The sequence below is a fragment of the Nonomuraea sp. NPDC050478 genome, from assembly GCF_044458265.1.
Classification (GTDB): domain Bacteria; phylum Actinomycetota; class Actinomycetes; order Streptosporangiales; family Streptosporangiaceae; genus Nonomuraea; species Nonomuraea ferruginea.
Genome location: NZ_JBITHT010000002.1, coordinates 903,161 through 1,016,932 on the forward strand (window position 1 = coordinate 903,161; position 113,772 = coordinate 1,016,932).

Here is a 113,772-nt window from a genome sequence, read left to right on the forward strand (position 1 = left end):
GCCGGAACCCCGGCGGTCATCGCCACGGAAACCGTCACGACGGGAACCCTCACGCGCGTCATCGCGACGGAAGGACCCGCCCGAAGACCCACGCGCGTCGTCACGACGGAACCCGCCACGGTCATCCCGCGAACCCCGACGGTCACCACGGAACTCCCCGCCGGAACCCCGGCGGTCATCGCCACGGAAACCGTCACGACGGGAACCCTCACGCGCGTCATCGCGACGGAAGGACCCGCCCGAAGACCCACGCGCATCATCACGACGGAACCCACCACGGTCATCCCGCGAACCCCGACGGTCACCACGGAACTCCCCGCCGGAACTCCGACGGTCATCGCCGCGGAAACCGCCACCGCGGGAACCCCCGCGCGCGTCGTCCCCACGGTAGGACCCGCCCGAGGACCCACGCGCGTCATCACGACGGAACGAACCGCCCGAAGACCCGCGCGCGTCATCACGACGGAATCCGCCACGGTCGTCCCGCGAACCCCGACGGTCGCTGCGGATACCCCCGCCGGAACCCCGGCGGTCATCCCCGCGGAAACCGCCACCGCGGGAACCCCCGCGCGCGTCATCCCCACGGTAGGACCCGCCCGAGGAACCGCGCGCGTCGTCGCGGCGGGAGCCGCCGCTGAAGTCGTCTCTGCCGGAACCCCGGCGCTCGTCTCGCTGGGAACCGTCACGGGAGTCGTCGCGGCGCGTACGGCCGCGCGAATCGTCCGAGCGGAAGGCGGGACGCCCGCCACGGCCGGAGCCGCCGGCGCGTCCTCGACCGCGTCCATCACCGGACGGGGTGCTTCGCCTGTTGATCACTTCGTCGTCTCCTCGATGTTCTCCACGTCGTCGGGGAGGAACGGCGCGAGCTCGGGAAGCTCACTGACGTCGTTCAGTCCCAGACGCTCAAGGAAGTATGAGCTTGTCCGGTAGAGCACGGCTTGGCTCTCCGGGTCGGTGCCGGCCTCCTCGACCAGCCCCCTCGCGACCAGCGTCCGCATGACGCCGTCGCTGCTGACGCCGCGCACCGCGGCCACCCGCGCCCGGCTCACCGGCTGCCGGTAGGCCACGACCGCGAGCGTCTCAAGCGCGGCCTGGGTCAGCCTCGCCTGCTGGCCGTCACGGACGAACCGCTCCACGAGCGGCGCGTACGCGGGGCGCGAATAGTATCGCCACCCTCCCGCGACCTGCCTCAGATCGAAACCCCGCGCGGAGGCTTCGTATTCCGCTGAGAGCTCACGCAGCGCCGCCGCCACCTCGTGGGTGGGCCGCTCCAGCACCTGGGCCAGGGTGACTTCCCGTACGGGCTCGTCGACGACCATGAGGATGGCCTCCAGCGCCGGCTTGAGCTCGGGACCCGGCGCCTCGTGCGGAGGTGTCTTGGTGACGGGCTCCTCGAAACGGGCGTCCTCAGGCTCTTCCTGCGGATCGACACGTTCGGGGGCCTCCGCGGCGTCCTGGAGGTCCTCGGGAGAGGACGGGATCAGGGAGCCGGGGAGGGTCATCCAGGCGGGCAGGTCCTTGCGCGGGCGGGAGTCGTCAGCCATCTGCGGGTTTCTCCGGGCTCTCCTCGTAGTCGTCTCCCACCGAGACGTCGCCGTCGTCGGTGCCCGTCCACGTGACGTGCAGGTCGCCGAGTGGCTCGACCTGCTCGAAGCTGACCGCGGACTCCCGGAACAGCTCCAGGACGGCCAGGAAGCGGGCGATGACCTCGTAGGTGCCCTCGCAGTCGGCGACCAGGGCCCTGAAAGTGGCTCTGCGCATGCGGCGCAGGCGCTCCACCAGAATAGCGGCCTGCTCGCGCACATTGGCGAGCGGTTGGTAGATGTGGCCGACGCCGACGGTCGGCGGGAGCTTGGGGGTGAAGGCGCGGGCGGCGATGCGGGCCAGCTCCTCGGGGCCGATGCCGAGCACCAGCTCCGGCAGCAGGCCGGCGAACTGCGGCTCCATGGGGACGCTGCGCGGGAAGCGGAGCGCCTCGTCGGCCATCCGCCCGGCGAAGATCTTGGCGACCTCCTTGTAGGCCTTGTACTGCAGGAGGCGGGCGAACAGCAGGTCGCGGGCCTCCAGCAGGGCGAGGTCCTCCTCGTCCTCGACCTCGCCCGACGGCAGCAGCCGGGCCGCCTTGAGGTCGAGCAGGGTGGCCGCGACCAGCAGGAAGTGGCTGGTCTGGTCGAGGTCCCACTCGGGGCCGCGGGAGCGGATGTAGGAGATGAACTCGTCGGTCACCTGCGAGAGGGAGACCTCGGTGATGTCGAGCTTGTGCTTGGAGATCAGCCCGAGCAGCAGGTCGAAGGGCCCTTCGAAGACGTCCAGGTGGACCTGGAAGCCCTGGGGCTCGGCCTGCTGCTCTGTCACCTCGCCATTGTGGCAGGCTGCGGCCAGCGCGAGAGCACTTCCCGGGCCAGCTCGCGGTAGGCGTTGGCGCCGAGCGAGGACGGGTCGAAGGTGGTGATCGGCTCGCCGGCCACCGTGGCGTCGGGGAAGCGCACCGTACGGTTGATCACGGTGTGGAAGACCTTGTCGCCGAAGGCCTCCACGACGCGGGCGAGCACCTCGCGGCCGTGGAGCGTGCGCGCGTCGTACATGGTGGCGAGCAGGCCCTCGATCTCGAGGTCCTCGTTGAGCCGCTCCTGCACCTTGGTGATGGTGTCCATGAGCAGGGCGACGCCGCGCAGCGCGAAGAACTCGCACTCCAGCGGCACCATGACGCCGTGCGCGCAGGTGAGGGCGTTGATGGTGAGCAGGCCCAGCGACGGCTGGCAGTCGATGAGGCAGACGTCGTAGTGCGGCAGCAGCGGCTTGATGACGCGGCCGAGCACCTGCTCGCGGGCCACCTCGGTGACGAGCTGGACCTCGGCGGCGGACAGGTCGATGTTGCTGGGCAGCAGGTCGAGGCCCTCGACGCCGGTCTCCAGCAGCACGTCCTCGGCGCTGACGTTGCGCTCCATCAGCAGGTTGTAGACCGTGAGGTCGAGCTGGAGCGGGTTGATGCCGAGGCCGACGGAGAGCGCGCCCTGCGGGTCGAAGTCGACGAGCAGCACTTTGAGACCGCATTCGACGAGGGCGGCGCCGAGGTTGATGGTGGTGGTGGTCTTGCCGACCCCGCCCTTCTGGTTGACCATGGCGACCACGCGGGCCGGGCCGTGGACGTCGCGCGGCACCGGCTCCGGGAACACCGGGCGGGGCCGCTGCGTGGGGCCCAGGTTGACGCCCTTGGAAGGCGCGTTGGTCTTGGTGTCACCCCAGGGGTTGTCGGGGGTCCCCGGGGTCGAACCGTTGGTCTTCACAGTCACCAGCTCGAACCTCCCTGACGATCCCGAACCGGACCGTCCGGACGGACACTATGGCGTCACCACTTAACGCGGCAAGGCGGCACGCCGGAGTGCCGCACGACCCAAAAGACTATAGATCACTGACGGGCGCGGGGATGCGCCGCCGCGTACACCTCTCTGAGTTTGTCGACCGTGACCAGCGTGTAGACCTGGGTGGTCGTCACGGAGGCGTGGCCGAGCAACTCCTGCACCACCCTAACGTCGGCGCCGCCGTCGAGGAGGTGTGTTGCGAACGAATGGCGGAGAACATGGGGAGATATCCCGGCCAGTCCGGCCCGTTCGGCGGCGGCCTGCAGGACCTCCCACGCGCCCTGGCGGGTGAGCCGCCCGCCGCGGGCGTTGAGGAACACGGCGGGAGTGCCGCGGCCGTGGGCCAGCAGACCGGGCCTGGCCCGTACGAGGTAGGCGTCGAGCGCGGCGCGGGCGTAGCGGCCGAGCGGGACCACGCGGGTGCGGCCGCCCTTGCCGCAGAGCCGCACCTGGTCGTCCTCCAGGTCGTCGACGGCCAGGCCGACGGCCTCGGAGATGCGGGCGCCGGTGCCGTAGAGGACCTCCAGCAGGGCGCGGTTGCGCAGGGTGAGCGGCGCGCCGTCGGGGCCCGAGGCGGCGATGAGCCGCTCGACCTGGTCGACGGAGACAGCCTTGGGAAGCCTGCGGAGCTGGCGTGGCGGGCGCACCTGATGGGCGGGGTCGTGCACGGTGACGCCCTCGCGCAGCGCGAAGCGGTGCAGGCCGCGCACGGCGGACACGGCGCGTGCGGCCGAGCTGGCCACGAGCGCCGGGTGCTCGCCGTCGCCCTCGCGCAGCGCGGCGAGGAAGGCGCGTACGTCGGACTCCGCCACCTGGTCGAGCTCGGCCCGGCCGCGCGAGCGCAGGTGCTCGGCGTAACGGCGCAGGTCGCGCCGGTAGGAGGCGAGCGTGTTGGCGGCCAGGCCGCGCTCCACCGCGAGGTGGGCGAGGTAGCTGGACAGCACCGCCTCCACGGGAATGGTCCTTTCCTTCATGCCTCCGGAGCGTCCGCCGGGCGCAGGCCGGCGAACCCGTCGGCCGCGGCCGCATATGCGGCGAGAATACCGGCCACGGCCGCAGAATTGTGGATCATCCCCGCGAGCACGCGGCGCACGGCGTCGTCGAGCGGCACCCATTCGACCGGCATGCCGATCTCCTCGTGGCGGTGCTCGAAGTGGTTCTCCTCGTCGGGGATCTTCTCCAGGCCGCGGGCCAGGAAGACGCGGATGCGCTCGTCGGAGCAGCCGGGCGAGGTGAGGATGTCGACGAGGGTGTGCCAGGTGGCGGCGCGGTAGCCGGCCTCCTCGGCCAGCTCGCGGGCGGCGCCCTCGACCAGCGGCTCGCCCTCCACGTCGCGGATCCCGGCGGGCAGCTCCCACAGCAGCCGCCGGGCCGGGTGGCGGTACTGCCTGATGAGCAGCACCCGCCCGTCGTCGTCGAGCGCGAGCACCCCGACCGAGCCGGGGTGGCGGACGTAGTCGCGGTCGGCGGTCTCGTCGCGCGGCATCCGCACGGTGTCGGTGACCACGTCGATCACGTAGCCCTCGAACCGCTTCCTGGTCTCGACGACCTCCCAGGACTCGGGCGTGTCTTGGATCATGTCCGCACCCGCTTCCGCCCCCTGCCGGTCACCCGAGCCGATCTTCACTTGGCCACCTTAGCCGCCACCCTGCTGTCGGCGTAGGCGAGCGAGGCGCCGATGAGTCCCTTGAACATGGGGTTGGCGCGGGTGGGCCGGGAGCGGAACTCGGGGTGGGCCTGGGTGCCGATGAAGAACGGGTGCACGTCGGCGGGCAGCTCGGTGTACTCGACCAGGCGGCCGTCGGGCGACACGCCGGAGAACACCAGGCCGACCTTCTCCAGCCGCTCGCGGTAGGCGTTGTTGACCTCGTAACGGTGGCGGTGGCGCTCGGCGGCCTTGGCCTTGCCGTAGAGCTGGCGGGCGAGGGTGCCCTCGCCGAGCTTGGCGGTGTAGCTGCCGAGCCGCATGGTGCCGCCCATGTCGCGCTCGCCGGCGACGACGTCCTCCTGGTCGGCCATGGTGGAGATGACGGGGTGCTTGGTGTCGGGGTCGAACTCGGCGGAGTTCGCGTCCTCCAGGCCGGCCATGTCGCGGGCGGCCTCGATGACCATGCCCTGCATGCCGAGGCAGATGCCGAGCAGCGGGATCTTGTTCTCCCGGGCGTGGCGGATGGCGCCGATCTTGCCTTCGATGCCGCGCACGCCGAAGCCGCCGGGGATGAGCACGCCGTCGACGCCGTCGAGCTCGCGCTCGGCGCCTTCGGGGGTCTCGCAGTCGTCGCTCTTGACCCAGCGGATGTTGACCCTGGCGTCGTTGGCGAACCCGCCCGCGCGCAGCGCCTCGGTGACCGACAGGTAGGCGTCGGGCAGGTCGATGTACTTGCCGACCAGCGCGATCGTGACCTCCTTGGCGGGCCGGTGCACGCGGCGCAGGAGCTGGTCCCACTCCTTCCAGTCGACGTCGCGGAAGGGCAGGCCGAGGCGGCGCACCACGTACGCGTCGAGCCCCTCGGAGTGCAGGACGCGCGGGATGTCGTAGATGGAGGCGGCGTCGACGCAGCTGACCACGGCGTCCTCGTCCACGTCGCACATCAGGCTGATCTTGCGCTTGATCGCGACCTGGACGGGCCGGTCGGAGCGGAGCACGATGGCGTCGGGCTGGATGCCTATGCTGCGCAGCGCGGCCACGCTGTGCTGGGTGGGCTTGGTCTTGAGCTCGCCCGACGGGCCGATGTAGGGCAGCAGGGAGACGTGCAGGAAGAACACGTTGTCGCGGCCCACCTCGTGGCGGATCTGCCGCACGGCCTCCAGGAACGGCAGCGACTCGATGTCGCCGACGGTGCCGCCCACCTCGGTGATGACCACGTCGACGTCGGGGCCGGCCATGCCCCGGATGCGGTCCTTGATCTCGTTGGTGATGTGCGGGATGACCTGGACGGTGTCGCCGAGGTACTCGCCGCGCCGCTCCTTGGCGATGACGTTGGAGTAGACCTGGCCGGTGGTCACGTTGGCCGAGCCGTGCAGGTCGGTGTCGAGGAAGCGCTCGTAGTGGCCGACGTCGAGGTCGGTCTCGGCGCCGTCGTCGGTGACGAAGACCTCGCCGTGCTGGAACGGGTTCATCGTCCCTGGGTCGACGTTGAGGTAGGGGTCGAGCTTCTGCATCGTGACCCGGAGTCCGCGGCCCTTGAGCAGGCGGCCGAGGCTGGAGGCGGTGAGCCCCTTGCCGAGACTGGAGGCGACGCCGCCGGTGACGAACAGATGCTTGGTTTGCGTGGCGCTGCGCAAGGAGGCTCCCGTGGCTAGGTGTGGCTAGTGTCCACGGGCTCTCAGGATATCAAACAACGCCCCTCACATGCCCGAACGGTATGACCAAGCGGTAACTTTGGTCTTTATGTCACTTGTACGGCGGGCGATCGGCACGCTGATCCACCGTGCCTACGCGGCGGTCCGGGAGGCCGGCGCGATCACCCCGCGCACTCCCGCCGGCTACCGGTTCCGCCATCTGGGCGAGGGAGCGAAGATCGCCTTCCCCCCGGGGGCGATCTTCGGCGAGGAATGGATCGAGATCGGCGACCACACGCTGATCGGCGAGCGCGTGTCGCTGTCGTGCGGCATGTGGCCGGGCGCCGACCTGGGCCCGGACTCGATCCTGCGGATCGGCGAGAGCTGCTCGATCGGCCGCGGCACGCACGTGGTCGCGCATCAGTCGATCGACATCGGTGACGACGTCTTCACCGGCCCGTACGTCTACATCACCGACCAGAACCACGTCTACGACGACCCCGACGTGCCGATCGGCCGGCAGTGGCCGCGCAACAACCCGGTCTCGATCGGGTCGGGCTCATGGCTGGGCGCGGGCGCGATCGTGCTGCCCGGCACCCGGCTGGGGCGGCAGTGCGTGGTGGCGGGCGGCGCGGTGGTGCGCGGCGAGTTCCCCGACCACAGCGTGGTGGCGGGGGTGCCGGCCAAGCTCGTGCGGGCGTACGACGCGGACTTAGGCTGGCACGCGCCGGGCGTCTCGCCGCTGGCCGCTTCCTGACCATCTGGACCGAACATGCTTCTGGCGGTTAGCGTCGGTGCATGCGGACCGCCATCAGCGAGCGTCTAGGCATCGAGTTCCCGCTGTTCGCCTTCAGCCACTGCCGTGACGTGGTGGCGGCGGTGACGAACGCGGGCGGGTTCGGTGTGCTGGGCGCGATCGCGTACACCCCCGAACAGCTCGACGTGGAGCTCACCTGGATCGACGAGCAGGTGGGCGGCAGACCGTACGGCGTGGACGTGCTCGTCCCCGGCAAGGTGGACGCCGCCGCCCTCGGCGGCGTGCGCGTCGCCGAGCTGATCCCCGAGCGGCACCGCGACTTCGTCACGCACCTGATGGCCAAGTACGGCGTGGGCGGGCCCGGGCAGCAGCCGGTGGGCGCGGCGGCCGACGAGTTCGCCCGGCGGGTGTCGGCGGCGGGCGCGACCGGGCTGATCGACGTGGCGCTCAAGCACCCGATCGGGCTGATCGCCTCCGCGCTGGGCCCGCCGCCGCCGGAGATGGTGGCGCGGGCGCGCGCGGCGGGGGTGCCGGTGGCGGCGCTGGTCGGCACCGTGGAGCACGCGCGCCGGCAGGTGGCCGCGGGCGCGGACGTCATCGTCGCGCAGGGCACCGAGGCGGGCGGCCACACCGGCGAGATCTCCACGCTGGTGCTGACGCCGCAGGTGGTGGACGCGGTCGCGCCGGTGCCGGTGCTGGCCGCCGGCGGCATCGCCTCGGGCCGCCAGATGGCGGCGGCGATGGCGCTCGGCGCGCAGGGCGTCTGGTGCGGCTCGGTCTGGCTGACCACGGAGGAGGCGGAGACGCCCCGGGCGGTCAAGCGCAAGTTCCTGGCGGCCTCGTCGCTGGACACGGTCCGGTCGCGCTCGCGTACCGGCAAGCCGGCCCGCCAGCTCGCCACCGCGTGGACCGAGGAGTGGGACCACGGCCAGGAAAGCCCCGGCCCGCTGGGCATGCCGCTGCAAATGCTGGTGGCCGAGCACGCGATGGCCCGCATCACGGCGGCGGCCGAGCGGGGCGAGCCGGGCGCGCTGGAGCTGGCCGGTTACTTCGTCGGCCAGGTGGTGGGGCAGCTGAACCAGGTGAAGCCGGCCCGCGAGGTGGTGTACGAGATGATCAGCGAGTTCGGCGAGGCGCTGGATCGGCTCAACCGGCTGGCGGAGTGACGCTTCACCCGCTTTGGCGCTCAGCCCCCGAAGCGTGTCAGTATGCGGTGTGGTCGGGACACCGCCTGAGCTGGAGCGGGGCACCGGCGTGCCCGCGCACGTGCAGATCGAACGGTGGCTGCTCGACTCGATAGAGCGGGGCGAGCTGGCGCCGGGTGACCGGCTGCCCGGGGAGCGGGAGCTGGCCGGGCGGCTCGGAGTGAGCCGGATGACGCTCCGGCAGGCCCTCGCGCGGCTGGAGTCCGACGGGGTGCTGATCAGGGTGCCCGGCCGGGCGGGCGGGGCGTTCGTGGCCGAGCCGCGCGTCGAGTGCGACCTGACGGGGCTGGCCGGGTTCACCGAGCAGATGCGCCGCGCCCATCTGCGGGCCGAGGCCCGCGTCCTGGTGGCGCGCACGGTGCCCGCGCCGCCCTCGGTGGCCGCCGCGCTGGAGCTCGCGGCGGGCGAGCCGGTGCACGAGGTGGCGCGGGTGCGCTCGGCGGGCCGCTCGCCGGTCGCGCTGGAGCGCTCGTTCTTCCCCGCGCTGCCCGGCTTCCTGGAGGAGGACCTGACGAGGTCGCTGTACGCGCTGCTGGCCGAGCGCTACGACCTGGCGCCGCGCACCGCGCTGGAGCACCTCGACCCGGTGGTCGCGGGCCCGGCGGAGGCGGCGGAGCTCGGCATCGAGCCGGGCGCGCCGCTCATGCGGATCGAGCGCACCGCCTACGCCGGCGACGGCACGCCTGTCGAGCACGCCCGCGACCTGTTCCGGCCGGACCGGGTGCGGATCTCGGTGCGGTCCGGGGTCAGCGGACCCGCTCCCCCGCCGGGTCCCACAGCGGCTCCTTGACGACGGTGCCGGGCACCCACGTGCCCTCCACCTCGATCTCGACCTTGGTGCCCGGTTCGGCCTCCAGGTAGGCGTAGGCGATGGAGGACCCGACGGTGTAGCCGTAGCCGCCGGAGGTGACGCGGGCGGTCACCTCGCCGTCGACGCGCACCGGCTCGTTGCCGAGCGCGACGGCGCGCGGGTCGCCGAGCGTGACGCAGCGCAGCCTGCGCTTCGGCCGCGGGTCGAGGGCCTCCCGGCCGAGGAACTCCTTGTCCATCTTGACGCAGAAACCGAGCCCGGCCTCGTACGGGGTGGTCTCGGGGCCGATGTCGGCGCCCCACACCCGGTAGCCCTTCTCCAGGCGCAGGCTGTCGATGGCCTTGTAGCCGCCGGCGACCATGCCGTGCGGCTCACCCGCCCGCCACAGCGTCTCCCACAGGGCGAGCCCGTACTCGCTGGAGCAGTAGAGCTCCCAGCCCAGCTCGCCGACGAACGTCACCCGCAGCGCCAGCACCGGCACGTCGCCCACGGTCAGCTCGCGCGAGGTCATGAACGGGAAGTCGAGCGGGTCGGGGGTGAGCGCGCCGAGGATGTCGCGGGCGCGCGGCCCCCACAGCGCGAAGCAGGCGTACTGGCCGGTCACGTCGGCGATCCGCACGTCGGCGCCGCGCAGCCGGGCCTGCTTGCGCAGCCAGCCGAGGTCGTGCGAGCCGAACGCGGTGCCGGTGACGATGAGGAACTCCCGCTCGCCGCGCCGGGTGACGGTGAAGTCGCACTCGATCCCGCCGCGCCGGTTGAGCGCCTGCGTGTACGTGACCGCGCCGATCGCGCGGGCCACCCGGTTGTCGCAGACCCACTCCAGCAGGGCTGCGGCGTCCGGGCCGGTCACCTCGATCTTGGCGAACGAGCTCTCGTCGAACAGCCCGGCGGCCTCGCGCGTGGCGCGGTGCTCGGCGCCGATGGCGGGCGACCAGTTGCGCCCCGCCCAGCCGCGCGGCCGCTCGTCCCCGTCGCCGGCGTCGCTCCCGTAATGGTTGACCCGCTCCCAGCCGGACTTCTCGCCGAACACCGCGCCGTGGCCGCGGTGCCAGGAGTACGCGGGAGAGACCCGCAGCGGCCGGCCCGCCCGCCGCTCGTCGCCCGGGTAGCGGATGTCGTAGTAGGTCTCGTAGTTCTCCACCGCGCGGGCGAGCGTGTAGGACGGCGAGCGGTACTGGGCGCCGAACCGGCGGACGTCCATGTGCCACAGGTCCATGGACGGCTCGCCCCCGACGATCCACTCGGCCATCACCTTGCCGATGCCGCCCGCCCCCGCGATGCCGTGCGCGCAGAACCCGGCCGCCACGTAGAACCCGCCGACCTCGGTCTCGCCCAGGATGAACTCGTTGTCCGGGGTGAACGCCTCCGGCCCGTTGATCAGCTTGCGGATGCCGACGTCGGCCATGGCGGGCACGCGGAGCCGGGAGTTGTCGAAGATCTCCTCCAGCCGCGGCCAGTCCTCGGGCAGCAGCCGGCCGTTGAAGTCATCCGGTATCGCGTCGTGGGAGGCGGCCGTGGCCGTCCAGGGGGCGCACTCGCGCTCGTACCCGCCCATGACCAGACCGCTGACCTCCTGCCGGTAGTAGACGAGCAGGTCGGGGTCGCGCAGCGTGGGGAGGTCGCGGTGCTCGTGGAAGGCGTCGGTGACCACGTACTGGTGCGACATCGGCACGATCGGCACGCGCACGCCCGCCATGCGGCCGATCTCGGCGGCGAACATGCCGCCGCAGTTGACGACGACCTCGCAGGCGATGTCGCCCTGGTCGGTGCGCACCCCGGTCACGCGGCCGTCCGTGACGTCCAGGCCGAGCACCCTGGTGCGGGTACGGACGCGCGCCCCGCCCTCCCTGGCCCTGGCCGCCAGCGCGTAGCACAGCCGGGAGGGGTCGATCTGGCCGTCGGTGGGCAGGTAGGCGGCGCCGACCACGCCCTCGGTGCTCATCAGCGGGAACAGCTCGGCCGCCTCGGCGACGGAGATCTCCTCCAGCGGCAGGCCGAAGGTGCGCGCCCAGCCGATCTGGCGGCGGATCTCGGCCATCCGCTCGGGAGTGGAGGCCAGCTTGATGCCGCCGCACTCGGTCCAGCCCGCGTCCAGTGTCCGGTAGAGCTCCACGGAGTACTGGTTCATCCTGGTCAGCGTGGGGTCGGCGCGGAGCTGGCCGACCAGGCCCGCCGAGTGGAAGGTCGAGCCGCTGGTGAGCTCGTCGCGGTCCAGCAGGATCACGTCCCGCTCGCCGAGCAGGGTCAGATGGTAGGCGACGGAGGCGCCGCCGACGCCACCTCCGATGATCACGATGCGCGCGGAGTCGCTCATGCGGCGAGGCTAACCTTCGGTGACTCTAAAGGTCTAGACCGTTTAACGCGCGTCGGCTTAGCATCGACCATGGCCGTGCTCGAGATCCTCGACCGCATCCCCCTGCTGTCCGGCGTGCCGCGTTCCGTGGAGGAGCTGCCCGGCGGGCTGACCAACCGCAACTTCAAGGTGACGACCGACGGCGGGGTGTTCGTGGTGCGGGTGTTCGGCGGCGACGGCTCGCTGCTGTTCATCGACAGGGACGCCGAGCACCTGGCGACGCTGGCCGCCGCCGAGGCGGGGGTGGGCGCTCCGGTGCACGCCTATCTGCCGGGTGAGGGGCTGGTCGTGGGCTACATCCCCGGGCGCACGTTCACCGAGGCCGACGTGCGCGACCCGGCGAACCTCCCCCGGCTGGCCGAGACGTGCCGGCGGCTGCACGCGGGGCCGCGCTTCCCTCGCGAGTTCGACATGTTCGACGTGCAGCGGCGGTATCTCGGGATCGTGCGGGAGCGCGGGTTCCGGCTGCCGGCGCGGTATCTGGAGTTCATGCCTCTTGTCGCTCAAATCCAGAAATGTCTGGAAGTGCGGCGTGAAGCGACGGTTCCGTGTAACAACGACCTGCTGGCCGGCAACATCATCGACGACGGGCAGCGCCTCTGGCTGATCGACTACGAGTACGCGGGCAACAACGACCCCTGCTTCGAGCTGGGCAACCTGTGGAGCGAGTCGGACCTCTCGCCCGACCAGCTGGAGGAGCTGGTGACCGCCTACTACGGCCGCCGCCTGCGCCACAAGATCGCGCGCGCCCGGCTGCTGGGGCTGATGGCGAAGTACGGCTGGACGCTGTGGGCGTCGATCCAGGACGGCGCGGACCAGCCGATCGACTTCGACTTCTGGTCGTGGGGGATGGAAAAGTACGAGCGGGCGGTGGCCGAGTTCACCGGCGCGGAGCTTCCGTCCCTCATGGACGAGGCGGCGCGGGCAGACTAGAACCATGTTCGCCACTCTGACCGGACTCGGCCTGTCGACCGCCGCCGGGCTGAACGCCTACATCCCCCTGCTGGTCGTGGGCGTGCTCGCCAACGTCACCGACGCGGTGAAGCTGCCCGACGGGTACGCCTGGCTGTCGAACTGGGGCGTGCTCGGGGTGATCGCGGTGCTGCTGGCCGCCGAGTTCGTGCTGGACAAGGTGCCGGCCGTCGACACGGTGAACGACGTGATCCAGACGGCGGTCCGGCCGGCGTCCGGCGGCGTGGTGTTCAGCGCCACCACCGCGGCGGCCGAGCTGGACAGCTCGGCCTGGATGGCGGAGAACCCGTGGCTCGGCTGGGTGCTGGGCATCGTCATGGCGCTGGCCGTGCACCTGCTGAAGACCGCGGCCCGGCCGGTGGTCAACGCCACCACGGCCGGCGCCGGCGCCCCCGTGGCCAGCGTCGCCGAAGACAGCGGCGCCCTGGGCCTGAGCCTGGTGGCGGTGTTCGCGCCGGTCCTGGTGATCCTCGCCCTGATCCTGCTGGCGCTGATCGCCTGGTGGGTCATCAGGAAGATCCGCCGCCGGCGCGCCCGCCGGAACCGGATCTGACCGGTAGCGCGGCACCGGTCACCGCGTCAACACCTGCCAGGCGGATGTGGCGCGCCCGCTTCGTTCCGTACCGTCGGGTTCCGCGTCCGCCCCACGGCGGCCCGCCGGCCGTGCGGGCGCTCAGTGGCCCCCGCCCCGCGCCCGCATGACGAGAGGCCCGGCAGCGTTCACCCCGCTGCCGGGCCTTTCCCATCGCCGCGGGGGCACTATCCTCGAAACCAAGAGCCCCACACAGGAGGTGTCCCCGATCGGCGAGCTCCTCATGATCGTGCTGGTCATCCTGGCGTTCCTGCTGCTGATCGCCGGGGTCGGCGTCTACGTGCTGGTCAAGGTCGGCAAGAAGGCCGCGGTCAAGGCCAGGGAGGCCACCACCCGGCTGACCACGCACGTCAACGCCATGGGCGCCGGCGACGCCGCCGAGGTCGAGCGCCTCCGCCTCGACCTGCGCCGCGAGGTCTCGCTGACCCGTCAGGCGGTCGAGCAGGCCCAGCGCCAGGGCTGGGGCCTGGGCGACCTGCCCCGCCTGCTGTCCGACCTGACGGCCCAGGCCGACGTGCACGACGGCCAGCTCGGCATGTACGCGCAGCAGGCCCGCGTCTCACGCTACGTCGACCACGCCACGCTGGGCACGCTGCGCGAGCACCAGGCGAAGCTGACGGCCATGTGCGCCCGCATCCGCGCCGATCTCCTCAGCGACCAGGTGCAACACTCGGCCACCGGCCTGGAGGACCTGCGCACCCGCACCGACCTGGAGATCGAGGCCCGCCGCCCGGCCCCCGACCCCCTCCAGGAGATCGACGACCTCTACCGCAGGACCATGCAGGACCGCAAAGAGCAGCCCTGACACCACCCACTGTGTCATCATGATTCCAAAGGGTCACATCTCCGAGGAGGCGTCGTCATGACCACAGCCTTTCCGGAATGGTTCTACCCCGGCCCTCCGGGCGGCTGGACCGCCGACATGCTCGATCACCTCCCCCCCGACGCGCCCCCGCACATCGAGCTGATCGACGGTGGGCTCATCATGATGTCGCCCCAGACAATGTTCCACATGCTTGTTCTCAGGCTGCTGGAAAGAGAGCTCCGCCCGCCCGACCACCTCGTCGTCATCCGGGAGATGACCGTGACCCTGGGCCTGCGCCAGCGCCCCGAGCCGGACATCATGCTGGTGAAGGCCGCTGCCGCCCAGCAGATCGGCCTCACCACCTTCAAGCCGGCAGACGTTCATCTGGTGGTCGAGGTGGTCTCCGAGGAGTCCCGCGACAGAGACCGCACCACCAAGCCGAGCAAATACGCGAGCGCGGGCATCAAACACTTCTGGCGCGTCGAGCTGGAGGACGACCGCCCCGTCGCCTACACCTTCGAGCTGGAGCCCGCCGTCAAGGCCTATCTGCCCACCGGCATCCATCGCGGCCGGCTGCGCACCGACATCGGCTTCCCGGTCGACGTCGATCTCGACCTGGACAAGGTCAGGCGCTGAGGCGGCCCCGCTAACTCCACTCCTGATAGATGAAGGCCGCGTACTCCTCGGCCGATCCGCCCTTGTTGAGAACGGCCCGGGCCGCCTGCGCCTGCTCGATGGTCGGCAGATGTCCTTCCAGCAGGATCGGCAGCGACAGCCGCCGCGCCAGCAACTCCTTCTCGGAGATCCCGTACGGCCGCCGCACCACCGACACGTTCACCCGCAGCGCATGCTCGTTCCCCGGCACCACCCCCGGCCGATCCACCTCGACCGCCGCGTACCGGTAACCATGCGCCCGATCACACGTGGCGCACCCGGCGCGCCCTCGGCTGAGCGCTCCCCCGCACTCCCCGCAGACCAGCCGGTCATAGGCGGCGTCGACCACCCGCCAGAGATGCCGGTCGAGCTCGTCGATCACCATCTCGGCGACCCCCCGCTCCTCCTCAGCGGAGAGCCCTCCGAACTCCCCCCGCAGAAACTCCCGCCACCCCTCCTCGACGAGTCCGTCCACCACCCGGGCGCACTTCACACACCCCGGCGCCCCGGCCGGCTCCCACAACCCGCACCCCGCACACCGCCGCATCCCCGCACCCTAGCCGTTCCTCGGCAGCCGCCTCCTCGCAGTTTCCCGGGCCACTCGCCGGGCGATCCTCCAGAGGCTTCGGGTGCCCATGCCGGCTCGCGATGCGCCAGATTGAATCCATGAAGCCGCTCATCGCCGAAGAGCTCCTCCTGCTGGCCCTCCGCCCCGACGGCGTGGTCTCGGTCAACCAGGAGATGCTGGACTACACGCTGAGCGCCGCCGTGCTCGCCGAACTCGTCGTCACGGACAGACTCGCCCTGGAGAACGGCCACCTGCACGTACGCGACCCCGAGCCCACCGGCAACCCCGAACTGGACGAGACACTCCACCACCTGACAGCCCACAGCGGCCCACCCCCGGCCTTCACCGACTGGTGGGTCTCGATGTACACACCCGAGCGCCGCACCCGATTACTGGCCGCGCTCGTACACCAAGGCCTGATCACCGCAGAAACCCGCCGCTACCTGCGCATCTTCAAAGAGGAGGTCTACCCTGAGACCAGCCCGGCGCCAAGAGCGGCACTCCACGACCGCTTGAGAGCCGTGCTGACCGGAGCCGAGCCCGACGCCCGCGTCTCGGCACTCGTCTCCCTGGCCCACGCAGGCAAGCTCCTCCCCAAGAACCTGCCGAAACCGGAACGCCGACGCGCCCAGGAGATGGCAGCCCAGAACCCCCTGGGCACCCTGGTCGCACGATCGTTCGACCAGGCCGCCAAGGAGAGCATCGGCAGGATCACAGGCGGCACCGCCACCTGACCAGACGGAGATCGGGGACGGGCCCACGTCGCAGCGAACGGTGGTGGACGCGATGGCGAACCTCCCGCACGAGCCGGCTCCCGGCAACCAGGAACCACCCAGCGAACCGCAAGGCATCCCGGCCCCCACTACGGGAGCCCTCCGGACCACGCAGCCGTCAGGGCTCGACGCCTGAATGCCAGCCTCACAGCCCGAGGCTGATCGCCCGCGCCCACCCCGATCGAGTTCGGCGAGACCTGGCCCACCTGACCAGCGGAACGGAGCCGCCGGCGGACAAGGTGACGGTGACCCTGCGCCCCGCTCCGGCTCGTCCATCACCCTGCGCTTCCCCCGGCTGGGAGTCGAGACCACGACCCCCGCCTCGGAGCCCCGCGCCATCACCGGAGGACGCGAACAACGCGTGATCGACGTAAGCGACCCGGACGCCTAAGACGCCGGCGCCGTCACCGTGGACGTCCTGGCCACCAGCCTCCGCGAACCGACGGTGGTGGCGATCGTCTCTTTCAGACACACGGCCTGGCTCTGGCTCCTCCCGCTGGCGCTCCTCGGCGTGGCCTGGGCGGCGGCCCGCCGCCGACTCGACCTGAGACTCGACTCCCTGAAATTCAGCGAACCGGCAGGCGCTCCTCCCCGCACCGCCAAGAAGCAACGCGCCGACCGGCGCAAAAACGCCGCGGCTGACCGTACCGGAGCCCGGAAAGCTACGGCGACCAGCGCTCACATGGCCCGGAAAGCGAAGCTTCAGCTACGGCGGGCACCCGAGCACGAGGTGAGCCAGAGCTTCAGCATCGGCGGCGAAGCAGCCGCAAAAGCGGCAACCACCACTACGGCGCGAGTCCGGACGGACGGAGAGGGGCAAGCGGAGGTGGGCGGGCGACCCGGCCGAGTTAAGACCGTGCCAGGTACCCCCGCGCCCGGCCCACGCCGAAGGCGAAGACCACCAGACCCCGGGCAATCGCGCGAGGCCGGGTCGCCCGCCCACCGCAGCGGCACAAAGGCCGAGAGTCAGCGAACCCCAGCCTCGCGCATGTCCCGAAGCTCCCGCTTGAGCTCCTTGATCTCGTCACGAAGCCGAGCCGCCACCTCGAACTGCAGGTCGGCAGCCGCCTGATGCATCTGCTCGGTCAACGAGTCGATCAACGACTCCATCTGCGCCCGAGGCATCTCCCCCGCGATCGCCTTGGCATGCTGCCCCGCCTTGGCGGCGAACCCCGGCACCGGGGCCTTGCCCCGCGACTGGGACCGCCCACCCCCCATGAGCTGCCGGGTGTCGGCGTCCTCCCGCTGCAACGAGTCGAGGATGTCGGCGATCTTCTTGCGCAACGGCTGCGGGTCGATGCCGTTGGCCTTGTTGTAGGCGACCTGCTTGGCCCGCCGCCGGTTGGTCTCGTCGATGGCCCGCTCCATCGACGGCGTGACCTTGTCGGCGTACATGTGAACCTGCCCGGACACGTTACGCGCCGCCCGCCCGATCGTCTGGATGAGGGACGTCTCGGACCGCAGGAAGCCCTCCTTGTCGGCGTCGAGGATGGCGACCAGCGACACCTCGGGCAGGTCGAGCCCCTCGCGCAGGAGGTTGATGCCGACGAGCACGTCGAACTCGCCGCTGCGCAGCTCCCGCAGCAGCTCGATGCGGCGCAGCGTGTCGACCTCGCTGTGGAGGTAGCGGACCCGGATGCCGAGCTCCAGCAGGTAGTCGGTCAGGTCTTCGGCCATCTTCTTGGTCAGCGTGGTCACGAGCACCCGCTCGTCACGCTCGGCCCGCTCGCGGATCTCGTGCACCAGGTCGTCGATCTGCCCCTTGGTCGGCTTGACCACGACCTCGGGGTCGACCAGCCCGGTGGGCCGGATGACCTGCTCGACGACGTCGCCCTTGACCCGGCCCAGCTCGTAGGGCCCGGGGGTGGCGGACAGGTAGACGGTCTGCCCGATGCGCTCCAGGAACTCCTCCCACTTCAGCGGCCGGTTGTCGAGCGCGGACGGCAGCCGGAAGCCGTGGTCGACGAGGGTGCGCTTGCGGGAGGCGTCGCCTTCGTACATGGCGCCGATCTGCGGCACGGTCTGGTGGGACTCGTCGAGCACCAGCAGGAAGTCTTCGGGGAAGTAGTCGAGCAGCGTGTTGGGCGCGCTGCCGGCCTCGCGGGCGTCCATGTGGCGCGAGTAGTTCTCGATGCCGGAGCAGGTGCCGATCTGGCGCATCATCTCGATGTCGTAGGTGGTGCGCATGCGCAGCCGCTGCGCCTCCAGCAGCTTGCCCTGCCGCTCCAGCTCGGCGAGCCGGTCGGCCAGCTCGGCCTCGATGCCGGCGACGGCGGCGGACATCCGCTCCTCGCCCGCCACGTAGTGGGAGGCGGGGAAGATGTAGAGCTCGTCGTCCTCGGTGATGACCTCGCCGGTGAGCGGGTGCATGGTGGACAGCTTCTCGATCTCGTCGCCGAACATCTCGATGCGGACGGCGAGCTCTTCGTACTTGGGGATGATCTCGATGGTGTCACCGCGGACCCGGAACGTGCCGCGGGTGAAGGCGAGGTCGTTGCGGGTGTACTGCATGTCGACGAGGCGGCGCAGCAGCCGGTCGCGGTCGATGTCCATGCCGACGCGCAGCCGGGTCATGCGGTCGACGTACTCCTGCGGCGTGCCGAGGCCGTAGATGCAGGACACGGAGGCGACCACGACGGTGTCGCGGCGGGTCAGCAGCGAGTTGGTGGCCGAGTGGCGCAGCCGCTCGACCTCGTCGTTGATCGAGGAGTCCTTCTCGATGTAGGTGTCGCTCTGCGGGACGTAGGCCTCGGGCTGGTAGTAGTCGTAGTAGGAGACGAAGTATTCGACCGCGTTGTTGGGCAGCATCTCGCGCAGCTCGTTGGCGAACTGGGCGGCGAGCGTCTTGTTGGGCTGCATGACCAGGGTGGGCCGCTGCAGGCGCTCGATGAGCCACGCGATGGTGGCGGTCTTGCCGGTGCCGGTGGCGCCTAGCAGCACGCTGTCCTTGGCCCCGGCCTTGACGCGGCGCTCCAGCTCGGCGATGGCCGTCGGCTGGTCGCCCGAGGGAGTCATCTCGGTGACGACCTCGAACGGCGCCACCTTCCGCTGCAAATCTGTGACCGGACGCATACTGCCCACTGTAGGCGCAGCCACCGACATAAACCGTCAGGCCGATCGCTCACCGATGCGCGGGAACGGCGTGGTGGAGAAGACGACCTCCACGGGCACCTCGAAGTATCCGGCGATGCGCAGCGCCAGGTAGAGGCTGGGACTGTATTCGCCGCGCTCCAGGTAGCCGATCGTCTGGTAGTGCACCCCCAGGGCGTCGGCGAGCTGCCTTCGGGTGACACCACGCTCGGCCCGCAGCAGGGCGATGCGGTTGTAGACGTTCTCGCTCATCGTCGCCCATCTTCTCAGCCGATCCGCTGCATGGCGCGGTGACGGCGCTGCTCCATCAGCGAGCCGGACTCGCGCCTGGCCATCCTGCGCAGGATCGGCGGGGCCAGCACCAGCCCGGCCACGGCCCAGGCGACGAGCACGAGCGTGGTCTCGACCGGGCGCCACGAACCGCCGATCTCCGCGGCGGCGGCCGCGCCGGGCAGCAGCGCCGAGCGCATGCCGAGGCCGAGCCAGTAGAGCGGGAAGACGTGGGCCAGGCCCTGCAGCCAGCCGGCCAGCGCGGTGATCGGGTAGAAGATCCCGGAGATCGCGGTGAGCCCGCCGACGGTCAGCATCACCAGCCCGCCGGCGGCCTGCGGGCTGCCGGCCACGGCACCGATGACCGCGCCGAGAGGGAGCGCCGACAGGAGGCCGAGCACCGTGATCCAGGCGATGGTGAGCCAGCCGCCCACCCCTGTGCCGGCCAGCTCCGGTACGAGGAACAGCCCGGCGACGAGCAGCACCACCAGGGAGGCCAGGGTGGATATCGAGAGCACGACGACCTTGCCGACGAGGTAGCCGACCATGCCCTGGGGCAGCGCCTTGGCCCTGAGCAGGGTGCCGTCCTCACGCTCGACGGAGAGCGTGCCCACCGCGCCCATGAGCGCGTTGATCGGGATCATCAGGCCGAGCAGGCCGGGCAGCGTGGCCGCCGCCAGGGAGAGGTCGGTGCCGGGCAGGGTGGCGTCGCGCTGGAAGTAGAGCACGACGACGAAGGCCGCGGTGGTGACCACGGTGAAGCCCATGTCCTGCGCGCTGGTCACCTGATGCTTGAACTCCATCCACCCGCGGGTGAGCCCCAGCCGGGCGGCGTGCAGCGTGGGGTTCACGCTTCCTCCCTCTTGACGATGGCCATGTAGGTGTCCTCCAGGGTGGCCCGGCGCACCTCCAGGTCGGTGATCCCGCTGCCGTGCTGCTCGAACAGGCCGCGGACGAAGGCGGTGGCGTCGTCGGTGGCGTGCACGAAGTGCTCGCCGTCGCGGCTCCAGCGCACCTGGGCGTCGCGGGAGACCTGGCGGGTCAGGCTGTCGGGACTGCCGTCGGCGACGATCTTGCCGCCGGCCAGGATCAGGATGCGGTCGGCGAGCTTCTCAGCCTCGTCGAGGTCGTGCGTGGTGAGCAGGATCGTGGTGTCGTCCAGGTCCGACAGGCGGTGCACGAGGTCGTGGAAGTCGCGCCTGGCCTGCGGGTCGAAGCCGGCGGTCGGCTCGTCGAGGAAGAGCACCTCGGGGCGGCCGACGATGCCGATGGCGACGTCGAGGCGGCGCCGCTGGCCGCCGGAGAGCCGGCTGACGCGCTGGCCGGCGTGTTTGCCGAGGCCGACCGCCTCGATCAGGTCGGCCGTGTCGAGCGGCAGCCGCCCGGGCTTCGCGTACGGCACGTAGTAGCGGCTCAGATGGTGCAGGAGCTGGTGCACCCGCCAGCGGCCGTGGTCGCGCCAGGACTGCAGGACCACGCCGATCCTGGCCCGCCACGCCTCGCCGCCGCGCGCCGGTTCGGTGCCGAGCACCCGCACCCGGCCGCCGGAGGGGATCCGGAAGCCTTCGAGTATCTCGATCGTGGTGGTCTTGCCCGCGCCGTTCGGCCCGAGCAGGGCGATCACCTCGCCGGGCGCGACGGCGAAGTCGACGCCCCGCAGCACCTCCTTGTCGCCGTACGCCATGCGCAGGCCACTGACCTCGATCGCGGTGCCCTCGTTCGTCACATTGAGGTCACCGTCCAGTTCTCTGATGGTGCTCATGACCCCCTCCGATGTAGTAGGACTACTACATTCATAGCACGACTACTACTTCTGGCAATAGACGTACGACACCGCTTTGCAAGCAGATGGCAAGCCTCACCCGATACGGTCTGAATTCGCTTGTAGCGGAAGAGGAAGGTTTCATGTCACGACCCAGAGAGGCCCTGAGGCAGGCGGGCCAGGGCGTAGCCCAAGCGGTCGCCCAAGGAGGAAACGTACGTCAGGCTGTCGGACAGGCCATGGGCCAGGTCGTCCAGCAGTCCGGGCAATACACCAACCAGGTCCAGGGGTTCGCGCTCAACCCGCACGACTTCGCCGCCGCCCGTGACGGCGGCGTGTCGGTCGGCACGCTGATCGAGGCGCGCACCGCCTCGCTCAACGAGGCCGGCGAGATCGTCAACCGCAGCTTCGCCGAGAACGGCATGCACGTCATCTCGCCCGTGGTGATCCCCAAGAGCGGCACCGCCAAGGTCGTCGTCCCCCTGGTCATCCTGGTGGCGCTCGGCCTGATCGGCGCGCTCGGCAACGTCATCCCGAACACCGACCTGTTCTTCGGCCCCCACTACTGGGTGGTCCTGGTCCTGGCCGCGGCGTTCCTGTGGTGGCGGCGCAGCGTGGTGATGGTGCCGGAGGGCTGCAAGGCGCTGATCACCCAGTTCGGCAAGCTGGTGCACATCGCCGACCCGGGCCGGGTGACGCTGTTCAACCCGTGGAAGCGGGTCAGCTACATCGTCAACACCACCCGCGAGTACCCCTTCAACGCGCCCATCAGCGAGGCGCCGACCCAGCAGGGCGTCAAGGCCAGCGTCGACCTGTTCCTGCAGTTCAGGATCGAGAACCCGGCCGAGTTCATCTTCGTGCTCGGCTCGGTGAGCGGCTTCCAGTCCAAGCTCCAGAACGCCATCAGCGAGGTCACCCGTTCCCTCATCTACGCCCAGCGCGCCGAGGAGATCTACGACCTGGTCGGCGAGAGCACGCACGGCATGCTCGACAGCCTGAACCAGCAGTTCCTGCCCGCGGTGCGGCTCACGGACGTGAACATCACCCACGCCGAGCCCTCCAGCCAGGAGTACCGCATGGACCTGGCCGCCCCCGAGATGGTCCGGGTGGCCAAGGAGGCCTACACCTACGAGTACGAGCTCAACCTGCGCAAGGAGCAGAACGAGGGCGACCTGGTCAAGGAGCTGGCCGGGCTGCAGGAGACGCTGAGCGCCATCCAGGCTGAGATCGCCGGCTACCAGGCGCGGATGGACACCGCGCTGGAGCGGGCCACCCACCAGGCCACCGCTCAGGCCAGGCAGCGCCTGGTCGAGGCCGAGTCCGAGGCCAAGGCCAACTCGGCGCTGCTGGAGGCGCAGGCGCTGGACATCCGGGCGCTGAGCGCGGCCGAGGCGCCGGAGATCCTCGACTACCGCTTCCAGCAGGACCTGCTGGACAAGCTGGAGTCGGTCGCGAACCGGCTGCCGCAGGTGGTGCACGTCGGCGAGCAGAGCGACATCGACTTCCTCCAGCTGGCCCAGAGCCTGGTCGGCGGCAAGGAGGCGGTGCTGTTCACGCCCGAGGACATGGCCGCCATCCGCGTCAGGCTGCAGCAGATCGGCACCCGCGTGTCCGGTCGTGAGGCGGAGATCAACGCGCTGCTGAAGCGGGTCGCCGACGAGGTCACGGAAGCCCCGGACCTGGAGATCACCACGGAGGTCGAGCGATGAGCCGCGAGTTCTCGAAGATCAAGGAGTCGCTGGCGTCCTGGTCGGAGATCCGCCAGCTGCTGCGCGGCGGCGAGCAGGGCCAGCTCGTGCCCGTCGTCATCCCCAAGGACCGGCGCGGCTTCAGCTGGATGATCCTGATCTTCCTGGCCGTCTACTTCGCCGGCATGGCGGTGCTGACGGACTGGACCGTCCTCGCCGCGCTGGCCGCGCTGTTATTCCTGGTCGTCGCGCTGCTCACGATGTGGCGGCGGGCGATCATCGAGATCGAGGAGGGCACCACCGGGGTGCGCAGCCGCTGGGGCGCGATCGTCTCCACGCTGCCTCCCGGCCGGCACTACCTCTGGCTGCCCTGGGACCGGGTGGACGCGGTCGTCGACACCTCGACCGAGATCCCGTACTCGGCGCCGATCGTGGCCTGCCCGACGGCGGAGAACGTGCCGCTGAAGTCGATCGAGTTCTTCCTGAAGTTCCGCATCGTGGACCCGGTGGCGTTCGTCCGCACGATCGGCGCCGGCAACTTCGACCTGGTGCTGTCCAGCGCCGTGCAGGACGCGATCCGGCAGCGCAGCCGCAGGGTGAACACCGAGCGGGCCTACGACCTGCGCGGCTCGGACGTGGGCGACATGCAGGACGCGCTCAACCGCCAGCTCGGCCGCTACGGGGTGCGCGTCACCGGCGCCAACATCCCCGACGTGCAACTGCCCGACCAGTACCAGCAGCACCTGTCCACCCGCGAGAAGGTGGCCAAGGAGCTGCAGGCGTACGAGCGCGAGTGGGAGCTGACCCGCAAGCGCCGCATCGACACCCTGCTCATGGAGATCGAGCGGGCCAAGAAGACCCGCGACGCCCGCGTGGTCGAGGTCAAGGCCGCGCACAACACGGCGCGCAAGGACGTGGCCCGGATGCTGGAGGAGCAGGAGACCGAGGCGCAGCGGGTGCGCTGGGAGATCGAGGCACGCGGCCGCGCCGAGCTGACCGCCGCCGAGAACGAGGCCAAGGCGCTGCGCCGGCTGGCCGACTCCTACCGCGACAACCGGGCCGTGCTCCAGTACGAGCTCGCCCGCAGGCGCCTCGACGTGGGCGCCACCCTCGCGGAGAAGGCCCCGCAGCCGCTGGTGGTCCGCACCCAGCAGGGCGGCGGCGACTCCGCGTTGTCCACGCTTCTGCTGGCCCAGTTGCTCCCCCGGATCTCGGCCAACGGCAGGAGCCTCGGGGCACAACCACCCACCACATAGGAGAACCCCCATGGTGTTCCGCAAGCTGATGGCCGCGTTCGGCGCGGGCGTCGAGGTAGACACGGTCCTGTCGAACGCCAGCGTCCGCCCTGGCGAACCGCTGCGCGGGATGGTCCACTTCCGCGGCGGCGGCTCCGACTACAAGGTGGAGGCCATCACCGTCGACCTGACGGCCGTGGTGGAGGTCGAGTCCGGCGACAGCGAGTACAAGACGACCTACAGTTTCCTGCGCCAGCAGGTGTCGGGCCCGCTGCAGCTGGCGGCCAAGGCCGAGCACCGGCAGCCGTTCGAGCTCCTGGTGCCGTGGGAGACGCCGATCAGCGCGATCGGCGGCCACCCGCTGCACGGCATGCGGCTCGGGGTGCACACCGAGCTCGCGCTCGCCGGCGCGCTCGACAAGGGCGACCTGGACCCGCTGTTCGTCAACCCGCTCCCGGCCCAGGACCACGTGCTCGCCGCGCTGGACCGGCTCGGCTTCCGGTTCAAGAAGGCCGACCTGGAGCGGGGCACGCTGCACGGGTCGACGATGCCGTTCTTCCAGGAGATCGAGTACTACGCGGGCGGCTCGTGGCGGCGCCATTTCAACGAGCTGGAGCTGACGTTCATCGCCGGCCCGCGGCAGATGGACGTCATCCTGGAGGCCGACCAGCGCGACGGCTTCCTGCGTGCCGGCCAGGACACCTACAACCGCTTCACCGTCCGCTACGACGAGCACCCGGCGGGCGTCGAGCAGGCCCTCCAGCGCGGCCTGGAGTCGATGGCGCGCAGGCGCGGCTGGTTCTAGCCCTTCCTGGCCACCGCCAGCAGGTGGCCGCTCACGCCCAGCAGTGACGGCACCGATTCGAGCCGACGGGCGGCGTCGAGCAGCAGCTCGCGCCGCCCTTCGTCGTCCAGCCACACGTCGATGTCGCCGTACAGCCAGAACGCGCCCTCCAGCCCGTACCGGACGGGCTCGGCGAGCCCGGCGTCGGCGAACTCCCCGATGATCTCGTCGGGGTCGTGGAAGAAGCCCCGGAACCCGCCCTCCCGAGGGGACACCATGAGCCCGGTGTCCGCGGCGTGGTACTCGGCCGCCAGATGCTCCGGCCGCAGCGCGAAGCCGCGGGCGAACCCGTCGTGCAACCCGGAGAAACGGCTGATGAACGCCGCCACCACCACCCCGCCGGGCCGCACCGCCCGGCGCGCCTCGGCCAGCGCCCGCACCCGGTCGTAGCGCTCGGTCAGGTGGTAGAGCGGCCCGAGCAGCACCACCGCGTCGGCCCCGCCGTCCGGCGCGGGCAGCGCGCGGGCGTCGCCCAGCCGCGCGGTGACCCCAGGCAGCCGCTCGGCCCGCGCCACGTGCAGCGGCACCGGGTCGATCAGCTCCACGTCGTAGCCGTCGGCGGCCAGCCACTCCGCGTGCACGCCCGTACCGCCCCCCACGTCGAGAACCCTGGCGGGAGCCGGCGGCAGCACCCGGCGCAGCACGTCCTGCGTACGCCAGAACTCCAGCCGCCCGACGCCCTCACGGAGCCGGGTCACTTCGCCGCCCTGCTCGTAGTAGCCAAGGGTCTCCGGGTCGATGGTCATGGCCGTCGATCTTAAACGGTACGGGGGACGCGCTTTCCCTGTGCTAGCCCCTGGCCTGGCAGCGTCGTTACCATGACGGCGGGACTGACTGTTCGTCGGACGGGGCAGCGATGGCACGGTTCGTGGGGGCGTTGAAACGGATCGCGCCGTGGGCGGTCCAGAACGCCGACGTCGCCATCGCGTTGCTGCTGGCCGTCGTGGTGGGCGTGCTCGGCATCATGCCCGACGAGATCTTCGGCGACAACGGCGCCACCGTGCAGACGCAGCTCGTCAGCGCCGCGACGCTGGTGATCCTGGCGCTGGTGGCCACCGCGCTGCTGCGCGACCGGGCCCGCCAGGCGCCGATGGAGGCCATCACCTCCGACGTGCTCGGCCGGCTGCCGACCAGGCTCGACCGGCTGGAGCAGATCGAGTCGCTGGTCGACCGTACCCGCAAGGCGCTGGACGCGCTGCAGCTCGTCCGGGTGCTGGGCAGCTCGCAGGAGATCGCGCAGGCGCACGCCGAGGCGCGCGAGGACACCACGCGGTGGAGCTTCAAGGGCGGCACCGGCACCTACCTGCGCGCCGTCACCCTGCCCGCGTGCGTGGCGGCCGCCCGCCGCGACAAGCGCCACCTGACCGTGCGCATCGAGGTGATCGACCCGGCCGACGTCGAGGTCTGCGAGACGTACGCGCACTACCGGCGGTCGCTGTCCGACCTGCCCGACGGCACCGGCGAGCGGTGGACCACCGACCGGGTCAGGAAGGAGTCGTACGCGACCATCCTGGCGGCGTTCTGGCACCGGCAGCGTTACGGGCTGCTCGACATCGGGGTGGGCCTGTCGTCGACGATGACCACGTTCCGCTGGGACCTGTCCAGCAGCCGCCTCATCATGACGGTCGAGGACCCGAACCGCGCGATGACGGCGCTGGCCGGCACCTTCTACTACGAGAACTGCGACACCGAGCTGCGGCTCAGCTTCGAGCAGGCGCGCCGGGTCCCGCTGGACAAGTACCGGAGCGTGCAGCTCGGCGACGAGCCCACGATCGAGGAGGTGCAGGACCTGTTCGAGCGGATCGGCGTGCCGTTGCCCAAGACCTACAACGGCCGCGACGTCGTCGACATCGCCCGCAAGGCGCTGCGCGCGGTCGACCCCTATGGCGAGCCGCTGCGGGAGACGGCGGTCCCATGAGCTACGGCGGCGTCTTCCAGCGGCTCGCGCGCGGCGAGGCCAGGGCCTGGGCTCTGGCGGCGATCTCCGGTGACGGTCTGCGCGGCGTGCGCCACCCGCTCGGATTCGTCTGCCTGCCGCTGGAGCGCGACGGCGGCGAGGGGGTATGTATCCATCTGTGGTCCGACTCGCTGGCGCCCGCGCGCAGCACCACCTCGCAGATCCACTGCCACAGCTGGGACCTGGTCAGCCACGTACTCTACGGCCAGGTGCGCAACGTGCACGCCGTGGTGACCGACGCGGGTCACGACGCCACGCACCGGGTGTTCGAGGTCGTCAGCGGGCCGGGCGGCGACCGCATCTCTCCCACCCCGCGCACCGTCCGTCACGAGACCGGCCTGGTGGAGGTGTTCGGGCCCGGCGACACCTACACGCTGCCGTCTGGACGCTTCCACAGCAGCGTCGTCCCCGAGGGCGGGGAGACCGCCACGATCGCGCTCGGCCGGAGCCGTCCGGGCAGCCGCGACCTGTCGCTCGGCCCGCTCCGCACGGGCGGCCACCACGTGCCGAGGCAGGCGCTCGACACCGCGGAGACGGCGCTGGCCGTCCGACTGATAGCCGCCCACCTGAGCTGAGGGGTTCCCGATGGATCTGGATCACGCCCGCGCGGTCGCCGTCGAGGCCGCCGAGGCCGCGGGGGCGCTGCTCCTGGACGGCACCCGAGGCGAGGTCGGAGTGCGCCAGAAGGGCGACGCCGGCGACGTGGTCACCGATCTCGACCTGGCGTCGGAGGAGCTCCTGGCCGGCCGGATCCTGACGGCGTTCCCGTCACACTCGGTGATCACCGAGGAGTCGGGCCTGCTGGGCGCCTCGGGCGGCGAGTGGACGTGGCTGGTCGACCCGCTCGACGGCACCAACAACGTGGCCATCGGCCTGCCCGCCTACGTGGTCGGGCTGGCGCTGTGCCGGGTCGGCCGGCCGGTGCTCGGCGTGGTGCACGACCCGGTGACGGCGCGGACGTGGTCGGCGATCCAGGGCCGCGGCGCGCTGGCCCCGTCGGGGTCGCGGCTGTCGGCGTCCTACCGGCCCTCTCCGCACGGGCCGCTCCTGGCTTGGACCCAGGGGTATGCTGTGAGCAGGCAAGACGCCAGAGCGTGCCTGCTGAAGTCGGCCCTGGAGCTGAGCGCCAGACGAGTGCTGCAGCTGTGGGCCCCGTTGCTGCAGTGGGTGATGCTCGCCCGTGGCGACATCGACGGCATCGTCGGCTACCGCGCGGAGGCGATCGATCTGCCGGCCGGGGCGCTGATCGCCCAGGAGGCGGGCATCGAGATCCGGGCGCTCGACGGCGGGCCGTTCGAGGAGAGCATCGACGGCGGCGCCGGAGATCGCAGTTTCGTGGCCGCGCACCCCAAGGCCCTGCCGGGCCTGCTGGCCCTTGTCAGCTGACGATCCGGCGAGGTGGGAAGGTCGATGACTTCCGTCTGCCGTCGATGTCGATGAAGAGGGTGCTTGGAAGCGGCACCGCAGGGAAAGGAGAGATCACCATGGCGACCATGCTGACCGATGTGACCGTAAGCGAGCCGGCGCGGGTGCTCTTCGCCTCCGCTGCGCAACCGTCCGACGCCTTTACCCCCGAGCGGATCCGTGCGGCCGCCTTCCGGAATCGGCTGGTGACGGCATGACCAATGAGCGGGGGAAGGACTGGGCCCATCCGTGGTTCGCGGTCGTGGTGGGGCCGCGCCCGTCGGAGCAGGTTCCGGAGGAGGACGAGCGCCGCAGGCGCCGCCGCCCTCCCCGGCCGGTGAAGCTCCGGCGCACTACTTGAGCAGGTGCTCGCACGTGCCCTTGCCGGAGGCGACCTTCTCGCCGTCCACGGTGATCCGGCAGGCGGCGGGCTGGAACTGGCCGTTCGCGTCCCGTACGGACCCTGACACGAGGGTGATCAGCCGGCCGGCCTTCTGCTCGGCGGCGGTCAGCTCGATCTCGGCGGTCCTCGACCAGGGCAGGTCCGCGTCGTTCTCGGTGCCGTTCGTGTCGAGGTGGTAGACGATCGGCTGGGCGGAGGTGCCCTTGCCGAGCACTTCCAGCTTGACCTGGCGCACCGCCAGGGCGGAGGCGTCGTCCGTGGCCGGGAGGGTGTCGGCGGACGCCGTGGAGGGCACCGCTTCCGAGGGGGCGGAGGCGTCGGTGGCGCCGCCGCAACCCGCCAGCGCCATGATCATGGCGAGCGCTGCGATGGTCATCTTTCGCGATTCGGGCATGGCGCCCATTGTCGCGGACCTTGACGGCTCGTTCGGGACTATCCGAAAGTCACCAGCGCCCACGTGGTGGTGACCAGCCCGACGACGGCCAGACCGGCCCCGGTGAGCAGGAAGCGGCGCATCGGCACCCGCAGGCCGTGGCGGCGGCACGACTCGAACCAGAGCAGCGTGGCCAGCGACGCCCACGGCGTGATCACCGGCCCCACGTTGGTGCCGACGAGCAGGGCGAACAGCTGGCCGCGGTCGCCGGGCGGGATGACCTCCTCCACGGCCTTGTACGCGGGCAGGTTGTTGATGACGTTGGACAGACCGGCGCCGACGGCGGCTGTCCTGTACGGGTCGCGGTCCGTGCCGAGCAGCCAGTTCATCAGGTCGGCCAGCCCGTAGCGGCTCAGCGTGGGCACCACCAGGAACAGCCCGGTCACGAAGACGAGCAGTTGCCAGGGCACCAGCCCCCAGGTGAGCCGGGCGCGGTCGCGCACGGCGAAGGCGACCACCACGACCAGCGCCGCGGCGACCGCGGCGACGCCGACCTCCACCCGGGCCAGCAGGGCCACGATGAACAGCAGGCACGCGGCCGAGGCGGCGCCGAACAGCACGCGGTCGCCGACCGGCTGCAGCACGGGCGGGGTGTAGCGCAGCTCACGCCGCTCGCCGCGGCGCCAGAAGAACGCCCACAGGAACGCCATCGTCACCACGATCGAGACGAGCTGGGGCGCCCACATGCGGGCGGCGAACTCCAGCGGCGACAGCCCGATCTCGTCCATGGCGAGCAGGTTGGTCAGGTTGGACACCGGCAGCAGCAGGCTCGCGGTGTTGGCGAACCAGATGGTCGTCATGGCCAGCGGCAGGGCGGCGATGCGGGCCCGGGACGCCAGGGCGAGCATGACGGGGGTGAGGAGGACGGCAGTCGTATCGAGATTCAAAAATATCGTGATAAATGACGCGAAGGCAGTGCAGAGCAGGAAGAGCGCGACGTAGTTCCCGCGGCCGAGCACCGCCACCCTGGCCGCGATGGCGTCGAAGACCTGGGCTTCCTTGGTCAGCTCGGCGAGCACGATGATGCCGACCAGGAAGACCAGCAGCGGCCCGATCTCCGCCAGGCTCTCGGCGGCGTCGGGCAGCGGGAGCAGGCCGGTCGCCACGAAGAGCAGGCCGAGCGCGAGCAGCCCGATCCTGATCCAGTCGAGCACGCCAAGACGACGCAACACGAGGACGATGATCGCACACGGGCTGCGAAAGGCCGATCCCACGCGTGATACTGGACGGATGGCGCGTGACGGCAGGCCGACCCAGATCTTCGTCAGCTACTCCCCCGCCGACACGGCGTGGGCCACCTGGATCGCCTGGGAGCTGGAGGCGGCCGGCTACCGGACGATGATCCAGGCATGGGACTTCGTGCCCGGCACCAACTTCATCGACTTCATGGACCGCGGGGTCAGCGAGGCCGGGCTGGTCGTGGCCGTGCTCTCGCGCAACTACCTGAGCTCGCGCTACGGGCGGATGGAGTGGCAGGCGGCGCTCCGCGCCGATCCCGACAACCCGTCCAACAAGCTGATCACGATCCGGCTGGAGGACGTGCGGCTCGAAGGGCTGCTGTCCACGATCACCTGGGTCGACCTGCTGGGCGTCACCGACGCGGGGCAGGCCAGGGCGCTGCTGCTCGGACGGGTGCGCGAGGCGCTGGCGGGCCGGGCCAAGCCGGAGGCCGCGCCGGCGTTCCCCACCGGCACGAGGACGGTCGCCGGCCCCGTGCCCTCGCTGCCGCCGCCCGGCGAGCGGTCCAGGGCGCGCCGCACGCCGGTGTCGGCGCCGAAGTTCCCGCCCGCCACGGGCCCGCATCCGGCGCGCGAGTCCGTCAGCGTGCTCCACATCGGCGGTCCGCGCTTCGGCCGGGCGCTGCCCGACCCCGGTGAGCCGTTCACGCCGGAAGACATGCAGGCGCGCATCTGGGCCGACCTGACCTCCATGTACGACCGGGGGATGCCGCGGCCCGACCTGATGGTGGTCAGCGGCGACCTGACGGAGTCGGGCACCCTCGGCCAGTTCGGGCAGGCCACCCGGTTCGTCACCGACCTGCGGATGCTGATCGGGCTGGAGCCGCACCGGCTGGTCATCGTGCCGGGGCCGCGCGACGTGACGAAGGCCGCGGCCAGCGCCTACTTCATGACGTGCGAGGCCGACGACGTGCGCCCGCAGCCGCCCTACTGGCCGAAGTGGCGCCACTTCGCCGGCCTGTTCGAGGAGGTCTACCAGGGGCTGGACGACCGGGTGTTCGACGGCGGGCAGCCGTGGACCCTGTTCGAGGTGCCCGATCTGAAGGTGGTGGTGGCCGGGCTCAACTCGACCATGGCCATGAGTCATCTCGAGCGCGACGCGTACGCGATGCTGGGCGAGGCGCAGGCGGCCTGGTTCGCCGAGCGGCTGCGCCCCTACGAGGAGCGGGCGTGGCTGCGGCTCGGCGTGCTGGGCCATCCGCCCGACGCGCTGCACGACGCGCCCGCGTACGACCGGCTGCTGGCGCACCGGCTCAACCTGCTCTTCCAGGGCGGCGGGCAGGGCGGCGAGCTCGCGGTCGCCGCGCCGCGCTCCGGCCGCCACCACGTCGTGGAGATCACCTCCGGCGGCGTCAGGATGTGGCTGCCCGACGGCGGCGAGCCGGAACGGTCCCCGAGGGCCTGGCGGGCCGCCCGCGCCACGTTCGCGGGCGAGACGCCCCCCGCGCGGCTGCCCGCCCCGCCGGCCGGGCCCGGACAGCCCGACGGGCGCCAGCCGAGCCCGGTCGACCTGCTGCTCGACCGGATCACCGAGGTGTGCGAGGCCAGGCACGAGCGGGCCAGGGTCCGCCGGCTGCGCGACCACCTGGTGGTCACCCATCCTGAGGACGGGTTCGTCCGGCAGACGATGATCGGCGCCCACGTCGGCGACCTGACGGCCGAGGACGCGACGGCCTTCGTGCGGCAGGCGCACGCCACGGAGCTGGCGGCGGAGCTGGTCTACCAGGGGCCGCCCCCGCCACGCGCGCTGCGTGAGGACCTGATGCGGCGCGGGGTGCGGCTGCGCAGCTTCACCGAGTTCCAGGGCCTGCTCGACCTGTCCGGTTACGTGGCCGAGCAGACGGCCAGGCTGACCACCGACCGCCGCTACCCGCCCGACTTGTACGTGCCGCAGCGCTACCGCGAGCTCGACCGGCCGGGCGGCCAGGTCAGGCCGGGCCTGACCGACGAGCTGATGCGGCTGCTGTCGGCCGACCACGGCCGGTTCCTGCTGCTGCTCGGCGACTTCGGACACGGCAAGACGTTCGCGCTGCGCGAGCTGGCCCGGCGCATCCCGGCCGAGCTGCCCCACCTGACGCCGATCCTCATCGAGCTGCGCGCCCTGGACAAGTCCCACTCGGTCGACGGGCTGGTGGCGGCCCACCTGGCCAACCACGGCGAGGAGGTCATCGACCTGAAGGCGTTCCGCTACCTGCTGCGCCAGGGGCGGATCGTGCTGCTGTTCGACGGGTTCGACGAGCTGGTCACCCGGCTCACCTACGACCGGGCGGCCGACCACCTGGCGACGCTGCTGGCCGCGGCGGAGGACAAGGCGAAGATCGTGGTCGCCAGCCGCACGCAACACTTCAAGTCGCACAGCCAGGTGCTGACCTCGCTCGGCGAGATGGTGGGCGTGCTGCCGCAGCGGCGGGTGCTCGGGCTGGAGAACTTCACCCGCGACCAGATCCGCTCCTACCTGCACAACCGGTTCGCCCGCGAGGACGAGGCGGCCGCCCGCATGTCGCTGATGGAGGGCATCGAGGACCTGCTGGCGCTGGCCAGGAACCCGCGCATGCTCACCTTCATCGCCGACCTGGACGCCGAGCGGCTGCGCACGGTCGCCGAGGCCCGCCACACGATCAGCCCGGCGCTGCTGTACGAGCAGATCCTGGAGGCCTGGCTGGCCTTCGAGGAGCACCGGGCCAGGATGCCCGGCTCGGCGGCGGCGCTGACCAAGGACGAGCTGTGGCAGGCGGTGACGGCGCTGGCGCTGCGGCTGTGGGAGACCGGCGAGTCGCTGCTCGGCGTCGAGGAGCTGACCGAGATCGCCGAAACGCTGGCCGACCTGGCGGGCGGCCAGCTCACCCCCGCGCACACCGCGTACGCGATGGGGTCGGGCAGCCTGATGGTCCGCACCGAGGAGGGCATGTTCGGGTTCATCCACGCCTCGGTGATGGAGTGGCTGATCGCCCGCCACGTCGCGGCGACGCTGGAGGCGCCGGCGGTGCTGTCGCGGCGGCCGCTGTCGGCGCTGACCGTGGAGTTCCTGTGCGACCTGGCCGACGTGCGGGCGCTGCGCGCGTGGGTCGCCGACCCGCCCGCCGACGACGTGGCCAGGGCGAACGCCGTCAAGATCGCCGCCCGGCTGCGCACCCCCGCCAGGGCCGACCTGCGCGGCGCGAACCTCAAGGGCGAGGACCTGTCGGCTAGAGACCTGCGGGAGGTCGATCTGACCGGCGCCGACCTGACCGAGGCGACGCTGGCCGGCACCAACCTGTCCAGGGCGGTGCTGCGCGACGCCCGCCTGGTCGGGGCCAGGCTGGACGGCGCGGTGCTCGCCGGCGCCGATCTGACGGGCGCCGACCTGTCGGGGGCGCGGCTGGCCAGGACCGACCTGAGCGACGCGGCCGTGTCCGGCGCCCGCTGGCACCGGGCCGCGCTGATCGACGTGCGCGGCACGCTCCCGCGCCTGCCGGGCGCCGCCGTGGTGCCCGGCCAGCCGGTGGAGACCCAGCTGGCGCCGGCCGAGATCGGGGTCCCGTACGGCTATCACTTCCAGACCAGCCGGCTGCCCGAGCCGATCGCCTACAGCCCCGACGGGGCGACGATCGCGATCGGCCACGACGACGGCGGGGTGCTGCTGTGCGTCGGCGGGCTGCCGGTGCGCACGTTGCAGGGGCACTCCGGGCGGGTGTACGCGGTCTCGTTCGCCGGCGGCCTGCTGGCGAGCGGCGCGAGCGACGGCACCGTGGTGCTGTGGGACGCGCTGACCGGTGAGCGGCTGCGCACGCTGACCGGCCACTCCGACGGCGCCTGGCCGGTGCGGCTCAGCCCGACGGGCGAGCTGCTGGCGGTGGGCGGCGGCGACGGCGTGGTCCGGGTGTGGGACACCGCGACGGGCGAGTCCGTCCACCTGCTGGCCGGCCACCAGGCCCCGGTCTACACGGCCTCGTTCGGCGGGTCGGCGCTGGTGACGGGCGACTCGGCGGGCGTGGTCCGGGTGTGGGACCTCACGTCCGGAGAGCTCGTCACGACGCTCGACGGGCACCGCGGCGGCGTCTACCGCGCCGTACACGCCCCCGGCGGCGCGTTGCTGGCCACCGGCGACGAGGCGGGCACGCTGCGGCTGTGGGACACCCGCACGTGGGAGCGGCGGCACGCGCTCACCGGCCACCGGGGCAGCATCTACTGCGTCACGTTCTCCCCCGACGGTTCGCTGGTGGCCACCGGCGACACCTCGGGCGACGTGCGGCTGTGGGAGACGTCCGGCGAGTTCCGCGGCCTGCACACCACCCACGCGGCGGCCGTCTACCAGGTGGCGTTCTCACCCGACGGGCACACGCTCGCCACCGGCGACTCCGGCGGCGTGGTCCGGCTGCAGACCGTGGGCGGCCCGCACCGCACCGAGCTGACCGGTCACCGCAGCTCGGTGTGGCCGTTCGCGTGGCGGCCCGACGGCGGGCAGCTCGCCACCAGCAGCAACGACGGCACCGTGCGGCTGTGGGACCCGGTGTCCGGCAAGTGCCAGCGGGTGCTGCGCGGCCACGGCAGGCGCATCACCTCCGTACGGTTCAGCGCCGACGGCACGATGCTGGCCACCAGCGGCAACGACGGCGTGGTCCGCATCTGGGAGACGCGCACGGGGCGGAAGCTGACCGAGTTCACCGGCACCTCCGACCGGCTCATCTCCGCGCTGTTCTCCCCCGCGGGCCCGCTGCTCGCCGCCTCCAGCAACGACGGCGGCGTGCACTTCTGGAACGTGACGACCCACGAGTACGAGCGCGAGCTGAACACCGAGACCGACCACGTGTGGGCCGAGGCGTTCAGCCCCGACGGCACCATGCTGGCGACCGCCAACGACGACGACAGCGTGCGCGTCTGGTGGCGCTCCACGGGCCGGCTGGTCACCAACCTGGCCGACCACCGCGGCCGGGTCCGCTCGATCGCCTTCAGCCCCGACGGCCGCTACGTCGCCACCGGGTGCGACGACCGTCGCGTACGGATCTGGCACGTGGAGTCCGGCGGCCGGGTGGCCACCCTCGACGGGCACACCGACCGGGTGTACGCGGTGGCGTTCTCGTCGTCGGGCCGTCTGCTGGCGAGCGCCGGCAACGACGGCCGGGCCCTGGTGTGGGAGCTGCGGCCGGGCCAGCCGTGGCATCCGCTGCTGCGGCACACCCTCGACGGCGGCCGGGGCCGGCTGTGGAGCGTCGCCTTCGACGCGTCCGGAGAGCGGCTGGCGACCGGCGGCGACGACCTGACCGTGCGGGTGTGGGACGCGGAGTCGGGGCGGCTGCTGCACCGGCTGGACGGGCACGCGCGGCGGGTCTGGTCGGTGGCCTTCAGCCCGGTCTCCGACCTGCTGGCCACGGCGGGCGACGACGGGGCGGTCATCCTGTGGCAGGGCGCGGAGCGGCTGGTGACGCTGCTCGGGCTGCCGGAGGGCTGGGCGGCGCTCGCCCCCGACGGGCGCTACAAGGTGCACGGCGAGACGGCGGGGCAGTTCTGGCACGTCGTCGGCATGTCGAGGTTCGAGCTGGGAGAGCTGGACGCCTACCTGCCGGGGGTGCGCCAGGTGCCGCTGGACTCGCCGTTCTAACCCCGGGCGGCGCGCTCCAGCAGCTCGGCCCAGACCTCGCCGGCCCGGGCGTCCAGGTCGTCGAGCGACCCCTCGTTGGGGATCACGACGTCGGCCACGGCCAGCCGGTCCTCGCGGCTCGCCTGGGCCGCGATGCGGGCCTTCGCGTCGTGCTCGGCCATGCCGCGGTGGTCGGCCAGGCGGGCGATGCGCACCTCGTCGGCCGCGTCGACCACGATGACCACGTCGTACATGCCCGCCAGGCCGTTCTCGGCCAGCAGCGGCACGTCGTAGACCACGATCGCGTCGTCGGGCGCCTCGCTCTGCAGCCGGGCGACCCGCTCCCCCACCAGGGGATGCACGATCGCGTTGAGCGCGGCCAGCTTCTCCTGGTCGGCGAAGACGATCGAGCCGAGCTTCTCCCTGTCGAGCGAGCCGTCGGGGCGGAGCACCTCCTCGCCGAACGTCGCCACCACCCGGGCCAGGCCGGGGGTGCCCGGCTCGACCACCTCGCGAGCGATCTTGTCGGCGTCGATGACCACGGCGCCCCTGGCGGACAGCCTCTTGGACACCTCGCTCTTGCCCGAGCCGATGCCGCCGGTGAGCCCAATCTTCAGCACAGCGGCAGCCTACCGGTGGGTCAGCGCCTCAGGTGGACGAGGGTGAGGTGATCGTCCATGCGCTCGCGGCGGGTCTCGCGGTAGCCCAGGCGGCGGTAGAGGCGCAGGTTGCCCTCCGACAGGTGGCCGGTGTAGAGGTCGAACGCCGTCGCCTCCGGCACCTGGTCGTGCAGCGCCCGCAGCAGGGCCGTCCCCAGCCCCTCCCCCTGCCGGTCGGGCGCCACGACGAGCCGGCCCACCAGGCAGGTGGTGCCCGACAGGGCGCCGCGCACCGCGCCGACGATCCGCCCGGCCTCGACGGCCTTGAGCGCGAGGCCGGTCTCGATGGCCTTGCGGACCTGCTGGACGGACTCCACCAGCGGCGGGATGTACGGGTCACCGTAGAGCTGGGCCTCGCTCACGTAGGCCGCGCGCTGGAGGGTCAGGATCTCGCCGGCGTCCTCCGCCCCGGCCCGCTGGATCTCCACGCCGAGCACCCTACACGCGTCACCGCCCTCCCCACGCCCCTGAAAGCTCCCGTGACGCCCGGACGGCACGTCCTCCGAGGGAAGGGGCCGGGGAGTCTCCTCGCCGCCGTCAGGGCGATCTCGGCGTCCGCACGCGAGAAGGCCCCGCACGATGCCGTGCGGGGCCTTCTCGGTGACGTGCTACCAGGAGATCAGCTCTGGCCGCCCGCGAGCTTCTCGCGGAGGGCCGCCAGCGCCTCGTCGGAGGCGAGGGCGCCGCCGGCCGGGGCCGACTGGCCGCCGCCCTGCTGACCCTGCGGCTCGCCGTAGGACGTGGGAGCCGCCTCGCCCGCCTCGGCCTCGGCCTTGCGAGCCTCCTCGATCTGCTTGCGGTGGGCCTCGTAGCGCGTCTGGGCCTCGGCGTACTGCCGCTCCCACTCCTCACGCTGCTTGTCGAAGCCCTCCAGCCACTCCCCGGTCTCCGGGTCGAAGCCCTCGGGGTAGATGTAGTTGCCCTGGTCGTCGTAGGTGGCCGCCATGCCGTAGAGGGTCGGGTCGAACTCGACCTCGGCGCCGACGCCCTCGTTGGCCTGCTTCAGCGACAGGCTGATGCGGCGACGGTCGAGGTCGATGTCGATGATCTTCACGAAGATCTCGTCGCCGACCTGGACGACCTGCTCCGGGATCTCCACGTGGCGCTCGGCCAGCTCGGAGATGTGGACCAGGCCCTCGATGCCCTCCTCGACCCGGACGAACGCGCCGAACGGCACCAGCTTGGTGACGCGGCCCGGCACGACCTGGCCGATCTGGTGGGTGCGGGCGAACTGCTGCCACGGGTCTTCCTGGGTCGCCTTGAGCGACAGGGAGACGCGCTCGCGCTCCATGTCGACGTCCAGGACCTCGACCGTGACCTCCTGGCCGACCTCGACGACCTCGGACGGGTGGTCGATGTGCTTCCAGGACAGCTCGGACACGTGGACCAGACCGTCGACGCCGCCGAGATCGACGAAGGCGCCGAAGTTGACGATCGAGGACACGACGCCCTTGCGGACCTGGCCCTTCTGGAGGGTGTTGAGGAACGTCTGGCGAACCTCGGACTGCGTCTGCTCCAGCCAGGCACGGCGCGACAGGACCACGTTGTTGCGGTTCTTGTCGAGCTCGATGATCTTGGCTTCGAGCTCGCGGCCGACGTACGGCTGCAGATCGCGGACACGGCGCATCTCGACGAGGGACGCCGGGAGGAAGCCGCGGAGGCCGATGTCGAGGATGAGACCACCCTTGACGACCTCGATGACGGTGCCGGTGACGATGCCGTCCTCGTCCTTGATCTTCTCGATCGTGCCCCAGGCGCGCTCGTACTGAGCACGCTTCTTGGACAGGATCAGGCGGCCCTCCTTGTCCTCCTTCTGGAGAACGAGGGCTTCGACGTGTTCGCCGACCTCCACGACGTCAGCCGGATCGACATCGTGCTTGATCGAAAGCTCACGCGAGGGGATGACTCCCTCGGTCTTGTAGCCGATATCGAGAAGGACCTCGTCTCGATCGACCTTGACGACGGTGCCCTCGACGATGTCGCCGTCGTTGAAGTACTTGATGGTCTCGTCGATCGCGGCGAGGAAGGCTTCCTCGGACCCGATGTCGTTGACCGCTACCTGCGGGGTGCTCGAGGTGGCCTCAGTGCTGGACGTCATGTGTGGAATTGCTCCGAACGCGGACAGGATGTCGATGTGGCGGACGCGCGGCAGGCCCTCTTCCGCATCAAGCCGAGGAATTACGACATCGACGAGACCGAGCGCGAGCCCGCTCCGTCTGAGGCGCGCGCGAGCCCACAGCGCAGCGATCAGCATATGAGACTAGAGCGGCGGGGTCAATCCGGCCAGGACATTCGCCACATCTAGTAGCTGTTGATCAGGAGACCGCGCTTGGCCCCGATATTACCCCTAAGTCGGGCCGGGACGGAGATCCGGCCGGGGTCGCCGTCGGAGACGTACCGCTCGCGGGGATGCTTGTCCAGCCACTCCAGCCAGTGCTGCGAGCACCACTTGCGGCATTCTCCCTTCTTGCCGTTGCTCTGGATCCGCTGGATCGCGCCACGATCGAATTTTTTCGCGTACGGCGAAAGCGACGGCTCCGCCCCGGCCAGGAAGACCCCGTCGAAGGCGTATCGGGTGCCCTCCCACGCGCCGGAGCGCGCGGCCTTCTTCTTGCGCGGCATGGACCCGTACGGCAGCGCCATGGTCTTGGCCGGACCGGCGCCCAGGCGGACGAGCAGGCGCTCCAGCTTGGCGAGCTGCTTGCGGACGGTCCGCGTGGGCACGGCCCGGAGGTTGGGGTGGCCCCAGGTGTGGTTGGCCACCTCGAACCCGTTGCCGGCCAGCCAGCGGACGGCCGCGGCCTGCTCCTGCTCGGTCCGCAGGCCGAACGGCGTGTGGTTGATCCAGAACGTGGCCACGGGCCGGAAGTCGGGATATCTGGCCGCCGTCTCCAGGATGATCGCCACGGCCGTGTCGGGTTTGACGTTGCCGTGGACGTCGAGCCCGAAGTGGCTGGGGTGCCCGTCGTCGAAGGTGAGCACGACGGGGAACTTCCCGGCCGGCACCCGGATGTCGCCGGCGGCGAACTCCCTGGCGCTGATCGGCACGTACCCCTGCCGGGCGAGCTTGTCCAGCTCCTTCCTGAACTGGGCGGGGGTGCGGTCGATGGACGCCTGCCGCTTCTTGACGATCCGGTGGTACATGATCACCGGGATCTTGCCGAGCTCGTTGGCCTTGACCTCGCGGGCGAGCTCGGGCGTGGCGACGATTCCCGGTGGCGGCGTCGCCTCGGTGACCGCTGTGGTGGGCGCGGTGGGCGCGGGCGTGGCGCGCTGGGGTAACGCCGCGGGTGGCGGGGCGGGCTCGCCGGGGATCAGCAGGAGCCCGATGATCGCCGTCACCACGACCACGACGTTCGCCAAGCCGATGAGCCGCGCCTGGGACGATGTGGACCGCACAGAACTCCCGTACCGCTCGGGGAAATCGAACCCACAGAGTAGTCCAGAACCACCGCGGACCTCTGAGCCCTACGGGATACCCGGTCAAAAGAGGGCAAACCCGGCAAGAGTCAGTGGCCGGCGTCCTCCCAGGTGCGGCCCACGCCGATCGACACCTCCAGCGGCACCCGGAGGTGGTAGGCGGCGTTCATCTGGTCGGTGACGAGCTGCCTGAGCGTCTCCAGCTCGCCGGGCGCCACCTCGAACACCAGCTCGTCGTGGACCTGGAGCAGCATCCGCGAGGACAGCCCCTCCTCGCGCAGCGCCTGGCGCACGTGGAGCATGGCGACCTTGATGATGTCGGCCGCCGAGCCCTGGATGGGGGCGTTGAGCGCCATCCGCTCGGCCATCTCGCGGCGCTGGCGGTTGTCGCTGGTCAGGTCGGGGAGGTAGCGGCGGCGGCCCATCATGGTCTCGGTGTAGCCGTTGGTGCGGGCCTGGCGGACAATCTCCTGCAGGAAGTCGCGCACGCCGCCGAACTCCTGGAAGTATTCCTCCTTGAGCGCCCGGGCCTCGGCCACCGGGATGTTGAGCTGCCCCGACAGCCCGAAGTCGGACAGCCCGTAGGCCAGGCCGTAGTTCATCGCCTTGATGCGCGCCCGCAGCTCGCCGTCGATCTGCTCGGGCGACAGGTCGAACACCCGCGCGGCGGTCGCCCGGTGGAAGTCGTGGCCCGAGTCGAAGGCGGCGATCAGCGACTCGTCGCCCGACAGGTGGGCCATGATCCGCAGCTCGATCTGGCTGTAGTCGGCGGTCAGCAGCGTCTCGTAGCCCTCGCCGACGACGAAGCCCTGCCGGATGCGGCGGCCCTCGGCGGTGCGGATCGGGATGTTCTGCAGGTTGGGCTTCTCGGACGACAGGCGGCCGGTCGCGGCGATGATCTGGTTGAACGTGGTGTGGATGCGGCCGTCGTCGGCGATCTCCTTGATCAGGCCCTCGACCGTCGTGCGGAGCTTGGTCTGGTCGCGGTGGCGCAGCATGATGACCGGCAGCTCGTGGTCGGTCTGGGTGGCCAGCCAGGCGAGCTGGTCGGCGTCGGTGCTGTAGCCGGTCTTGATCTTCTTCGTCTTGGGCAGGCCGAGCCTGGTGAACAGGATCTCCTGCAGCTGCTTGGGCGAGCCGAGGTTGAACTGCTCGCCGACGACCCGGTGGGCCTCCTCGACGGCGTGCTTGACCGCGGCGCCGAACTCGGCCTCCAGGCCGGTGAAGTAGTCGCGGTCGACGGCCACGCCCGCCCGCTCCAGCTCGGCCAGCACGGTCAGCAGCGGCAGCTCGACGTCGGTGAGCAGCTGGGTGCCGCCGCGGCCGGTCAGGAAGGCCTCCAGCGCGTCGGCCAGCTCGCGCACCGCGTGGGCGCGCAGCGCGAGGTCCTTGGCGGGGGCGTCCTCGTCGTCGCCGAACAGCGCGGCCTGGCCGCTGGGCTCCTCCTCGGCGCGCAGGTCGCGGTGGAGATAGCGCCTGGCCAGGTCTTCGAGGGCGAACGTGCGCTGGCCCGGCATCGCGAGGTAGGCCGCCAGCGCGGTGTCGCAGGTGAGGCCGCGCAGGTCGAGGCCCTGCGCCCACAGGGCCAGCATCGGGCCCTTGGCGTCGTGGACGGCCTTGGGCCTGGACTCGTCGGCCAGCCAGGCGCGCAGCGCCGCCTCGTCGGCCTCGGTGAGCTTGGCGGGGTCGAGGTGGGCGGCGGTGCCGTCGGGCGAGGCGACGGCGATGGCGTCGACGCGGCCGGTGCCGCTGCCGTAGGAGCCCTTGAAGGCCAGGCCGGCGCGGCCCTCGGGCATGGCCGACAGCCAGCCCGGCACCCGGTCGGGGCCGAGGATCACGGTCTCGACCTCGAAGCCCTGGTCGGGCTCCTGCTCGCCGGTGCCGAGCGTCTTGAAGACGCGCTCGCGCAGCTCGCCGCGGATCTGGAGGGTGTCGAACAGCTTGTTGAGCTCCTCGCGGTCCCACGCGCCCTGCTTGAGCTCGGCGGGCTCGGCCTCGACCACGACGTCGCGCAGCAGCTCGGTGAGCCGGCGGTTCATCAGCACCTGGGCGACGTGCTCGCGCAGCTTGTCGCCGACCTTGCCCTTGACCTCGTCGACGCGGTCGACGAGCGCGGTGAGCGAGCCGTACTCGCGCACCCACTTGGCGGCGGTCTTCTCTCCGACGCCGGGGATGCTGGCCAGGTTGTCGCTGGGGTCGCCGCGCAGCGCGGCGAAGTCGGGATACTGCCGCGGGGTGAGGCCGTACTTCTCCTGCACCGCCTCGGGGGTGAAGCGGGTCATGTCGCTGATGCCGCGCCGGGTCATGAGCACGGTGACGTCGTCGTCGACGAGCTGCAGCGCGTCGCGGTCGCCGGTGACGATGAGCACGCTCATGCCCTCCGCGGAGGCGCGGGTGGCCAGGGTGGCGATGAGGTCGTCGGCCTCGAAGCCGGGCTTGGACAGCCGCGGGATGCGCAGGATGTCGAGCAGCTCGTAGATGAGCTGCATCTGGCCGCGGAAGTCTTCGGGGGTCTCCGCCCTGTTGGCCTTGTAGGCGGCGTACTCCTCGTGCCGGAAGGTCGGCTCCGAGCGGTCGAAGGCCACCGCGATGTGCGTCGGCTGCTCGTCGCGCAGGATGTTGGTCAACATCGACGTGAACCCGTAGACCGCCTCGGTGTGCTGACCGTCGGTGGTCATGAGGTTGGCGTCCTTGAGCGCGTAAAAGGCGCGGTAAGCCAGGGAATGCCCGTCGAGCAGCAGCAGGCACGGGCGGCTGGGGGTCACTTCACTCTTCGGCACACAGGCAGCCTAGTCTGCGACTACGACAGAAAACCCGAGCTGGAAAGACTGGAGGCGTCCCCTTGACGCAGATCGATCCCGCGGTCGGCCTCGCCTTCGTCCGTGACAAGACCGGCGTGCTCGCCGAGCGCATGGGCATCGAGTTCCTGGAGGCCACGCCGGAGCGGGTGGTCGCCCGCATGCCGGTGGAGGGCAACACGCAGCCGTACGGGCTGCTGCACGGCGGCGCCTCGGTGGTGCTGGCCGAGACGGTGGGCTCGACCGGCGCGGCGCTGCACGCCGGGCCCGGCAGGATCGCGGTCGGCGTCGAGATCAACGCCACCCATCACCGCTCGGCGACGTCGGGGTTCGTCACGGCCGTCGCCACTCCCCTGCACGCCGGGCGTACGCTCGCCAGCTACGAGATCGAGATCTCGGACGAAGCCGGGCGGCGGGTGTGCACCTCGCGCCTCACATGCATGCTGCGTGACGCCTGAGTCCTTTGCGTGACTTTTGTCCGCCCTTTGCGCATGCCCCCCACAGGTCGCTACGGTTGTGTGCACTAGAGCCCGCGGGGAGGCCGAGTAGATAACAGGTGAGGCCGGGGAAAGCCTTGCATGGCCCCAAAGGCCGCCCCTCGGGCTCTTTCATTCCCCCCTCGATCGTTAGCAATCTGTGACTGTCACCTGCCAGGTGCAACCCTCGATTTAGCCCCTGACCTGCCACCTTCGTTTGCTCACATGAGTGACACACACATGTCACTAAATGGTGACGAAGGATACTGAACCGGGCGTACGCGAAATAAGCTCCCGCCACAGCATCCCAGTTGTGCCTGCGATGCCCGCGTGTCGAGATGGAGGGGCACAACCCCGCCTTGACCTAATTGAGGGAGCACCATTGCGCAGAGCCGTGATCGCGTTCACGGCCTTCCTGGGTGGACTCATCCTGCTGCTCACCGTCCCGGCCCATGCGGCCGCACCGGAACAGAGCCTCAGGGGAACACTCACATTCCAAGGCCAGCCAGTGAACGGCGTGAAGATCGTGGTTACCACCGAAAGCGGGCAACCCGTTCAGGAGGTCACCAGCAACGCCCAGGGCACGTGGGAAGTGCCGATCGAGGAACCCGGCCAGTACAAGGTCACACTGGACGCCGCCACGCTCCCGCAGAACATGGCGATCCGGGGGGGCAACAACCAACGCGCCCCGACCGTGTACGAAGGCAACCCGACCACCGTCTTGTTCGCCCTGCAGGCCAAGACCGCGGACGGCGCGGCGGCGCCCGACGAGGGCGGCGGCAGCGCGTTCTGGCAGCGCGCGGCGCAGCTGACTTTCGAAGGCTTCAACCTGGGGCTGATCATCGCCCTGGCGGCGCTCGGCCTGTCGCTCATCTACGGCACCACCGGCCTGACCAACTTCGCCCACGGCGAGCTGGTCACCCTGGGGGCCTTGCTCGCCTATCTTGTGAACGTTCCCTTCGGCCTGCACATCATCCCGGCCGCGGTCATCGCGGTCATGCTGGCCGGCGGGATCGGGTACGCGCAGGACCGGTTCTTCTGGGGCCAGCTGCGCAGGCGCGGCACCGGCATCATCGCCGCGATGATCGTCTCGATCGGCGTGGCGCTGTTCATGAGATACCTGTTCCTCATCCTGTTCGGCGGCGAGACCCAGGCGTACGCCCAGTACAACGCCCAGGCCGGCCTCCAGCTCGGCCCCATCTCGGCCACGCCGAAGAACCTCATCTCGATGGGCATCGAGCTGATCGTGCTCATCGCCGTCGGGTTCGCCCTGCTGCGCACCCGTACCGGCAAGGCCGCCCGCGCGGTCGCCGACAACCCGGCGCTGGCCGCCTCCTCGGGCATCAACGTCGACCGGATCATCCGCATCATCTGGACCGGCGGCGGCGCCATCGCCGCGCTCGCGGGCGTCATGCTCGGCCTGTCGCAGAACCTGAAGTTCACGATGGGCCAGGAGCTGCTGCTCCTCATCTTCGCCGGCGTCACGCTCGGCGGCCTCGGCACCGCCTTCGGAGCGCTCATCGGCTCGATCATCGTCGGCCTGTTCATCCAGGTCTCGACGCTGTGGATACCACCGGAGCTCAAGAACGTCGGCGCGCTGGCCGTGCTCATCCTCGTGCTCCTCTTCCGGCCGCAGGGCATCCTCGGCCGCCGAGAGCGGATCGGCTGACGGGGGAATCATGAACTGGGACATCATCCTCTCCACCACCCTCAAGGCCGCCATCGGCGTCGAGACGGTGTGGTACGCGCTCGCCGCCATCGGCATCAACATCCACTTCGGCTACACCGGCCTGCTCAACTTCGGCCAGTCGGCGTTCCTGGCCGTCGCCGGCTACGGCCTGGCCGTCACCGTCACCGTGATCGGGCTGCCCTTCTGGATCGGCATCGGCGTCGGCCTGGTCGCCGCGGTCCTGCTGGCCTTCCTCCTGGGCATCCCCACGCTGCGGCTGCGCGCCGACTATCTGGCCATCGTGACCATCGCCGCGGCGGAGATCGTCAGACTCATCTTCCGTTCCGTGGAGTTCAAGAGCGTCTTCGGCGGCTCCGACGGCCGGCGCGGCTTCTCACAGGGCTTCTACGAGATCAACCCCTACGCGGAGGGGACCTACGGGTTCTGGCCGCTGAGCTTCAACGAGCGCGAGATGTGGGTGCTCACCGTCGGCTGGGTCCTGATCGCCATCGCCTGCCTCATCGTCTTCCTGCTGATGAAGAGCCCGTGGGGACGCGTGCTCAAGGCCATCCGCGAGGACGAGGACGCCGTGCGCAGCCTCGGCAAGAACGTGTTCTCCTACAAGATGCAGTCGCTGATCCTCGGCGGCGTGCTCGGCTGCCTGGGCGGCTTCGTCTACGGACTCGCCACCGGGTCCGTGCAGCCCGACATCTTCGGCACCGAGACCACGTTCTTCGCCTACACGATCGTCATCCTCGGCGGCGCCGCCCGCGTGTTCGGCCCGGTGGTCGGCGCGTCGATCTTCTGGGTGCTGCTGGTGCTCGTCAACGGTCTCCTCAGCGGCGCGGTGCAGTCCGGAGTCATCACCTTCATGGACATCACGCAGGTCGGCCCGTTCCGCTTCCTGCTGGTCGGACTGGGGCTGATCCTCCTGCTCGTCTACCGCCCGCAAGGCATCTTCGGCGACAAGAGGGAGCTGGCCATCAATGCACGCTGAGACCGCCACCGACCGCAAGGCCGCCGCGCTGGCCGCGTTCAAGGACCTCCCCCACGAGCCGGGCGTGGCCAAGCCCGACCCGATCCTCGTGGTCGACAACGTCGTGCGCCGCTTCGGCGGCCTGACGGCCGTCGACGTCGGGCACGTGGAGGTCCAGCGCGGCTCCATCACCGCCCTCATCGGCCCCAACGGCGCGGGCAAGACCACGTTCTTCAACCAGCTCACCGGCTTCGACACCGCCGACTCGGGCGAGTGGACGTTCAACGGGCGCAAGATGAACGGCGTACCGGCCCACAAGGTCGCGCGCGCCGGCATGGTCCGCACCTTCCAGCTCACCAAGGCGCTGTCGCGGCTCACCGTGCTGGAGAACATGAGGCTCGGCGCGCAGGGTCAGAAGGGCGAGAACTTCTGGCGCGCGCTGATCCCCGGGTCCTGGCGCGGCCAGGAGGACCAGATCACCGCACGCGCCGACGAACTGCTGGCCAGGTTCAAGCTCGACGCCAAGCGCGAGGACTTCGCCGGCTCACTCTCCGGCGGCCAGCGCAAGCTGCTGGAGATGGCCCGCGCCCTCATGGTCGAGCCCGAGCTGGTCATGCTCGACGAGCCCATGGCGGGCGTCAACCCGGCGCTCACCCAGTCGCTGCTCGGCCACGTCAAGGACCTGCGTGAGCAGGGCATGAGCGTGCTGTTCGTCGAGCACGACATGGACATGGTGCGCGACATCAGCGACTGGGTCATCGTCATGGCACAGGGCGCCGTCATCGCCGAGGGCCCACCGGACACGATCATGTCCGACCAGCGGGTCATCGACGCCTACCTGGGCGCCCACCATGACGCGCCGCTCTCGGAGAGCGAGCTGGAGGAGCAGCTCCATGAGGCCGAGGAGGCGCTCGAGGCCGAGATCCAGGAGGAGAGCAAGTGAACGCCGTCCCCGAGTCCAAGGCCGCCGTCACCGACCGCAGCGACCATCTCAGCGGCGCCGAGAACGCCGTGCTCCGCTGCGACGAGCTGATCGCCGGCTACCTGCCGGGTGTCAACATCCTCAACGGCTCCGACCTGTACGTGGGCGACGGCGAGCTGATCGGCATCATCGGCCCCAACGGGGCCGGCAAGTCGACGCTGCTCAAGGCCATGTTCGGGCTGGTCGACATCCGCAGCGGCACGGTCACGCTGAAGGGTGAGGACATCACCAACATGAAGGCGCACCAGCTGGTCTCGCGCGGCGTCGGCTACGTCCCGCAGACCAACAACGTCTTCCCCAGCCTGACCATCGAGGAGAACCTCGAGATGGGGGCCTTCCAGGCGCCCGCCAAGTTCAAGGAGCGCTTCGAGTTCGTCTGCGAGCTGTTCCCGGCGCTCAAGGAGCGGCGCAAGCAGCGCGCCGGCTCCCTGTCGGGCGGTGAGCGGCAGATGGTGGCCATGGCCAGGGCGCTCATGACCGAGCCGTCGGTGCTGCTGCTGGACGAGCCGTCGGCGGGCCTGTCGCCCAAGCTGCAGGACCTGGTGTTCCTCCAGGCCCAGCAGATCAACAAGGCCGGCGTCACCATCATCATGGTGGAGCAGAACGCCCGGCGCTGCCTGCAGATCTGCCACCGCGGCTACGTGCTCGACCAGGGGCGCAACGCCTACACCGGCACCGGACGCCAGCTCGCCGACGACCCCAAGGTCATCGAGCTGTACCTCGGGACCCTCGCCAGGGCGTAGATCACGGCACGAAACGGAGAAGGGGCTCCACCCGGGGCCCCTTCTCCGTTTTCAATGTCCATGTGAACCGTTTCGTGGCGTTCGTGCTCATGCTCCCCGTCCTGGCGGCCTGCGGGCAGGCGCCCGCCGCCGGCGCCTACAGCACCGGCGGCGACCCCGGCGACGATCCGTGCGCGCGCGTGGTCTCCGCCATCGGCTACGCCGGCCTCCTGCTGGAGCCCGCGGGCGAGGAGGACGCGCAGCGCTTCGAGGACGCCGTGCTCGGCCGCCTGGCCGAGGTGCGCGGCATCACCCTCCAGTTCGGCCCCCGCCTGCCCGCCTCGCTCGGCGGCGCCGTCCGTACGGTCGAGGCCACCACGCGGGACCTGTCCGTGGCGGACCTGCCGCGCGCGCGGCAGGTGGCGCTGCTCAAGGAGTACCGGGCCGCCGCCGCGCGGATCGAGGAGGGCTGCTCCTGAGCACGTGAAAGGGCCCCGGTCCTCAGGGGGGAGGGACCGGGGCCCGGTGGCTCACCGGAGGAGCGATCAGCCCTCGATGTTGCCCGTGCGGTACTCGACGGCCTTGGTGCCGTACTTGTTGTCGTCGCCGTACTCGTAGATGCCGATGGTGGCGACGGCCGGGTCACCGGCGTCGTTGAACTCGACCGGACCGCTCACGCCGTCGTAGTCGATGTCCTTGCCGGCCTTGAGCAGCTCGACGCAGGTCGGGAAGCTGTCGCACTTCTCGCCGCCCTTGCTGACCTCGGCCAGCTTGGCCGCGATGGCCGTGCCCGAGTCGCTCTTGGCGGCCTCCGCGGCCAGTGCGATCAGGTTGGCGGCGTCGTACGACTCCGGCGCGTAGCTGAAGTCCTCAAGGTCACCGTCCACCTCAAGGAGCTTCTTCTGGAAGTCCTCAGGAGACGCGGCGCCGGGGATCGTGCCCTTGACACCCTTCAGGGTGCCCTTGGGCATGTCGACGTAGTTGGTGTTGGAGGTGTTGCCGTCGACCATGTACCACTTGTGCTTGTCGGCCGACAGACCCTGCTTGACCAGCTCGTTGATGACCTTGGCGGTCTCCTCGAAGCCGATGAGCACGATGCCCGCGGGGTTCTTCGCCTTGAGCTTGGCGATGTCGGCGGCGAAGTCGGCGGCCTTCGGGTCGTAGTCGACCCGCTCGACCACCTCGGCGCCACCGTCCTCGACGGTCTTGACGACCTGGTCGGCCAGGCCGGTGCCGTAGGAGTCCTGCATCGCCATGATGGCGACCGTGGCGTTGCCGTCGGCGACGATCAGGTCACCGAGGACGCGGCCCTGCAGCTTGTCCGGTGGCGAGGTGCGGAAGTAGAGGCCCTTGTCGGCGATGGTGGTGAACGTGTCGGAGGTGTTGGCCGGGGAGAACTGGATGACGCCCGCGCCGGTGATCTTGTCGATCACCGTCTCCGAGACCGACGAGGAGGCGGCGCCGATGATGGCGTCGGCCTTCTGCGCCAGCAGGTTGTCGACCGACTGGGAGGCGATGTTGGTGGTCGTGTCGCCGGAGTCGGTGTGGATCTTGACGACGTCCTTGCCGAGCACGCCGCCGGCCTCGTTGATCTCCTTGACGGCCAGGTCGACGCCCGCGAACTCGGGCGGGCCGAGGAACGCGAGCGACCCCGTCTGCGGCAGCAGCGTGCCCAGGGTAAGCGTGCCGTCGCCCTCTGCCGCGGGGGCCGCGGAGGATGGCGCAGCCGACGAAGGTGTGGATTGCGAGGCGGTGTCGCTGCCACCACCGCAAGCTGTCAGGGCGAGGCTGGTGGCAGCCACGACAGCCAGCACCCGTCCCACGGGAGCAATGCGGACCATGAAGTAATCTCCTTCATTCCAGGCCGGGATCCGTCAGCACGCCGAGCGTTCCCGATCGAATGACGGAAACGTACAAAATGCCTGCATGGTGATGCCAGGGCAGCGGGGTAACTGTCGGCACTTGGATGCGGAGTCGTAATCAGTCCTCAACTTACGCGCGTGATCGGCAGGTGCTTAATCTGCGTCGGTGAAGCGGATAACGGCACTCCTCCCCCTGATGGCCCTCCTCGCAGGTTGCGGCGGTGACAGCGTGCCACCACCCGACGCCGCACCGCCGCCGGGCGTATCGGTCTCGCTCGCCCAGTGGCGCTCGGACGAGCCCGCGCACAGGATGCAGGTGGCCGTGCGCAACACCTCCGAGACTCCGGTGCACTTCACCGACGTTCAACTGGTGACGCCATCATTCACCACATTGGCCCCACAAAACGTGGAAATCACGGTCAAGAAGACGGAGAGAACCGACTTACCCATCCCCTTCGGGAAAGCCAACTGCACGCCCGGCCGCCTTCCCGGCGTCCAGCCGGCCACCGTCGTCGCCCACGTCCGCGTCGGCGCGGAGCAGGAGCCGCGCAAGGTGGTCTTCGAGATCCCCCACCCCGATCCGCTGCTGACCCGGCTGCTGCGCGACGAGTGTTCGGAGCATCTGATCAAGCTGGCGGCCGACATCGCCTTCGGCCCCGAGTGGAAGCGCGTCGGCGACGCCATGCACGGCACCCTCGTGCTGACCCGCCGCGGCGAAGGCGCCGTCACCGTGCACCGCATCGACGGCACCACGCACTACATCGCCGCCCCGGTCACCGAGGGTGACCCGATCGCCCAGTTGGACGCCGCGGCCCCGAGCATCGCGGCCGAGATCCGGCTCACCCCCGGGCGGTGCGACCCGCACGCCTTCGCCGAGGCCAAGAAGGCGTTCCTGTTCCCCGTACGCGCCAGCGTCGACGGCGGCGAGCAGCGCGTCGTGATCGTCAGCCCGCCGAAGGACGTCCAGGACCGCCTCATCCACTACGCGCTCGACGTGTGCGGCCTGCCCACGTCGTGAACCCGCGCCGGGGCGCTCAGCCCCGGTCGGCCGCGTCCTCGATGACGATCTGGGCGACCTCGCGCATGCTCAGCCGGCGGTCCATGGACGCCTTCTGGATCCAGCGGAACGCCTGCGGCTCGCTCCAGCCGTGCTGCGTCATCAGGCTGCCCTTGGCCCGCTCGACCAGCTTGCGCGTCTCCAGCCGCTCCGTCAGGCTCGACACCTCGGCGGCCAGCGCCACCATCTCCTCGTGACGGCTCACCGCCATCTCGATCGCCGGCACCAGGTCGGCCTTGGTGAACGGCTTGACCAGATAGGCCATCGCCCCCGCCTCCCTGGCCCGCTCCACCAGGTCACGCTGGGAGAACGCGGTGAGGATCAGGCATGGCGCGATCCGCTCGGCCACGATCCGCTCCGCCGCGGAGATGCCGTCGAGCACCGGCATCTTGACGTCCAGGATGACGAGATCGGGCCGCAGATCGGTGGCCAGCCGGATCGCCTGCTCCCCGTCGCCGGCCTCCCCCACGACGACGTAGCCGTCCTCCTGGAGCATCTCCTTGAGATCGAGGCGGATGAGCGCCTCGTCTTCCGCGATCACCACTCGCCGCTGCGTACTCACGAGCAGAAGAGTACCGATGTCCGGTACATTAGATCCACGGCGGCATCCTCGACAGTCTCCCTGAAGAGGTGAACCCCCACAAGTTTCCGGACACGTCCGGAAATATGCCGGAATGGTGGAATGGCAGACACTGACGCCTCAAAAGCGTCTGCCCGCAAGGGCGTGCGGGTTCGAATCCCGCTTCCGGCACCCCGGAAACCGTCGCACGCACCCTCGTGTGATCCTTGAGCGTGCTCTCCGATCGGCCGGTTACGGCGGCCAGGTCGTGCGCCGAACGCCCCGTCGAGACGCCCTCCCCCTGCTCCACGTGACCTTTCGCCTCGAAGGTACGCCTCCAAAGCAGGCATAGGGTGACCGAAGATCGGTAATGAACGGATCACGGTGGCTTTTCGGAGGTGGATGCCGTGGGGTTGAACGTGGCGGAGCGGGCCAAGTTTCTGGCGGAGCCGCATGTGGCCGGTGTGGCGGTCGACGCGGGAGCGGACAGGGGGCCGCTGAGCGTGCCGGTCTGGTACGACTACGAACCGGGCGGCGACGTGGAGTTCCTGACCGGGCGCGACTCCCGGAAGGCGGCGCTGATCGGGAAGACGGGCCGCTTCACGCTGCTGGTGCAGCGGACCAGCCCGACCTATCGGTACGTGTCCGTCGAGGGGCCGGTCGTGTGGTCGGGGCCGACGACGTTGGAGCAGCTCACCAGGATCGCCTCGCGCTACCTGCCGGTCGAGGCGGTTCCCGGCTACGTGGAGGGGTCCGACCTGGGCGCGCTGGTGACGTTCCGGATGCGGCCCGAACACTGGTTGTCGGCCGACCTGGGCGCCATCTGAGGAGCACCGTCACGGTATTTTGAGGCATGTGACTGCTATCGATCCTGCCGTGACCGGCGCTTTCGGCATCGGCCTCGCGACCATAGCCGCTGACGGCAGCGTACTCGACACCTGGTTCCCCGAGCCTCAGCTGGGCGAGCCGCCCGTGACGGGCACCGAGCGGCTCTCCGCCGAGGAGGCCGGCGAGCTGGGCGGGCTGGTGGGGCCCGACCAGGCTCGCGGCGTGGAGGTGGTGGCGGTCCGCACCGGCATCGCCAAGCTCTCCGAGCCGCCGGCCGACGCCCACGACGCCTACCTGCGGCTCCACCTGCTCTCGGCGCGGCTGGTCCGGCCGCACGGGCTGAGCCTCGACGGGGTGTTCGGCAAGCTGGCGAACGTCGTGTGGACCAGCCACGGGCCGTGCGCCGTGGACGGCTTCGAGATCACGCGGGCGCGGCTGCGGGCCAGGGGGCCGGTGGCGGTCTACGGGGTCGACAAGTTCCCGCGCATGGTCGACTACGTGATGCCGTCCGGGGTGCGGATCGCCGACGCCGACCGGGTGCGCCTGGGCGCCCACCTGGCGAGCGGCACGACCGTGATGCACGAGGGGTTCGTCAACTTCAACGCCGGCACGCTGGGCGCGTCCATGGTCGAGGGCCGGATCTCGGCGGGCGTGGTGCTCGGCGAGGGCTCCGACCTGGGCGGCGGCGCGTCCATCATGGGCACGCTCTCGGGCGGCGGCAAGGAGGTCGTCTCGGTCGGCGAGCGCTGCCTGATCGGCGCGAACGCGGGCATCGGCATCTCACTGGGCGACGACTGCGTCGTCGAGGCCGGGCTGTACGTGACGGCGGGCACGAAGGTGCGCCTGCCGGACGGCGGCGTGGTGAAGGCCAGGGAGCTGTCGGGGCGCGACGGGCTGTTGTTCCGCCGCAACTCCGAGACCGGCGCCGTGGAGGTGGTGACCCGCCAGGGCACCGGCATCGAGCTGAACGAGGCGCTGCACGCCAACTAGCGTCCGGCCGGCTTCCCTCCCGGGGGCAGCCGGCCGACGGACGGTCCCTCAGCTGGCGTGGGAGACGGCGGAGCCGATCGTGTGCACGCGCAGCGCGTTGGTGGAGCCGGGGGTGCCGGGCGGGGAGCCGGCGACGATGACCACCTTGTCGCCCTTCTCCAGCCGGCCCAGCGACAGCAGCGACGCCTCCACCTGCCGCACCATGTCGTCGGTGTGGTGCACGAACGGCACCTGGAACGTCTCCACCCCCCAGGTGAGCGAGAGCTGGCCGCGGACGTGGGGCGCGGAGGTGAAGGCCAGCAGCGGGATCGGCGAGCGGTAGCGGGCCAGCCGGCGGGCCGTCTCGCCGGACATGGTGAAGGCCACCAGGGCCTTGGCCCCCACGATGGCGCCGACCTCGGCGGCGGCGCGGGCGATGGCGCCGCCGGTGGTCTCCGGCATGCGCTCCAGGGTGTGGGTGGCGTGCAGCGAGGAGGCCTCGGCGGCGCAGGCGATGCGGTCCATCGTGGAGACGGACTCGATCGGGTAGTTGCCGACGGAGGTCTCGCCCGACAGCATGACCGCGTCGGCGCCGTCCATGACGGCGTAGGCGACGTCGGAGGCCTCGGCGCGGGTGGGGCGGGGGGCGCTCATCATCGAGTCGAGCATCTGCGTGGCGACGATGACCGGGCGGGCCTTCTCGCGGCACAGCTCGATGATGCGCCGCTGCACGATCGGCACCTGCTCCAGCGGCAGCTCGACGCCGAGGTCGCCGCGGGCGACCATGATGCCGTCGAAGGCCTCGACGATCTCGGGGAGGCGCTCGACCGCCTGCGGCTTCTCGATCTTGGCGAGGAGGGGGAGTCGGACGGCCTCCTGCTCCATGATGTTGCGTACGACGTCGGCGTCGGAGGGACGGCGGACGAACGACAGGGCGATCATGTCGAACCCGGTGCGCAGCGCCCAGCGCAGGTCGGTCTCGTCCTTGTCGGTGAGCGCGGGGGCGCTGACGTTGACGCCGGGCAGGTTGAGACCCTTGTTGTCGGAGATCATGCCGCCGATGACGACGCGGGTGACGACCCGGTCGCCGTCGACGCGGGTGACCTCGAGCACGAGCCGGCCGTCGTCGACGAGGATGGTGTCGCCGGGGCGCACGTCCTTGGCGAGACCCTTGTAGGTGGTGGAGACCTGCTCGCGGTCGCCGGGGACGTCTTCGGCGGTGATGGAGAAGACGTCGCCGAAGCCGAGCCGGACCGGTCCTTCCTCGAAGCGGCCGACGCGGATCTTGGGGCCCTGCAGGTCGGCGAGAACGCCTACACCGCGGCCGAGGTCGGCCGCCACCTCCCTGACGCGATCGAAGACCTCTCTGTGCATGTCATGGTCGCCATGGCTGAGGTTGAACCGTGCGACGTCCATGCCCGCGGCGATGAGATCGCGCAGGCGTTCGGGTGAGGACGTGGCTGGGCCTAGAGTGCAGACGATTTTCGCGCGACGTGTCACGAGTCCTACCTTAATTGGTACAGACCACTTGGCAGTCAAGGACGACGCAGAACGTACTGCGCGCGGGAGAACAGCACGGCAACGGCGACCGGCGAGCGCGCCACATGCACGTGTCGCCGTCATGGTTCGAAGGTGGCCGCCTCCAGGGCGTTGACGATGCCGTGGCCGTAGAAGCCGTTCTTGTCCGGGCCACCTTCGCACACGTGGGTGGTCTTCTCCCCGTACACGTCGTAGACGTACGCGCGCGGGACCGGGCACGCCGTCGGCGTCGCGGTCTTGTACAGGTACTCCTCGACGGTGTCCGGCGCGAGGGTGACGCCGCCCGGCCCCGGCTTGCCGAAGCGGCTGATGATGATGGCGGCCACGCCGCTGGCGTGCGGGGCGGCCATGGAGGTGCCGTCGAGATACTGGTAGTAGGCGCAGGTGCCGCGGGCGCAGTCGCGGACGACGTCCTGGCCCTTGGGCTTGCCGTCGGCGCCGATGCGGCCCTTGGCGCGCAGCGCCTTCTCGGGGGCGGCGGCGAGGATGGAGCGGGTCGGGGAGGCGCCCTTGCCGTCGAGCGCGTCGCCGCCGGGCGCGGCGACGTCCGCCTGTTCCGTCCCGTAGTCGCTGTAGATGGCCTTGCGGCCGGACGGGCCGACGGAGGCGACCGAGATGACGCCTTCCGACTCGGCGGGGACGTTGAGGCAGCCGTTGTCGATCCGGCGGATCTTCTCATCGCCGCGCGGGTAGCCGGGGCTGTCGTTGTCGACCTTCGGCCGGCCGAGGTCGGTGGCGCCGTTGCCGAGCGCGGAGACGAGGGTGACGCCCTTTTTCCTGGCGTAGTCGAGGGCGCGCTGCATGCCGGTGATGATGGCGCGCTGTTCGAGCTGCTCCTTCTTGCTGTCGGACGGGTTCGCCCGGCAGTTGAACAGCCACGGGTCGACGTAGTAGCTCATGTTGACCACGTCGACGCCGATGTCGCCGGCGTAGGTGAGGGCGTCGAGGCTGGCCTTGAGGAAGAAGAAGCCGGAGTCCTGGCCGGCCCGGATGTTGACGAGCTGCACCCCGGGGGCCACTCCGGCGATGCCGATGCCGTTGATGGGCGCGGCGATGGTGCTGGCGACGTGCGTCCCGTGGCCTTCGTCGTCCTGGTCGACGGGGTCCTTGCAGTCCGCGGCCTCGCAGGGGCCGTCGAGGTTCTCGCCGTTCTCGTCCTTGGGCCGGTCGGTGACGAAGTTGCGGCTGAGCCCGCGGTTGAAGTTGGGCGCGATGTCGGGGTGGTTGCCGTCGATGCCGGTGTCGATGACGCCGACGAGGACCTTCTTCGTGCCGGGCGCCTTCTCGTTGGCGCGGTCGGCGCCGATCATCCGCATGTCCCACTGGAGGCCGCTGAGCGGGTCGCTCTTCTCGGCGGAGCCCTTCTCGCCGAAGGCCGACCCGTCGGGGAACGCCCTGGCGGCGGTCGCGGAGGTGCGGCCGATGGCCCTGTCGCCGGAGACGCCGACGACGGCGGGGTCGGCGCCGACGGTCTCGGCGAAGCGCTCGCCGGAGCCCTGGGCGATCAGGTAGCCGAGCTTGGTCTCGGTGTGGGTGACGGTGCCGTCGGCCTTCCGCACGGCGGTGAGCGCGTCGGCCCGGCGGCCGTCGGCGTAGAAGACGAGGTAGTCGGCGGCGGCCGCGGCCGCGGGGGTGACCGGGGAGCAGGCGGTCAGCGCGGCTGTCGCCGACAGCGCCGCGAGGACCGGGGCAACACGCCTCATTTCTCCCCTATCATCCGTACTTCTCCAGAATGTGCATCTTCCCGACCTGCGGCAACTGATGCAACCCGCCGGATACGGGGACGAGCCGGGACACGAAACGCCCGCCCGGGAAGGGGCCGGGCGGGCGTTTCGTTCCAGCGCAGGTCAGACCAGCGGGCGGGCCGTCGGCAGGATCGGGTAGGGCAGCGCCGTGTCACCGGTCAGGAACCGGTCGACGCCGCTGGCGGTGGCGCGGCCCTCGGCGATGGCCCAGACGATGAGCGACTGGCCGCGGCCCATGTCGCCGGCCACGAACACGCCGTCGACCTTGGACATGTAGGTCTTGTCGCGCGCGACGTTGCCGCGGGCGTCGTAGAAGCCGTCGCCGCCCAGCTCGGCCAGGTCCCGCAGCAGCGGGCCCCGCTCCGGGCCGACGAAGCCCATGGAGAGCGTGACCAGCTCGGCCGGGATCTCCCGCTCGGTGCCGGGAATCGGCTTGAAGCCCGACTGCGGGCCCTCGACCTCCACCAGGCGCAGCGCCTTCACGTTGCCGTCGGCGTCGCCGACGAACTCCGTGGTGGAGACCGCGTACACCCGCTGCCCGCCCTGCTCGGCGAGCTCCTCGTGGGCGCTCTCCATCTTGAACAGGATCGGGAAGGTCGGCCACGGCTGCCCGGCGGCCCGGGTCTCGGGCGGCCGCGGCATGATCTCCAGCTGGGTGACGGACGCGGCGCCCTGCCGGATGGCGGTGCCGATGCAGTCGGCGCCGGTGTCGCCGCCGCCGATGACCACGACGTGCTTGCCCTCGGCGGAGATCGGGGAGACCGCGAAGTCGCCCTCCTGCACCTTGTTGGACAGCGGCAGATACTCCATCGCCTGATGGACGCCCTTGAGCTCGCGGCCCGCCACCGGCAGGTCGCGCCACGCGGTCGCGCCGCCGGACAGCACCACCGCGTCGTACTGCTCGCGCAGCTCGGCGGCGGTGACGTCGAGGCCGACGTTGACGCCGGTGCGGAACTCGGTGCCCTCGGCCCGCATCTGCGCCAGGCGGCGGTCGATGTGGCGCTTCTCCATCTTGAACTCGGGGATGCCGTAGCGCAGCAGCCCGCCGACGCGGTCGGCCCGCTCGTACACCACCACGTCGTGACCGGCGCGGGTGAGCTGCTGGGCGGCGGCCAGCCCGGCCGGGCCGGAGCCGACCACGGCCACCCGCTTGCCGGTCTTGCGCTGCGGCGGCTGCGGGGTCACCCAGCCCTCGGCGAACGCCCGGTCGATGATCTCGACCTCGACCCGCTTGATCGCCACCGGGTCGGCGTTGATGCCGAGCACGCACGCCGCCTCGCACGGAGCCGGGCAGAGCCTGCCGGTGAACTCCGGGAAGTTGTTGGTGGCGTGCAGCCGCTCGATCGCCTCGCGCCAGTCGGTGCGGTGGACGAGGTCGTTCCACTCCGGGATGAGGTTGCCCAGCGGGCAGCCGTTGTGGCAGAACGGGATGCCGCAGTCCATGCAGCGGGCCGCCTGCTTGGTCAGCTTGCCGGGCGGGAAGTCCTGATAGACCTCCTGCCAGTCGCCGATGCGGACGTCGACGGGGCGGCGCGCCGGCAGCTCCCGCTCGTGCGTGAGGAACCCCTTGGGGTCAGCCATCGGTACGCCTCCCTATCCCTGAACGTCGTTGGTCGAGCACAGTCCGCCTTCATGGCCATGCTCATTGCGGCGGGTCACGACTGCACCGCGGCCGCCATGACGGCCTCGTCGATGTCCCTGCCTTCGATGCGGGCGGCCTCCGCGGCCTCCAGGACCCGCCGGTAGTCGGTCGGCATGATCTTGCCGAACCGGGTGAGCGCGGAGTCCCAGTCGGCCAGCAATTGCTTGGCCGCCGGGGAACCGGTCTCGGCGAAGTGCTTCTCGACGGTCTCCTTGAGGAACTCGGCGTCCTCGCCGGTGAGCGCCTCGATGGCGACCATCTCGCGGTTGACCCGCTCGGCCCTGAGGTCGAGCAGGTAGGCGACGCCGCCGGACATGCCGGCCGCGAAGTTGCGCCCGGTGGGGCCGAGCACGACCACCCTGCCGCCGGTCATGTACTCGCAGCCGTGGTCGCCGACGCCTTCGACGACGGCGGTCGCGCCGGAGTTGCGCACGCAGAACCGTTCGCCGACGACGCCACGGATGAACACTTCTCCGGACGTGGCACCGTATAGGGCGACATTTCCGGAAATGATGTGACCGTCGAGCGGCGCCTCCTCGTGCGGGCGCAGCGTGACGCGACCGCCGGACAGGCCCTTGCCGAGGTAGTCGTTGGCGTCGCCGGTGAGCCGCAGCGTGATGCCGCGGGGCACGAACGCGCCGAACGAGTTGCCCGCCGAGCCGGTGAAGGAGATGTCGATCGTGTTGTCGGGCAGGCCCTCGCCGCCGTGACGCTTGGTGACCTCATAGCCCAGCATGGTGCCGACCGTGCGGTTCACGTTGCGGATCGGCAGGTCGAGCGTGACCGGGGTGCCGTCGCGGAGCGCGCCCTCGGCGAGCTGGATGAGCGTGTTGTCCAGCGCGTGGTCGAGGCCGTGGTCCTGGCCGGTGACCCGGCGCAGCGCGGTGCTCGCGGGCAGGTCGGGCCGGTGCAGGATCGGCGACAGGTCGAGCCCGCCCGCCTTCCAGTGGTCCTCTGCCGCCGTGGTGTCGAGCATCTCGACGTGTCCGATGGCCTCGTCGAGCGAGCGGAAGCCCAGCTCGGCGAGGTACTCGCGGATCTCCTCGGCGATGAACTCGAAGAAGTTGACCACGAACTCGGGCTTGCCGCTGAACCGCCTGCGCAGCTCGGGGTTCTGCGTGGCGACGCCCACCGGGCAGGTGTCGAGGTGGCAGACCCGCATCATCACGCAGCCGCTGACCACGAGGGGCGCGGTGGCGAAACCGTACTCCTCGGCGCCCAGCAGGGCGGCGATGACCACGTCGCGGCCGGTCTTGAGCTGGCCGTCGACCTGCACCACGATGCGGTCGCGCAGGTTGTTGAGCAGCAGCGTCTGCTGCGTCTCTGCCAGGCCCAGCTCCCACGGCGCGCCCGCGTGCTTGAGGCTGGTCAGCGGGGACGCGCCGGTGCCGCCGTCGTGGCCGGAGATCAGCACCACGTCGGCGTGCGCCTTCGACACCCCGGCCGCGACCGTGCCGACGCCGACCTCGGCCACCAGCTTCACGTGGACCCTGGACGCCGGGTTGGCGTTCTTCAGGTCGTGGATGAGCTGCGCGAGGTCCTCGATCGAGTAGATGTCGTGGTGCGGCGGCGGCGAGATGAGGCCGACGCCGGGCGTGGAGTGGCGCGTCTTGGCGATCCACGGGTAGACCTTGTGGCCGGGCAGCTGGCCGCCCTCGCCGGGCTTGGCGCCCTGGGCCATCTTGATCTGCAGGTCGTCGGCGTTCACCAGGTATTCGGAGGTGACGCCGAACCGGCCGGAGGCCACCTGCTTGATCGCCGACCGGCGGGCCGGGTCGTAGAGCCGCTCGGGGTCCTCGCCGCCCTCGCCGGTGTTGGACTTGCCGCCCAGCCGGTTCATCGCGATGGCGAGCGTCTCGTGCGCCTCCATCGAGATCGAGCCGTACGACATCGCGCCGGTGGAGAACCGCTTGACGATCTCCGAGACGGGCTCGACCTCCTCGATCGGAATCGGGGTGCCCGCGCGCAGCTTGAACAGGCCGCGCAGGGTCATCAGCCGCTCCGCCTGGGAGTCCACCATGCCGGTGTACTCCTTGAAGATCTCGTAGCGGCGGGTCCGGGTGGCGTGCTGCAGCTTGAAGACGGTCTCGGGGTTGAACAGGTGGGGCTCGCCCTCGCGCCGCCACTGGTACTCGCCGCCGACCTGGAGCCGGCGGTGCGCGTTCGCCGCCCTCGGGTACGCGTGCGCGTGACGCTCGGCGGCCTCTCTGGCCAGCACGTCGAAGCCGACGCCGCCGAGCCGCGAGGTGGTGCCGGTGAAGCAGGAGTCGATGACCTCCTGGCTCAGGCCGAGCGCCTCGAAGATCTGCGCGCCGGTGTAGGAGGCCACGGTCGACACGCCCATCTTGGACATGACCTTGATGACGCCCTTGCCGTACGCCTTGATCAGGTTGCGTACGGCCTTGCGCTTGTCGACCTTGAGCGTTCCGCTGTCGACCAGGTCCTCGACGGTCTCGATGGCGAGATAGGGGTTGACCGCGCCGGCGCCGTAGCCGATGAGCAGCGCCATGTGGTGGCACTCGCGGGCCTCGCCTGTCTCGATCACCAGGCCGATCTTGGTGCGGGTCTTCTCCTGGATCAGGTGGTGGTGCACCGCGCCGGTGAGCAGCAGCGACGGGATGGGCGCGAGCGCCTCGCCGGAGCCGCGGTCGGACAGCACGATGATCCGGGCGCCGTCGGCGATGGCCTGAGAGACCTCGGCCCGGATCTCGTCGAGGCGGTGCAGCAGGGCCTCGCCGCCGCCCGCGACCTCGTAGAGGCCGGAGACGACGTGCGGGTGGAAGCCCGGCAGGTCGTGCTCGTCGTTGATGTGGATGATCTTGGCGAGCTCGTCGTTGTCGATCACCGGGTACGGCAGCACGAGCTGGCGGCACGACGTCGGCCCGGGGTCGAGCAGGTTGCCCTCGGGGCCGAGCGTGCTGGCCAGGCTGGTCACCAGCTCCTCGCGGATGGCGTCCAGCGGCGGGTTCGTCACCTGCGCGAACAGCTGGCTGAAGTAGTCGAACAGCAGCCTGGGCTTCTCGCTGAGCACCGCGACCGGGGTGTCGGTGCCCATGGAGCCGATCGGCTCGATGCCGGTGCGGGCCATCGGGGTGAGGATGACGCGCAGCTCCTCCTCGGTGTAGCCGAAGGTCTGCTGCCGCTTGACGAGCGCCTCGTGGCTGGGGCTGTCGACCTCGCGCGTCTCGGACACGACCCAGCGCTCGCGCGCGGGCAGCTCCTCGAACCTGACCAGCCCCGCGTGCAGCCAGTCCTCGTACGGGAGCGCGGCGGCGAGCTCGGCCTTGATCTCGTCGTCCTCGATGATCTTGCCGCGGGCGGTGTCGATGAGGAACATCCGGCCGGGCTGCAGGCGGCCCTTGCGGACCACGTCCCCGGGCTCGAAGTCGAGCACCCCCGCCTCGGAGGCGAGCACGACGAGCCCGTCGGCCGTCACCCAGAAGCGGCCGGGGCGCAGGCCGTTGCGGTCGAGCACGGCGCCGGCGAGCGTGCCGTCGGTGAACGTGATCGACGCCGGGCCGTCCCACGCCTCCATCAGGGAGGAGTGGAACTCGTAGAAGGCGCGGCGCGCGGGATCCATCTCGGTGTGGTTCTCCCACGCCTCAGGGATCATCATGAGCACCGCGTGCGGCAGGCTCCGGCCGCCGATGTGGAGCAGCTCCAGCACCTCGTCGAAGGAGGCGGTGTCGCTCGCGTCGGGGTCGCAGATCGGGAAGAGCCGCGCAAGGTCGCCCGGGATCAGGTCCGATCGGAGCATGGCCTCGCGGGCGCGCATCCAGTTGCGGTTGCCCTTGACGGTGTTGATCTCGCCGTTGTGCGCGATGTAGCGGTACGGATGCGCGAGCGGCCAGCTCGGGAACGTGTTGGTGGAGAAGCGCGAGTGGACCAGCGCGATCGCGCTCTCGTAACGCTCGTCGGACAGGTCGGGGAAGAACGGCTCGACCTGCTCGGGGGTGAGCATGCCCTTGTAGACGACCGTACGCGCCGACAGGGACGGGAAGTAGACGTCCACCTCGTGCTCGGCCCGCTTGCGCAGGCAGAACGCGAGCCTGTCGAGGCCGAGCCCGGCCTCGCCGCCCGGCGAGGACACGAAGAGCTGCTTGAAGTACGGCATGACCGCGCGGGCGCTCGGCCCGGGCAGCGCGCGGTCGACCGGCACGTCGCGCCACCCGAGGACGGTGAGGCCCTCCTCGGCGGCGATCTCCTCGATCATGCCGGTGGCGATGGCCCGCGCCTGCTCGTCGATGGGCAGGAACGCGATGCCGGTGGCGTACTGCCCGGCGGGGGGCAGCGGGAAGCCGGTGGTCGCGCGGTAGAAAGCGTCGGGGATCTGGGTGAGGATCCCGGCTCCGTCGCCGGTGTCCGGCTCGCTACCCTTGGCCCCCCGATGATCCAGATTGCACAGCGCCGTCAGCGCCTTGACCACGATCCCGTGCCCCCGGCGTCCTGCGACGTCGGCGACCATGGCGACACCACAGGCGTCATGCTCGTTGGCGGGGTGGTAGAGGCCCTGGGGCTCGGGGAACCCGAGGTGGGCAGCAGGCATTGCATCCCTCCCGTCGTCATCGTCTGTCTTGAACTGCTTACAGGCGGGGACGACGTTGGCCCTGCTGCATATCGTGTGTAGAGGTTACCGCACGCTGCCGGAATGGTGCCCATCGCGTCCGTTTTACGAAACATGTCGCACTTATCCGAGGTCAGCGGCTCGGATCTTGGCGCGGCGGATCGATAGGGTGGCCGTATGGAGCGTGACGGGGTGGAGCGCCTGCTCGGCGCGGCAGGGGTGGACAGCAGGCGGCTCAGGCACGCGCTGACCCTGCTCTGCGACGGCCGCTGGTGGTCACTGGCCGACCTGGTCAGGGAGACGGCGACGTCCCGGCGCACCGTCGAGGAGCTGCTGCGCGAGCTGCGGACGGAGCGGGAGGGAGACCGGTTCCGGCTGCCGCCGGCGCACTGGCAGGACTTCCAGGACCTGCTGGCGCTCGCGCCGCCTCCGGAGGACCCGGTCCAGCACCTGGTCGCGCACTACGAGCCCGCGCTGGAGCGGCTGCGCGAGCTGGTGGCCAAGGCGCCGCGGCCCCGCCACGCGCTCGACCACGTGCCGGCCACGCCCGAGACGGTCCTGCGCCGGGCGCTGCTGCTCGGGGCCCGTTTCTGGCTCCCGGGCGGGCGACTGCTGTGTGTCGGCGACCATGACCTGACCTCGGTCGCGGTCAAGCTGGTGCACCCGGAGACCGACGTGACCGTGGTGGACGTCGACGACCGCATCCTGGCCTACATCGACGAGCAGCGGCTGGGGATCCATACCCGCTGGGCCGACCTGCGGCTGGGCCTGCCCGCGTCGGCCCGCGACCACGACCTGGCCGTCACCGACCCCCCGTACACCCCGGAGGGCGTCGGCCTGTTCGTGGCCCGCGCGCTGGAGGGCCTGACGGAGAACGGGCGCGTCCTGCTGGCGTACGGGGCGAGCGAGCGGACCCCGGCGCTGGCGCTGAAGGTGCAGAACGCCCTGTCGGCGTTGAACGTGGCGTTTGAAGCGATTTACCCAGATTTCAACAGATATTTCGGGGCAGAGGCGATCGGCTCCGCCGCCGACCTCTACATCCTGCGCCCCACCACCAAGACCGCCCCCGCCGTGCGCTCCCGCCTCTCCCAGCTCACCACCGCCATCTACACCCACGGCCCCCAATCGGTCGAGTCCGCCCCGGGCCAAGCGGAGCCCCGCCCGACCCCCGCGAGCATGGCCGAGTCCGCCACCCGCCTCTCGTCCGCCGGCGAGGCCGACCTGCTGGTCGGCGACTGGCCCGCCGCCCTCCCCCAGCCCCGGGTCAAGCTGGCGACCTGGCTGGGCAAACCGTACGCGGCCTCGGTGGAGAGGGTCGCGATCGCCGTCCCCCCGGGCCTGGAGGCCGCCCTCCCCCGCTTCCTGCTGGCCACCCGCGCCCCGCACGTCGAGGTCCACCTGGCGGGCCCCTTCGACATCCCCTCAGCGCTGGACCCCGTCTACAGCTTCACCGAGTCCGGCGCCATGCTCACCGCGACCCGCCGCCCCCGCCCCGAGACCCCGCAGGCCCAGATCCTCCGCCGCATCCTCGACAGCGGCCACGCCAAACTGGCCAACACCTGGCGCGAGGCCCTCATCGCGGTAGCCGCCGCCCACGACGTCACCCTCACCAAGAACGAGGCCCGCGCCCTGATCCGCGAGGCGGCCCCCTGGGCCGGCGACCTCACCCCCCTGGACGCCCCACTCCACCGCCTCACCACCCTCCCCTCAGCCATCGACGCCACCCTCCGCTCCCTCCCCGACGACGGGAACAGCGGCGTTTCGAATCCCCACGGCGGGAACAGCGGGCCGTAAGGCACGCATGACGGCGCCTCACCCGAGGGGGTTCCCAAAGAGGTTTGAAGCTTTTCACGCACTACGGCCGGTCACGCACAGGTCGAGAGAAACCCCGCTCACGTGGCGTCGAGGACGCGCGACTGGACGACGGCGCTCAGCCCGTCGAGGGCGATCAGAGGCTGCACCAGATCGCCCTCCGCGGCGCCCTCCAGGACACCCGCCCAGCTGACCGTCACGTAGTGCCCCAGCGCGCGGACCTCGGCGCGGCTGCGGGCCGGGTCGAACGGGAGCGCCTGCCGGACGAACCCGTCCGTGCGCAGGGCGGACACCAGCGCGTCGGCGGCCCGCCCGTCCGGGAGGTTGAAGATGACGAACTGCCCCGCCATCCCCTCCCCCCGGTACGTGGCACGCAGCGCCTGCGTGCACCCGTCGGCCTCGACCCCCCACAGCGCGTCCGCGCAGTCGTCGAGCTCCTCGACGGCCTCGCGCCGCAGCGCTCCGAGGGTCTGCGTGGCGCCGGTGAAGACCTCGGCCGCCGTCAGCGGACGGGTGTCGGCCTGGCGGGTGTCGACGAGCGCGTACAGGGCGGACGTGGGCTGGGTGCGCAGCGCGGCGGGCCGGGGCGCGTCCCGTCCCAGCCACAGCCACGCGCCCGCCGCGACGACGGCGAGCGCGGCCGACACCAGCGCGATGACGAGTCGGACCGGCATCTAGTCCCCCTGTGACGCCAACAACCTGCCGCTGCGGACGAGCGGCCTCCTCGGTAACCGGACGAGCGCGTGGGAGCGTACACCATCAGGACCCCGGCCCGGTGATCGCCACGACGCGCTGGTAGACGGGCTTCTCGGCGCCGCGCAGGGTCAGGGCCAGCGACACGTAGTCGTCCTTGGCCGTGGGCTCGGCGCCGTCGGCCCGGCCGATCCACACCAGCCCGACGTAGTGGCCGAGGGCGTAGCCGCCCGCCTCGGTGTAGCCGCTGCCGGGGAAGGCGGCCTTGGCGCTCTCCAGGGGGAGCGTCCAGCCTCCCCGGTAGAGGGTCTTGAGCGACTCGACCAGCTCGGCCGCCGCCTGCCCGTCGCGCAGGTTGAGCAGGGTGTACTGGCCGACGTAGCGGCCGTCGGCGCTGGTGTAGAGGCCGCGGGCGGCCTGGCTGCACTCGGCGGCGGACACCTGCTCGATCAGCGCCTCCCCCCACAGGGCGGCCGAGCAGTCGGCCTCGATCTTGCTGGCGACCAGCCGGAGCCTGAGCTTCTTCTCCCCGGTGAGCGTCTTCTGGGCGAAGACCTCCTTCGCGGTGAGCGGCTTGGCGTCCTCGGCGCGGTCGGAGATCGGCTCGAACAGCTTGGGCGAGGCCCACCCGTGGAAGGTCTGCGGCAGCGCGGAGCTCGTCTGCGCGATGGCGGCGCCGGTCCGGCTCTCGGGCGTGTAGGAGCCGAGTGAGGCCACCACGACGACGAGCGCGACCGCCGCGGCGAGGACGGCGATCGACGAGGTGACGATGACGAGGAGCTTCTGCCGCTCGGGCCGGACCCCCCAGTCGGTGAGGAGCGGGAACTGCCAGTCGGACCGGGGCGGCCGGGTCCGGCGGCGCCTGCGGCTGCGCTGCGGGCCGGTCACAGCGTCGCGCCTTCGATCGCGTGGCCGAGGGCGAACGTCAGCGCGGCGGCGACGCTGCCGACGACGAGCTGCCGCAACCCGGAGTACCACCAGCTGCGGGCCGTCACAGCGGACACGATCGCGCCCGCGCCGAACAGGGCCAGGCACGACACCACCGCCGACACCCACAGCTCCACGGCGCCGAACAGGTAGGGCAGCAGCGGCAGGGCTGCTCCCAGCCCGAACGACAGGAACGACGAGACGGCCGCCACCTTGGGCTTGGGCAGGTCACGGGGAGTCATGCCCAGCTCGTTGCGGGTGTGGAGCTCCAGCGCCTGCTCGGGGTCGCGGGAGAGCTGCCTGGCCACCTCGGCGGCGAGCGCGGGATCGACGCCCCGGTCGGTGAAGGACCGGGCCAGCTCCTCCAGCTCCTCGTCGGGGTGGTGGGCGAGCTCGCGCGCCTCCACCTTGATCTCCCGCAGGGCCAGCTCCCGCTGGCTGGCGACCGAGACGTACTCGCCGCCCGCCATGGAGAACGCGCCCGCCGCCAGCCCGGCGACGCCCGCGAGCGCGATGATCCCGGGGTCGCCGGTGCCGCCCGCGACCCCGGCGATGAGCGCGAAGTTGGACACCAGGCCGTCCATGGCGCCGAACACGGACGGCCGCAGCCAGCCTCCGGCGACGTCGCGGTGCTGGTGGTGAGCCTCCGCGCGCTCGCTCATCGGCTGTTCTTCTCCTCGGGTACGGCTTCGGAGTCCTGTCCGGGAGCCCGGTCCGCGCCGGAGGCCTCCTCGGTGGCGGGGTCGTCGTCGGGGTCGGCCTGATCGGGCCGGTGCGCCGGATCGGCGTCGTCGTCCGCAGTGGCGTCCGCAGTGGAGTCGGCAGTGGCGTCCGCAGTGGCGTCCGGCCGCGCGACGACGACCTCCTCGGAGGTCTTGTTCCTGGTCACCCAGAAGTAGACGAGGGCGCCGACGAACAGCGCGATGGCGGTGAACTGGTTGATGCGCAGGCCGAGGAACTCGACGGCGTGGTCGACGCCGCCGACCGGGTCGATGCGCAGCCCTTCGATCCAGAACCTGCCCAGCGTGTAACCGGCGACGTAGAGGGCGAACAGCCGCCCGTGGCGCAGCGAGAACCGCTTGCCCGCGTAGATCAGGGCGAAGCCGAGCGCGACGTTCCACAGCGACTCGTACAGGAACGTCGGGTGGTAGAGCACGCCTGGCTCGCCGCCGTGCTGCATGTCGATCTCCAGGCCCCACGGCAGCGTCGTCGGCGAGCCGTACAGCTCCTGGTTGAACCAGTTGCCCCAGCGGCCGATCGCCTGGGCGAAGGCGATGCCTGGCGCGACCGTGTCGGCGACGGCGCTCAGCGACAGGCCGCGCCGGCGGCACGCCAGCCAGACGCCGACGGCGCCCAGCGCGACCGCGCCCCAGATGCCGAGCCCGCCCTCCCAGATGAACAGGGCCTGGATGGGCTCCTTGATCGCGCGGCTGCCGAAGTAGGTCTGCCAGTCGGTGATGACGTGGTAGAGGCGGCCGCCGATCAGGCCGAAGATCACCGCCGGCACGGCGATGTCGATGATCGTGCCCTTCTCGCCGCCGCGAGCGCGCCAGCGGCGCTCGCCCAGCCAGACGGCGACGACCACGCCGAGCACGATGCAGAGCGCGTAGGCCCTGATCGGGATGATTCCGAGATACCAGACCCCCTGGGAGGGGCTGGGAATCGAGGCTAGGAGCATGTCAGGTGAGGGTAGCGGACGCCGCGCTACTTGGCGGCCTCGGTGACGGTTTCGCGCAGCTCCTGAGGCGAGAACGCGACACTGCTGTCGAGCTCGGTGCCGTTGAGCTTCACCGTCGGGGTGCCCTGGATCTTCTGCTCGTCGCCGATCTTCTTGCTGTAGTCGAGCTGGGCCTTGGCGTAGGTCTGGGACGTGACGCAGGTCTCGAAGGCGGGGTCGGTGATGCCGGCGTCCTTGCCCCACTCGACCATCTCGTCGAGCTTGAAGCCCTCACCGACCTCGCTGGGCTGGTGCTCGAAGAGCGTGTCGTGGAAGGCCATCCACTGCGGGCCGTCGGGCACGCAGCGGGAGGCGGCCCCGGCCCGCACCGAGTTGGACTTGGTCGGCTCCTGGGAGAAGATCGTGATCGGGTGGTAGACGACCTTGGCCAGGCCCTCGGCGGCGAGGTTCTTGAACGTGGCGCCGCTGACCCGCTCCAGCTCGCGGCAGGCGGGACACTGGAAGTCCTCGTAGATGTCGATCACCGGCTGGGTCACGCCCTCCTTGGCCATCACCACGGCGCCCTCGGCGTTCACGGTGATCGGCGCCAGCGCCTCGCCGGCCTGCTCGGACTGCGACCTGCTGGCCGCGTACCACCACCCGGCGCCGACGGCGGCCAGCGCGACCACGCCGGCCGTCACGTAGGTGACGAGCTTCTTGCGCCGCTCCCGCACGCGGTCGGCTGCGCGCTGCTGCTCGATCTTCTCACGCGCCGACTTCGCCCGGTCGCCCTTGCCCATCGCCGTTCTCCTCTTCTCCGATCGGATGCTCCAGCCCCGCCAGGCCCAGCGGCCGGTCGAGCGCGACGCGCCCGGGCGGGAATCGCACGATCCAGACGCCCAGCAGCACGAAGCCGAAGTCGCGCAGGATGTCGATGAGGTACGTCGGCTCCTGCCCGGCCCCGAGCTGACCGCCGCCGCCGAAGCAGCCGCAGTCGATGCGCAGCCCGTGGGCCCACGCCCAGGCTATGCCGAAGACGAAGGCCAGCATGAGCAGCGCGGCGACCACGGCGGCCACCCTGGTCATGAGCCCGATGATCAGCAGCACGCCGACCACGATCTCCACGATCGGCAGGCCGTAGCCGACCGTCGTGGCCACCGCGTCGGGCAGCAGCTCGTACGCTCTGACCGCCACGACCGACTCGGACGGGTTGCCTATCTTGAGCCCACCGGCCACGATCAGCACCCCGCCGAGGACCAGCCGGGCGGCGGTCGTCACCCAGGGTATCGCTGATCTGGCGTTGCGTGACGCCTCCGACGCGTTCACGGGCCATCTCCTCTTCCGCTGTGTACCGGGAAAGCGCACAGTACCTTGGATCTATCTGATCACGCTGCCGATAAGACTCGGCTAAGCGCCGATTGCCGCAGGTCGCACGGGACAAGGCGCGTGACAAGGCGCGTGACAAGGTGAAGCCCCCCGGGAGCTCCCGGGGGGCTCGCGGGCCGGGTCAGCCGCGGGCGCGGACTCCCTCGGCCATGTCACGGGCCAGCTTCTGGATCGAGGCGCGGCCCGCGGCCTCGTCGGGCGCGTCCAGGAGGCGGCGGATGAAGGCGGAGCCGACGATGACGCCGTCGGCGTAGCGGGCGACCTCGGCCGCCTGCGCGCCGGTGCCGACGCCGAGGCCGACGCACACGGGCAGGTCGGTGTGGGCGCGGGTGCGCTCCACGAGGCCCTCGGCGGCGACGTTGACCGACTCCCTGGCGCCCGTGACGCCCATGAGCGAGGCGGCGTAGACGAACCCGGTGCAGCAGGCGGCGACCGCCGCGATGCGCTCGTCGGTCGAGCTGGGCGCGACCAGGAACACGGTGTCGATGCCTGCGTCGGCGGACGCCTCGCGCCACGGCCCCGACTCCTCGGGGGTCAGGTCGGGCGTGATGGTGCCGACGCCGCCGGCGTTGGCCAGGTCGCGGGCGAACCGGTCGGCGCCGTAGCGGTCGATCGGGTTCCAGTACGTCATCACGAGCGTGGCCGCGCCGGTGGCCGCCACGCCCTCGACGGTGCGCAGGACGTCGGCGATGCGGGTGCCGTTGACCAGGGCGCGGTGCACCGCGTCCTGGATGGTCGGACCGTCCATCAGCGGGTCGGAGTAGGGCAGGCCGATCTCGATGACGTCGCAGCCGGCCTCGACCAGGGCCGCGGCGGCGGCGACGGCGCCGTCCTTGGTCGGGAAGCCCGCGGGCAGGTAGGCGACGAGGGCGGCCCTGTTGTCCGCCTTGGCCTTGGCGAACACCGTCTGAAGAGTCGTCATTGGTGGTCCTGGTCGTCAGAGGTTGAAGTACTTCATGGCCGTGCCCATGTCCTTGTCGCCGCGCCCCGAGAGGTTGACCAGGATGGTCGCCTCGGGGCCCAGCTCCCGGCCGAGCTCCAGCGCGCCCGCGAGCGCGTGGGAGGACTCGATGGCCGGGATGATGCCCTCGGTCCTGGCCAGCAGCGAGAACGCCGCCATGGCCGCGTCGTCGGTGACGCCGTGGTAGGTGGCCCGGCCGCTGTCCTTGAGCCAGGCGTGCTCGGGGCCCACGCCCGGATAGTCGAGGCCGGCCGAGATCGAGTGGGACTCGATCGTCTGCCCCTCCTCGTCCTGCAGCACGTAGGTGCGCGAGCCGTGGAGCACGCCGACCGTGCCGGCGGTGAGGGTCAGGGCGTGCTCGCCGCTGTCGAGACCCCGGCCCGCGGCCTCGTAGCCGTGGAGCTGGACGCCCTCGTCGCCGACGAAGGCGTGGAAGATGCCGATGGCGTTGCTGCCGCCGCCGACGGCGGCGCACACCGCGGTCGGCAGCGCGCCGGTCAGCTCCAGCATCTGGCGGCGGGCCTCGACACCGATGATGCGGGCGAAGTCGCGCACGATCTCCGGGAACGGGTGCGGGCCCGCGACGGTGCCGAACAGGTAGTGGGTGGTGTCGACGTTGGTGACCCAGTCGCGGAACGCCTCGTTGATGGCGTCCTTGAGCGTCTTGGAGCCGTTGTGGACCGGGACGACGGTGGCGCCGAGCAGCTTCATCCTGGCGACGTTGAGCGCCTGGCGCTCGCAGTCGACCGCGCCCATGTAGATCACGCACTCGAGGCCGAGGAGCGCGGCGGCGGTGGCGGTGGCCACGCCGTGCTGGCCCGCTCCGGTCTCGGCGATGACGCGCTTCTTGCCGAGGCGCTTGGTGAGCAGGGCCTGGCCCAGAACGTTGTTGATCTTGTGGGCGCCGGTGTGGGTGAGGTCCTCGCGCTTGAGTATGACCCGCGCGCCGCCGGCCTGCTCGCTGAAGCGCCGCACGTCGGTGAGCGTGGTGGGCCGGCCCGCGTACGTGCGCAGCAGGTGGTCGAACTCGCGCAGGAACCGCGCGTCGGCGCGCGCCTCGGCGTAGGTGCGGGCGACCTCGTCGAGCGCCGGGATGAGCGCCTCGGGCACGAACCGGCCGCCGAAGATGCCGAACTTGCCGTGCACATCGGGATCGTCGCCGTGGACGCCGTTGCCGGCGAGATCGGCGGCGGTAAGGATCGTGCCTTCGTTTGCCACTGCTATCCCTCTGCTCCGTGATCCGGGCGTGTCGCCGGGTGGGCGCCTGCGGTCACCAGCGCCTCCACGGCCTTGCGCGGGTCCTTGCCGGTGACCAGGCTCTCTCCCACCAGCACCGCGTCGGCGCCCCATCTGGCGTAGGCGAGCAGGTCGTGCGGGCCCCGCACACCCGACTCTGCGATCTTGATGACATTATCGGGGATCTTCGGCCCCAACTTGCTGAAGACGTCGCGGTCGACTTCGAGAGTTTTGAGATTGCGGGCGTTGACCCCGATGACGCGGGCGCCCGCCGAGACGGCCCGGTCGAGCTCCTCCTCGGTGTGGACCTCGACGAGCGGGGTGAGCCCGATGGACTCGGCGCGCTCGATCAGCGACACCAGCGCCTCCTGCTCCAGGCAGACGACCATGAGCAGCGCCAGGTCGGCGCCGTGGGCCCGGGCCTCCCAGAGCTGGTAGGAGGTGAGGATGAAGTCCTTGCGCAGGATGGGGATGTCGACCCGGGCGCGCACGGCGGCCAGGTCGTCGAGGCTGCCGCCGAACTTGTGCCGCTCGGTCAGCACGCTGATCACGTGGGCGCCGCCCGCCTCGTAGTCGGCCGCCAGCGCCGCCGGGTCGGCGATCGCGGCCAGCGCACCCTTGGACGGGCTGGAACGCTTCACCTCGGCGATCACCGAGACCCGGTCGCCGCCCAGCGCGGCGAGCGCGTCGCGGGGGGCCGGCGCCCGCTCGGCGCGCTGCTTGAGCTCGCCGAGTGACACGGTCTGCTGGCGTGCGGCGAGATCGGCACGCACCCCGTCGAGGATGTCGTCGAGGACACTAGGTCCTTCCGTCCGCTCACTCACGCGCTTAGGGTCCCTCCGGTCGGCAGTGGGGGTGGAGACCGGTAGTTCGCAAGGCGTCCGCTCCCGGCCCCGTACTCTGCGATGGTATCGGCCCCGGCGAGGTCGGCTCGCCACAGGGGGGTTGACTAGGGAGCCAGGAACACCCCGAATGGGAGATTGCGGACGACCCAATAAAGAATCACCATTGCCAGGAACGCCCACAGGTAAGCGGGGTGGGCGAGCGTGGTGCGCCGCGGTCTGCCGCGCCACGCGTTCACCATCCACCGTCCCCACCAGAACAGCAGGAAGGGGACCATCGCCAGGGCCAGCGGGTTCAGGCCGAGCGCCGTCACCGGGTCGAGATGGGCGAGTGCGTGGATGGTGCGCAGCGTGCCGCACCCGGGGCAGTAGAGGCCCGTCGCCCACAGGAAGGGGCAGGTCGGGTAGTTGCCCGGCTGGTTGGGGTCGATCGTGCCGACGACCGCGAAGACGGCGCCGGCGGCCGCGGCCACACCGAGCGGCGCGAGCACTGCCTTGAGCCGGTCAGCGCCGCGCCGATCGAGGTTCGCGTCGGTCATGGTTATTTAGTACGTGCCATAGGTGGTCGTGACGCTCGCGGCGATGATCATGAAGAAGACGATGTAGCCCACGATGATGAGGGCGTACATCGCGATGCCCGCGATCAGCGACCGCTTCCACCAGGTCTTGGCCTCCTCGGACGCGGCCATGGCACCCTGCATGTCGCCGATCTGCCACTTCTGGTTGACCTGCGTCGACTTGACGATCGAGACGATGCCCAGGGGCAGGCAGCAGAACAGGGTCGTCAGGATGGCGGCGACCAGGTGGTTGTCCGGCGGGGTGCCGTATCCGCCGGGCTGCTGGCCGTAGCCGGGAGGCGGACCGCCGTAGCCGCCGCCGCTCGGCGGCTGCTCGCCGTAACCGCCGTAACCGCCACCGCTCGGGGGCTGCTGACCGTAGCCACCGCCGCTCGGGGGCTGCTGGCCGTAGCCGCCACCGCTGGGCGGCTGCTGACCGTAACCACCGCCGCTGGGCGGCTGCTGACCGTAGCCGCCACCGCTCGGGGGCTGCTGACCGTAACCGCCACCGGGCGGCTGGGCGCCATATCCGCCGTCGCCCTGGTTTCCGTAACTCATGTCCCTTTAACTCCTCATATCGTTAGTTCGTGGTGAGGTGCGCGCGGCAGCCTAGCGACAAACCATGGGCGACATGCAATAACGTTCAGCTTGCGGACAACTTGTAATCCGCCTGCAAAACTTCAGTAACCGGCCGACGCGGTCGCGGCGGGACCGGGCAGCGTCACCATCATGCCGCCGGCGGCCTGGGCGGACAGGCCCGGAGAGACATCCGTACGTGAACGAACTCAGCGCGATTCGGTGGGGTCGTCCCCGCGGTCGAGCGCGTCCCACAGGGCCCTGTCACCGTCGGCCTGGGGCCGGGGGCGGTCGGCCGCTCGCTCGTACCGGTCGGACATGCCGGCCCACCTGCCGCCGCGGATGACGGCGAGGACCCCGCCGGCCAGCATCAGCAGCGCGCCCAGCCCGGCGGCGGCGGGCCACGCTGTCACGACGTCCCACTCCAGCGGGCCCGCCGCGCTGAGCACGTTGTGCCCGCGCAGCCAGGTCTCGATCCCGGCCCGGCCGGTGGCGCCCCACGCCGCGGCCGCCGCGCCGATGCCGCACAGCGCCAGCAGGGCGCCGACGACGCGCCGTCCGGCGCCCTTGGTGGCCAGCACGGCGACGACCCCGGCCAGCCCCGCCAGGGCGAGCGGGGTCAGCACCGGGCTCAGGTCACCGCCGGTGGGGACCGTCAGCTCGCCGCTCGCCCGTACGCCGTCCACCCAGGGGCGGCCCGCGGCGAGCAGCACCAGGAGGCAGCCCGCGGCCGTGAGCGCCACCCACAGCCACAGCTCCCGCCGGCCCGCGCCCTGCCCGGAGCCCATCTACCGCTCCGCGGGCGCGGCGGCGGCGCCCTGGACGGCCTGCAGCCGGTCGGCGTCGAAGCAGGTGCGGTCGCCGGTGTGGCAGGCCGCGCCGACCTGGTCGACCCGGACCAGCAAGGTGTCGCCGTCGCAGTCGAGCGCGACCTCTCGCACGTACTGGACATGACCGGACGTGTCGCCCTTGACCCAGTATTCCTGGCGGCTGCGGGACCAGTACGTGGCCCTGCCGGTGGTGAGCGTGCGATGCAGCGCCTCGTCGTCCATCCAGGCGAGCATGAGCACCTCACCGGTGTCGTGCTGCTGGACGATCGCGGGCACCAGCCCGTCGCCGTCGCGCTTCAGTCTCGCGGCGATCTCGGGATCAAGCGGCATGCCGCCATTCAACCAGCCCCGCGGCGCGCTCCCGCACTCCCCCGTGCCGTGCGCCCTCCCCGTGAGCTCCAGGACGCGCGCGAAGTCAGTCGAGGGCCTGGGAGAGGGTGTCGTAGATGGGGAAGAGCGGGGCCAGGTTGGTGCGGCGGAGCCGGCGCAGGACCTGGCCGTCCGGTGCGACCAGCGCCATGGTGCCGTCGCGTTCGCGCAGGGCGGCGAGCTGGCGCACCAGCACGCCCAGGCCGGTGGTGTCGATGAAGGTCAGCCTGCTGAGGTCGACGACCAGGCGCGGGCCGTGCGCCCGCACCGCCTCGGCGAGGCACGTGCGCACCTCCGACACGTTGTCCGCGTCGACCTCGCCGGCCAGGCTGACCACGGTCCGCTCGCCGTGTTTCCGGCGAGTCATCTGCAGCAGTTCCAACGCCATGCTCCTCACGCCCTGTGACAAGGCGGCCCGCGTCGAAGCTACACCTTTCCTTGGTCCGTCACTGACTGTTTTACGGAGAACGCACTGCGTGATATCGCTCCGACCGGTATCTTCGAGACCACGCCGATAGGGAGCGCATCGTGGTCCGTGTCACCGGCTCCGCCCTCGACCCCGACCTGGGCGACCACGTATGCCTGCCGTTCCTCGGCGACCGGGAGCGGCGGGCCGCGACCCGGCTGTTCACGCTCAACGGGCTGCGCCGCCGCACCAAGGTGCTGATCATCACGCACGCCGACTCCCCCGACCGCACGCGGGCGTGGCTGACGCCGCTGGTGCCGGGGTTCCGCGAGGCGGAGTCGGCCGGGCGGATCGAGATCGCCGGCACGCGTCTGACCGGCGGCCGGCCGGATCCCTGCCGGGCGCTCGACCGGCTGGAGGCCGCCGGGGAGCGGGCTCTCGCCCAGGGCTACCGAGGGCTGTACGCGCTGGTCGACGCCTCGTGGGGAGTGCACGACCCGCCGGGGCAGGTGGCGTCCGAGTCGGCGGTGAACGCGCTGTTCGGGCGGTGCGGGCTGGCGGCCGTCTGCCAGTACGACCGGGCGCTGTTCCCGTGTGAGGCGCTCGACAGGGTGACGGGCGTGCACCCGATCTCGCCGGAGCAGGCGCTGCTGCGGTACGCCGCCACGTCGTCGCCGCCGGGGCTGCGGCTGCGGGGCGACGTCGACCTGACGAACCGCCAGGCGTTCGCCTCGATCCTGGCGCCGCTGCGGGCCGAGCGGGACGAGGTCGTGATCGACGCCACGGAGCTGGACTTCATCGACGCGGGCTCGGCGCAGCTGCTGGTGGCGATGGCCCTGGCCAGGAGGCCGGGGCGGACGGTGGTGGCGTGCGGCAGCCCGCTGGCGCGGCTGCTGCGCCTGCTGAAGGCGGGCGACGCCCTCGGCGTGCGCCCGGCCGGTGATGTGTAGGCAGATACTCTCGCAGACTTTCGCGCGCGGCCGGATCACGCTGCTGCGCAAGATGGTCACGGCCCGCGCCGCCCAGGAGGGGCTGGCGGGCCGGCGGCTGGAGGACTTCGTGGTGGCGGTCAACGAGGTGACCACGAACGCGGTCCTGCACGGCGGGGGCGGCGGGCGGCTGCGCCTGTGGTGGCAGCACGGGCGGCTGTGGTGCGAGGTCGCCGACGACGGCCCCGGCCTGCCGCCGGGCTGGTCCACCGCCTCGCCCCCGCCCGCCGCGTTCGAGGCGGGCGGGCGCGGCCTGTGGCTCACGCGGCTCCTGTGCGAGCAGCTCACGATCGTCTCGGGTCCCGGCGGTACGACGGTGACCTTCGCGGCGTCGTGAGCCGGTCAGGAGCGGGCGGCGGAGATCCAGGAGGCGTGCAGGTCGGCGTACACGCCCGGCTCGCCGACCAGCTCCGCGTGCGGGCCGCGCTGGACGAGCCGGCCGCCGTCGAAGACGAGGACCTCGTCGGCGTTCTCGGCGGTGGACAGGCGGTGCGCGATGGTGACGGCGGTGCGTCCGCGGGTGACGCCTTCCAGGGCCCGGGCCAGCCGCACCTCGGTGGCCGGGTCGACGGCCGAGGTCGCCTCGTCGAGCAGCAGCAGGTCGGGGTCGGCCAGGTAGGCGCGGGCCAGCGCGACGAGCTGGCGCTCGCCCGCCGACAGCGACTCGCCGCGCTGGCCGACCGGGGTGTCGAGGCCGGCGGGCAGGCCTTCCAGCCAGTCGGCCAGGCCCAGCTCGGTGAGGGCGAGCGTGATCTCCTCACGGGTGGCCGACGGCTTGCCGTACAGGATGTTCTCCTGGAGCGTGCCGTCGAACAGGAAGCCGTCCTGCGGCACCATGACGATGCGCTCACGCAGCGAGGAGAAGCGGACGCCGCGCAGGTCGTGCCCGTCGACGAGGACGCGGCCCGAGACCGGGTCCATGAGACGGGTGAGCAGCTTGGCGAAGGTGGTCTTGCCCGAACCGGTCTCACCGACGACGGCGAGGCGTGAGCGGGGCGGGATGTCCACGGTGACCTCGCGCAGCACGGGCGGGCCGCCGGGATAGGCGAAGGTGACGTCCTCGAAGGCGACGGAGATGGGGCCGCGCGGCGGCGCGGTGCCGTCGTCGCCGGGGTCGGCCACGTCGGCGGGCGTGTCGATGACACCGAGCACCCGCCGCCAGCCCGCGATGGCGTTCTGCGCCTCGTTGAGCACTTCCGTGGCGGTCTGCATCGGCGCCACGAACAGCGTGATGAGGAACAGGAAGGCGACCAGCTGTCCGGCGGTGATGTCACCCGACAGGCCGAGCCGCACGCCGAGCAGCACGATCCCGGCGATGGCCAGGGCCGCCACGATCTCCGTCAGCGGGAACACGAACCCGACGATGGTCTGCGCCTTGACCTGGGCGGCCTTGTTGGCGTCCACGGCCTGGTCGATGCGCTCGGCGGTGCGCCGCTCGGTGGCGTAGGCGCGGATCACGGCGGCGCCCACGACGGACTCGCTGACCGCGGCCAGCATGTCGCCGGTGCGCTCGCGCACCCGGGTGTAGGCGGCCGACAGCCAGCGCTGGAAGCGCGGCAACGCGATCATCAACGGCACGAAGCAGGCCCACACCAGCAGCGTGAGCTGCCAGGAGTAGACGAACATCAGCACGGAGGCGATGATCAGCTGCCCGAAGGCCATGATGATCATCAGCCCGCCCCACTGCATGAACGTGCTGATCTGGTCGATGTCGTTGGTGACGCGCGAGACCAGGGCGCCGCGCCGCTCGGTGTTCTGGGTGAGCACGGACAGGTCGTGCACGTGCCGGAAGCCGCGCACCCGCAGCGTGGCCAGCGACGACTCGGTCGCCTTGTAGAGGCGGACGTTCATCAGGTACGCGGCCGCCGCGGTCAGCAGCACCGCCATGGCGCACACCGCGACCATCCGGGTGATGTACGGCAGATCCGGATGGCCGGTGGCGATCCCGGTGTCGATGGTCTGCTGCACGGCCAGCGGAACGATGATCTTGCCGCTGGTCGCGATCACGGCCAGCACCAGCGTGACCCCCAGGCCCTTGCGGAACTCGGGGGTCAGCGACAGTCCTTGCCGGACCACGCCCCAGGCGGATCTCTCGGCACCGGCGCCGATGCGCCCGCTTTCGACGGTCATGCGCTGATCTCTTCCTCTTCGAGACCGGGCCGCCGGTCGGTGTCCGTGTTTGTGTCCGTGTCTGTGTCGAGCGTGGCCCGTTCCAGCTCCTCGCGCTCGTAGGCGGTCACCAGGTCGCGGTAGCCGGGGCAGCGGTCCAGCAGTTCCGCGTGGGTGCCGCGGTCGGCGACCCGGCCCCGGTCGAGGAAGACGACCTCGTCGGCGAGCGCGATCGTGGCCATCCGGTAGGCGACGACCACGACGGTCGACGCCTGCGACCGGTCTCGCAGCCCGTACAGGATCCTGGCTTCGACCTGCGGGTCGACGCTGGACGTGGCGTCGTCGAGTATGAGCAGGCGGGGCTCGCGGACGACCGCCCTGGCCAGCGCGAGGCGCTGACGCTGGCCGCCGGACAGGGTGGTGCCGCGCTCGCCGACGTGGGTGCCGAGGCCGTCGCCGAGCCCGGCGACGAAGCCGTCGGCCTGCGCCAGGCGCAGCGCCCGCCACACCCGCTCGTCGTCGACGGGCAGGCCGAGCGCGATGTTGCCGCGTACGGTGTCGTCGAAGAGGAACGTCTGCTGCGGCACCAGCGCCACCGACTCGGCGATGCCGCCGTAGGGCAGGTCGCGCAGGTCCACGCCGTCGAGCCGGACCTGGCCCGAGGCGGGGTCCACGAGGCGGACCAGGAGCTGCACCAGCGTGGACTTGCCGGAGCCGGTGGGCCCGACCAGGGCGACGGTGCGCCCGGCGGGCACGTCGAAGCTGACCTCGTGCAGCACCTCGGTGTCGCCGTAGGCGTAGGAGACGTCCTTGACCTCCAGGGACGCGGGGCCGTCGGGCCGGGACGCGGTCTCGCCGTAGGTCATGGAGCCCTCGGCGTCCAGCACGGCCTGCACCCGGCCCCAGCCGACGACGCTGCGCGGCAGCTCGGCCAGCACCCAGCCGAGCGCCCTGATCGGGAACGACAGCAGCGTGAACAGGTAGGCGACCTGGACGAGCTGCCCGGAGTCGATCGAGCCGGTGGACAGCCGCAGCGCGCCGACGGCCAGGACGGCGAGCACGCCGAGCGTCGGCAGCGCCTCCAGCAAGGGGTCGAACAGGCCGCGCACCTTGCCGACGGCGATGTTGGCGTCGCGCAGCTCGTGGGCGCGACGGCGGAACCGGTCGGTCTCCAGCTCCTCCCTGCCGAGCGTCTTGACGACGAGCGCGCCATCGAAGCTCTCGTGGGCGATCTCGCTCACCTCGGCCCGGAGCTGCTGGGCGCGGGTCACGAGAGGGCTGAGCCGGCGCTGGTAGACGAGGTTCAGCAGCGCGATGGCCGGGAAGATGAAGAAACCGACCAGGGCGAGCATGAGGTCGGTGAACAGGATGCCGATCGCCGCGGTGAACAGCATGACGACGACGCCGACGGCCATCGGCAGCGGCGCCAGCGGCGCCCACGCGGCCTCGGCGTCGGAGCTGGCGTTCGACAGCAGCTGGCCGGTGGGGTGGCGGTGGTGCCAGGACAACGGCAGGCGCAGATACTGCTTGGTGACGTCGCGGCGGGAGCGGGCCTGCATGCGATACTGCATCAGCCCGGCCAGGATGCGCCGCCCGGCCACGCCCAGGGCCTTGAGCAGGGCGGTCCCCATGATGAGCAGCACGCCGGTCCAGAGCGCGCCGGTGGTGACCTCCCCCCGGTCGAACGCGGCGAGCACGACGTTCTGGGTCGCCCAGCCGAGCGCCCAGGCCGAGGCGACGGTCATCCCGCCGTAGACGGCGCTCGCCAGCACGGCGAAGGTGAACACCACCTTCTCGGTGCGAATGGCCACCCCAAGGACGCGAAGCCCTTGACGCATGACGGCCGAGGTGACCTTGTTCGCCACTCGGAAAATTCCTTTCACACCCGACGTTTCTACGTAAGTCACTATCACGTCTGATCGCCCCGTTATTCCCACAGGTAGGGTTGACGATGTGACTCACGCCCGTAGCGAACGCGCCGCACTCTGCGACCTGCTCGACCAGCTCGGCCCCGGAGAGCCGACCCTCTGTGAGGGCTGGGACACCTACGACCTGGCCGCGCACCTGGCGCTGCGCGAGCGCCGGCCCGACGCGATGCCGGGCATCGCGGTGCGCGCGCTGGCCGGCCACACGGCTTCGGTGCAGCGCGGGCTGAAGGCCAAGCACCCGTTCCCCGCGCTGGTCGCCCTGGTGCGCAAGCCCGGCGGCGTGTACGGGCTGCTGCCGTTCCTCGACACGGCGGTCAACACCATGGAGTTCTTCGTCCACCACGAGGACGTGCGGCGCGCCCAGCCGGGCTGGGAGCCGCGCGAGCTGCCCGCCGACTTCGAGGACCTGATCTGGAAGCGGCTGTCGGCCATGGCGAAGATGATGCTGCGCCGCGCCCCCGTCGGCGTGGTGCTCCACCGCCGGGGCGGCGGCGGGGCCAGGTCCGTGGTCCTGGGCGGCGCCCAGCAGGGTCCCAAGGTCGAGGTGAGCGGAACGGCGAGCGAACTGTTGCTTTTCTGCTTCGGCCGCCAGGCGCATTCCCGGGCCGAGCTGAGCGGCGACGCCGACGCGATCGAGCGGCTGAGGAGCGCCCGGCTGGGCGTCTGACCAGGGGCGGGGCATGGTGACGAGGGTCACGGCACACCCTCACCTGCGACGCCGGAAAACCCTTGCGCGGAAGCCGCTCCCGCGGCGCCGGCAGGCCGTACCATGGGCCAGAGACAAGCCCCCCGGTTAGGATCATGAACATCTTCACAGAAGATGCAAGGTGATCGCCCAGATCCGGGTATATACGGCTGGGAACGGACTGCAGGAGGCCCCCCATGCAGGTCAAGAAGGTACTCACGTACGTGTTGGTGGCGTTCGTGGTCTTCTACCTGTTCACCCGGCCGGCCGAAGCCGCCGCCGCGGTCAACGGAGTATTTGACGGAATCATCAACGGAGCCAACCAGTTGGCTGTCTTCTTTACCAATGTCTTGACCTGATAGTCGGTCCTGTCTGCGGGAGATGCTTCCCCGCGCCGCCCAGACGTGTTACGCAGGCAGGATGACAGATCGTCCAGGCGCCAACACGCTCCACCAGCCCGACCCCGGGGTCAGGCGCATCCTCGAGCGAGCGGAGCTCGAAGGCGTGGAGCTGATCCGCTTTCTGTACGTCGACCACGGCGGCGTCGTCCGCGGCAAGGCCGCCTCCCGGTCGCGTCTCGCGGAGCGGCTCACGTCCGGCATCGGGCACACGGTGGCCATGATGGCGATGAACATGCTCGACCAGTTGCAGGACGTCGAGCACATGGGTCCGGTGGGCGAGGTGCGCATCGTTCCCGACCCCTCCACCTACGTCACCCTCCCCCACGCGCCCGGCGCGGCCGCGATGCTGTCAGACCTGCGCCTGCCCGACGGCTCCCCCTGGGAGGCCTGCTCGCGCTCCTTCCTCAAGGACGCGGTGGCCTCACTCGCGGCCGAGGGCTACCTGCTGCTGGCGGCCTTCGAGCCGGAGTTCACGCTCGGCCGCCGGCTCCCCGATCCGTCCGGCGGGCCCGACCGCCTGGTGCCGCTCGACGACTCCCTCTGCTACGCGGGCACCGGCTTCGACACCGCGCACGACTACACGATCAAGCTGATCCGCGCCCTGGAGACCCAGGGGCTGCGGGTCGAGCACTGCCATCCCGAGCTCGGCCCCGGCCAGCAGGAGCTGTCCGTACGCCACGCGCCCGCCCTGCGCGCCGCCGACAACCACGTGCTCTACCGCGAGACCGTGCGCGGGGTCGCCATGCGCATGGCGATGTGGGCGTCACTCGCCCCCAAACCGCTGGCCGACCAGGCGGGCAACGGCGCCCATCTGCACCTGTCGCTGTGGCGCGACGGCACGAACGTGTTCGGCGAGGACGGCGACGTGCGCGCCTGGTTCATCGGCGGGCTCCTCGCCCACCTGCCCGCGCTGACCGCGCTCACCTGCGGCAGCGTCAACAGCTTCCGCCGCCTGGCGCCCCGCAGGTGGTCGAGCGCGTACGCCGTCTACGGCCCCGACAACAGGGAGGCGGCGGTCCGCGTCTGCTCGCCGCTGGGCGAGCTCGGCGAGCCTAACCTGGAGCTGAAGCCGTCCGACTCCTCCGCCAACCCCTACCTGTCGCTCGGCGCGGTCATCCACGCGGGGATGGACGGCATCCGCCGCAAGCTTGACCCGGGCGAGCCGGTCACGGTCGACCCCGACACCCGCCCCGGCCTCTACCCGCGCCTGCCCGCCTCCCTGGACGAGGCACTCGACGCGCTGGAGGCGGACGAGACGCTGACGGAGGCGCTGGGCCCGCTGCGGCGCGACGCCTTCCTCGCGGTCAAGCGCTCGGAGGCGGCCGCGTTCGCCGGACGGGACGCCTCCTACGAGTGCTTCCAGCACATGCGGGTGTTCTAGCGGACCGGGTGGCCGGCCGCCCGGAGGGTGTCCTTCACCTCGGCGATCTTCAGCGTGCCGAAGTGGAACACGCTGGCGGCCAGCACCGCGTCGGCGCCGGCCGCCACGGCGGGCGGGAAGTCCTCCAGGCGCCCGGCCCCGCCGCTGGCGATCACCGGCACCCGCACGACGGCCCGGACCGCGCGGATCATCTCCAGGTCGTAGCCGTCGAGGGTGCCGTCGCCGTCCATCGAGTTGAGCAGGATCTCGCCCACGCCCAGCTCCTCGCCCCTGGCCGCCCACTCCACCGCGTCGATGCCGGTGCCGCGGCGGCCGCCGTGGGTGGTGACCTCGAAGCCGCTCGGCGTGCCCGGCGCCCGCCGGGCGTCGACCGACAGCACCACGCACTGCGCGCCGAACCGGCGCGACGCCTCGGTGAGCAGCTCCGGCCTGGCGATCGCCGCGGTGTTGAGCGACACCTTGTCGGCGCCCGCGCGCAGCAGCCGGTCGACGTCGTCGGCGGACCGAACCCCGCCGCCCACGGTGAGCGGGATGAACACCTGCTCGGCCGTGCGGCGCACGACGTCCAGCATGGTGTCGCGCTCACCTGACGAGGCGGTGATGTCGAGGAAGGTCAGCTCGTCGGCGCCCTCCTCGTCATAGCGCCTGGCCAGCTCCACCGGGTCGCCCGCGTCGCGCAGGTTCTCGAAGTTGACGCCCTTGACCACCCGCCCGGCGTCGACGTCCAGGCAGGGGATCACTCTGACGGCTACGGTCATGCTCGTTGTGCCTCTATCTCGATCTCTACCAGCATCCTCGGGTCGACCAGGCCGGCCACCCGCACTCCGGTGCAGGCCGGACGGACCTTGCCGAACACCTCCGCGATGGCCTTGCCCACCTGGTCGAAGTGGCGCTGATCCACCACGTAGTAGCGCACCATGACGACGTCCTCGCGGGACAGCCCGCCCTTCACCACGGCCTCCAGCGCGATCTCCATCGCGGTGAGCGCCTGATGGTAGGGGTCGCCGACGTGGCGGACCTCCCCCTCGACGGTGGAGGTGCAGCCCGACACGATGACCCGGTCTCCGGCGATGACCGCTCGCGCGTATCCGTACTTCTCCTCCCAGACGCCGCCCGAAAACACCCGCGTGCCGATGCTGTCCATGCTCATGGTGCCCATCACGCCCCCTCCCGACAGGGATCTAACTGCGGACAGTGGCCAGTGCGCTCTCCAGCGTGAACGCCTGGGCGTACAGGGCCCTTCCCACGATGGCACCTTCCACGCCGTCGGGGACGAGAGAAGCCAGTGCGGACAGGTCGTCGAGCGAGGAGATGCCGCCGCTGGCCACGACGGGCCTGTCGGTGCGTGCGCAGACCTGCTTCAGCAGGTCGAGGTTGGGGCCCTTGAGCGTGCCGTCCTTGGTCACGTCGGTGACCACGTAGCGGGGGCAGCCGTCGGCCTCCAGCCGGTCGAACACCTCCCACAGGTCGCCGGCGTCCTCGGTCCAGCCGCGGGCGGCGAGCGTGGTGCCGCGCACGTCCAGGCCGACCGCGATCTTGTCGCCGTGCTCGGCGATGATCTTGCGGCACCACTCGGGGTTCTCCAGCGCGGCCGTGCCGATGTTGACCCGGCGGCAGCCGGTGGCCAGCGCCGCCGCCAGCGACTCGTCGTCGCGGATGCCGCCCGACAGCTCCACGTTCACGTCCAGCCGGCCGATCAGGTCGGTGATCAGCTCGCGGTTGGAGCCGCGGCCGAAGGCCGCGTCCAGGTCGACCAGATGGATCCACTCCGCGCCCGCCTCCTGCCAGGCCAGCGCGGCGGCCAGCGGCTCGCCGTAGCCGGTCTCGGTCCCGGCCTCACCCTGGACGAGGCGTACGGCCTCGCCGTACGCGACGTCCACGGCGGGGAGCAAAACGAGCGACATCAGGTCCTCCGGTCGAAAGCGAGTGTGACGAGTACGGGGAGCAGGAGCAGGGAGCAGACGAACACGCCGAAGGTCACCAGCGGCGAGCCCCACATCAGCCAGGCCAGCACCTGCACGAGGAGGAAGCCCAGCGCGACCGCGGCGTTCTGGGCGCGGTGGCGGCGGGCCAGCAGCCCGCCCTGCCGCGCGACCCGGACCGGGCGCGGCACCAGGCGGGCCAGCGCCGCCCTGCGACGGGCGCGGCGGGCCTGGCGCTCCTCGTTGAGGCGGATGGCCCGCGCCCGCGCGGCCTCGCGCTCGGCGCGGCGGCGCGCCCGCTCCTTACTCAAGGGTGCCGAGCCAGTTGCTCAGCAGCGCGGCGCCGGCGTCGCCGGACTTCTCCGGGTGGAACTGGGTGGCCATCAGCGGGCCGTTCTCGACCGCGGCCACGAACGGCACGCCGTGCTCGGCCCAGGTGACCACCGGCTCGGCGAAGCCGTCGCCGGTGCGCAGCTCCCACTCGCGCACCCCGTAGGAGTGCACGAAGTAGAAGCGGGTGGCGGGGTCGATCCCGGCGAACAGCACGCTGCCCGCCGGCGCCTTGACGGTGTTCCAGCCCATGTGCGGCAGCACCGGCGCGTCGAGCCGCTCGACCGTGCCCGGCCACTCGTCGCAGCCGGCGGTCTGCACGCCGTGCTCGACGCCGCGGGCGAACAGGATCTGCATGCCGACGCAGATGCCCAGCACCGGCCGGCCGCCGGCCAGCCGCCTGCCGACGATCTGGTCGCCGCGCACGCCTTTGAGACCGGCCATGCAGGCGGCGAACGCGCCGACGCCCGGCACCACCAGTCCGTCGCACTCCAGCGCGGCGTCGAAGTCGGAGGTGACGGTCACATCGGCGCCGACCCTGGCCAGCGCCCGCTCGGCCGAGCGGAGGTTGCCGGACCCGTAGTCGAGCACCACGACGTTCTTGCTCACCACCACATCACCCCCGCGAACAGTGCCATCGCCGCGCCCAGCCCGCACACGGCGGCCCCGACCTTCATGCCCTGCTTGATCAGCGAGACCACGCCGCCGATGAGGAACAGGCCGAGGAACACCATGATGACGGCGATCGCGTTTTCGGTCATAGCACGCCCTTGGTGCTCGGCACCCCGGTCGACCGCGGGTCACGCTCCGACGCCGCGCGCAGCGCCCTGGCCAGCGCCTTGAACTGCGCCTCCACGATGTGGTGGGCGTTGCGGCCGTACGGGACGCGGACGTGCAGGCAGATGGCGGCCTGGGCGACGATCGACTCCAGGATGTGGCGCGTCATCGTGGTGTCGTAGTCGGGGCCGATCATCGGGGCCATGCCCTCGGGCTCGGAGTGGACCAGGTAGGGGCGGCCGGACAGGTCGACGGTGACCTCGGCGAGCGCCTCGTCGAGCGGGCACGACGCACTACCGAACCGCCTGATGCCCGACTTGTCGCCCAGCGCCTCGCGGAGCGCGGCGCCCAGCGCGAGCGCGGTGTCCTCGATCGTGTGGTGGGAGTCGATGTGCAGGTCGCCCTCGGTCTTGACGGTCAGGTCGATCAGCCCGTGCTTGCCGATCTGCGCCAGCATGTGGTCGAAGAAGCCGACCCCGGTGGACACGTCCACGGCGCCCGTGCCGTCGAGGTTGACCTCGACCAGGACGGACGTCTCCTTCGTCGTGCGCTCGACGCGGCCTACGCGACTCACAGAACTCCCTCCATGGCGGCGCGGAACGCCGCCATCTCCTCACCGGTGCCGATCGACACCCTCAGCCATTCGGGCGGGCCCACCTCGCGGATGAGCACGCCCCTCGCCAGCAGCCCTTCCCACACCGCGCGCCGGTCGGGGAAACGCCCGAACAGCACGAAGTTGGCGTCGGAGTCGGCGACCGCCAGCCCCTTGGACCGCAGCCAGTCAACCGTAGCGTCACGCTCCCGCCGCAGCGCGTCGACGGTGCCCAGCAGCTCCGCGCGGTGGCGCAGCGCCACCAGCGCCGCCGTCTGGGTGAGCGTCGACAGATGGTACGGCAGCCGCACCAGCAGCAGCGCCTCCACCACGGCGGGGTGGGCGGCCAGGTAGCCCAGCCGGGTGCCGGCCATGGCGAACGCCTTGGACATGGTGCGGGTGACGATCAGCCTGGGGTGGCTCGGCAGCAGGGTGAGCGCCGACGGCGTGCCCTCGCGGGCGAACTCGGCGTAGGCCTCGTCGACCACGACCATGCCGGGCGCCGCGTCCAGGATCGCCTCGATCGTCTCCAGCGGCTGGGCGGTGCCCGTCGGGTTGTTGGGCGAGGCCACGAACACGACGTCGGGCCGGTGCTCGCCGATCGCCGCCACGACCTTGCCCGGGTCGAGCGAGAAGTCCTCCTCGCGGGCGGCGTGGATCCACTCGGTGCTGGTGCCGGTCGTGATGATCGGGTGCATCGAGTAGGACGGCTCGAATCCCAGCGCGCTGCGGCCATGGCCGCCGAACGCCTGCAGGATCTGCTGGATGATCTCGTTGGAGCCGTTGGCCGCCCACACCTGCTCGGTGGTCAGGCCGTGGCCCAGGTAGGCGGCCAGCGCGGCGCGCAGCTCGACGGCGTCTCTGTCGGGGTAGCGGTTGAGCTCGCCCGAGACCCTGCCGACCGCCTCGGCCAGGTCGGCGACCAGCTCGGCGGACGGAGGATGCGGGTTCTCGTTGGTGTTGAGCCGCACGGGGACGTCGATCTGCGGCGCCCCGTAGGGGCTCTTGCCGCGCAGGTCGTCGCGGATGGGCAGGTCGTCCAGGTTCATGACGGCACCTGCCAGTCGAAGCGGGCGCGGATCGCGGCGCCGTGGGCGGGCAGGTCCTCGGCGTCGGCCAGCACCGACACGTGGGCGGCCGCCTCGGCCAGGGCCTCACGGGTGTAGTCGACGACGTGGATGCCGCGCAGGAAGGTCTGCACCGACAGCCCGCCGGAGTGGCACGCGCAGCCGCCGGTGGGCAGCACGTGGTTGGACCCCGCGAGGTAGTCGCCCAGCGAGACCGGGGCGTACGGGCCGACGAAGACCGCGCCGGCGTTGCGTACCCGGGCGGCCACGGCGGCGGCGTCGGCGGTCTGGATCTCCAGGTGCTCGGCGGCGTAGGCGTCGACCACCTTCAGGCCGGCGTCGAGGTCGTCGACCAGCACGATCGCGGACTGGCGGCCGCGCAGCGCCTCGGCGATGCGCTCGCTGTGGCGGGTGGCCGCCACCTGGGCGGGCAGCTCCTTCTCCACGCCCTCGGCCAGCTCCTCGCTGTCGGTGACGAGGACGGCGGCGGCGATGACGTCGTGCTCGGCCTGGCTGATCAGGTCGGCGGCGACGTGCACCGGGTCGGCGGTGGCGTCGGCCAGGATCGCGATCTCGGTGGGGCCGGCCTCGCTGTCGATGCCGATGCGGCCCTTGAGCAGCCGCTTGGCCGCGGCCACCCAGATGTTGCCGGGGCCGGTGACCATGGTGGCGGGCGGGCACTCCTCGGTGCCGTAGGCGAACATGGCCACGGCCTGGGCGCCGCCCGCGGAGTAGACCTCGTCGACGCCGAGCAGCGCGCAGGCGGCCAGGATCGACGGGTGCGGCAGGCCGCCGAACTCCCGCTGGGCGGGGCTGGTCACCGCCAGCGAGGGCACCCCGGCCTCCTGGGCCGGGACGACGTTCATCACCACCGACGACGGGTAGACGGCGCGCCCGCCGGGCACGTAGAGGCCCACGCGGTCGACCGGCACCCACCGCTCGGTGACGGTGCCGCCGGGCACCACCTGGGTGGTGACCTCGGTGCGGCGCTGGTCGCGGTGGACCAGCCTGGCGCGGCGGATGGACTCCTCCAGCGCGGCCCTGACCTTCGGGTCGAGCCCGGCGAGCGCCCCGGCGATCGCCCCGGCGGGCACCCGGGTGGTGGAGATCTCGACACCGTCGAACCTGGCGGTCAGCTCCCGTACGGCTGCCGCCCCGCGATGGCGTACGTCCTCGCAGATGGGCCGCACCTTCTCCAGGGCGGCCTCGACGTCGAGCTCGGCGCGGGGCAGCACTTCGCGCAGGTCCGCAGGAAGGGACCCGCGCATGTCGATACGGGAAATCACCCCCACAGTCTACGGAGTCCAACCCCTGAATCCGCTTCCGTCCAGCATGCGGACACTCCGGGCGAGCCCGAGGGGGACGGCCGGGTAAAACTCGGCGCTGACGCCTCCCCATGATCCGAGGGAACTGACACACCCGCCCTTTGACGAGCCTTTCCCTCCGGCCATCGGACTTTATGTCTACTTTGTCATTACTTGTGCTTTACCTACACCTTTGTACGATCCTGGCATGGCGATCTGGCGTGCCCCGGGCGGCATCGTGGTGGAGGCCATCGTGCTCGACGACCGGCCGCTCCTCCGCATCTCACAAGACATCGGCGGCCGCCTCTACCTGCAGGGATACTGCGCCAGCGTGACCGAGCTCGCCCTGCACGGGGTCGACCTGGGCCAGCTCGTCGAGGACGGCCACGCCCCGGCTTGACCGAACTGTCAGGTTATTTCGGGTTACGTCCACGACCCAGCCGGGGTATGGCACCGGTCATGGCGCCGCTGCCCACCTATGCGCCGATGCTGGCCCAGGCCGGCGCGCTGCCCTCCGCCGACCAGGACGAATGGGCCGTCGAGATGAAATGGGACGGCGTCCGCGCGATCGCCTACATCGCCGGCGGCACCGTCCGGCTGATGTCGCGCAACGCCAAGGACATCACCTCCGCCTACCCCGAGCTCCAGCTCATGGCCGGCGCCACCGGACGCCGCCAGGCCGTCGTCGACGGCGAGATCGTCGCCTTCGACGAGGCCGGCCGCCCCAGCTTCGGCGCGCTCCAGCCGCGCATGCACCAGCGCAACCCGGTCAGCGTCGCCGAGCTCGCCCGTACCGTGCCCGTGACCTTCATGGCCTTCGACCTGCTGCACCTCGACGACGACCCCGTCATCCAGCTGCCCTACACCGAACGCCGCGAGCTGCTGGAGACCGTCTTCACCCCCGGCTACCGCTGGCAGGTGCCCGTCCGCTTCCAGGACCACGCCGAGGACGCCTTCGCCTCCTCCCGCCGCCTCGGCCTCGAAGGCGTCGTCTGCAAGCGGCTCGCCTCCCCCTACCGGCCCGGCAGGCGGACCGGAGAGTGGACCAAGGTCAAGAACGTCAGCGCCGTCGAGGTCGTCATCGGCGGCTGGAAGCCCGGCTCCGGGCGGCGCTCAGGCACCATCGGCTCCCTGCTGCTCGGCTCGTACGACGACGCCGGGCGCCTGCTGTTCATCGGGCACGTCGGCACCGGCTTCACCGAGGCCATGCTGGGCGACCTGCGCCGGCGCCTGGCCCCGCTGGAGCAGGACGACCCGCCCTTCGCCGAACCGGTGCCGCGCGAGCACGCCCGCGGCGCCCACTGGGTGCGGCCCGTCATGGTCGGCGAGGTCCAGTACGCCGAGGTGACCGGCGACCACCGGCTGCGCCACCCTTCCTGGCGCGGCCTGCGCCCCGACCGGCGGCCTGGCGAGGTCCGCCTGATCGGCCCCGGCTCGCCGGGCGGCGCCTCCGCCGTCGGCTGACCGCGGCGGCCGTCAGGTCTCGCTCGTGACGGCGGGCCTGGACGGCTCCGCCAGCGTGCGCGACAGCAGCCAGGCCGGTATCGCGACCAGCGCCAGGCAGCCCAGCGCCACCCGCAGCGACGCCGTCTCCGCCACCCAGCCGACCAGCGGGCTGGCCAGCCCGCCCGCGCTCACCGCCAGCCCCAGCGTCACCCCGCCCGCCGTGCCCACCCGCCGCGGCAGGTAGTCCTGGCCCAGCGTCACGTGCAGCGAGAACGGCGCGTACAGGGTGATCGCCGCCGCCGCGACGAACACGTACATCAGCGGCCCCGGCGCCAGCACCACCCCGGCCACCGCCGGGACGCTCGCCGCGTAGGCCGCCCGCATCGCCCGCACCCGGCCCCACCGCGCGGCCAGCCTGCCGCCCAGCACCGTGCCCACGGCCCCGCCCCCGAACAGCACGAACAGCGCCACCGCCCCTGCCGCCCCGCCCCCGGCGTACAGGGCCATGAAGGCGCTCAGCCCCACGTACACCACCGACCGGAAGACGATCACCAGCGTCAGCCGGGCGAACGACGCCCAGTCGTCGCGCCCCGAGGCCTCCGCCGCCGCGCCGCGCGCCGCACCGCGCCCCGACAGCGCCCGGATCACCGGCAGCGTCACCAGCGCGCCGACCACCCCCGGCACCACGAGCCACGGCGAGGCGCCCAGCCCGCCCACCGCCAGCAGCGGCGTCACCAGCACCGGCGCCGACGCGAACCCCAGCGTCCCGCCCAGCGAGAACCAGCTCATCCGCACGTGGCTGCCCGCGCTGGCGATCCTCGCCAGCCGCGCCGACTCCGGGTGGTACGCGGCCACGCCCAGCCCCGACAGCGCCACCGCCAGCCAGGTCAGCGCGTACGAGTCCGTCACCCCGCTCAGCGCCACCCCGAGCCCCGCCGTCACCATGCTGGCCGGGATCAGCCACGGCATCCGCCACCGGTCCGCCAGCGCCCCGAACACCGGCTGCACCACCGACGACAGCAGCGTCGCGGCCAGCACCACACCCGACACCGCCACGTACCCGTAACCGCGCTCGGCCACCAGGAACGGCACCAGCGCGGGCACCGCCCCCTGGTAGACGTCCACCCCGGCGTGGCCGGCCGCCAGCATCCCCACCTTGTTCGCCCGCACGCCCCCGATCATCGCCGGGCCGTTGGATGGCGCGCTTCCGATAAAGTGCCAACTTGTCATGGAAATCCGCCATCTGCCGCAGGCGCCCACCGGCCTCCGCCCCCTGGCGCCGGGAAGCGGCATCGACGCCCACCGCCACGACACCCACCAGATCGTCTACGCCCGCCACGGCGTCCTCTCCGTCACCACCGGCGCCGGCACCTGGGTCGCCCCGGCCAACCGCGCCATCTGGATCCCGGCGGGCACCGTGCACGAGCACCGCGCCCACGGCGCCACCGAGGTGCGGCTGGTCGGCCTCACCGCCAACCCGCTGGGCCTGGGCCGCCCCGCCGTCCTCGCCGTCGGCCCGCTGCTCCGCGAGCTGATCATCGCCTACACCGGCGAGGCGGCACAGGCCGGCCCGGACGGCGGGGAGCGCGGCCGGCTGCTCGCCGTGCTCCTCGACCGGTTGCGCCGCTCCCCCGAGCAGCCGCTGCACCTGCCCACGCCGCGCGACCCGCGCCTGGCGGCCGTCTGCGCCGCGCTGCACGCCGACCCGGCGGACCCGCGGACGCTCGCCCGGCACGCCGCCGACGCGGGCACCAGCGACCGGACCCTGGCCAGGCTCTGCCGGGCCGAGCTCGGCATGACGTTCCCGCAGTGGCGCACCCAGCTCAGGCTGCACCACGCGCTGCTGCTCCTGGCCGAGGGCGGCGCCGTCACCCAGGTGGCGCACCGGTGCGGCTGGTCGTCGGCGAGCGCCTTCATCGACGCGTTCCGGCGGGCGCTCGGGTACACCCCCGGCCGCGCCTTTACATTGTAGATTCGCTACACTCGTCCTGTGGGCAAGTCGAAGACCAAGGGCGGCACCCCCGCCACCGTCGCGCTGGAGCGGGCCAAGGCGGAGTTCACGCTCCACCCGTACGATCACGACCCCGCCGCGCAGGCCTATGGCGAGGAGGCCGCCGACGCGCTCGGCGTCCCCTACGAGCGGATCTTCAAGACCCTGGTGGCCGAGACCGAGGGCGGCCTGGCCGTCGCGGTGGTGCCGGTGGCGGGCAAGCTCGACCTCAAGGCGCTGGCCTCGGCGCTCGGCGGCAAGCGCGCGGCGATGGCCGACGCGGCCAAGGTGGAGCGGGTGACGGGCTACGTGGTGGGCGGCATCAGCCCGCTCGGGCAGCGCAAGCGGCTGCCGACCGTGGTCGACTCCTCGGCGCTGGAGTTCGAGACGGTCTACTTCTCGGCCGGCAAGCGCGGGCTGCAGATCGAGACCGCGCCGGCCAGCCTGATCGAGCTGACCGGGGCCGTGACGGCGCCCATCGGCAAGCCCGCCTGACGCCTCACCACCGGTTGCGCGGCGGGTGCCGCCGCTCGCCGAGCAGCCATTCGATGATCTTGCGGTGCCGCTTGGAGATCGGGTGGTCGCGACCGCGGCGGTCGCCCCTCTCGCGCGTCTCCCCCCGCTCCTCCGCCAGCGCCTCCTCCAGGCCCGGCGTGTGACCGCCGCCGAAGCGCGACATGTCGGGGCCGTGGAAGCCCCGGTTCTCCTCGCCCCGCAGCGCCCGCCGCATCGAGTCCACCCAGATCGGTCCCGGCAGTGAGGCGCCCTGCACCGAGCCGTAGTACTGGCCGCCGATCTCCACGTCCCTCAGCGGGTGGCGGTAGGAGCCGCGGATGTCGCCGACGCTGACCGCGGCGGCGAGCCGGGGCGTGTAGCCGGCGAACCAGGCCGAGGTGTAGCCGTTGTTGGTGCCGGTCTTGCCGGCGGCGGGCATGCCCGGGTCCTGGCCGCGCATCGTGCCCTTGTCGAACACGCCGGTCAGCACGTGGCTGACCGCGTCGGCGACGGGCCGCTCGATCGCCTGGTGGCAGTCGGGCCGCACGCGGGTGCGCCGGTCGTTCCTGTCGGCGATCTCCACGATGGCCAGCGGGCGGCAGTACCGGCCGCGGGCCCCGAGCGCGGCGAACGAGGCCGCGACCGTGAGCGGGTCCATCTCGTTGACGCCCAGCGTGAACGTCGGCACCTCGCGCAGCGGCCGCCCGTCGGCCCTGACGACGCCGAGCTCCCTGGCGGTCTTGACCACGTCGCACAGGCCGACCTTGCGCTCCAGCATCATGTAGAAGATGTTGACCGACTTCCAGGTGCCGGTCTCCAGGCTGTGCGGGCCGCCGTCGCTGCCCTCGCCGCCGGCGTTGAACACCTGCGCCGACGGGTCGTTGACCGGCTTGCCCGCGCAGTCCCGGTAACCCTTCGAGGGCACCAGCGACCCCGGGGTGTCGAACCCGTCGCCGAACCGCCAGCCCTCCTTGAGCGCGGTGACCAGCGTGAACACCTTGAACGTGGAGCCCGCCTGCAGCCCCTGCCCGCCGCCGTGCCGGACGTCGGCGACCAGGTTGTAGGTGGTGCGCGGGCCCCCCTTCTTGCCCGGCCCGACCTTCTTGCTGGCGGCCATCGCCCGGATCCAGCCGGTGCCGGGCTCCACCATCGCCTCGGCGGCCACCTCGGTGTCGTCGGGGTTCACCCGTTCCCTGATGGCCCGCTCCGCGGCCTTCTGCGCCTTCGGGTTCAGGCTGGTCCTGATCACCAGCCCGCCGCGTTCCATGCGGGCCCGCCGTACCGCCGCCGTGCTGCCGAAGACCTCGTTCGTCAGCAGCTCGCGGTGCACGTACATGCAGAAGTACGGGTGCTCGCTCTGCGAGCAGCCGCCGGGCTCGGGCTTCAGCTTCAGCCCGAGCGCGCTCGCCTTGGCCTCGGACGCCTGTTCGCGGGTGATCAGCTTGAGTCCCGCCATGCGGTCGAGCACCAGGTCGCGGCGTTCCTTGAGGCGCGCGCGCTGCGCGCGGCCGATGGACGGGTCGGTCGAGTACGGGGTGCGCACGGCCCCGGCCAGGGTGGCCGCCTCGGTGAGGGTCAGCTCGGCGGCCGAGGTGGAGAAGAAGCGCCTGGCCGCCGCCTCGACGCCGTGCGCGCCGGCGCCGAAGTAGGCGATGTTCAGGTACTTCTCCAGGATTTCGCCCTTGCGGTACTTGCGTTCCATCGCCAGCGCCAGCCGCAGCTCGTGGATCTTGCGGGAGACGCTGGGGGCGCGGGCCCGGTCCCGTTCCTCCTCGGTCTTGGCGCTCTCCACCAGGATGTTCTTCACCAGCTGCTGGGTGAGCGAGGAACCGCCCTGCTTGATGGAGCCCGCCCGGGTGTTGGCGATGAGCGCCCGGAGCGTGCCGATGACGTCCATGCCGCCGTGCTCGTAGAAGCGGGCGTCCTCGATCGCCACGATGGCCTGCCGCATCACCGGCGCCACCTGGTCCAGCCGTACCGTGGTCCGGTTGGCCTGGTAGAACTGGGCGAAGGTGTGCCCGCTCGCGTCCACCAGCCGCGTCACCTCGCTGAGCGGCTCCTCGCGCGGCGCCGGCGGCAGGTGCGTGAAGGTGTCGGCGGTGCCCTTCGCGGCCAGGCCCGCCCCGGCGACGACGGGCGCGGCGAACGCCGCGACCAGCACCCCGCCGAGGGCGCCCACCATGCCGAGCGTGGCGATGGATGTGCGGACAGTCACGACATTGATGTGCGACCGCCCGATCCCCGGCAAACGCCCGATTCCTGTCTCTTTACTAACCTCTGCTGATGTTCAGACCAAGTGACTGGAACTGCTCGAACGGGTGGTGGTAGCCGCGCTCGATGTGGTGCACGCCGCGCAGCGTCGAGCGCCCGTCGGCCACGGCTGCGGCCAGCACCGCGGAGAACCCGGCCCGGATGTCGGGCAGCGTCACGTCGGCGCCCCGCAGCTGGGACACCCCGCGCACGACGGCCGAGTGGCGCGCGTTGGTGTCGTGGTAGCGGCAGGCGGGGCCGCCGAGGCACTGGTCGAACACCTCGATCTCGCAGCCCATGCTCTTCAGCGCCGGCACGTACACCAGGCGGTTCTCGAACACCGTCTCGTGCAGCACCGACATCCCCTGGCTCTGCGTGAACAGCACCATGAGCGGCGTCTGCCAGTCGGTCATGAACCCCGGATGGGTGTCGGTCTGCACGGCCGCCGCCCGCAGCCCTTCCGGCGGCGCGGTGGCGCACAGGTACTCGTCGTTGATGTCGAACCGGGCGCCCATCCTGGCCAGCGTGGTGATCGCGGTGACCAGCCGGTCCTGCGGGCAGCCGTGCACGCGCACCTCGCCGCCGGTGATCAGCCCCGCCGCGAGGTACGAGAACGCCTCGATGCGGTCGCCGGCCAGCCAGGTCGAGGCGCCGCGCAGCCGCTCCACGCCCTCGATGACGATCCGGCGGTCCGGCGACAGCTCGATCATGGCGCCCATCCGCTGCAGGAACAGCGCCAGCTCCACCACCTCGGGCTCGGTGGCCGCGTTCTTCAGCACGGTCTTGCCCTCGGCCAGGACCGCGGACATGAGGATCGTCTCGGTCGCGCCCACGCTCGGGTACGGCAGCTCCAGGCGGGTGCCGTGGAGCCGTCCCGCCTTGGCGAACACGCCGGTGTCACCGACCTCCACCTCGGCGCCCATCGCGCGCAGCGCCTCCACGTGGAAGTTGATCGGCCGCCGCCCGATCGGGTCACCGCCGACCAGCGGCACGAACGCCTCCCCCGCCAGGTGCAGCAGCGGGCCCAGCATGAGGATCGGGATGCGGTTCAGCCCGGTGAACGCGTCGGGCACCCGCGGCCTGATCTCCTGGCCCCGGCCGATGCGGATCTCCGTCTTGCTGATCTCGACGTGGATGCCGAGCGCCTCCAGCATGGCGGCGGTGATGCCGACCTCGCCCACCTCGGGGGCGTTGTGGATGGTGCTCTCGCCGCCGCCGAGCATGGCGGCGACCATGTGCTTGGAGACCCCGTTCTTCGACCCGCGCACCACGACATCGCCGCGAAGCGGGCCAGAGGGTTCTATCACCCAGACCTTCTCTTCAATCACGAAGTGAGCCTAACCGGGAGATACCATCGATCTGGTCCTGCCGGCGATTGAAGGGGCGTGGCGTGACGAGGGAAGTACGCGCGTTCGCGATCACTGTCCTCGCACTCGCCGCCCTCGGGCTTCCCGCCGGCCTCCTGTGGTCCGCCCTGTCGCCGCGGCCTCCGTACCGGGTCTTCGACCAGGCGCCGGCGCTGGCGGACCCGTCCACGCAGGCGCTCATCGCGGCGGACGGCTGGTTCGCCACGATCACCGGCGGGCTGGGGCTGGCGTGCGGGGCGCTGGCCTGGTTCCTCAGCCGCCGCGTCCAGCTCCCGGTCCTCCTGGGGCTCTGCCTGGGCGGGGCCGTGGGCGCCCTGGCCGCCTGGTGGATCGGCACGACCGTCACCGTGGGCGTCGTCACCGTCGAGGCCTCGGCCTTCCCCGGCGTCACGTTCGTCCCCGGCCCGCTTGATCTGACGGCCAAGGGCGTCCTGGTGTCGTGGCCGATGCTCGCGGTGGGGCTCTTCGGGTTCCTGGAGGGCATGCACGGCTACCGCGAGTCCCCCCTCCGCAAGCCCCACCCACCCACCGGGGACGGCGCTCCCCCGCCCGGCTGAGGCCGTCAGAGGGGCGGATGGTGCGAGGCGTGGCCGGTGGCCTGTTCGAAGGCGCGGGCCACCCGCAGGACGCGGGCGTCGGCGAAGGGACGGCCGATGATCTGGACCCCCACCGGCAGCCCCGACGGCGTGAACCCGGCGGGGACGGACGCGGCCGGGGCGTGCAGCACGCTGACCCAGTAGGCGGACCGCATCCACGCCAGGTAGTCGGGCAGCTCCACGCCGTCGATCGCGCGCACGTACGGCTCCTCCGCCGGGAACGGCGGCACCTGGCTGACCGGGGCGATGAGCACGTCATAGGAGTCGAAGAAGTCCGCCATCCGCTGGTAGAGACGGCTGCGGGCGCGCTCGGCGCGGGCCAGGTCGGCGCCGGTGACCTCGCGCCCCCGCTCGACGTTCCACGCGGTGTTGGCCCCGAGCCCGTCGAGTTCGCCGTAGGCCAGCGCGTAGAACCACGCGCGGTAGGTGCGGAAGGCCACCTCGGCGTCCGCCAGGTCCAGCTCGACCTCCTCCACGCGGGCGCCGAGCCGCTCGAACACCGCGGGCGCGGTCGCGGTGACCGCCGCCGTCGCGGCGTCGACCGGCAGCCCGCCGAGGTCGGGGCTCCACGCCACGCGCAGCCCTGCCACCCCCTCCTCCGGGTCGGGCGCGTACGCCTCCTTGATCGCGTACGGCGAGCGCGGGTCGAACCCGGAGATGACCGACAGCATCAGGCTCAGGTCGTCGACGTTCCTGGCCATCGGCCCCTGCACCGACAGCGTGTACCAGGCCGCGATCTCGGAGACCGCCGGCACCCGCCCCGGCGTGGGCCGCAGCCCGGCCACGTTGCAGAACGACGCGGGGTTGCGCAGCGACCCGCCCATGTCGGAGCCGTCGGCCAGCGGCACCATCCCGGTGGCCAGCGCCGCCGCCGCGCCGCCGCTGCTGCCGCCGGCGGACCTGGTCAGGTCGTACGGGTTGCGGGTGAGGCCGAACACGTCGTTGACGGTGTGGGAGCCGGTGCCGAACTCGGGCGTGTTGGTCTTGCCCACGGTGATCGCGCCCGCCGCCTTCAGCCGCCGCACCACCAGGTCGTCACGCTCCGGCACGTGACCGGCGAACAGCGGCGAGCCGTAGGTGGTCCGGATCCCCGCGGTGTCGGTGAGGTCCTTGTGCGCGACCGGGACGCCGTGCAGCGGGCCGACCGGCTCGACGGCGTCGGCGGCCTTGGCGGCGTCCATGGCCTGTTCGGCGACGAGGGTCACGACGGCGTTGACCCGGGGGTTGACCTGCTCGATGCGGTCGAGGTGGGCCTGGAGCACCTCGACCGCGCTCACCTGGCGGGTACGGATCAGATGGCTGAGCTCGGTGGCGCTCAGGTAGTGCAGTTCGCTCACCCCGTGATCCTCCCCCACCCGGGGGCGGCTCACGATGGCGAGGTCTGCCCAGGCAGCGGCCCCGGCCTGGTCGAACTCCGCCACCGGCGGACGGGTCAGGCCCCCAGGCAGGCCGGGCCGAGCAGTTGCTTCAGATCGCCCATCAGCGCCGGTGACGGCGCCACCCGCAGCCGGTCGTCGACCCGCAGGACGGTCGTCTTGGGGCCGTTGTGGACCTGGAGGTGGACCTCGGAGGTGCCGGGGTGGGTGGTCAGGATCTCCTTGAGCCTGCTCACCACGGGGGCGGTGCAGCGGTTGAGCGGCAGGCTCACCAGCAGCGGCCCGCCGGCCTCCTGGGTGAGGTCGGGGGCCGTCACCTCCATCGCGATGATCTTGCCGATGTCCTCGCGCTTGTCGATGCGGCCCTTGACGAACACGATCGCGTCCTCGGCCAGGATCGTCGAGCAGAGCTGGTAGGCCGACGGGAAGATCATCACCTCGATGGCGCCCTCCAGGTCCTCAAGCTGGGTGAGCACCCACGTGTCGCCCTTCTTGGTGACCTTGCGCTGCACGCCCGACAGGATGCCGCCGACGGTGACCACCTGGCCGTCGGGACGGCTGTCGTCCTGCAGCGCCGCGATCGAGCAGTCGGCCCCGGCGGCCAGGATGTGCTCGACGCCGAACAGCGGGTGGTCGGACACGTACAGGCCGAGCATCTCCCGCTCGAACTGCAGCAGCGTGGTCTTGTCCCACTCGCCCACCGGGATCTGCACGTCGAAGGTCTGGTCCTCGCCGCCCTCGATCGCGCCGAACAGCGAGTCCTGGCCGATGGCCTCGTTCTTCTTGATGTCGATGATCGCGTCGACGGCCTGTTCGTGCACCATGACCAGGCCCTTGCGGACATGGCCGAGCGAGTCGAACGCGCCGGCCTTGATCAGCGACTCGATGACGCGCTTGTTGCAGACGAGCGTCGGCACCTTGCGCAGGAAGTCCTTGAAGTCGGCGAAGCGGCCCTTCTCCTTGCGCGCGTTGATGATGCCGTCGACGACGTTGGCGCCCACGTTGCGGATGGCCGACAGGCCGAAGCGGATGTCGGTGCCGCGCGGGGTGAAGTCGAAGTCGGAGTCGTTGACGTCCGGCGGGAACACCTTGATGCCCATCCGGCGGCACTCGTTGAGGTAGAGGGCCGACTTGTCCTTGTCGTCCTTGACCGACGACAGCAGCGCGGCCATGTAGGCGGCGGGGTGGTTGGCCTTGAGGTAGGCCGTCCAGTAGGACACCAGGCCGTAGCCGGCGGTGTGGGCCTTGTTGAAGGCGTAGTCGGAGAACGGCAGCAGGATGTCCCACAGCGCCTTGATGGCGGCGGCGGAGAAGCCGTTGTCCTTCATGCCCTGCTCGAAGGTCACGAACTGCTTGTCGAGCTCGGACTTCTTCTTCTTGCCCATCGCGCGCCGCAGCAGGTCGGCGCCGCCCAGCGAGTAGTTGGCGACCTTCTGCGCGATGGCCATGACCTGCTCCTGATAGACGATCAGGCCGTGGGTCGTGGAAAGGATCTCCTTGAGCGGCTCTTCGAGCTCAGGGTGGATCGGGGTGATCTCCTGCTGGCCGTTCTTGCGCAGGGCGTAGTTGGTGTGGGAGTTGGCGCCCATCGGGCCGGGGCGGTAGAGCGCGAGGGCGGCGGAGATGTCTTCGAAGTTGTCGGGGCGCATGAGCCGCAGCAGCGAGCGCATGCCGCCGCCGTCGAGCTGGAAGATGCCCAGCGTGTCGCCGCGGGCCAGCAGCTCGTAGGCCTTGCGGTCGTCGAGCGGCAGCGCCAGCAGGTCGATCTGCTCGCCGGTGGTGGCCTCGATCATCTTCAGGCAGTCGTCGATGATCGTGAGGTTGCGCAGGCCCAGGAAGTCCATCTTCAGCAGGCCGAGCGTCTCGCAGGTCGGGTAGTCGAACTGCGTGATGATCACACCGTCGGAGTCGCGGCGCATGATCGGGATGTGGTCGGTCAGCACCTCGGCGGACATGATCACGCCGGCGGCGTGCACGCCGGTCTGCCTGATCAGGCCCTCCAGGCCCTTGCCGAGGTCGATCGTCGCCTTGACGTCGACGTCCTCCTCGTAGAGCCTGCGCAGCTCGCCCGCCTCGGCGTAGCGGGGGTGGTCGCTGTCGAAGATGCCCGACAGCGGGATGTCCTTGCCCATCACGGCGGGCGGGAACGCCTTGGAGACCTTGTCGCCGAGGGCGTACGGGTAGCCCAGGACGCGGCCGGCGTCCTTGATGGCGGCCTTGGCCTTGATGGTGCCGAACGTGGCGATCATCGCGACCTTGTCGGCGCCCCACTTCTCCGTGACGTAGCGGATCACGTCGCCGCGCCTGCGCTCGTCGAAGTCGATGTCGACGTCGGGCATGGAGACGCGCTCGGGGTTGAGGAACCGCTCGAAGATCAGGCCGTGCGGGATCGGGTCGAGGTCGGTGATGCCGAGCGCGTACGCCACCAGGGAGCCGGCCGCGGAGCCACGGCCGGGGCCGACGCGGATGCCGTTGTTCTTCGCCCACATGATGAAGTCGGCGACCACGAGGAAGTAGCTCGGGAAGCCCATCTGGACGATGACCCGCAGCTCGTTCTCGACCCAGGCGCGGTGCTCCTCGTCGACGCCCTCGGGGAAGCGGCGCTCAAGCCCTCTCCAGACCTCCTGGCGGAAGAACTCCTCCTCGGTCAGGCCGTCGGGCACGGGGAAGGTCGGCATGAGGTTCTTGTGCTCGAAGAACCCGGCGGGGTCGACCTTCTCGGCCACCAGCAGCGTGTTGCGGCAGCCCTCGGCCCACAGGTCGGAGGAGTCGACGGCGCGCATCTCGTCGGCGGTCTTGATGTAGTAGCCGCTGCCGTCGAAGCGGAACCGGTCGGGGTCGGACAGCTGCTTGCCGGTCTGGATGCAGAGCAGGGCGTCGTGGGAGGAGGCGTCGGACTCGTAGGTGTAGTGGGAGTCGTTGGTGACCAGCGGCGGGATGCCCAGCTCCTTGCTGATGCGGGTCAGCCCGTCGCGGACGCGGCGCTCGATGTCGAGGCCGTGGTCCATGACCTCCAGGAAGAAGTTGTCCTTGCCGAAGATGTCCTGGAACTTGGCGGCGGCCTTGACCGCCTCGTCGTACTGGCCGAGCCTGAGCCTGGTCTGCACCTCGCCGGAGGGGCAGCCGGTGGTGGCCATCAGCCCGTCGGCGTGCTCGGCGAGGATCTCGGCGTCCATCCGCGCCCACTTGCGGACGAAGCCCTCGGTGTAGGCGCGCGAGGACAGCCGCATCAGGTTGTGCAGGCCGGTCTTGTTGCGCGCCCAGATCGTCATGTGGGTGTAGTAGCCGCCCGCGGAGACGTCGTCCTTCTTCTGGTGCGGCTCGCCCCACAGCACCGGCTTCTTGTTGAAGCGCGAGGCGGGGGCGACGTAGGCCTCGATGCCGATGATCGGCTTGACGCCCGCGCCGGTCGCCTGCCGGTAGAAGTCGTAGGCGCCGTGCATGTTGCCGTGGTCGGTGATCGCGATCGCCGGCATGCCCAGCTCGCCGACCTGCTTGAACATCTGCTTGAGCCGCGCGGCCCCGTCGAGCATGGAGTATTCGGTGTGCACGTGCAGATGGACGAACGAGTCGCTGGACGACATGGAGCGGCGCCTCCCGGTCTGAACGTGTGGTGTGCGCTCCGACTCTAGTGGTCCGCACCGACACTCCGGGGCGTGGCAGGGGACGGCGTGCCGGATCCCTCTCCCTCGATCAGCGCCTATACCCTCTCCGTGACGGAAAGTCACGAAGGAGACACTCAGTGCACACGGAGTCCGACGAGGGATACCGGCCCGCCCTGGGCAACCGCCAGGTGCAGATGATCGCCATCGGCGGCGCGATCGGCGTGGGGCTGTTCCTGGGCGCCGGCGGGCGGCTGGCCGCCGCGGGGCCGGCCCTGGTGCTGTCGTTCGCGGCCGCGGGGGTGGCGGCGTTCTTCGTCATGCGGGCGCTCGGGGAGCTGGCGCTCTACCGGCCCGCCTCGGGCTCCTTCGTGGTGTACGCGCACGAGTTCATCGGGCCGTGGGCCGCCTTCGCCAGCGGGTGGATGTACTGGTTCAACTGGGCGTTCACCGGCGTCGCCGAGCTGGTCGCGATCGCCACCTACGTCCACTACTGGGCGCCGGCGTTCCCGCAGTGGCTGACGGCGCTGCTCGCGCTGGCCTTCGTGCTCGTGGTGAACCTCCTGTCGGTGAAGCTCTTCGGTGAGCTGGAGTTCTGGTTCGCGCTGCTGAAGGTGCTGGCCATCGTCACGTTCCTGGTGGTCGGGCTGGTGCTGGTGGTGTTCACCGTCGGCCAGGCGACGCCGGCGAACGCGGTGGCCCACGGCGGGTTCTTCCCGACCGGGTTCCCGCTGGTGCTGATGAGCCTGCAGTCGGTGGTGTTCGCGTACGCGTCGATCGAGCTGGTCGGCATCGCCGCGGGCGAGACGGCCCGGCCCGAGAAGGTGATGCCGAAGGCGGTCAACGGCGTGGTGTGGCGGATCGCGCTGTTCTACGTGGGCTCGGTGCTGCTGCTGTCGATGGTGCTGCCGTGGACCGCCTACGAGGCCGGCACGTCCCCGTTCGTCACGGTGTTCGCCGGTCTGGGCGTGCCGTGGGCGGCCGACGCCATGAACCTCATCGTGATCACCGCCGCGCTCTCGTCGTGCAACTCCGGCCTGTACGCGACGGGCCGCATCGTCCGGTCGATGGGACTCAAGGGCGAGGCGCCCGGCTTCACCGCCGCGCTCAGCCGGCGCCGCATCCCGATCGGCGGGGTGCTGTTCACCGCGTCGATGTTCCTGGCGGGCATCGCCCTGTTCTCCTTCGTGCCGGAGCGCGCCTTCAACATCGCCACCGCGTGCGCCTCGCTGGGCGTGGTCACCACCTGGGGCACGCTGGTCTACTGCCAGCTCCGCCTGCGGCGCACCGGGCACCGCTCCGCCTTCCCGATGCCCGGCACCCCCTACACCAACTGGCTCACCCTGGCCTTCCTCGCCCTGGTGGTCTTCCTGATGCCGTTCGCCGACCAGGACCAGCGGGTCGCCTTCTACCTGCTCCCGGTCGTCGCCGCCGGCATCGCAGCCGGGTGGTTCCTGCTCCGCCTCCGCAGGAAGCGCCTCGCGGCCGCGGCCGATCCGGCCTCCCCCGCGGTCAGTCCAGCCGAGTGACACCGGCCAGGCGTGCCAGGTCCTCGCCGGACAGCCGCAGCGCCCCCGCCGCCACGTTCTCGGCGAGGTGGTCCGGGTTCCCGGTGCCGGGGATGGCCAGCACGTGCGGCCCCTGCGCCAGCGTCCAGGCCAGCCGGACCTGCGCGGGCGTCGCACCGTGGGCGCTCGCGACGGCCCGCACGGACTCCTGCTCCCCGGCGACCGCTCCCCGCTCGCGCCCCGCGCCGGCGATCGCGAAGAACGGCACGTACGCGATGCCCTGCTCGCCGCAGGCCCGCAGGAACTGCTGCTCGGCGGCCGGCGCCCCCACGGTGTAGGCGTTCTGCACGCAGACCACCGGCGCGATGGCCACGGCCTCCGCCAGCTGGGCCGGTGTGGCGTTGGACAGGCCCAGATGGCGTACGAGCCCGGCGTCGCGGAGCTCGGCCAGCGCGCCGAAGTGCTCGGCGATCGAGCCGGTCGCGCGGCTCCGCGGGATGCGCAGGTTCACCACGTCCATGTGGTCCCGGCCGAGCTGGCGCAGGTTCTCCTCCACCTGGCCGCGCAGCTGTCCGGGCGTGGCCCAGATCCACTCGCCCGACGGGTCCCTGCCCGCCCAGACCTTGGTGGCGATGACCAGGCCCTCCGGGTAAGGAGACAGCGCCCGGTTGATCAGCTCGTTGGCGGACCGCGTCGAGGAGAAGTAGAACGCGGCGGTGTCGATGTGGTCGACCCCGAGGTCGATCGCGCGGCGCAGCACGGCGATCGGACGGTCGCGATCGCTCGGCGCGCCGAGGCCGAAGTCGGCGCCGCCCGTGAGCCGCATCGCGCCGAAGCCGATGCGGTTGACGGTCAGGTCGCCGAGCTTCCAGGTGCCGGCGGCGGGGGTCTGCGTGGTCATGCGGGGCCTCACGTCGTCGAAAGGGGATCCGGACATGAAAAAAGCCTCCCCGGCGGACGTGGTCCGCGCCGGGAAGGCTCAGGCGATCACCGGAATCTTAGCAGTCCGGGCGGCCGAAGATCACCGCGGGGCCGGAACGTACGCAAAACGACCGTGACCGTAAGCCGTCCCCTGATCTACCCTCGAAGGCGGAGTCTCGGGGGAGGTCGCGCTGACTGGGGTGAGGAAGGCGGCGGGCGTCGTCGCGGCGGTGCTGCTCGGCGTGGCGCTGGCCGTCGCGGGGCTGCCGGCGGGTGTCTACACGGGGCTCGCGTGCGCGCTGCTGGACGCCGGCTGTCCGGCGACCGGGGAGCCGGCGGGCCGGCTCCCGCAGGTGACCAGGCTGACCGCCGCCGAGGTCGCGCTCGGCGGGGCCTACGTGGCGCTGGGCGACTCGTACTCGTCCGGCGAGGGCGTCTACCGGCGCGGAGAGGCGCCGTTGGACGGCGGCGCCGACCGTTGCCACCGCGCCGGCGGCTCGTACGTGCCGCTCGTGGCGGGCGCCCACGCGTTCGGCGGCGAGACGGGGTTCTGGGCGTGCAGCGGCGCGACCACCGGCAACCTGCTGCGGGGCCAGCACGGCCAGCAGCCGCAGATCGAGCGCGTCGGCGCCGGCACGAGCCTGGTGACGCTGAGCATCGGCGGCAACGACGCGGGGTTCGCGCCGGTGCTCACCGAGTGCATCGTCAAGTTCCCGTGGTCGTCGGCCTGCGTCGACCAGGACGCCGAGGTGCGGCGCCGGATCGGGGAGCTTCGCGGCAGCATGCGGGCCGTGCTGGCCGAGATCAGGACGCGCGCGCCCGAGGCGAGGGTGGTGCTGCTGGGCTACCCGCGGCCGTTCCCCGCCTCGCCGCCGGGGCGGATCGACAACCTCGGCGTCGCCGACCAGCGCTGGCTCAACTCGATGACCGAGCGGCTGAACGGCGTCGTGCGCGAGGTGGCCGGCGAGTTCGACCGGGCGATCGTCGCCTTCGGCGGGCCCGGCAGCGTCGAGTACGTGGACGCGTACGAGGCGTTCGACGGCCACGAGGTGGGCCGGCCGCGCCCGTACCTCAACGGGGTGATCGTGGACATGGAGGAGCTCACCGTCGACCCGCGCAGCTTCCACCCGACGGCCGACGGCTACCGCCGCTTCGCCGAACTGATCAACGCCCAGATCACGACGGGCCCCGGCCGCCCGCTGAACAACTTCCACCTCAGCACCCCCTGAGGAAGCACCTCCCGCGCCGCGGAACCCCCTTCTCACAGCGCCTCCGGACCCGGAGGCCCCCAGCGTCGCCGCCACGGGAGGTCCTCCGGCATCATCCATCGGAGGTCCTCCCCTCCTGGCATTCGGCTGCCGAGGGTCTCCCCCGGGAGCGTCGCGCGCCGTCTGAGCGAGCAGGGCGGCTGCTCATCCGGCCGCGCGTTCCTCCGCGAGCTGCAGGCCGGCCTCGATGATCGCGTTCATGACGGGAGCCAGCCTGGCCTCGCCCAGGCTGGGGGCGCGTTCGGCCATCCGGGCCACCAGGGCGCGCTCGCGGCCGGGGTCGCGGCCCGCGAAGCCGCCGACCGGCTTGAGCCGCTGGACGCGGCCCGCGAGGGCGGCGCGGCGCTCCAGGAGGGTGGCCAGGGCGGCGTCCACGCGGTCGATCGCCTGACGGCACTCGGCCAGCGTGGCCGGGTCCTCCGGCCGGAGCAGGGCGCCGACGAGGGCGGCCGCCTCCTCCGCCTCGTGCCGGCCGTCGGCGGACACGATCAGGCCGTCGGCGCCCGCCGCGACGGCGGCCGTCGACAGGCCGGGGTCGGCGGTGACGTCCGCCAGCACCGGGCGGCCCGACACGGCGCGCGCCTCGCGCAGCAGCCCCAGGTCGGCGTGCTCGCACAGGATCACCTGGACGCCGCCCTCCGCCTCGCAGTAGTCGGCCACGCCCAGCCACTCCTCCAGGGTGGCCGTGCGGCGGCGTTCCACCACCACCGGCAGCCCCAGCCCCGCCACCGCGCGCACCAGCGGGATGTCCCTGGTCCACGCGCCGCCGATGACCACGCCCTGCGCGCTGGCCGCGATGGCGGGCAGGTCGGCGGCGCTCGCGGGCTCGGCGAGCGTGACGGCGGCGGGCAGCACCGCGTCAGGCTCGCGCAGGCTCACCCGGTCACTGATCACCACGGCGGGTCCTTCGCCCACGGGATGGCCGCCCAGCGGGACCACGTGGCGTTCCAAGGTCGATGACATCTCGGCTCCCCACTCGGCCGGCTCACCGGGAGCCGGCAAAGAACGTGAAAAGGCAGAGACGAGGCGTCTCTGCCTTTGTTGCCGGCTCCAGGTGGTCGCTAGCTGACGACCGGCCCTCCCGGAGCCGGCTCGGTAAACACGTAGCGACGAGTCATGTTCGCACTTTACACGGCTCACTCCACCTAGTGGGACGGGCTTCTCGAATAGCGGACTGTCCTCGCGGCGAGTCGCCGTTGATCCCCGGCTATGGGAGTATTTCTTGGCCTAGAGGGAGGGTTTGAGGCCGTTGATGTCGGATCACAAGCCGGGCGGACGCCGCATCGCCGGTCGTTACCACCTGCAAGAACCCATTGGCAAGGGTGGCATGGGCATCGTGTGGCGAGCCCATGACGAACTGCTCGACCGCACCGTCGCGGTCAAGGAGGTCAGATACGCGGCCGCTCTGGGCGACGAGGTGCAACTGCTGAACCGGCGCACGATGCGTGAGGCGCGGGCCGCGGCCAGGTTCGAGCATCCCAACGTGATCGTCGTGCACGACGTGATCGAGGAGGACGGCCGGCCCTGGATCGTCATGCAGCTCGTGCAGTCACGGTCGCTCGGCGCCGTGATCAAGAACGACGGGCCGCTCCCTCCCAAGCGGGTGGCCGAGATCGGCCTGGCGGTGCTCGACGCGCTGCACCGCGCCCACGAGGCGGGGGTGCTCCACCGCGACGTCAAACCGGAGAACGTCCTGCTGGCCGACGACGGCCGCGTGGTGCTGACCGACTTCGGCATCGCCACGCTGGAGACCGAGACGCAGCTGACGGTGACCGGCCTGGCCGGCACGCCGGCGTTCATCGCCCCCGAGCGGCTGAAAGGGCTGCCCGCGCGGCGCGAGTCCGACCTGTGGGCGCTGGGCGCGACGCTCTACACCGCCGTCGAGGGCCGCTCGCCGCACGAACGCGGCAACGCCCTGGCCACCATGCATGCCGTGCTCACCGACGAGCCCGATCCGGCCACGCACGCCGGGCCGCTGGCGCCGGTGATCGACGGGCTGCTGGCCAAGGAGCCGGTGCAGCGGCTCATGTACGAGGAGACGGAGCGGCTGCTGCGGCAGACGATCGCCGCGTCGAGCGAGCCACCGGCCGTGCGGACGGCGAAGATGCCGAAGGTGCCGCCGGTCGAGGACGACATGCCGACCGACCCCAACCTGATGCCGGTGCCCCCGCCCCGTCCCGCTCCTCAGCCGGTGTCCAAGCCCGCGCCCCGGCCCTCCGTGGCGCCGCCGCCCGAGACCGGCGCGCGGATCACGCCGGCGACCGAGCACCCACCGACGCCGCCTCACGACGCCGAGTCCACGATGAACGCCGACTCGGCCGGCAGGCGCCAGGCGCTGCCCGTGATCGCGGCCGTGACGGCCGTGCTCCTGGTCGCGGGCGTCGGCGGCTACCTCGGCCTGCGGGCCACCCCGGAGGACCCGTCCGGCGGCCCCGGCCCCACGACGGCTGCCAGCACCGCCGCCACCTCCGAGCCGACCGGCGCGGCGACCACGGACGCGGCCGAGCCGTCGTCGAGCCCTTCCCCCACGGTCAGCGAGTCCCCGTCGGCCACGCCCTCCCCCACGCCCACCGAGGAGGAGACGGCACAGGCCGCCACCCTGCCCTCGGGCTGGAAGTGGTACAAGGACAAGCAGCTCGACTTCACCATAGGGCTGCCCAAGGGCTGGGACGTCTACAAGCGTGAGGGTTCCCAGGTGTTCTTCCGCGGGCCCGGCGCGGGCTCCAACGCGTTCGTGTCGGTCGACCGGGCCTCGAAGCCCGGCAGCGACCCGGTCAAGGACTGGCGGAAGCAGGAGAAGACGGCCAAGTACGGGTTCGGCGGCTACCAGCTGATCGACATCAAGGCGGTCGACTACCAGAAGGCCGCCGCCGACTGGGACTTCACCTGGAACACCAACACCGGCAAGACGAGGGTGCGCAACCGGGGATTCATCACCGACAACGGCCGTGGTTACGCCATCTACTGGCACAACCTCGCAAGTCGCTGGAAGAAGGACTACCACTTCTTCGAGACGTTCTGCGCGACCTTCAAACCCGACCAGTAGGCTGCCCCGCGTGGACAGGCAGGTCGGCAATCGCTACCGCCTCGTCGAGCCGCTCGGTGAGGGCGGCATGGGCGTGGTGTGGCGTGCCTACGACGAGCTGCTCGACCGTACGGTCGCGATCAAGGAGGTCCGCTACAGCGGGGTCGGCGAGCGGCAGCGGGCCGAGCTCAACCGCAGGACCATCCGCGAGGCCAGGGCCGCGGGCCGTCTGGACCACCCGTCGGTGGTGGTCATCCACGACGTCGTCGAGGAGGACGGGCGGCCGTGGATCGTCATGCAGCTCGTCCGTTCCCGCTCCCTGGCGGAGGCGATCCGCGCGGACGGGCCGCTGCCGGTGGCGCGGGCTGCGGCGATCGGCGCGCGGGTGCTCGACGCGCTCCGCGCCGCGCACGCGACCGGGGTGCTGCACCGCGACGTCAAGCCGGAGAACGTGCTGCTGGCCGACGACGGGCGGGTGGTGCTGACGGACTTCGGCATCGCCACCATGGAGTCCGAGGCGGGGCTGACGGCGACCGGCAGCCTCGTGGGCACGCCCGCGTACATGCCTCCCGAGCGGCTGAACGGCGAGCCCGCCAGGCCCGAGTCCGACCTGTGGTCGCTGGGGGCGACCCTGTACGCGGCGGTGGAGGGCGGGCCGCCGTTCCGGCGCGACTCGTGGGCGGCGACGGTGGCGGCGGTGCTCCGCGACGCGGTCGAGCCGCCCCGCCGGGCCGGGGCGCTGACACCGGTGATCATGGGCTGGCTCCAGCGGGACCCGGGCACCCGCCTGCCCGCCGGCCAGGCCGCCCAGCTCCTCGACGCCGCGTCCATGGACCGGCCCTTCCCCGGCCACGGACACCAGCCGCCCGGCCCGTACGGCGCGTTCCACCAGCAACCGGCACCCTTGGGCCCCGACAGTCGATACGCAAGCCCGTCCCCGCCCCACACAGGCGCCCCGCAGGGAGCCTCGGGCCATCAAGGCGCGGGCCCAGCGCCCCACCACGCCGGCACCTCGTACGGAACCTCGGGCCCTCACGACGTGGGCTCGGGACCCCACCACGCCAGCGCCTCGGGGCCCCACGGCGCGGGCCCAGCGCCCCATCACGTCGGCGTCCCGCACGGGCATTCGGGTCCGGGCGGAGGGGATTCCGCTCCGCTCGACTCTCACGGAGGCTCCGGCTCGTACGGGACGCCGCCGCAGGGGACGGGCCCGCAGAGGTCCCCGCATGGGACGGTGACCGGCGGTGGGCGGTCGGGCGGGAAGCGGTGGGTCGTGGTGGCGGCGGCCGTGGCCGCGCTCGTGGTGGTCGGCGGCGGAGGCGTGGTGCTCGTTAATCTGCTGGGGAGCGAACCGGGCGTCGGGGCCGTCGGGCCGACGGAGAGCGCCCACGGGCCGTCCGGAGAGCCTCCGCGCCAGCCGACCCGGGAACCCGGCGGGGACCCGACAGCGGGCGGTACAGGGGAGCCGACGGGCGAGCCCACCGGGAATGCGAGCGGCGTGCCGACCGGCAACGCGACCGGCGAACCCGACGGGAACACGACCGGAGAGCCCACCGGCAACGCGACCGGCGAACCCGACGGGAACACGACCGGAGAGCCCACCGGCAACGCGACCGGCGAGCCCACCGGGAACGTGACCCCCACCGGAAACCCGGTCCCCGCCGGTTGGCGGGCGTATCGGAACGCGGCCGGGGGGTTCTCGGTCGCCGTGCCGCGCGGCTGGCGCGCCGTCAAGAATCCGCAGCGCGACAGCGTCACCTTCAGCGGCCCCGGCACCCCCGGCGTGATGATCGTCGAATGGACCGTCCCCGAGGGCGACCACGCGACCCCGGCCGACCACTGGCGGGCGCTGGAGCGGGAGATCCTCCGCAAGGGCGAGTTCCCCGGCTACGAACGCGTCGCCATCCGCGCGATCGAGTACCAGGGCCGCCCCGCCGCCGACTGGGAGTTCACCCGCTCCCGCGACGGCACCGCGATCCACGTGATCAACCGGGGTTTCACCACTGCCGGCGGCCGCCCGTTCGCGCTCTACTGGGAGACCACCGGCGCCCGCTGGGAGCGCGACAGGCGCTTCTTCGAGACGTTCACCGCCACGTTCCGGCCGGCGCGATGAGCGGGCGGCCGCAGGAGCGGGCCCGCTTCTGGCGTCATCCGGCGGTGCCCGAGGTGGACCTGCTCAAGGCCCGCTACGTGACCCACCGCTTCTCCCGTCACGTGCACGAGGGGTACGCGATCGGGATCATCCTCGACGGCGTGGAGGAGTTCGAGTACCGGGGCGACCTGCACCGGGCCGCGGCGGGCGAGGTGGTCCTGGTGAACCCGGACTCGGTGCACACGGGCCAGGCCGGTGTGGACGGCGGGTGGGCGTACCGGATGCTCTACCCGTCGGTCGCGGCGGTCGGCGAGGTGGCGGCCGAGCTGGGCCTGCCGAAGGGCACTCCGTACTTCCCCGAGCAGGTGGTGCGCGACCCCGAGGTGGCGGCGCTGATGGCGCGCGCGCACCAGGCGACCGAGCGCGGCGACGACCTGGCGGCGTCCACGCTGACCCGCACGCTGTTCGGGCGGCTGCTCGCCCGGTACGCGGTGCCGCGCCCGGCGGTGACGCTGTCGCCCGAGGGGCGGCGGGCGGTGCGGCAGGCGATGGAGGTGCTGCACGAGCGGCTGACCGACCCGCCGGCGCTGGACGACCTGGCGCGGATGGTCGGCGCGCGGCCGTTCCCGCTGCTGCGGGCGTTCAAGGCGGCGACCGGGCTGCCGCCGCACGCCTATCTGAACTCGCTGCGGGTGCGGCAGGCCCGGCACCTGCTGCGCTCCGGCGTGCGGCCCGCGGACGTGGCCGCCGAGGTGGGCTTCACCGACCAGGCCCACCTGAACCGTCACTTCAAACGCGTGGTAGGGGTACCACCGGCTGCCTATCAACGCACCGCAGGAACGTACAAGAAACGGTAGTGACCTGCGCATATCCTCATATCCCATGGAACAGACGACACTCCGTTCCGCCGCCATCCGGGACGGTCTGGGTGTGGGTCTGGCCGTCGGGCTGTCCGGGGTCGCCTTCGGCGCCGCGGCGGTCACGGCCGGGCTCACCGTGCCGCAGGCGTGCGTGCTGAGCCTGCTGGCGTTCACGGGCGCCTCGCAGTTCGCGTTCGCGGGCGCGGTGGGGGCGGGCGGCGACCTGGTCTCGGCCGCGTCGGGCGCGCTGCTGCTCGGCGCCAGGAACACGCTGTACGGGCTGCGCATGGCCGACGTGCTGCGGGTGCGCGGAGCGCGCAAGCTGGGCACCGCCCAGGGCGTCATCGACGAGACGACCGCCGTCGCCCTGGCCCAGCCGACCCCCGAGGCGGCCAGGGCGGGCTTCTTCACCACCTTCGCCGCGGTCTACGTGGGCTGGAACGTGACGACGCTGCTCGGGGCGATCGGCACGAGCTCACTCGGCGACCCGGGGATGCTCGGGCTGGACGTGGTGGGGCCCGCCACGTTCCTGGCGATCCTGTGGCCGCGGCTGAAGGAGCGCGCCGAGCTGCGCGCGCTGGCGGCCGGCGGCATGGCCATCGCGCTGGCGGCGACTCCGTTCTTCCCGCCGGGCGTGCCGGTGCTGCTGGCGGCCGTGGCGGTGCTGGTGGTGATGCTGCGATGACCGCGCTGTGGTGGGCGATCGCCGGGGTGTGCCTGGGGTGTTACGCGCTCAAGCTGGCCGGGCTGGCCGCGCCGCGCCAGGTGCTCGACCACCCGGTGGTGAGCCGCTTCGCCGAGCTGGTGCCGGTGGCGCTGCTCGCGGCGCTCATCGGGGTGCAGATGTTCACGCAGGACGGCGCGCTCGCGTTCGACCTGGCCCGCACGGCCGGTCTGGGGGCGGCGATCGTCGCGTTGCTGCTGCGTGCTCCGTTCCTGGTGGTTCTGGCGGCGGCCGCCGCCGTGACAGCGGTTGCCCGGGTCTTTCTGGGGTAGTCGCCCCGCATGTCCGATTCTGTGGGGATTGTTGGGGGCCGTTACCGGCTGGTCAGGACGATCGGGCGTGGCGGCATGGGTACCGTCTGGCAGGCCCACGACGAGGTGCTCGGCAGGGACGTGGCCGTCAAGGAGGTCCTCCCGCCCCCTGATCTGACAGGACCGGAACGCGACCTGTTCACCGTGCGCACCTTCAGGGAGGCGCGCGCGGCCGGCCGGGTCGCGCACCCGTGCGTGGCCGCCGTGTACGACGTGCTGGAGGAGCACGGGCACCCGTGGATCGTCATGCAGCTCGTCCGGTCGCGGACGCTGGGCGAGCTGGTGCGCGAGAACGGGCCGATGCGGCCGGCCGAGGCCGCGAACGTCGGGCTGCAGCTGCTGGAGGCGCTGCGCGCGGCGCACGCGGCCGGGGTGCTGCACCGGGACGTCAAGCCGGACAACGTGCTGCTGACGGACGACGGCAGGGCCGTGCTCACCGATTTCGGCATCGCCACCACCGAGGACGAGGCGCCGGTCACCAGGACCGGGATCCTGATCGGCACCCCCGCCTTCATGGCTCCCGAGCGGGCGGCGGGCGGCCCCGCCGAGACGGCCTCGGACCTGTGGTCGCTGGGCGTGACCCTGTACGTGGCGGTCGAGGGCCATTCGCCCTTCCACCGGTCGAACGCGCTGGCCACGCTGGGCGCGGTCATGCACGCCGAGCCCGCCCCGCTGTCGCGGGCGGGCGTGCTGGGGCCGGTGCTGCTGGGGCTGCTGCGGAAGAACCCGGCCGACCGGATGACGGTGGACGAGGCGGAGCAACGCCTGACCGCGATCATCAGGGGCATCGGGCCGGAGCCGACCGGGCCGGTGCCGCTCGCGGAGGTGACCGGCGGCGACGCGGCGGCGATCGCGCCGGCGGCGCGGACGCCGCCCGGCAGGCGCAGGCAGCCGCTGCTCGCCCTGGGCCTCGGCGCGCTGGTCACGGCCCTGGTCACGGGCGGCGCGGCGTGGTGGTCGCACCGGCCGCCCGAGACGTCGGGCCCGCCGGCCGTGGTGCACACGCCGCAGCAGACCGCGACCGTCTCCGGCCCGCCGCCCAGCACCGGGTCCAAGGACGGCGACGGGCGCGAGGCCGGGGACCCGCCCGGCCGCTCCGAGGCCCGCCGTGACGACTCACCGCCCGCCACGTACGAGACGTCGCGCCCCGACCGGGACTCTGGCCCCGACCGCCGCGCCCAGAGGCGGGCCGACCCCACGCCCGAGGAGAGGCCCACCAGGTCGGCCGCGCCCACCCGATCCGCGGAACCGGAGCCGGAGCCGGAGCCCGAGCCGGACGAGGACGGGCCCGGCGAGGTGGAGCCGTCGCGCGGCGGCGGCGCGCAGGCCGAGCACTGGCACGCCTGGGAGTAGCCGGTCAGGACTCGGCGCGGACCAGGTCCAGCGCCTTCTGCAGGTCCTCGGGATAGTCGGTGCCGAACGACATCCACTCCCCCGTCGACGGGTGCTCGAAGGCGAGCGAGACCGCGTGCAGCCACTGGCGGGTGATGCCCAGCCGGGCGGCGAGCGTCGGGTCGGCGCCGTACAGCATGTCGCCCACGCACGGGTGACGCAGCGCGGACATGTGGACCCGGATCTGGTGGGTCCGGCCGGTCTCCAGGTTGATGTCGAGCAGCGACGCCGCCCGGAACGCCTCGATGGTGTCGTAGTGGGTGACGGACGGCTTGCCGCCCGCGACCACCGCGAACCTGCCGTCGCCCGACGGGTGGCGGTCGATGGGGG

General features: G+C 71.5%; 105 protein-coding genes and 1 tRNA gene (1 of these 106 running past the window's edge). 46 read left to right on the forward strand and 60 right to left on the reverse strand.

Features of this window, described 5'->3' with window-relative positions; all coding sequences use genetic code 11:
- The 7 genes from ACIBF7_RS12200 to ACIBF7_RS12230 all read right to left on the reverse strand — a co-directional run.
- Positions 1-305, reverse strand: a 305-nt coding sequence (locus ACIBF7_RS12200; protein ID WP_397197093.1) for a hypothetical protein, incomplete at its 3' end; no start/stop codon positions are given.
- A 507-nt stretch (positions 306-812) separates the two neighbouring features.
- The gene (scpB, locus tag ACIBF7_RS12205; protein ID WP_397197094.1) at positions 813-1,544 is read right to left on the reverse strand and encodes an SMC-Scp complex subunit ScpB; all 732 of its coding nucleotides are present in this window, start codon (positions 1,542-1,544) and stop codon (positions 813-815) included.
- Positions 1,537-2,355, reverse strand: a complete 819-nt coding sequence (locus tag ACIBF7_RS12210; protein WP_219550938.1) for a ScpA family protein — start codon at positions 2,353-2,355, stop codon at positions 1,537-1,539. The genes scpB and ACIBF7_RS12210 overlap by 8 nt, the downstream gene beginning before the upstream one ends.
- Positions 2,352-3,293: a ParA family protein gene (locus ACIBF7_RS12215; protein ID WP_148032582.1), complete on the reverse strand. Its 942-nt coding sequence runs from the start codon at positions 3,291-3,293 to the stop codon at positions 2,352-2,354. The genes ACIBF7_RS12210 and ACIBF7_RS12215 overlap by 4 nt, the downstream gene beginning before the upstream one ends.
- Before the next feature lie 116 nt (positions 3,294-3,409).
- Positions 3,410-4,336 carry a site-specific tyrosine recombinase XerD gene (locus ACIBF7_RS12220; protein WP_148032583.1) on the reverse strand — a complete coding sequence of 309 codons (927 nt, stop codon included), beginning with the start codon at positions 4,334-4,336 and terminating at the stop codon, positions 3,410-3,412.
- Positions 4,333-4,941, reverse strand: a complete 609-nt coding sequence (locus ACIBF7_RS12225; protein ID WP_397197095.1) for an NUDIX domain-containing protein — start codon at positions 4,939-4,941, stop codon at positions 4,333-4,335. The genes ACIBF7_RS12220 and ACIBF7_RS12225 overlap by 4 nt, the downstream gene beginning before the upstream one ends.
- Positions 4,942-4,985: 44 nt before the next feature.
- On the reverse strand, positions 4,986-6,647 hold the full coding sequence (locus tag ACIBF7_RS12230; protein ID WP_148032585.1) for a CTP synthase: 1,662 nt from the start codon (positions 6,645-6,647) through the stop codon (positions 4,986-4,988).
- A 106-nt stretch (positions 6,648-6,753) separates the two neighbouring features.
- Here ACIBF7_RS12230 and ACIBF7_RS12235 point away from each other — a divergent pair, with 106 nt between their 5' ends.
- The 3 genes from ACIBF7_RS12235 to ACIBF7_RS12245 are packed head-to-tail and all read left to right on the forward strand — an operon-like array spanning position 6,754 to position 9,396.
- A complete protein-coding gene (locus ACIBF7_RS12235) occupies positions 6,754-7,401 on the forward strand; it encodes an acyltransferase (RefSeq protein WP_219550934.1) in 648 nt (215 codons plus the stop codon).
- Positions 7,402-7,442: 41 nt separating this feature from the next.
- On the forward strand, positions 7,443-8,567 hold the full coding sequence (locus ACIBF7_RS12240) for a nitronate monooxygenase (protein WP_397197096.1): 1,125 nt from the start codon (positions 7,443-7,445) through the stop codon (positions 8,565-8,567).
- Positions 8,568-8,616: 49 nt separating this feature from the next.
- Complete coding sequence (locus ACIBF7_RS12245; protein WP_397197097.1) at positions 8,617-9,396, forward strand: GntR family transcriptional regulator; 780 nt, start codon at positions 8,617-8,619, stop codon at positions 9,394-9,396.
- On the opposite strand, the gene ACIBF7_RS12250 is transcribed toward ACIBF7_RS12245, so the two are convergent.
- A complete protein-coding gene (locus tag ACIBF7_RS12250; RefSeq protein WP_397197098.1) occupies positions 9,353-11,731 on the reverse strand; it encodes an FAD-dependent oxidoreductase in 2,379 nt (792 codons plus the stop codon). The genes ACIBF7_RS12245 and ACIBF7_RS12250 overlap by 44 nt on opposite strands.
- A 69-nt stretch (positions 11,732-11,800) precedes the next feature.
- On the opposite strand from ACIBF7_RS12250, the gene ACIBF7_RS12255 reads away from it, so the two are divergent.
- The 4 genes from ACIBF7_RS12255 (at position 11,801) to ACIBF7_RS12270 (ending at position 14,775) form a co-directional block, all read left to right on the forward strand.
- Positions 11,801-12,703: a phosphotransferase gene (locus ACIBF7_RS12255; RefSeq protein ID WP_397197099.1), complete on the forward strand. Its 903-nt coding sequence runs from the start codon at positions 11,801-11,803 to the stop codon at positions 12,701-12,703.
- A gap of 4 nt (positions 12,704-12,707) precedes the next feature.
- Entirely contained in the window at positions 12,708-13,295 is a 588-nt protein-coding gene (locus ACIBF7_RS12260; protein WP_397197100.1) for a DUF4126 domain-containing protein, read from the forward strand.
- A gap of 238 nt (positions 13,296-13,533) precedes the next feature.
- Complete coding sequence (locus ACIBF7_RS12265; RefSeq protein WP_148032592.1) at positions 13,534-14,139, forward strand: hypothetical protein; 606 nt, start codon at positions 13,534-13,536, stop codon at positions 14,137-14,139.
- A 57-nt stretch (positions 14,140-14,196) separates the two neighbouring features.
- Positions 14,197-14,775 (forward strand): Uma2 family endonuclease, encoded by a 579-nt coding sequence (locus ACIBF7_RS12270; protein ID WP_397197101.1) that lies wholly within the window; start codon positions 14,197-14,199, stop codon positions 14,773-14,775.
- 10 nt (positions 14,776-14,785) lie between these two features.
- Here ACIBF7_RS12270 and ACIBF7_RS12275 read toward each other — a convergent pair whose 3' ends face one another.
- Positions 14,786-15,271, reverse strand: a complete 486-nt coding sequence (locus tag ACIBF7_RS12275; RefSeq protein ID WP_397197102.1) for a hypothetical protein — start codon at positions 15,269-15,271, stop codon at positions 14,786-14,788.
- A gap of 188 nt (positions 15,272-15,459) precedes the next feature.
- Between ACIBF7_RS12275 and ACIBF7_RS12280 the strand changes: the two genes are divergently transcribed.
- Entirely contained in the window at positions 15,460-16,095 is a 636-nt protein-coding gene (locus tag ACIBF7_RS12280; RefSeq protein ID WP_397197103.1) for a GPP34 family phosphoprotein, read from the forward strand.
- 1,005 nt (positions 16,096-17,100) lie between these two features.
- Here the strand turns inward: ACIBF7_RS12280 and uvrB are convergent.
- The 4 genes from uvrB to ACIBF7_RS12300 are packed head-to-tail and all read right to left on the reverse strand — an operon-like array spanning position 17,101 to position 21,256.
- On the reverse strand, positions 17,101-19,206 hold the full coding sequence (uvrB, locus tag ACIBF7_RS12285) for an excinuclease ABC subunit UvrB (RefSeq protein ID WP_148032596.1): 2,106 nt from the start codon (positions 19,204-19,206) through the stop codon (positions 17,101-17,103).
- Between the two features lie 36 nt (positions 19,207-19,242).
- Positions 19,243-19,476, reverse strand: coding sequence for a helix-turn-helix transcriptional regulator (locus ACIBF7_RS12290; protein WP_148032597.1), 234 nt, complete (start codon positions 19,474-19,476; stop codon positions 19,243-19,245).
- 14 nt (positions 19,477-19,490) lie between these two features.
- Positions 19,491-20,345: an ABC transporter permease gene (locus ACIBF7_RS12295; RefSeq protein WP_397197104.1), complete on the reverse strand. Its 855-nt coding sequence runs from the start codon at positions 20,343-20,345 to the stop codon at positions 19,491-19,493.
- The gene (locus tag ACIBF7_RS12300; RefSeq protein ID WP_397197105.1) at positions 20,342-21,256 is read right to left on the reverse strand and encodes an ABC transporter ATP-binding protein; all 915 of its coding nucleotides are present in this window, start codon (positions 21,254-21,256) and stop codon (positions 20,342-20,344) included. The genes ACIBF7_RS12295 and ACIBF7_RS12300 overlap by 4 nt, the downstream gene beginning before the upstream one ends.
- A gap of 143 nt (positions 21,257-21,399) precedes the next feature.
- Here ACIBF7_RS12300 and ACIBF7_RS12305 point away from each other — a divergent pair, with 143 nt between their 5' ends.
- Genes ACIBF7_RS12305 through ACIBF7_RS12315 form a run of 3 tightly spaced genes read left to right on the forward strand, consistent with a single transcriptional unit; the run spans position 21,400 to position 24,984 of the window.
- The gene (locus ACIBF7_RS12305; protein WP_148032598.1) at positions 21,400-22,965 is read left to right on the forward strand and encodes an SPFH domain-containing protein; all 1,566 of its coding nucleotides are present in this window, start codon (positions 21,400-21,402) and stop codon (positions 22,963-22,965) included.
- Positions 22,962-24,200, forward strand: a complete 1,239-nt coding sequence (locus ACIBF7_RS12310) for an SPFH domain-containing protein (RefSeq protein ID WP_397197106.1) — start codon at positions 22,962-22,964, stop codon at positions 24,198-24,200. The genes ACIBF7_RS12305 and ACIBF7_RS12310 overlap by 4 nt, the downstream gene beginning before the upstream one ends.
- A 10-nt stretch (positions 24,201-24,210) precedes the next feature.
- Positions 24,211-24,984 (forward strand): sporulation protein, encoded by a 774-nt coding sequence (locus ACIBF7_RS12315; RefSeq protein WP_397197107.1) that lies wholly within the window; start codon positions 24,211-24,213, stop codon positions 24,982-24,984.
- Here the strand turns inward: ACIBF7_RS12315 and ACIBF7_RS12320 are convergent.
- Entirely contained in the window at positions 24,981-25,769 is a 789-nt protein-coding gene (locus tag ACIBF7_RS12320; protein WP_219543464.1) for a bifunctional 2-polyprenyl-6-hydroxyphenol methylase/3-demethylubiquinol 3-O-methyltransferase UbiG, read from the reverse strand. The genes ACIBF7_RS12315 and ACIBF7_RS12320 overlap by 4 nt on opposite strands.
- Positions 25,770-25,879: 110 nt before the next feature.
- Here ACIBF7_RS12320 and ACIBF7_RS12325 point away from each other — a divergent pair, with 110 nt between their 5' ends.
- The 5 genes from ACIBF7_RS12325 to ACIBF7_RS12345 all read left to right on the forward strand — a co-directional run bounded on the left by ACIBF7_RS12325 (position 25,880) and on the right by ACIBF7_RS12345 (position 28,745).
- Positions 25,880-26,941 carry a hypothetical protein gene (locus tag ACIBF7_RS12325; RefSeq protein WP_246639253.1) on the forward strand — a complete coding sequence of 354 codons (1,062 nt, stop codon included), beginning with the start codon at positions 25,880-25,882 and terminating at the stop codon, positions 26,939-26,941.
- Positions 26,938-27,555: a hypothetical protein gene (locus ACIBF7_RS12330; RefSeq protein WP_148032601.1), complete on the forward strand. Its 618-nt coding sequence runs from the start codon at positions 26,938-26,940 to the stop codon at positions 27,553-27,555. Before ACIBF7_RS12325 ends, ACIBF7_RS12330 begins: the two co-directional genes overlap by 4 nt.
- 10 nt (positions 27,556-27,565) lie before the next feature.
- Positions 27,566-28,366, forward strand: a complete 801-nt coding sequence (locus tag ACIBF7_RS12335) for an inositol monophosphatase family protein (protein WP_271278544.1) — start codon at positions 27,566-27,568, stop codon at positions 28,364-28,366.
- Positions 28,367-28,464: 98 nt separating this feature from the next.
- Positions 28,465-28,602, forward strand: coding sequence for a hypothetical protein (locus tag ACIBF7_RS12340; protein ID WP_187281244.1), 138 nt, complete (start codon positions 28,465-28,467; stop codon positions 28,600-28,602).
- Positions 28,599-28,745, forward strand: coding sequence for a hypothetical protein (locus ACIBF7_RS12345; RefSeq protein WP_187281245.1), 147 nt, complete (start codon positions 28,599-28,601; stop codon positions 28,743-28,745). The genes ACIBF7_RS12340 and ACIBF7_RS12345 overlap by 4 nt, the downstream gene beginning before the upstream one ends.
- Here ACIBF7_RS12345 and ACIBF7_RS12350 read toward each other — a convergent pair.
- Both ACIBF7_RS12350 and ACIBF7_RS12355 read right to left on the reverse strand, forming a co-directional pair.
- Positions 28,738-29,181, reverse strand: coding sequence for a hypothetical protein (locus ACIBF7_RS12350; RefSeq protein ID WP_271278543.1), 444 nt, complete (start codon positions 29,179-29,181; stop codon positions 28,738-28,740). The two genes, ACIBF7_RS12345 and ACIBF7_RS12350, sit on opposite strands and share 8 nt — an antisense overlap.
- 38 nt (positions 29,182-29,219) lie before the next feature.
- Entirely contained in the window at positions 29,220-30,392 is a 1,173-nt protein-coding gene (locus tag ACIBF7_RS12355; RefSeq protein ID WP_261808658.1) for an SLC13 family permease, read from the reverse strand.
- A gap of 58 nt (positions 30,393-30,450) precedes the next feature.
- Here ACIBF7_RS12355 and ACIBF7_RS12360 point away from each other — a divergent pair, with 58 nt between their 5' ends.
- Positions 30,451-36,036, forward strand: a complete 5,586-nt coding sequence (locus tag ACIBF7_RS12360; protein ID WP_397197108.1) for a TIR domain-containing protein — start codon at positions 30,451-30,453, stop codon at positions 36,034-36,036.
- Here ACIBF7_RS12360 and coaE read toward each other — a convergent pair.
- The 5 genes from coaE to polA form a co-directional block, all read right to left on the reverse strand.
- Positions 36,033-36,635 (reverse strand): dephospho-CoA kinase, encoded by a 603-nt coding sequence (gene coaE / locus ACIBF7_RS12365; protein WP_397197109.1) that lies wholly within the window; start codon positions 36,633-36,635, stop codon positions 36,033-36,035. The genes ACIBF7_RS12360 and coaE overlap by 4 nt on opposite strands.
- 20 nt (positions 36,636-36,655) lie before the next feature.
- Complete coding sequence (locus ACIBF7_RS12370; RefSeq protein WP_397197110.1) at positions 36,656-37,102, reverse strand: GNAT family N-acetyltransferase; 447 nt, start codon at positions 37,100-37,102, stop codon at positions 36,656-36,658.
- Between the two features lie 191 nt (positions 37,103-37,293).
- On the reverse strand, positions 37,294-38,772 hold the full coding sequence (gene rpsA, locus ACIBF7_RS12375; RefSeq protein WP_148032607.1) for a 30S ribosomal protein S1: 1,479 nt from the start codon (positions 38,770-38,772) through the stop codon (positions 37,294-37,296).
- 203 nt (positions 38,773-38,975) lie between these two features.
- The gene (locus ACIBF7_RS12380; protein WP_397197111.1) at positions 38,976-40,073 is read right to left on the reverse strand and encodes a polysaccharide deacetylase family protein; all 1,098 of its coding nucleotides are present in this window, start codon (positions 40,071-40,073) and stop codon (positions 38,976-38,978) included.
- Between the two features lie 110 nt (positions 40,074-40,183).
- Entirely contained in the window at positions 40,184-42,874 is a 2,691-nt protein-coding gene (polA, locus tag ACIBF7_RS12385) for a DNA polymerase I (protein ID WP_397197112.1), read from the reverse strand.
- Positions 42,875-42,936: 62 nt separating this feature from the next.
- Here polA and ACIBF7_RS12390 point away from each other — a divergent pair, with 62 nt between their 5' ends.
- The 6 genes from ACIBF7_RS12390 (at position 42,937) to ACIBF7_RS12415 (ending at position 48,196) form a co-directional block, all read left to right on the forward strand.
- Positions 42,937-43,350 carry a PaaI family thioesterase gene (locus ACIBF7_RS12390; RefSeq protein ID WP_372452401.1) on the forward strand — a complete coding sequence of 138 codons (414 nt, stop codon included), beginning with the start codon at positions 42,937-42,939 and terminating at the stop codon, positions 43,348-43,350.
- A 535-nt stretch (positions 43,351-43,885) separates the two neighbouring features.
- Positions 43,886-45,037, forward strand: a complete 1,152-nt coding sequence (locus ACIBF7_RS12395; RefSeq protein ID WP_397197113.1) for a branched-chain amino acid ABC transporter permease — start codon at positions 43,886-43,888, stop codon at positions 45,035-45,037.
- Positions 45,038-45,047: 10 nt separating this feature from the next.
- Positions 45,048-46,034: a branched-chain amino acid ABC transporter permease gene (locus ACIBF7_RS12400; RefSeq protein ID WP_148032610.1), complete on the forward strand. Its 987-nt coding sequence runs from the start codon at positions 45,048-45,050 to the stop codon at positions 46,032-46,034.
- Positions 46,024-46,956 carry an ABC transporter ATP-binding protein gene (locus ACIBF7_RS12405; RefSeq protein WP_148032611.1) on the forward strand — a complete coding sequence of 311 codons (933 nt, stop codon included), beginning with the start codon at positions 46,024-46,026 and terminating at the stop codon, positions 46,954-46,956. The genes ACIBF7_RS12400 and ACIBF7_RS12405 overlap by 11 nt, the downstream gene beginning before the upstream one ends.
- On the forward strand, positions 46,953-47,738 hold the full coding sequence (locus tag ACIBF7_RS12410; protein ID WP_148032612.1) for an ABC transporter ATP-binding protein: 786 nt from the start codon (positions 46,953-46,955) through the stop codon (positions 47,736-47,738). Before ACIBF7_RS12405 ends, ACIBF7_RS12410 begins: the two co-directional genes overlap by 4 nt.
- Before the next feature lie 62 nt (positions 47,739-47,800).
- Positions 47,801-48,196, forward strand: coding sequence for a hypothetical protein (locus tag ACIBF7_RS12415; protein WP_397197114.1), 396 nt, complete (start codon positions 47,801-47,803; stop codon positions 48,194-48,196).
- Between the two features lie 66 nt (positions 48,197-48,262).
- On the opposite strand, the gene ACIBF7_RS12420 is transcribed toward ACIBF7_RS12415, so the two are convergent.
- On the reverse strand, positions 48,263-49,558 hold the full coding sequence (locus ACIBF7_RS12420) for an ABC transporter substrate-binding protein (protein WP_397197115.1): 1,296 nt from the start codon (positions 49,556-49,558) through the stop codon (positions 48,263-48,265).
- Positions 49,559-49,808: 250 nt separating this feature from the next.
- Between ACIBF7_RS12420 and ACIBF7_RS12425 the strand changes: the two genes are divergently transcribed.
- Positions 49,809-50,597 carry a hypothetical protein gene (locus tag ACIBF7_RS12425; RefSeq protein WP_397197116.1) on the forward strand — a complete coding sequence of 263 codons (789 nt, stop codon included), beginning with the start codon at positions 49,809-49,811 and terminating at the stop codon, positions 50,595-50,597.
- A 16-nt stretch (positions 50,598-50,613) separates the two neighbouring features.
- On the opposite strand, the gene ACIBF7_RS12430 is transcribed toward ACIBF7_RS12425, so the two are convergent.
- Positions 50,614-51,198, reverse strand: coding sequence for an ANTAR domain-containing response regulator (locus ACIBF7_RS12430; RefSeq protein WP_261808661.1), 585 nt, complete (start codon positions 51,196-51,198; stop codon positions 50,614-50,616).
- A gap of 106 nt (positions 51,199-51,304) precedes the next feature.
- On the opposite strand from ACIBF7_RS12430, the gene ACIBF7_RS12435 reads away from it, so the two are divergent.
- The 3 genes from ACIBF7_RS12435 to dapD all read left to right on the forward strand — a co-directional run bounded on the left by ACIBF7_RS12435 (position 51,305) and on the right by dapD (position 53,013).
- Positions 51,305-51,387: transfer RNA gene (locus tag ACIBF7_RS12435), tRNA-Leu, on the forward strand.
- A 215-nt stretch (positions 51,388-51,602) separates the two neighbouring features.
- On the forward strand, positions 51,603-52,022 hold the full coding sequence (locus tag ACIBF7_RS12440; protein ID WP_148032616.1) for a pyridoxamine 5'-phosphate oxidase family protein: 420 nt from the start codon (positions 51,603-51,605) through the stop codon (positions 52,020-52,022).
- Between the two features lie 49 nt (positions 52,023-52,071).
- Positions 52,072-53,013, forward strand: coding sequence for a 2,3,4,5-tetrahydropyridine-2,6-dicarboxylate N-succinyltransferase (gene dapD / locus ACIBF7_RS12445; RefSeq protein WP_397197117.1), 942 nt, complete (start codon positions 52,072-52,074; stop codon positions 53,011-53,013).
- 48 nt (positions 53,014-53,061) lie between these two features.
- On the opposite strand, the gene pyk is transcribed toward dapD, so the two are convergent.
- From pyk to gltB, 4 genes are all read right to left on the reverse strand, one after another.
- Positions 53,062-54,492, reverse strand: coding sequence for a pyruvate kinase (gene pyk / locus ACIBF7_RS12450; protein WP_148032618.1), 1,431 nt, complete (start codon positions 54,490-54,492; stop codon positions 53,062-53,064).
- 119 nt (positions 54,493-54,611) lie between these two features.
- On the reverse strand, positions 54,612-56,234 hold the full coding sequence (locus ACIBF7_RS12455) for a S8 family peptidase (RefSeq protein WP_397197118.1): 1,623 nt from the start codon (positions 56,232-56,234) through the stop codon (positions 54,612-54,614).
- A 144-nt stretch (positions 56,235-56,378) separates the two neighbouring features.
- The gene (locus ACIBF7_RS12460; protein ID WP_397197119.1) at positions 56,379-57,857 is read right to left on the reverse strand and encodes a glutamate synthase subunit beta; all 1,479 of its coding nucleotides are present in this window, start codon (positions 57,855-57,857) and stop codon (positions 56,379-56,381) included.
- 74 nt (positions 57,858-57,931) lie between these two features.
- Positions 57,932-62,464 carry a glutamate synthase large subunit gene (gene gltB / locus ACIBF7_RS12465; protein ID WP_397197120.1) on the reverse strand — a complete coding sequence of 1,511 codons (4,533 nt, stop codon included), beginning with the start codon at positions 62,462-62,464 and terminating at the stop codon, positions 57,932-57,934.
- A 195-nt stretch (positions 62,465-62,659) separates the two neighbouring features.
- Here gltB and ACIBF7_RS12470 point away from each other — a divergent pair, with 195 nt between their 5' ends.
- Positions 62,660-64,276 (forward strand): bis-aminopropyl spermidine synthase family protein, encoded by a 1,617-nt coding sequence (locus ACIBF7_RS12470; protein ID WP_397197121.1) that lies wholly within the window; start codon positions 62,660-62,662, stop codon positions 64,274-64,276.
- 98 nt (positions 64,277-64,374) lie between these two features.
- Here the strand turns inward: ACIBF7_RS12470 and ACIBF7_RS12475 are convergent, their stop codons facing one another.
- From ACIBF7_RS12475 to ACIBF7_RS12540, 14 genes are all read right to left on the reverse strand, one after another.
- Positions 64,375-64,968: a hypothetical protein gene (locus ACIBF7_RS12475; protein WP_148032622.1), complete on the reverse strand. Its 594-nt coding sequence runs from the start codon at positions 64,966-64,968 to the stop codon at positions 64,375-64,377.
- 85 nt (positions 64,969-65,053) lie between these two features.
- The gene (locus ACIBF7_RS12480; protein WP_219543448.1) at positions 65,054-65,875 is read right to left on the reverse strand and encodes a hypothetical protein; all 822 of its coding nucleotides are present in this window, start codon (positions 65,873-65,875) and stop codon (positions 65,054-65,056) included.
- On the reverse strand, positions 65,872-66,576 hold the full coding sequence (locus ACIBF7_RS12485) for a VIT1/CCC1 transporter family protein (protein ID WP_219543447.1): 705 nt from the start codon (positions 66,574-66,576) through the stop codon (positions 65,872-65,874). The genes ACIBF7_RS12480 and ACIBF7_RS12485 overlap by 4 nt, the downstream gene beginning before the upstream one ends.
- The gene (gene lgt / locus ACIBF7_RS12490) at positions 66,573-67,592 is read right to left on the reverse strand and encodes a prolipoprotein diacylglyceryl transferase (protein ID WP_148032625.1); all 1,020 of its coding nucleotides are present in this window, start codon (positions 67,590-67,592) and stop codon (positions 66,573-66,575) included. Before lgt ends, ACIBF7_RS12485 begins: the two co-directional genes overlap by 4 nt.
- Before the next feature lie 26 nt (positions 67,593-67,618).
- A complete protein-coding gene (locus tag ACIBF7_RS12495; protein WP_148032626.1) occupies positions 67,619-68,371 on the reverse strand; it encodes a thioredoxin domain-containing protein in 753 nt (250 codons plus the stop codon).
- Entirely contained in the window at positions 68,337-68,897 is a 561-nt protein-coding gene (locus tag ACIBF7_RS12500) for a DoxX family protein (protein ID WP_261808664.1), read from the reverse strand. The genes ACIBF7_RS12495 and ACIBF7_RS12500 overlap by 35 nt, the downstream gene beginning before the upstream one ends.
- Positions 68,898-69,078: 181 nt before the next feature.
- Positions 69,079-69,879 carry a tryptophan synthase subunit alpha gene (gene trpA, locus ACIBF7_RS12505; RefSeq protein WP_148032627.1) on the reverse strand — a complete coding sequence of 267 codons (801 nt, stop codon included), beginning with the start codon at positions 69,877-69,879 and terminating at the stop codon, positions 69,079-69,081.
- A 15-nt stretch (positions 69,880-69,894) separates the two neighbouring features.
- Positions 69,895-71,118, reverse strand: coding sequence for a tryptophan synthase subunit beta (gene trpB, locus ACIBF7_RS12510; protein WP_148034733.1), 1,224 nt, complete (start codon positions 71,116-71,118; stop codon positions 69,895-69,897).
- A gap of 20 nt (positions 71,119-71,138) precedes the next feature.
- A complete protein-coding gene (gene trpC, locus ACIBF7_RS12515) occupies positions 71,139-71,978 on the reverse strand; it encodes an indole-3-glycerol phosphate synthase TrpC (RefSeq protein WP_148032628.1) in 840 nt (279 codons plus the stop codon).
- A 125-nt stretch (positions 71,979-72,103) separates the two neighbouring features.
- Positions 72,104-72,535 carry a DUF2752 domain-containing protein gene (locus ACIBF7_RS12520; RefSeq protein WP_148032629.1) on the reverse strand — a complete coding sequence of 144 codons (432 nt, stop codon included), beginning with the start codon at positions 72,533-72,535 and terminating at the stop codon, positions 72,104-72,106.
- 6 nt (positions 72,536-72,541) lie between these two features.
- On the reverse strand, positions 72,542-73,111 hold the full coding sequence (locus ACIBF7_RS12525; protein ID WP_148032630.1) for a CD225/dispanin family protein: 570 nt from the start codon (positions 73,109-73,111) through the stop codon (positions 72,542-72,544).
- 227 nt (positions 73,112-73,338) lie between these two features.
- On the reverse strand, positions 73,339-73,917 hold the full coding sequence (locus tag ACIBF7_RS12530) for a Trp biosynthesis-associated membrane protein (protein WP_271278721.1): 579 nt from the start codon (positions 73,915-73,917) through the stop codon (positions 73,339-73,341).
- Positions 73,918-74,289, reverse strand: coding sequence for a phosphoribosyl-AMP cyclohydrolase (gene hisI, locus ACIBF7_RS12535; RefSeq protein ID WP_219543443.1), 372 nt, complete (start codon positions 74,287-74,289; stop codon positions 73,918-73,920).
- Between the two features lie 85 nt (positions 74,290-74,374).
- Complete coding sequence (locus ACIBF7_RS12540) at positions 74,375-74,716, reverse strand: STAS domain-containing protein (RefSeq protein ID WP_148032633.1); 342 nt, start codon at positions 74,714-74,716, stop codon at positions 74,375-74,377.
- A 140-nt stretch (positions 74,717-74,856) separates the two neighbouring features.
- Here ACIBF7_RS12540 and ACIBF7_RS12545 point away from each other — a divergent pair, with 140 nt between their 5' ends.
- Both ACIBF7_RS12545 and ACIBF7_RS12550 read left to right on the forward strand, forming a co-directional pair.
- Positions 74,857-75,684, forward strand: a complete 828-nt coding sequence (locus ACIBF7_RS12545) for an MEDS domain-containing protein (RefSeq protein ID WP_148032634.1) — start codon at positions 74,857-74,859, stop codon at positions 75,682-75,684.
- Positions 75,677-76,060, forward strand: coding sequence for an ATP-binding protein (locus ACIBF7_RS12550; protein WP_148032635.1), 384 nt, complete (start codon positions 75,677-75,679; stop codon positions 76,058-76,060). The genes ACIBF7_RS12545 and ACIBF7_RS12550 overlap by 8 nt, the downstream gene beginning before the upstream one ends.
- A 5-nt stretch (positions 76,061-76,065) precedes the next feature.
- Here ACIBF7_RS12550 and ACIBF7_RS12555 read toward each other — a convergent pair whose 3' ends face one another.
- Positions 76,066-77,853 (reverse strand): ABC transporter ATP-binding protein, encoded by a 1,788-nt coding sequence (locus tag ACIBF7_RS12555; protein ID WP_148032636.1) that lies wholly within the window; start codon positions 77,851-77,853, stop codon positions 76,066-76,068.
- A complete protein-coding gene (locus tag ACIBF7_RS12560) occupies positions 77,850-79,670 on the reverse strand; it encodes an ABC transporter ATP-binding protein (protein WP_397197257.1) in 1,821 nt (606 codons plus the stop codon). Before ACIBF7_RS12560 ends, ACIBF7_RS12555 begins: the two co-directional genes overlap by 4 nt.
- A gap of 115 nt (positions 79,671-79,785) precedes the next feature.
- Here ACIBF7_RS12560 and ACIBF7_RS12565 point away from each other — a divergent pair, with 115 nt between their 5' ends.
- The 3 genes from ACIBF7_RS12565 to ACIBF7_RS12575 all read left to right on the forward strand — a co-directional run bounded on the left by ACIBF7_RS12565 (position 79,786) and on the right by ACIBF7_RS12575 (position 82,227).
- Positions 79,786-80,427, forward strand: a complete 642-nt coding sequence (locus ACIBF7_RS12565; protein WP_219543440.1) for a TIGR03085 family metal-binding protein — start codon at positions 79,786-79,788, stop codon at positions 80,425-80,427.
- Positions 80,428-80,642: 215 nt separating this feature from the next.
- Positions 80,643-80,804 (forward strand): hypothetical protein, encoded by a 162-nt coding sequence (locus tag ACIBF7_RS12570; protein WP_187281247.1) that lies wholly within the window; start codon positions 80,643-80,645, stop codon positions 80,802-80,804.
- Between the two features lie 61 nt (positions 80,805-80,865).
- Positions 80,866-82,227, forward strand: a complete 1,362-nt coding sequence (locus tag ACIBF7_RS12575; RefSeq protein ID WP_397197123.1) for a glutamine synthetase family protein — start codon at positions 80,866-80,868, stop codon at positions 82,225-82,227.
- Here the strand turns inward: ACIBF7_RS12575 and hisF are convergent.
- From hisF to hisD, 9 genes are read right to left on the reverse strand one after another with little or no spacing between them, the layout of a single operon-like run.
- The gene (hisF, locus tag ACIBF7_RS12580; RefSeq protein ID WP_148032640.1) at positions 82,224-82,985 is read right to left on the reverse strand and encodes an imidazole glycerol phosphate synthase subunit HisF; all 762 of its coding nucleotides are present in this window, start codon (positions 82,983-82,985) and stop codon (positions 82,224-82,226) included. The genes ACIBF7_RS12575 and hisF overlap by 4 nt on opposite strands.
- A complete protein-coding gene (locus tag ACIBF7_RS12585) occupies positions 82,982-83,377 on the reverse strand; it encodes a Rid family hydrolase (protein ID WP_246639251.1) in 396 nt (131 codons plus the stop codon). The genes hisF and ACIBF7_RS12585 overlap by 4 nt, the downstream gene beginning before the upstream one ends.
- A 31-nt stretch (positions 83,378-83,408) precedes the next feature.
- Entirely contained in the window at positions 83,409-84,131 is a 723-nt protein-coding gene (gene priA, locus ACIBF7_RS12590; protein ID WP_148032641.1) for a bifunctional 1-(5-phosphoribosyl)-5-((5-phosphoribosylamino)methylideneamino)imidazole-4-carboxamide isomerase/phosphoribosylanthranilate isomerase PriA, read from the reverse strand.
- Positions 84,131-84,460: a hypothetical protein gene (locus tag ACIBF7_RS12595; protein WP_148032642.1), complete on the reverse strand. Its 330-nt coding sequence runs from the start codon at positions 84,458-84,460 to the stop codon at positions 84,131-84,133. The genes priA and ACIBF7_RS12595 overlap by 1 nt, the downstream gene beginning before the upstream one ends.
- Positions 84,453-85,088 carry an imidazole glycerol phosphate synthase subunit HisH gene (gene hisH, locus ACIBF7_RS12600; protein WP_187281248.1) on the reverse strand — a complete coding sequence of 212 codons (636 nt, stop codon included), beginning with the start codon at positions 85,086-85,088 and terminating at the stop codon, positions 84,453-84,455. The genes ACIBF7_RS12595 and hisH overlap by 8 nt, the downstream gene beginning before the upstream one ends.
- Positions 85,085-85,240, reverse strand: coding sequence for a hypothetical protein (locus ACIBF7_RS12605; RefSeq protein ID WP_187281249.1), 156 nt, complete (start codon positions 85,238-85,240; stop codon positions 85,085-85,087). The genes hisH and ACIBF7_RS12605 overlap by 4 nt, the downstream gene beginning before the upstream one ends.
- On the reverse strand, positions 85,237-85,830 hold the full coding sequence (gene hisB, locus ACIBF7_RS12610) for an imidazoleglycerol-phosphate dehydratase HisB (RefSeq protein ID WP_148032644.1): 594 nt from the start codon (positions 85,828-85,830) through the stop codon (positions 85,237-85,239). The genes ACIBF7_RS12605 and hisB overlap by 4 nt, the downstream gene beginning before the upstream one ends.
- Complete coding sequence (locus ACIBF7_RS12615) at positions 85,827-86,897, reverse strand: histidinol-phosphate transaminase (protein ID WP_148032645.1); 1,071 nt, start codon at positions 86,895-86,897, stop codon at positions 85,827-85,829. Before ACIBF7_RS12615 ends, hisB begins: the two co-directional genes overlap by 4 nt.
- Positions 86,894-88,201 carry a histidinol dehydrogenase gene (hisD, locus tag ACIBF7_RS12620; RefSeq protein WP_397197124.1) on the reverse strand — a complete coding sequence of 436 codons (1,308 nt, stop codon included), beginning with the start codon at positions 88,199-88,201 and terminating at the stop codon, positions 86,894-86,896. Before hisD ends, ACIBF7_RS12615 begins: the two co-directional genes overlap by 4 nt.
- 226 nt (positions 88,202-88,427) lie before the next feature.
- Here hisD and ACIBF7_RS12625 point away from each other — a divergent pair, with 226 nt between their 5' ends.
- Entirely contained in the window at positions 88,428-88,619 is a 192-nt protein-coding gene (locus ACIBF7_RS12625; RefSeq protein ID WP_397197125.1) for a hypothetical protein, read from the forward strand.
- A 59-nt stretch (positions 88,620-88,678) separates the two neighbouring features.
- Complete coding sequence (gene ligD / locus ACIBF7_RS12630; protein WP_397197126.1) at positions 88,679-89,683, forward strand: non-homologous end-joining DNA ligase; 1,005 nt, start codon at positions 88,679-88,681, stop codon at positions 89,681-89,683.
- A gap of 12 nt (positions 89,684-89,695) precedes the next feature.
- Here ligD and ACIBF7_RS12635 read toward each other — a convergent pair whose 3' ends face one another.
- Positions 89,696-90,835: an MFS transporter gene (locus ACIBF7_RS12635; RefSeq protein WP_397197127.1), complete on the reverse strand. Its 1,140-nt coding sequence runs from the start codon at positions 90,833-90,835 to the stop codon at positions 89,696-89,698.
- A gap of 58 nt (positions 90,836-90,893) precedes the next feature.
- Between ACIBF7_RS12635 and ACIBF7_RS12640 the strand changes: the two genes are divergently transcribed.
- Both ACIBF7_RS12640 and ybaK read left to right on the forward strand, forming a co-directional pair.
- Positions 90,894-91,637 carry a helix-turn-helix domain-containing protein gene (locus ACIBF7_RS12640; protein WP_148032649.1) on the forward strand — a complete coding sequence of 248 codons (744 nt, stop codon included), beginning with the start codon at positions 90,894-90,896 and terminating at the stop codon, positions 91,635-91,637.
- A gap of 18 nt (positions 91,638-91,655) precedes the next feature.
- On the forward strand, positions 91,656-92,150 hold the full coding sequence (gene ybaK, locus ACIBF7_RS12645; protein WP_148032650.1) for a Cys-tRNA(Pro) deacylase: 495 nt from the start codon (positions 91,656-91,658) through the stop codon (positions 92,148-92,150).
- Between the two features lie 4 nt (positions 92,151-92,154).
- Here ybaK and ACIBF7_RS12650 read toward each other — a convergent pair whose 3' ends face one another.
- A complete protein-coding gene (locus ACIBF7_RS12650) occupies positions 92,155-94,365 on the reverse strand; it encodes a transglycosylase domain-containing protein (RefSeq protein ID WP_397197128.1) in 2,211 nt (736 codons plus the stop codon).
- A 55-nt stretch (positions 94,366-94,420) separates the two neighbouring features.
- A complete protein-coding gene (gene murA / locus ACIBF7_RS12655) occupies positions 94,421-95,728 on the reverse strand; it encodes a UDP-N-acetylglucosamine 1-carboxyvinyltransferase (protein WP_271279071.1) in 1,308 nt (435 codons plus the stop codon).
- A 62-nt stretch (positions 95,729-95,790) separates the two neighbouring features.
- Here murA and ACIBF7_RS12660 point away from each other — a divergent pair, with 62 nt between their 5' ends.
- On the forward strand, positions 95,791-96,324 hold the full coding sequence (locus tag ACIBF7_RS12660) for a hypothetical protein (protein ID WP_397197129.1): 534 nt from the start codon (positions 95,791-95,793) through the stop codon (positions 96,322-96,324).
- Between the two features lie 5 nt (positions 96,325-96,329).
- Here the strand turns inward: ACIBF7_RS12660 and ACIBF7_RS12665 are convergent, their stop codons facing one another.
- Together ACIBF7_RS12665 and dnaE are read right to left on the reverse strand one after the other, a co-directional pair.
- Positions 96,330-97,700, reverse strand: coding sequence for an amidase (locus tag ACIBF7_RS12665; protein ID WP_397197130.1), 1,371 nt, complete (start codon positions 97,698-97,700; stop codon positions 96,330-96,332).
- A 95-nt stretch (positions 97,701-97,795) separates the two neighbouring features.
- A complete protein-coding gene (dnaE, locus tag ACIBF7_RS12670; protein WP_397197131.1) occupies positions 97,796-101,323 on the reverse strand; it encodes a DNA polymerase III subunit alpha in 3,528 nt (1,175 codons plus the stop codon).
- 158 nt (positions 101,324-101,481) lie between these two features.
- Between dnaE and ACIBF7_RS12675 the strand changes: the two genes are divergently transcribed.
- A complete protein-coding gene (locus ACIBF7_RS12675; protein ID WP_222709019.1) occupies positions 101,482-102,870 on the forward strand; it encodes an amino acid permease in 1,389 nt (462 codons plus the stop codon).
- On the opposite strand, the gene ACIBF7_RS12680 is transcribed toward ACIBF7_RS12675, so the two are convergent.
- Entirely contained in the window at positions 102,854-103,750 is an 897-nt protein-coding gene (locus tag ACIBF7_RS12680) for an oxidoreductase (RefSeq protein ID WP_271279067.1), read from the reverse strand. The genes ACIBF7_RS12675 and ACIBF7_RS12680 overlap by 17 nt on opposite strands.
- 220 nt (positions 103,751-103,970) lie before the next feature.
- On the opposite strand from ACIBF7_RS12680, the gene ACIBF7_RS12685 reads away from it, so the two are divergent.
- Complete coding sequence (locus ACIBF7_RS12685; RefSeq protein WP_397197132.1) at positions 103,971-104,999, forward strand: SGNH/GDSL hydrolase family protein; 1,029 nt, start codon at positions 103,971-103,973, stop codon at positions 104,997-104,999.
- A 183-nt stretch (positions 105,000-105,182) separates the two neighbouring features.
- On the opposite strand, the gene ACIBF7_RS12690 is transcribed toward ACIBF7_RS12685, so the two are convergent.
- The gene (locus ACIBF7_RS12690; protein ID WP_397197133.1) at positions 105,183-106,001 is read right to left on the reverse strand and encodes a chorismate mutase; all 819 of its coding nucleotides are present in this window, start codon (positions 105,999-106,001) and stop codon (positions 105,183-105,185) included.
- Between the two features lie 289 nt (positions 106,002-106,290).
- Between ACIBF7_RS12690 and ACIBF7_RS12695 the strand changes: the two genes are divergently transcribed.
- The 6 genes from ACIBF7_RS12695 to ACIBF7_RS12720 are packed head-to-tail and all read left to right on the forward strand — an operon-like array spanning position 106,291 to position 113,403.
- The gene (locus ACIBF7_RS12695; protein ID WP_364227205.1) at positions 106,291-108,084 is read left to right on the forward strand and encodes a protein kinase; all 1,794 of its coding nucleotides are present in this window, start codon (positions 106,291-106,293) and stop codon (positions 108,082-108,084) included.
- 10 nt (positions 108,085-108,094) lie between these two features.
- Entirely contained in the window at positions 108,095-110,176 is a 2,082-nt protein-coding gene (locus ACIBF7_RS12700; protein WP_397197134.1) for a protein kinase, read from the forward strand.
- Entirely contained in the window at positions 110,173-111,012 is an 840-nt protein-coding gene (locus ACIBF7_RS12705; protein ID WP_397197135.1) for an AraC family ligand binding domain-containing protein, read from the forward strand. Before ACIBF7_RS12700 ends, ACIBF7_RS12705 begins: the two co-directional genes overlap by 4 nt.
- Positions 111,013-111,037: 25 nt before the next feature.
- The gene (locus ACIBF7_RS12710; protein ID WP_148032658.1) at positions 111,038-111,700 is read left to right on the forward strand and encodes an AzlC family ABC transporter permease; all 663 of its coding nucleotides are present in this window, start codon (positions 111,038-111,040) and stop codon (positions 111,698-111,700) included.
- The gene (locus ACIBF7_RS12715; protein WP_219543425.1) at positions 111,697-112,011 is read left to right on the forward strand and encodes an AzlD domain-containing protein; all 315 of its coding nucleotides are present in this window, start codon (positions 111,697-111,699) and stop codon (positions 112,009-112,011) included. The genes ACIBF7_RS12710 and ACIBF7_RS12715 overlap by 4 nt, the downstream gene beginning before the upstream one ends.
- Positions 112,012-112,020: 9 nt before the next feature.
- Entirely contained in the window at positions 112,021-113,403 is a 1,383-nt protein-coding gene (locus ACIBF7_RS12720) for a serine/threonine-protein kinase (RefSeq protein WP_397197136.1), read from the forward strand.
- 4 nt (positions 113,404-113,407) lie between these two features.
- Here ACIBF7_RS12720 and ACIBF7_RS12725 read toward each other — a convergent pair whose 3' ends face one another.
- Positions 113,408-113,772, reverse strand: partial view of an RluA family pseudouridine synthase gene (locus tag ACIBF7_RS12725; protein ID WP_148032661.1) — the 3' portion only. It continues 565 nt past the right edge of the window; 365 of the gene's 930 nt are visible here — the last part of the coding sequence; its start codon lies beyond the right edge, outside the window; the stop codon is at positions 113,408-113,410.

Coding starts and splice junctions, on each gene's coding strand:
- ACIBF7_RS12460 (WP_397197119.1), bottom strand. CDS start 57,857: ATGGCTGACCCCAAGGGGTTCCTCACGCACGAGCGGGAGCTGCCGGCG.
- ACIBF7_RS12260 (WP_397197100.1), top strand. CDS start 12,708: ATGTTCGCCACTCTGACCGGACTCGGCCTGTCGACCGCCGCCGGGCTG.
- ACIBF7_RS12720 (WP_397197136.1), top strand. CDS start 112,021: ATGTCCGATTCTGTGGGGATTGTTGGGGGCCGTTACCGGCTGGTCAGG.
- gltB (WP_397197120.1), bottom strand. CDS start 62,464: ATGCCTGCTGCCCACCTCGGGTTCCCCGAGCCCCAGGGCCTCTACCAC.
- ACIBF7_RS12710 (WP_148032658.1), top strand. CDS start 111,038: ATGGAACAGACGACACTCCGTTCCGCCGCCATCCGGGACGGTCTGGGT.
- ACIBF7_RS12540 (WP_148032633.1), bottom strand. CDS start 74,716: ATGGCGTTGGAACTGCTGCAGATGACTCGCCGGAAACACGGCGAGCGG.
- ACIBF7_RS12400 (WP_148032610.1), top strand. CDS start 45,048: ATGAACTGGGACATCATCCTCTCCACCACCCTCAAGGCCGCCATCGGC.
- dnaE (WP_397197131.1), bottom strand. CDS start 101,323: ATGTCGTCCAGCGACTCGTTCGTCCATCTGCACGTGCACACCGAATAC.
- ACIBF7_RS12605 (WP_187281249.1), bottom strand. CDS start 85,240: ATGACCGAAAACGCGATCGCCGTCATCATGGTGTTCCTCGGCCTGTTC.
- ACIBF7_RS12290 (WP_148032597.1), bottom strand. CDS start 19,476: ATGAGCGAGAACGTCTACAACCGCATCGCCCTGCTGCGGGCCGAGCGT.
- ACIBF7_RS12270 (WP_397197101.1), top strand. CDS start 14,197: ATGACCACAGCCTTTCCGGAATGGTTCTACCCCGGCCCTCCGGGCGGC.
- ACIBF7_RS12455 (WP_397197118.1), bottom strand. CDS start 56,234: ATGAGGCGTGTTGCCCCGGTCCTCGCGGCGCTGTCGGCGACAGCCGCG.
- ACIBF7_RS12715 (WP_219543425.1), top strand. CDS start 111,697: ATGACCGCGCTGTGGTGGGCGATCGCCGGGGTGTGCCTGGGGTGTTAC.
- ACIBF7_RS12250 (WP_397197098.1), bottom strand. CDS start 11,731: ATGAGCGACTCCGCGCGCATCGTGATCATCGGAGGTGGCGTCGGCGGC.
- ACIBF7_RS12640 (WP_148032649.1), top strand. CDS start 90,894: ATGGAAATCCGCCATCTGCCGCAGGCGCCCACCGGCCTCCGCCCCCTG.
- ACIBF7_RS12575 (WP_397197123.1), top strand. CDS start 80,866: ATGACAGATCGTCCAGGCGCCAACACGCTCCACCAGCCCGACCCCGGG.
- ACIBF7_RS12705 (WP_397197135.1), top strand. CDS start 110,173: ATGAGCGGGCGGCCGCAGGAGCGGGCCCGCTTCTGGCGTCATCCGGCG.
- ACIBF7_RS12220 (WP_148032583.1), bottom strand. CDS start 4,336: ATGAAGGAAAGGACCATTCCCGTGGAGGCGGTGCTGTCCAGCTACCTC.
- ACIBF7_RS12680 (WP_271279067.1), bottom strand. CDS start 103,750: ATGACCACGCAGACCCCCGCCGCCGGCACCTGGAAGCTCGGCGACCTG.
- ACIBF7_RS12225 (WP_397197095.1), bottom strand. CDS start 4,941: ATGATCCAAGACACGCCCGAGTCCTGGGAGGTCGTCGAGACCAGGAAG.
- ACIBF7_RS12335 (WP_271278544.1), top strand. CDS start 27,566: ATGGATCTGGATCACGCCCGCGCGGTCGCCGTCGAGGCCGCCGAGGCC.
- ACIBF7_RS12315 (WP_397197107.1), top strand. CDS start 24,211: ATGGTGTTCCGCAAGCTGATGGCCGCGTTCGGCGCGGGCGTCGAGGTA.
- ACIBF7_RS12485 (WP_219543447.1), bottom strand. CDS start 66,576: ATGAGCGAGCGCGCGGAGGCTCACCACCAGCACCGCGACGTCGCCGGA.
- ACIBF7_RS12305 (WP_148032598.1), top strand. CDS start 21,400: ATGTCACGACCCAGAGAGGCCCTGAGGCAGGCGGGCCAGGGCGTAGCC.
- ACIBF7_RS12240 (WP_397197096.1), top strand. CDS start 7,443: ATGCGGACCGCCATCAGCGAGCGTCTAGGCATCGAGTTCCCGCTGTTC.
- ACIBF7_RS12560 (WP_397197257.1), bottom strand. CDS start 79,670: ATGCGTCAAGGGCTTCGCGTCCTTGGGGTGGCCATTCGCACCGAGAAG.
- ACIBF7_RS12310 (WP_397197106.1), top strand. CDS start 22,962: ATGAGCCGCGAGTTCTCGAAGATCAAGGAGTCGCTGGCGTCCTGGTCG.
- ACIBF7_RS12340 (WP_187281244.1), top strand. CDS start 28,465: ATGGCGACCATGCTGACCGATGTGACCGTAAGCGAGCCGGCGCGGGTG.
- ACIBF7_RS12470 (WP_397197121.1), top strand. CDS start 62,660: ATGGAGCGTGACGGGGTGGAGCGCCTGCTCGGCGCGGCAGGGGTGGAC.
- ACIBF7_RS12350 (WP_271278543.1), bottom strand. CDS start 29,181: ATGCCCGAATCGCGAAAGATGACCATCGCAGCGCTCGCCATGATCATG.
- uvrB (WP_148032596.1), bottom strand. CDS start 19,206: ATGCGTCCGGTCACAGATTTGCAGCGGAAGGTGGCGCCGTTCGAGGTC.
- scpB (WP_397197094.1), bottom strand. CDS start 1,544: ATGGCTGACGACTCCCGCCCGCGCAAGGACCTGCCCGCCTGGATGACC.
- ACIBF7_RS12690 (WP_397197133.1), bottom strand. CDS start 106,001: ATGTCATCGACCTTGGAACGCCACGTGGTCCCGCTGGGCGGCCATCCC.
- ligD (WP_397197126.1), top strand. CDS start 88,679: ATGGCGCCGCTGCCCACCTATGCGCCGATGCTGGCCCAGGCCGGCGCG.
- ACIBF7_RS12585 (WP_246639251.1), bottom strand. CDS start 83,377: ATGAGCATGGACAGCATCGGCACGCGGGTGTTTTCGGGCGGCGTCTGG.
- ACIBF7_RS12615 (WP_148032645.1), bottom strand. CDS start 86,897: ATGAACCTGGACGACCTGCCCATCCGCGACGACCTGCGCGGCAAGAGC.
- ACIBF7_RS12345 (WP_187281245.1), top strand. CDS start 28,599: ATGACCAATGAGCGGGGGAAGGACTGGGCCCATCCGTGGTTCGCGGTC.
- ACIBF7_RS12525 (WP_148032630.1), bottom strand. CDS start 73,111: ATGAGTTACGGAAACCAGGGCGACGGCGGATATGGCGCCCAGCCGCCC.
- ACIBF7_RS12695 (WP_364227205.1), top strand. CDS start 106,291: ATGTCGGATCACAAGCCGGGCGGACGCCGCATCGCCGGTCGTTACCAC.
- ACIBF7_RS12550 (WP_148032635.1), top strand. CDS start 75,677: ATGTGTAGGCAGATACTCTCGCAGACTTTCGCGCGCGGCCGGATCACG.
- lgt (WP_148032625.1), bottom strand. CDS start 67,592: ATGCTCCTAGCCTCGATTCCCAGCCCCTCCCAGGGGGTCTGGTATCTC.
- ACIBF7_RS12320 (WP_219543464.1), bottom strand. CDS start 25,769: ATGACCATCGACCCGGAGACCCTTGGCTACTACGAGCAGGGCGGCGAA.
- ACIBF7_RS12420 (WP_397197115.1), bottom strand. CDS start 49,558: ATGGTCCGCATTGCTCCCGTGGGACGGGTGCTGGCTGTCGTGGCTGCC.
- ACIBF7_RS12475 (WP_148032622.1), bottom strand. CDS start 64,968: ATGCCGGTCCGACTCGTCATCGCGCTGGTGTCGGCCGCGCTCGCCGTC.
- ACIBF7_RS12555 (WP_148032636.1), bottom strand. CDS start 77,853: ATGACCGTCGAAAGCGGGCGCATCGGCGCCGGTGCCGAGAGATCCGCC.
- priA (WP_148032641.1), bottom strand. CDS start 84,131: ATGTCGCTCGTTTTGCTCCCCGCCGTGGACGTCGCGTACGGCGAGGCC.
- hisF (WP_148032640.1), bottom strand. CDS start 82,985: ATGACCGTAGCCGTCAGAGTGATCCCCTGCCTGGACGTCGACGCCGGG.
- trpA (WP_148032627.1), bottom strand. CDS start 69,879: ATGACGACTCTTCAGACGGTGTTCGCCAAGGCCAAGGCGGACAACAGG.
- hisI (WP_219543443.1), bottom strand. CDS start 74,289: ATGCCGCTTGATCCCGAGATCGCCGCGAGACTGAAGCGCGACGGCGAC.
- ACIBF7_RS12495 (WP_148032626.1), bottom strand. CDS start 68,371: ATGGGCAAGGGCGACCGGGCGAAGTCGGCGCGTGAGAAGATCGAGCAG.
- ACIBF7_RS12280 (WP_397197103.1), top strand. CDS start 15,460: ATGAAGCCGCTCATCGCCGAAGAGCTCCTCCTGCTGGCCCTCCGCCCC.
- rpsA (WP_148032607.1), bottom strand. CDS start 38,772: ATGACGTCCAGCACTGAGGCCACCTCGAGCACCCCGCAGGTAGCGGTC.
- ACIBF7_RS12405 (WP_148032611.1), top strand. CDS start 46,024: ATGCACGCTGAGACCGCCACCGACCGCAAGGCCGCCGCGCTGGCCGCG.
- ACIBF7_RS12520 (WP_148032629.1), bottom strand. CDS start 72,535: ATGACCGACGCGAACCTCGATCGGCGCGGCGCTGACCGGCTCAAGGCA.
- ACIBF7_RS12530 (WP_271278721.1), bottom strand. CDS start 73,917: ATGGGCTCCGGGCAGGGCGCGGGCCGGCGGGAGCTGTGGCTGTGGGTG.
- ACIBF7_RS12625 (WP_397197125.1), top strand. CDS start 88,428: ATGGCGATCTGGCGTGCCCCGGGCGGCATCGTGGTGGAGGCCATCGTG.
- ACIBF7_RS12570 (WP_187281247.1), top strand. CDS start 80,643: ATGCAGGTCAAGAAGGTACTCACGTACGTGTTGGTGGCGTTCGTGGTC.
- ACIBF7_RS12255 (WP_397197099.1), top strand. CDS start 11,801: ATGGCCGTGCTCGAGATCCTCGACCGCATCCCCCTGCTGTCCGGCGTG.
- ACIBF7_RS12360 (WP_397197108.1), top strand. CDS start 30,451: ATGGCGCGTGACGGCAGGCCGACCCAGATCTTCGTCAGCTACTCCCCC.
- ACIBF7_RS12325 (WP_246639253.1), top strand. CDS start 25,880: ATGGCACGGTTCGTGGGGGCGTTGAAACGGATCGCGCCGTGGGCGGTC.
- ACIBF7_RS12330 (WP_148032601.1), top strand. CDS start 26,938: ATGAGCTACGGCGGCGTCTTCCAGCGGCTCGCGCGCGGCGAGGCCAGG.
- ACIBF7_RS12235 (WP_219550934.1), top strand. CDS start 6,754: ATGTCACTTGTACGGCGGGCGATCGGCACGCTGATCCACCGTGCCTAC.
- ACIBF7_RS12300 (WP_397197105.1), bottom strand. CDS start 21,256: ATGAGCACCATCAGAGAACTGGACGGTGACCTCAATGTGACGAACGAG.